General features: G+C 40.3%; 100 protein-coding genes, 21 tRNA genes, 2 rRNA genes, 1 riboswitch and 2 other annotated features (1 of these 126 cut by a window edge). Of the genes, 30 read left to right on the plus strand and 93 right to left on the minus strand.

Annotated elements, in window-relative coordinates; translation table 11 throughout:
- Positions 1 to 141: 141 nt before the first annotated feature.
- Entirely contained in the window at positions 142 to 945 is an 804-nt protein-coding gene (locus L1999_RS23190) for an NAD kinase (RefSeq protein WP_235740704.1), read from the plus strand.
- A gap of 290 nt (positions 946 to 1,235) precedes the next feature.
- Here L1999_RS23190 and L1999_RS23195 read toward each other — a convergent pair whose 3' ends face one another.
- The 7 genes from L1999_RS23195 to refZ form a co-directional block, all read right to left on the minus strand.
- The gene (locus tag L1999_RS23195; protein WP_235740079.1) at positions 1,236 to 2,597 is read right to left on the minus strand and encodes an IS1182 family transposase; all 1,362 of its coding nucleotides are present in this window, start codon (positions 2,595 to 2,597) and stop codon (positions 1,236 to 1,238) included.
- 319 nt (positions 2,598 to 2,916) lie between these two features.
- Positions 2,917 to 3,849 carry an EamA family transporter RarD gene (rarD, locus tag L1999_RS23200; RefSeq protein WP_235740705.1) on the minus strand — a complete coding sequence of 311 codons (933 nt, stop codon included), beginning with the start codon at positions 3,847 to 3,849 and terminating at the stop codon, positions 2,917 to 2,919.
- Positions 3,850 to 4,037: 188 nt separating this feature from the next.
- Entirely contained in the window at positions 4,038 to 4,241 is a 204-nt protein-coding gene (locus L1999_RS23205; protein ID WP_098532038.1) for an alpha/beta-type small acid-soluble spore protein, read from the minus strand.
- A gap of 99 nt (positions 4,242 to 4,340) precedes the next feature.
- Positions 4,341 to 5,546: a tRNA uracil 4-sulfurtransferase ThiI gene (gene thiI / locus L1999_RS23210; protein ID WP_235740706.1), complete on the minus strand. Its 1,206-nt coding sequence runs from the start codon at positions 5,544 to 5,546 to the stop codon at positions 4,341 to 4,343.
- Positions 5,547 to 6,689: a cysteine desulfurase family protein gene (locus tag L1999_RS23215; RefSeq protein WP_235740707.1), complete on the minus strand. Its 1,143-nt coding sequence runs from the start codon at positions 6,687 to 6,689 to the stop codon at positions 5,547 to 5,549.
- A 123-nt stretch (positions 6,690 to 6,812) separates the two neighbouring features.
- Complete coding sequence (gene ezrA, locus L1999_RS23220; protein WP_235740708.1) at positions 6,813 to 8,501, minus strand: septation ring formation regulator EzrA; 1,689 nt, start codon at positions 8,499 to 8,501, stop codon at positions 6,813 to 6,815.
- 161 nt (positions 8,502 to 8,662) lie between these two features.
- Positions 8,663 to 9,295 carry a forespore capture DNA-binding protein RefZ gene (gene refZ, locus L1999_RS23225; protein WP_235740709.1) on the minus strand — a complete coding sequence of 211 codons (633 nt, stop codon included), beginning with the start codon at positions 9,293 to 9,295 and terminating at the stop codon, positions 8,663 to 8,665.
- Positions 9,296 to 9,439: 144 nt separating this feature from the next.
- Here refZ and L1999_RS23230 point away from each other — a divergent pair, with 144 nt between their 5' ends.
- Positions 9,440 to 9,922: a GAF domain-containing protein gene (locus L1999_RS23230; RefSeq protein WP_275677220.1), complete on the plus strand. Its 483-nt coding sequence runs from the start codon at positions 9,440 to 9,442 to the stop codon at positions 9,920 to 9,922.
- Positions 9,923 to 9,999: 77 nt separating this feature from the next.
- On the opposite strand, the gene L1999_RS23235 is transcribed toward L1999_RS23230, so the two are convergent.
- The gene (locus L1999_RS23235; protein ID WP_235740710.1) at positions 10,000 to 11,400 is read right to left on the minus strand and encodes a sensor domain-containing diguanylate cyclase; all 1,401 of its coding nucleotides are present in this window, start codon (positions 11,398 to 11,400) and stop codon (positions 10,000 to 10,002) included.
- Positions 11,401 to 11,795: 395 nt separating this feature from the next.
- On the opposite strand from L1999_RS23235, the gene rpsD reads away from it, so the two are divergent.
- On the plus strand, positions 11,796 to 12,398 hold the full coding sequence (rpsD, locus tag L1999_RS23240; protein WP_215044145.1) for a 30S ribosomal protein S4: 603 nt from the start codon (positions 11,796 to 11,798) through the stop codon (positions 12,396 to 12,398).
- Between the two features lie 682 nt (positions 12,399 to 13,080).
- The gene (locus L1999_RS23245; RefSeq protein ID WP_235740711.1) at positions 13,081 to 13,656 is read left to right on the plus strand and encodes a dihydrofolate reductase family protein; all 576 of its coding nucleotides are present in this window, start codon (positions 13,081 to 13,083) and stop codon (positions 13,654 to 13,656) included.
- Positions 13,657 to 14,182: 526 nt separating this feature from the next.
- On the opposite strand, the gene L1999_RS23250 is transcribed toward L1999_RS23245, so the two are convergent.
- The 9 genes from L1999_RS23250 to tyrS all read right to left on the minus strand — a co-directional run bounded on the left by L1999_RS23250 (position 14,183) and on the right by tyrS (position 23,776).
- Complete coding sequence (locus L1999_RS23250) at positions 14,183 to 14,965, minus strand: 2-keto-4-pentenoate hydratase (RefSeq protein ID WP_235744439.1); 783 nt, start codon at positions 14,963 to 14,965, stop codon at positions 14,183 to 14,185.
- 214 nt (positions 14,966 to 15,179) lie between these two features.
- Positions 15,180 to 16,115: a DODA-type extradiol aromatic ring-opening family dioxygenase gene (locus L1999_RS23255; protein ID WP_235740712.1), complete on the minus strand. Its 936-nt coding sequence runs from the start codon at positions 16,113 to 16,115 to the stop codon at positions 15,180 to 15,182.
- Positions 16,116 to 16,260: 145 nt separating this feature from the next.
- Positions 16,261 to 17,127 carry an alpha/beta fold hydrolase gene (locus tag L1999_RS23260; RefSeq protein WP_235740713.1) on the minus strand — a complete coding sequence of 289 codons (867 nt, stop codon included), beginning with the start codon at positions 17,125 to 17,127 and terminating at the stop codon, positions 16,261 to 16,263.
- Positions 17,128 to 17,239: 112 nt separating this feature from the next.
- Positions 17,240 to 18,649, minus strand: a complete 1,410-nt coding sequence (locus L1999_RS23265; protein ID WP_235740714.1) for a PucR family transcriptional regulator — start codon at positions 18,647 to 18,649, stop codon at positions 17,240 to 17,242.
- Positions 18,650 to 18,815: 166 nt separating this feature from the next.
- The gene (hcaB, locus tag L1999_RS23270; RefSeq protein WP_235740715.1) at positions 18,816 to 19,685 is read right to left on the minus strand and encodes a 3-(cis-5,6-dihydroxycyclohexa-1,3-dien-1-yl)propanoate dehydrogenase; all 870 of its coding nucleotides are present in this window, start codon (positions 19,683 to 19,685) and stop codon (positions 18,816 to 18,818) included.
- Positions 19,686 to 19,725: 40 nt separating this feature from the next.
- Complete coding sequence (locus L1999_RS23275) at positions 19,726 to 20,073, minus strand: non-heme iron oxygenase ferredoxin subunit (protein WP_235740716.1); 348 nt, start codon at positions 20,071 to 20,073, stop codon at positions 19,726 to 19,728.
- Between the two features lie 29 nt (positions 20,074 to 20,102).
- The gene (locus L1999_RS23280) at positions 20,103 to 20,663 is read right to left on the minus strand and encodes an aromatic-ring-hydroxylating dioxygenase subunit beta (RefSeq protein WP_275677221.1); all 561 of its coding nucleotides are present in this window, start codon (positions 20,661 to 20,663) and stop codon (positions 20,103 to 20,105) included.
- A 76-nt stretch (positions 20,664 to 20,739) separates the two neighbouring features.
- Entirely contained in the window at positions 20,740 to 22,065 is a 1,326-nt protein-coding gene (locus tag L1999_RS23285) for an aromatic ring-hydroxylating dioxygenase subunit alpha (RefSeq protein WP_275677222.1), read from the minus strand.
- A 454-nt stretch (positions 22,066 to 22,519) separates the two neighbouring features.
- On the minus strand, positions 22,520 to 23,776 hold the full coding sequence (gene tyrS / locus L1999_RS23290; protein WP_235740717.1) for a tyrosine--tRNA ligase: 1,257 nt from the start codon (positions 23,774 to 23,776) through the stop codon (positions 22,520 to 22,522).
- Positions 23,777 to 23,823: 47 nt separating this feature from the next.
- Positions 23,824 to 24,042 (minus strand) — a binding site (T-box leader).
- 148 nt (positions 24,043 to 24,190) lie between these two features.
- On the opposite strand from tyrS, the gene L1999_RS23295 reads away from it, so the two are divergent.
- Positions 24,191 to 26,983 carry a transglycosylase domain-containing protein gene (locus L1999_RS23295; RefSeq protein ID WP_235740718.1) on the plus strand — a complete coding sequence of 931 codons (2,793 nt, stop codon included), beginning with the start codon at positions 24,191 to 24,193 and terminating at the stop codon, positions 26,981 to 26,983.
- A gap of 171 nt (positions 26,984 to 27,154) precedes the next feature.
- Here the strand turns inward: L1999_RS23295 and acsA are convergent, their stop codons facing one another.
- On the minus strand, positions 27,155 to 28,873 hold the full coding sequence (gene acsA / locus L1999_RS23300; RefSeq protein WP_235740719.1) for an acetate--CoA ligase: 1,719 nt from the start codon (positions 28,871 to 28,873) through the stop codon (positions 27,155 to 27,157).
- Between the two features lie 201 nt (positions 28,874 to 29,074).
- Here acsA and L1999_RS23305 point away from each other — a divergent pair, with 201 nt between their 5' ends.
- From L1999_RS23305 to L1999_RS23315, 3 genes are all read left to right on the plus strand, one after another.
- The gene (locus L1999_RS23305; RefSeq protein WP_235740720.1) at positions 29,075 to 29,707 is read left to right on the plus strand and encodes a GNAT family N-acetyltransferase; all 633 of its coding nucleotides are present in this window, start codon (positions 29,075 to 29,077) and stop codon (positions 29,705 to 29,707) included.
- A 75-nt stretch (positions 29,708 to 29,782) separates the two neighbouring features.
- On the plus strand, positions 29,783 to 30,430 hold the full coding sequence (locus L1999_RS23310; RefSeq protein WP_235740721.1) for an acetoin utilization AcuB family protein: 648 nt from the start codon (positions 29,783 to 29,785) through the stop codon (positions 30,428 to 30,430).
- Entirely contained in the window at positions 30,427 to 31,608 is a 1,182-nt protein-coding gene (locus L1999_RS23315; RefSeq protein ID WP_235740722.1) for an acetoin utilization protein AcuC, read from the plus strand. The genes L1999_RS23310 and L1999_RS23315 overlap by 4 nt, the downstream gene beginning before the upstream one ends.
- A gap of 76 nt (positions 31,609 to 31,684) precedes the next feature.
- On the opposite strand, the gene ccpA is transcribed toward L1999_RS23315, so the two are convergent.
- The 5 genes from ccpA to L1999_RS23340 all read right to left on the minus strand — a co-directional run bounded on the left by ccpA (position 31,685) and on the right by L1999_RS23340 (position 35,662).
- Positions 31,685 to 32,683 carry a catabolite control protein A gene (gene ccpA / locus L1999_RS23320; RefSeq protein WP_235740723.1) on the minus strand — a complete coding sequence of 333 codons (999 nt, stop codon included), beginning with the start codon at positions 32,681 to 32,683 and terminating at the stop codon, positions 31,685 to 31,687.
- A 274-nt stretch (positions 32,684 to 32,957) separates the two neighbouring features.
- Positions 32,958 to 34,034: a bifunctional 3-deoxy-7-phosphoheptulonate synthase/chorismate mutase gene (locus tag L1999_RS23325; protein WP_235740724.1), complete on the minus strand. Its 1,077-nt coding sequence runs from the start codon at positions 34,032 to 34,034 to the stop codon at positions 32,958 to 32,960.
- Positions 34,035 to 34,296: 262 nt separating this feature from the next.
- Complete coding sequence (ytxJ, locus tag L1999_RS23330; RefSeq protein ID WP_235740725.1) at positions 34,297 to 34,626, minus strand: bacillithiol system redox-active protein YtxJ; 330 nt, start codon at positions 34,624 to 34,626, stop codon at positions 34,297 to 34,299.
- A 77-nt stretch (positions 34,627 to 34,703) separates the two neighbouring features.
- Complete coding sequence (locus L1999_RS23335) at positions 34,704 to 35,180, minus strand: YtxH domain-containing protein (protein WP_235740726.1); 477 nt, start codon at positions 35,178 to 35,180, stop codon at positions 34,704 to 34,706.
- A gap of 20 nt (positions 35,181 to 35,200) precedes the next feature.
- Positions 35,201 to 35,662: a DUF948 domain-containing protein gene (locus L1999_RS23340; protein WP_235740727.1), complete on the minus strand. Its 462-nt coding sequence runs from the start codon at positions 35,660 to 35,662 to the stop codon at positions 35,201 to 35,203.
- Positions 35,663 to 35,871: 209 nt separating this feature from the next.
- Between L1999_RS23340 and L1999_RS23345 the strand changes: the two genes are divergently transcribed.
- On the plus strand, positions 35,872 to 36,987 hold the full coding sequence (locus L1999_RS23345) for an aminopeptidase (RefSeq protein WP_235740728.1): 1,116 nt from the start codon (positions 35,872 to 35,874) through the stop codon (positions 36,985 to 36,987).
- 156 nt (positions 36,988 to 37,143) lie between these two features.
- Here L1999_RS23345 and murC read toward each other — a convergent pair whose 3' ends face one another.
- The 6 genes from murC to L1999_RS23375 form a co-directional block, all read right to left on the minus strand.
- Positions 37,144 to 38,442: a UDP-N-acetylmuramate--L-alanine ligase gene (gene murC, locus L1999_RS23350; protein WP_235740729.1), complete on the minus strand. Its 1,299-nt coding sequence runs from the start codon at positions 38,440 to 38,442 to the stop codon at positions 37,144 to 37,146.
- Between the two features lie 233 nt (positions 38,443 to 38,675).
- Complete coding sequence (locus tag L1999_RS23355; RefSeq protein WP_430540053.1) at positions 38,676 to 40,658, minus strand: DNA translocase FtsK; 1,983 nt, start codon at positions 40,656 to 40,658, stop codon at positions 38,676 to 38,678.
- Positions 40,659 to 41,328: 670 nt separating this feature from the next.
- The gene (locus tag L1999_RS23360; RefSeq protein WP_235744440.1) at positions 41,329 to 42,117 is read right to left on the minus strand and encodes a DUF1444 domain-containing protein; all 789 of its coding nucleotides are present in this window, start codon (positions 42,115 to 42,117) and stop codon (positions 41,329 to 41,331) included.
- A gap of 105 nt (positions 42,118 to 42,222) precedes the next feature.
- Positions 42,223 to 42,537 carry a thioredoxin family protein gene (locus L1999_RS23365; protein ID WP_235740731.1) on the minus strand — a complete coding sequence of 105 codons (315 nt, stop codon included), beginning with the start codon at positions 42,535 to 42,537 and terminating at the stop codon, positions 42,223 to 42,225.
- A 120-nt stretch (positions 42,538 to 42,657) separates the two neighbouring features.
- The gene (locus L1999_RS23370) at positions 42,658 to 43,179 is read right to left on the minus strand and encodes a DUF84 family protein (protein ID WP_235740732.1); all 522 of its coding nucleotides are present in this window, start codon (positions 43,177 to 43,179) and stop codon (positions 42,658 to 42,660) included.
- A 55-nt stretch (positions 43,180 to 43,234) separates the two neighbouring features.
- Positions 43,235 to 44,308 (minus strand): M42 family metallopeptidase, encoded by a 1,074-nt coding sequence (locus L1999_RS23375; protein WP_235740733.1) that lies wholly within the window; start codon positions 44,306 to 44,308, stop codon positions 43,235 to 43,237.
- 203 nt (positions 44,309 to 44,511) lie between these two features.
- Here L1999_RS23375 and L1999_RS23380 point away from each other — a divergent pair, with 203 nt between their 5' ends.
- Positions 44,512 to 44,829 carry a PepSY domain-containing protein gene (locus L1999_RS23380; RefSeq protein WP_235740734.1) on the plus strand — a complete coding sequence of 106 codons (318 nt, stop codon included), beginning with the start codon at positions 44,512 to 44,514 and terminating at the stop codon, positions 44,827 to 44,829.
- A gap of 40 nt (positions 44,830 to 44,869) precedes the next feature.
- Here L1999_RS23380 and L1999_RS23385 read toward each other — a convergent pair whose 3' ends face one another.
- On the minus strand, positions 44,870 to 45,712 hold the full coding sequence (locus L1999_RS23385; protein ID WP_235740735.1) for a YtnP family quorum-quenching lactonase: 843 nt from the start codon (positions 45,710 to 45,712) through the stop codon (positions 44,870 to 44,872).
- Between the two features lie 89 nt (positions 45,713 to 45,801).
- Positions 45,802 to 46,443 (minus strand): tRNA (guanosine(46)-N7)-methyltransferase TrmB, encoded by a 642-nt coding sequence (gene trmB / locus L1999_RS23390; protein ID WP_235740736.1) that lies wholly within the window; start codon positions 46,441 to 46,443, stop codon positions 45,802 to 45,804.
- 164 nt (positions 46,444 to 46,607) lie between these two features.
- Between trmB and L1999_RS23395 the strand changes: the two genes are divergently transcribed.
- A complete protein-coding gene (locus L1999_RS23395) occupies positions 46,608 to 46,886 on the plus strand; it encodes a YtzH-like family protein (protein WP_235740737.1) in 279 nt (92 codons plus the stop codon).
- Here L1999_RS23395 and L1999_RS23400 read toward each other — a convergent pair whose 3' ends face one another.
- The 4 genes from L1999_RS23400 to thpR form a co-directional block, all read right to left on the minus strand.
- Positions 46,887 to 47,660 (minus strand): phosphotransferase family protein, encoded by a 774-nt coding sequence (locus tag L1999_RS23400; protein WP_235740738.1) that lies wholly within the window; start codon positions 47,658 to 47,660, stop codon positions 46,887 to 46,889. It abuts the gene before it with no gap.
- A gap of 211 nt (positions 47,661 to 47,871) precedes the next feature.
- On the minus strand, positions 47,872 to 50,007 hold the full coding sequence (pulA, locus tag L1999_RS23405; RefSeq protein ID WP_235740739.1) for a type I pullulanase: 2,136 nt from the start codon (positions 50,005 to 50,007) through the stop codon (positions 47,872 to 47,874).
- Positions 49,994 to 50,977: a diacylglycerol/lipid kinase family protein gene (locus L1999_RS23410; RefSeq protein ID WP_235740740.1), complete on the minus strand. Its 984-nt coding sequence runs from the start codon at positions 50,975 to 50,977 to the stop codon at positions 49,994 to 49,996. The genes pulA and L1999_RS23410 overlap by 14 nt, the downstream gene beginning before the upstream one ends.
- Before the next feature lie 23 nt (positions 50,978 to 51,000).
- Positions 51,001 to 51,570 carry an RNA 2',3'-cyclic phosphodiesterase gene (gene thpR / locus L1999_RS23415; RefSeq protein ID WP_235740741.1) on the minus strand — a complete coding sequence of 190 codons (570 nt, stop codon included), beginning with the start codon at positions 51,568 to 51,570 and terminating at the stop codon, positions 51,001 to 51,003.
- Positions 51,571 to 51,725: 155 nt separating this feature from the next.
- On the opposite strand from thpR, the gene cysK reads away from it, so the two are divergent.
- The 3 genes from cysK (at position 51,726) to L1999_RS23430 (ending at position 54,869) form a co-directional block, all read left to right on the plus strand.
- Positions 51,726 to 52,649 carry a cysteine synthase A gene (cysK, locus tag L1999_RS23420; RefSeq protein WP_235740742.1) on the plus strand — a complete coding sequence of 308 codons (924 nt, stop codon included), beginning with the start codon at positions 51,726 to 51,728 and terminating at the stop codon, positions 52,647 to 52,649.
- A 391-nt stretch (positions 52,650 to 53,040) separates the two neighbouring features.
- The gene (locus L1999_RS23425; RefSeq protein ID WP_215044196.1) at positions 53,041 to 53,262 is read left to right on the plus strand and encodes a DeoR family transcriptional regulator; all 222 of its coding nucleotides are present in this window, start codon (positions 53,041 to 53,043) and stop codon (positions 53,260 to 53,262) included.
- A 257-nt stretch (positions 53,263 to 53,519) separates the two neighbouring features.
- Positions 53,520 to 54,869, plus strand: coding sequence for an amino acid permease (locus L1999_RS23430; protein ID WP_235740743.1), 1,350 nt, complete (start codon positions 53,520 to 53,522; stop codon positions 54,867 to 54,869).
- Between the two features lie 82 nt (positions 54,870 to 54,951).
- On the opposite strand, the gene L1999_RS23435 is transcribed toward L1999_RS23430, so the two are convergent.
- The 5 genes from L1999_RS23435 to L1999_RS23455 form a co-directional block, all read right to left on the minus strand.
- A complete protein-coding gene (locus L1999_RS23435; RefSeq protein ID WP_235740744.1) occupies positions 54,952 to 55,296 on the minus strand; it encodes an ArsR/SmtB family transcription factor in 345 nt (114 codons plus the stop codon).
- Entirely contained in the window at positions 55,297 to 55,722 is a 426-nt protein-coding gene (locus tag L1999_RS23440; protein WP_235740745.1) for an SRPBCC family protein, read from the minus strand.
- 104 nt (positions 55,723 to 55,826) lie between these two features.
- The gene (gene speD, locus L1999_RS23445) at positions 55,827 to 56,636 is read right to left on the minus strand and encodes an adenosylmethionine decarboxylase (RefSeq protein WP_235740746.1); all 810 of its coding nucleotides are present in this window, start codon (positions 56,634 to 56,636) and stop codon (positions 55,827 to 55,829) included.
- Between the two features lie 164 nt (positions 56,637 to 56,800).
- On the minus strand, positions 56,801 to 57,520 hold the full coding sequence (locus L1999_RS23450; RefSeq protein WP_235740747.1) for a pseudouridine synthase: 720 nt from the start codon (positions 57,518 to 57,520) through the stop codon (positions 56,801 to 56,803).
- Positions 57,510 to 59,138 (minus strand): putative polysaccharide biosynthesis protein, encoded by a 1,629-nt coding sequence (locus tag L1999_RS23455; protein WP_235740748.1) that lies wholly within the window; start codon positions 59,136 to 59,138, stop codon positions 57,510 to 57,512. Before L1999_RS23455 ends, L1999_RS23450 begins: the two co-directional genes overlap by 11 nt.
- A 203-nt stretch (positions 59,139 to 59,341) precedes the next feature.
- On the opposite strand from L1999_RS23455, the gene L1999_RS23460 reads away from it, so the two are divergent.
- Positions 59,342 to 60,616: a BaiN/RdsA family NAD(P)/FAD-dependent oxidoreductase gene (locus L1999_RS23460; protein WP_235740749.1), complete on the plus strand. Its 1,275-nt coding sequence runs from the start codon at positions 59,342 to 59,344 to the stop codon at positions 60,614 to 60,616.
- Positions 60,617 to 60,623: 7 nt separating this feature from the next.
- Here the strand turns inward: L1999_RS23460 and L1999_RS23465 are convergent, their stop codons facing one another.
- A complete protein-coding gene (locus L1999_RS23465) occupies positions 60,624 to 60,809 on the minus strand; it encodes a sporulation protein Cse60 (RefSeq protein WP_235740750.1) in 186 nt (61 codons plus the stop codon).
- 142 nt (positions 60,810 to 60,951) lie between these two features.
- Here L1999_RS23465 and L1999_RS23470 point away from each other — a divergent pair, with 142 nt between their 5' ends.
- Positions 60,952 to 61,347: a hypothetical protein gene (locus L1999_RS23470; protein WP_235740751.1), complete on the plus strand. Its 396-nt coding sequence runs from the start codon at positions 60,952 to 60,954 to the stop codon at positions 61,345 to 61,347.
- Positions 61,348 to 61,422: 75 nt separating this feature from the next.
- On the opposite strand, the gene L1999_RS23475 is transcribed toward L1999_RS23470, so the two are convergent.
- The 8 genes from L1999_RS23475 to L1999_RS23510 form a co-directional block, all read right to left on the minus strand.
- Positions 61,423 to 61,737, minus strand: coding sequence for a rhodanese-like domain-containing protein (locus tag L1999_RS23475; RefSeq protein WP_215044220.1), 315 nt, complete (start codon positions 61,735 to 61,737; stop codon positions 61,423 to 61,425).
- Between the two features lie 64 nt (positions 61,738 to 61,801).
- Positions 61,802 to 64,219, minus strand: a complete 2,418-nt coding sequence (leuS, locus tag L1999_RS23480) for a leucine--tRNA ligase (RefSeq protein WP_235740752.1) — start codon at positions 64,217 to 64,219, stop codon at positions 61,802 to 61,804.
- A gap of 43 nt (positions 64,220 to 64,262) precedes the next feature.
- Positions 64,263 to 64,485 (minus strand) — a binding site (T-box leader).
- Positions 64,486 to 64,652: 167 nt separating this feature from the next.
- A complete protein-coding gene (gene cstA / locus L1999_RS23485) occupies positions 64,653 to 66,446 on the minus strand; it encodes a carbon starvation CstA family protein (RefSeq protein ID WP_235740753.1) in 1,794 nt (597 codons plus the stop codon).
- Between the two features lie 138 nt (positions 66,447 to 66,584).
- A complete protein-coding gene (locus L1999_RS23490) occupies positions 66,585 to 67,331 on the minus strand; it encodes a LytR/AlgR family response regulator transcription factor (RefSeq protein WP_235740754.1) in 747 nt (248 codons plus the stop codon).
- Positions 67,306 to 69,084, minus strand: a complete 1,779-nt coding sequence (locus L1999_RS23495; RefSeq protein WP_235744441.1) for a sensor histidine kinase — start codon at positions 69,082 to 69,084, stop codon at positions 67,306 to 67,308. Before L1999_RS23495 ends, L1999_RS23490 begins: the two co-directional genes overlap by 26 nt.
- Positions 69,085 to 69,206: 122 nt before the next feature.
- A complete protein-coding gene (locus tag L1999_RS23500) occupies positions 69,207 to 70,391 on the minus strand; it encodes an MDR family MFS transporter (RefSeq protein ID WP_235740755.1) in 1,185 nt (394 codons plus the stop codon).
- A 551-nt stretch (positions 70,392 to 70,942) separates the two neighbouring features.
- The gene (locus tag L1999_RS23505) at positions 70,943 to 71,122 is read right to left on the minus strand and encodes a glycogen biosynthesis protein GlgD (RefSeq protein WP_235740756.1); all 180 of its coding nucleotides are present in this window, start codon (positions 71,120 to 71,122) and stop codon (positions 70,943 to 70,945) included.
- 15 nt (positions 71,123 to 71,137) lie between these two features.
- Positions 71,138 to 71,401, minus strand: a complete 264-nt coding sequence (locus L1999_RS23510) for a YtzC family protein (protein ID WP_215044233.1) — start codon at positions 71,399 to 71,401, stop codon at positions 71,138 to 71,140.
- 188 nt (positions 71,402 to 71,589) lie between these two features.
- On the opposite strand from L1999_RS23510, the gene L1999_RS23515 reads away from it, so the two are divergent.
- Together L1999_RS23515 and L1999_RS23520 are read left to right on the plus strand one after the other, a co-directional pair.
- Positions 71,590 to 72,549 (plus strand): tRNA modification radical SAM protein MnmL/YtqA, encoded by a 960-nt coding sequence (locus tag L1999_RS23515; protein ID WP_235740757.1) that lies wholly within the window; start codon positions 71,590 to 71,592, stop codon positions 72,547 to 72,549.
- A gap of 1 nt (position 72,550) precedes the next feature.
- Positions 72,551 to 73,123: a tRNA 5-(aminomethyl)-2-thiouridylate-methyltransferase MnmM gene (locus tag L1999_RS23520; RefSeq protein ID WP_235740758.1), complete on the plus strand. Its 573-nt coding sequence runs from the start codon at positions 72,551 to 72,553 to the stop codon at positions 73,121 to 73,123.
- Positions 73,124 to 73,144: 21 nt separating this feature from the next.
- Here L1999_RS23520 and L1999_RS23525 read toward each other — a convergent pair whose 3' ends face one another.
- Together L1999_RS23525 and L1999_RS23530 are read right to left on the minus strand one after the other, a co-directional pair.
- On the minus strand, positions 73,145 to 74,227 hold the full coding sequence (locus L1999_RS23525) for a tetraprenyl-beta-curcumene synthase family protein (protein ID WP_235740759.1): 1,083 nt from the start codon (positions 74,225 to 74,227) through the stop codon (positions 73,145 to 73,147).
- Between the two features lie 20 nt (positions 74,228 to 74,247).
- A complete protein-coding gene (locus L1999_RS23530) occupies positions 74,248 to 75,051 on the minus strand; it encodes an alpha/beta hydrolase (RefSeq protein ID WP_235740760.1) in 804 nt (267 codons plus the stop codon).
- A 142-nt stretch (positions 75,052 to 75,193) separates the two neighbouring features.
- On the opposite strand from L1999_RS23530, the gene L1999_RS23535 reads away from it, so the two are divergent.
- The gene (locus tag L1999_RS23535) at positions 75,194 to 75,706 is read left to right on the plus strand and encodes a gamma carbonic anhydrase (RefSeq protein ID WP_235740761.1); all 513 of its coding nucleotides are present in this window, start codon (positions 75,194 to 75,196) and stop codon (positions 75,704 to 75,706) included.
- 198 nt (positions 75,707 to 75,904) lie between these two features.
- On the opposite strand, the gene asnB is transcribed toward L1999_RS23535, so the two are convergent.
- Both asnB and metK read right to left on the minus strand, forming a co-directional pair.
- Positions 75,905 to 77,809, minus strand: coding sequence for an asparagine synthase (glutamine-hydrolyzing) (gene asnB / locus L1999_RS23540; RefSeq protein WP_235740762.1), 1,905 nt, complete (start codon positions 77,807 to 77,809; stop codon positions 75,905 to 75,907).
- A gap of 231 nt (positions 77,810 to 78,040) precedes the next feature.
- Positions 78,041 to 79,240 (minus strand): methionine adenosyltransferase, encoded by a 1,200-nt coding sequence (gene metK, locus L1999_RS23545; protein ID WP_215044246.1) that lies wholly within the window; start codon positions 79,238 to 79,240, stop codon positions 78,041 to 78,043.
- A 311-nt stretch (positions 79,241 to 79,551) separates the two neighbouring features.
- Positions 79,552 to 79,690, minus strand: a riboswitch (SAM riboswitch).
- A gap of 261 nt (positions 79,691 to 79,951) precedes the next feature.
- On the opposite strand from metK, the gene pckA reads away from it, so the two are divergent.
- Positions 79,952 to 81,538, plus strand: a complete 1,587-nt coding sequence (gene pckA / locus L1999_RS23550) for a phosphoenolpyruvate carboxykinase (ATP) (protein ID WP_235740763.1) — start codon at positions 79,952 to 79,954, stop codon at positions 81,536 to 81,538.
- Positions 81,539 to 81,605: 67 nt separating this feature from the next.
- Here the strand turns inward: pckA and L1999_RS23555 are convergent, their stop codons facing one another.
- Positions 81,606 to 81,848, minus strand: coding sequence for a DUF2584 domain-containing protein (locus L1999_RS23555; protein WP_235740764.1), 243 nt, complete (start codon positions 81,846 to 81,848; stop codon positions 81,606 to 81,608).
- 34 nt (positions 81,849 to 81,882) lie between these two features.
- Positions 81,883 to 82,677, minus strand: coding sequence for an alpha/beta hydrolase family protein (locus L1999_RS23560; RefSeq protein ID WP_235740765.1), 795 nt, complete (start codon positions 82,675 to 82,677; stop codon positions 81,883 to 81,885).
- A gap of 381 nt (positions 82,678 to 83,058) precedes the next feature.
- On the opposite strand from L1999_RS23560, the gene L1999_RS23565 reads away from it, so the two are divergent.
- From L1999_RS23565 to L1999_RS23575, 3 genes are read left to right on the plus strand one after another with little or no spacing between them, the layout of a single operon-like run.
- On the plus strand, positions 83,059 to 84,075 hold the full coding sequence (locus L1999_RS23565; protein WP_235740766.1) for an ABC transporter substrate-binding protein: 1,017 nt from the start codon (positions 83,059 to 83,061) through the stop codon (positions 84,073 to 84,075).
- Positions 84,076 to 84,097: 22 nt separating this feature from the next.
- The gene (locus L1999_RS23570) at positions 84,098 to 84,874 is read left to right on the plus strand and encodes an ABC transporter ATP-binding protein (RefSeq protein ID WP_235740767.1); all 777 of its coding nucleotides are present in this window, start codon (positions 84,098 to 84,100) and stop codon (positions 84,872 to 84,874) included.
- A complete protein-coding gene (locus tag L1999_RS23575; protein WP_235740768.1) occupies positions 84,855 to 85,661 on the plus strand; it encodes an ABC transporter permease in 807 nt (268 codons plus the stop codon). Before L1999_RS23570 ends, L1999_RS23575 begins: the two co-directional genes overlap by 20 nt.
- 19 nt (positions 85,662 to 85,680) lie before the next feature.
- Here L1999_RS23575 and ytkD read toward each other — a convergent pair whose 3' ends face one another.
- On the minus strand, positions 85,681 to 86,160 hold the full coding sequence (gene ytkD, locus L1999_RS23580) for an RNA deprotection pyrophosphohydrolase (protein ID WP_235740769.1): 480 nt from the start codon (positions 86,158 to 86,160) through the stop codon (positions 85,681 to 85,683).
- 85 nt (positions 86,161 to 86,245) lie between these two features.
- Positions 86,246 to 86,569, minus strand: coding sequence for a hydrolase (locus L1999_RS23585; RefSeq protein WP_235740770.1), 324 nt, complete (start codon positions 86,567 to 86,569; stop codon positions 86,246 to 86,248).
- A 228-nt stretch (positions 86,570 to 86,797) separates the two neighbouring features.
- Between L1999_RS23585 and L1999_RS23590 the strand changes: the two genes are divergently transcribed.
- Both L1999_RS23590 and ytzI read left to right on the plus strand, forming a co-directional pair.
- On the plus strand, positions 86,798 to 87,055 hold the full coding sequence (locus L1999_RS23590; protein WP_098531965.1) for a DUF6154 family protein: 258 nt from the start codon (positions 86,798 to 86,800) through the stop codon (positions 87,053 to 87,055).
- A gap of 109 nt (positions 87,056 to 87,164) precedes the next feature.
- Positions 87,165 to 87,335: a YtzI protein gene (ytzI, locus tag L1999_RS23595; protein WP_235740771.1), complete on the plus strand. Its 171-nt coding sequence runs from the start codon at positions 87,165 to 87,167 to the stop codon at positions 87,333 to 87,335.
- Positions 87,336 to 87,376: 41 nt separating this feature from the next.
- Here ytzI and L1999_RS23600 read toward each other — a convergent pair whose 3' ends face one another.
- Positions 87,377 to 87,850 (minus strand): S-ribosylhomocysteine lyase, encoded by a 474-nt coding sequence (locus L1999_RS23600; RefSeq protein ID WP_235740772.1) that lies wholly within the window; start codon positions 87,848 to 87,850, stop codon positions 87,377 to 87,379.
- A gap of 299 nt (positions 87,851 to 88,149) precedes the next feature.
- On the opposite strand from L1999_RS23600, the gene yidD reads away from it, so the two are divergent.
- A complete protein-coding gene (yidD, locus tag L1999_RS23605; protein WP_235740773.1) occupies positions 88,150 to 88,377 on the plus strand; it encodes a membrane protein insertion efficiency factor YidD in 228 nt (75 codons plus the stop codon).
- Between the two features lie 2 nt (positions 88,378 to 88,379).
- Here yidD and L1999_RS23610 read toward each other — a convergent pair whose 3' ends face one another.
- Positions 88,380 to 88,952, minus strand: a complete 573-nt coding sequence (locus L1999_RS23610) for a beta-class carbonic anhydrase (RefSeq protein WP_235740774.1) — start codon at positions 88,950 to 88,952, stop codon at positions 88,380 to 88,382.
- 202 nt (positions 88,953 to 89,154) lie between these two features.
- Between L1999_RS23610 and L1999_RS23615 the strand changes: the two genes are divergently transcribed.
- The 3 genes from L1999_RS23615 to L1999_RS23625 all read left to right on the plus strand — a co-directional run bounded on the left by L1999_RS23615 (position 89,155) and on the right by L1999_RS23625 (position 92,895).
- Positions 89,155 to 90,087, plus strand: a complete 933-nt coding sequence (locus tag L1999_RS23615; RefSeq protein WP_235740775.1) for a metal ABC transporter solute-binding protein, Zn/Mn family — start codon at positions 89,155 to 89,157, stop codon at positions 90,085 to 90,087.
- A 381-nt stretch (positions 90,088 to 90,468) separates the two neighbouring features.
- Positions 90,469 to 91,830, plus strand: a complete 1,362-nt coding sequence (locus tag L1999_RS23620; protein WP_235740776.1) for a cytochrome ubiquinol oxidase subunit I — start codon at positions 90,469 to 90,471, stop codon at positions 91,828 to 91,830.
- 15 nt (positions 91,831 to 91,845) lie between these two features.
- Positions 91,846 to 92,895: a cytochrome d ubiquinol oxidase subunit II gene (locus L1999_RS23625; protein WP_235740777.1), complete on the plus strand. Its 1,050-nt coding sequence runs from the start codon at positions 91,846 to 91,848 to the stop codon at positions 92,893 to 92,895.
- Positions 92,896 to 92,977: 82 nt separating this feature from the next.
- Here the strand turns inward: L1999_RS23625 and menC are convergent, their stop codons facing one another.
- The 6 genes from menC to L1999_RS23655 all read right to left on the minus strand — a co-directional run bounded on the left by menC (position 92,978) and on the right by L1999_RS23655 (position 100,443).
- Complete coding sequence (gene menC / locus L1999_RS23630) at positions 92,978 to 94,084, minus strand: o-succinylbenzoate synthase (RefSeq protein ID WP_235740778.1); 1,107 nt, start codon at positions 94,082 to 94,084, stop codon at positions 92,978 to 92,980.
- 6 nt (positions 94,085 to 94,090) lie between these two features.
- Complete coding sequence (locus tag L1999_RS23635; RefSeq protein WP_235740779.1) at positions 94,091 to 95,569, minus strand: o-succinylbenzoate--CoA ligase; 1,479 nt, start codon at positions 95,567 to 95,569, stop codon at positions 94,091 to 94,093.
- Between the two features lie 75 nt (positions 95,570 to 95,644).
- Complete coding sequence (gene menB, locus L1999_RS23640) at positions 95,645 to 96,463, minus strand: 1,4-dihydroxy-2-naphthoyl-CoA synthase (RefSeq protein ID WP_235740780.1); 819 nt, start codon at positions 96,461 to 96,463, stop codon at positions 95,645 to 95,647.
- A gap of 13 nt (positions 96,464 to 96,476) precedes the next feature.
- Positions 96,477 to 97,289 carry a 2-succinyl-6-hydroxy-2,4-cyclohexadiene-1-carboxylate synthase gene (gene menH, locus L1999_RS23645; RefSeq protein ID WP_235740781.1) on the minus strand — a complete coding sequence of 271 codons (813 nt, stop codon included), beginning with the start codon at positions 97,287 to 97,289 and terminating at the stop codon, positions 96,477 to 96,479.
- A complete protein-coding gene (gene menD / locus L1999_RS23650) occupies positions 97,286 to 99,037 on the minus strand; it encodes a 2-succinyl-5-enolpyruvyl-6-hydroxy-3-cyclohexene-1-carboxylic-acid synthase (protein WP_235740782.1) in 1,752 nt (583 codons plus the stop codon). The genes menH and menD overlap by 4 nt, the downstream gene beginning before the upstream one ends.
- A gap of 2 nt (positions 99,038 to 99,039) precedes the next feature.
- Entirely contained in the window at positions 99,040 to 100,443 is a 1,404-nt protein-coding gene (locus L1999_RS23655; RefSeq protein WP_235740783.1) for an isochorismate synthase, read from the minus strand.
- Positions 100,444 to 100,786: 343 nt separating this feature from the next.
- Here L1999_RS23655 and L1999_RS23660 point away from each other — a divergent pair, with 343 nt between their 5' ends.
- Positions 100,787 to 101,725, plus strand: coding sequence for a 1,4-dihydroxy-2-naphthoate polyprenyltransferase (locus L1999_RS23660; protein WP_235740784.1), 939 nt, complete (start codon positions 100,787 to 100,789; stop codon positions 101,723 to 101,725).
- A 34-nt stretch (positions 101,726 to 101,759) separates the two neighbouring features.
- On the opposite strand, the gene L1999_RS23665 is transcribed toward L1999_RS23660, so the two are convergent.
- The 28 genes from L1999_RS23665 to L1999_RS23800 all read right to left on the minus strand — a co-directional run.
- On the minus strand, positions 101,760 to 104,156 hold the full coding sequence (locus tag L1999_RS23665) for a glycogen/starch/alpha-glucan phosphorylase (RefSeq protein ID WP_235740785.1): 2,397 nt from the start codon (positions 104,154 to 104,156) through the stop codon (positions 101,760 to 101,762).
- Complete coding sequence (gene glgA, locus L1999_RS23670) at positions 104,146 to 105,597, minus strand: glycogen synthase GlgA (RefSeq protein ID WP_235740786.1); 1,452 nt, start codon at positions 105,595 to 105,597, stop codon at positions 104,146 to 104,148. Before glgA ends, L1999_RS23665 begins: the two co-directional genes overlap by 11 nt.
- Positions 105,594 to 106,625, minus strand: coding sequence for a GlgC family sugar phosphate nucleotidyltransferase (locus L1999_RS23675; protein ID WP_235740787.1), 1,032 nt, complete (start codon positions 106,623 to 106,625; stop codon positions 105,594 to 105,596). The genes glgA and L1999_RS23675 overlap by 4 nt, the downstream gene beginning before the upstream one ends.
- 45 nt (positions 106,626 to 106,670) lie before the next feature.
- A complete protein-coding gene (locus tag L1999_RS23680) occupies positions 106,671 to 107,816 on the minus strand; it encodes a glucose-1-phosphate adenylyltransferase (protein ID WP_235740788.1) in 1,146 nt (381 codons plus the stop codon).
- Positions 107,758 to 109,707, minus strand: coding sequence for a 1,4-alpha-glucan branching protein GlgB (gene glgB / locus L1999_RS23685; RefSeq protein ID WP_235740789.1), 1,950 nt, complete (start codon positions 109,705 to 109,707; stop codon positions 107,758 to 107,760). Before glgB ends, L1999_RS23680 begins: the two co-directional genes overlap by 59 nt.
- Positions 109,708 to 110,424: 717 nt before the next feature.
- Positions 110,425 to 110,496, minus strand: a tRNA-Glu gene (locus L1999_RS23690).
- A 10-nt stretch (positions 110,497 to 110,506) separates the two neighbouring features.
- Positions 110,507 to 110,597, minus strand: a tRNA-Ser gene (locus L1999_RS23695).
- Between the two features lie 11 nt (positions 110,598 to 110,608).
- A tRNA-Asn gene (locus L1999_RS23700) sits at positions 110,609 to 110,683 on the minus strand.
- A 31-nt stretch (positions 110,684 to 110,714) separates the two neighbouring features.
- Positions 110,715 to 110,791, minus strand: a tRNA-Ile gene (locus L1999_RS23705).
- An 11-nt stretch (positions 110,792 to 110,802) separates the two neighbouring features.
- A tRNA-Gly gene (locus tag L1999_RS23710) sits at positions 110,803 to 110,873 on the minus strand.
- A gap of 11 nt (positions 110,874 to 110,884) precedes the next feature.
- Positions 110,885 to 110,960 (minus strand) — tRNA-His (locus L1999_RS23715).
- A 27-nt stretch (positions 110,961 to 110,987) separates the two neighbouring features.
- A tRNA-Phe gene (locus L1999_RS23720) sits at positions 110,988 to 111,063 on the minus strand.
- Between the two features lie 6 nt (positions 111,064 to 111,069).
- A tRNA-Asp gene (locus tag L1999_RS23725) sits at positions 111,070 to 111,146 on the minus strand.
- Between the two features lie 3 nt (positions 111,147 to 111,149).
- Positions 111,150 to 111,223: transfer RNA gene (locus L1999_RS23730), tRNA-Met, on the minus strand.
- A gap of 45 nt (positions 111,224 to 111,268) precedes the next feature.
- A tRNA-Ser gene (locus L1999_RS23735) sits at positions 111,269 to 111,361 on the minus strand.
- Positions 111,362 to 111,375: 14 nt separating this feature from the next.
- Positions 111,376 to 111,452: transfer RNA gene (locus L1999_RS23740), tRNA-Ile, on the minus strand.
- A 22-nt stretch (positions 111,453 to 111,474) separates the two neighbouring features.
- Positions 111,475 to 111,551: transfer RNA gene (locus L1999_RS23745), tRNA-Met, on the minus strand.
- Between the two features lie 15 nt (positions 111,552 to 111,566).
- A tRNA-Ala gene (locus L1999_RS23750) sits at positions 111,567 to 111,642 on the minus strand.
- A 19-nt stretch (positions 111,643 to 111,661) separates the two neighbouring features.
- Positions 111,662 to 111,738 (minus strand) — tRNA-Pro (locus L1999_RS23755).
- 5 nt (positions 111,739 to 111,743) lie between these two features.
- A tRNA-Arg gene (locus tag L1999_RS23760) sits at positions 111,744 to 111,817 on the minus strand.
- A gap of 22 nt (positions 111,818 to 111,839) precedes the next feature.
- A tRNA-Leu gene (locus L1999_RS23765) sits at positions 111,840 to 111,928 on the minus strand.
- Positions 111,929 to 111,933: 5 nt separating this feature from the next.
- Positions 111,934 to 112,008: transfer RNA gene (locus tag L1999_RS23770), tRNA-Gly, on the minus strand.
- A 30-nt stretch (positions 112,009 to 112,038) separates the two neighbouring features.
- Positions 112,039 to 112,123, minus strand: a tRNA-Leu gene (locus L1999_RS23775).
- Positions 112,124 to 112,158: 35 nt separating this feature from the next.
- A tRNA-Lys gene (locus tag L1999_RS23780) sits at positions 112,159 to 112,234 on the minus strand.
- Positions 112,235 to 112,244: 10 nt separating this feature from the next.
- A tRNA-Thr gene (locus L1999_RS23785) sits at positions 112,245 to 112,317 on the minus strand.
- A 19-nt stretch (positions 112,318 to 112,336) separates the two neighbouring features.
- A tRNA-Val gene (locus L1999_RS23790) sits at positions 112,337 to 112,412 on the minus strand.
- Between the two features lie 7 nt (positions 112,413 to 112,419).
- Positions 112,420 to 112,535 (minus strand): 5S ribosomal RNA (rrf, locus tag L1999_RS23795).
- Positions 112,536 to 112,664: 129 nt separating this feature from the next.
- Positions 112,665 to 115,343, minus strand: a 23S ribosomal RNA gene (locus L1999_RS23800); it runs 256 nt beyond the window's last position.

Genomic DNA, 115,343 nt, shown 5'->3' on the forward strand with positions numbered 1-115,343 from the left:
TATCTAAAAAATAAACCTGCCATACGATCTTGATAGGTTGATCCTGCTTTTATATTATTTCTAAAAAATGCTAAACTAAATTCAGATGTTTTAATTTTCAGCATGATATGACATCTTCATCATCTTACTGGGGGAATGAAAATGGAGATCAGACGAAATATTTATTTATATCACAAACGGGATGCGGATTTACTTTTGAAAATGGCACCCCTGCTAGAACTAGCGAAACGGTATGATTTTACCATTGTGGATGATTACCGTAAGGCTAACATTATTGCCAGTGTAGGTGACGATGGAACATTCTTACAAGCGGTAAGAAAAACTGGTTTCAGGGAAGATTGCCTTTATATGGGGATTTCAGTCCTGGATAGTTTGAGTATGTATTGTGATTTCCGCATTAATGATACCTCAAAAATGATTGAGGCGATTACCATGAATGAACAATTAAAGGTCCGCCGTTATCCTACCATTGAGGTAACAGTCGATGGTCAAAGTACATTCCGTTGTTTGAATGAATTTAGCATCAGATCATCTATTATTAAAACACTTGTGATGGACGTATTTATTGATCAGCTGCATCTTGAAACGTTTCGAGGTGATGGATTAATTGTCGCTACCCCAACAGGCAGTACCGCCTATAATAAATCCGTTAGCGGCTCGATTGTGGACCCGCTGCTCTCTTGTATGCAGGTTAGTGAGGTGGCATCTGTTAATACGAATCAATATCGAACACTCGGTGCTTCCTTTATTGTTGGAAGTGAACGCACACTTACCCTGAGAATTATTCAGGAAGGGAATGACCACCCTACCATGGGGATGGATAACGAGGCCTTAAGTATCCGTCATGTTGAATCCATCCAAATTAAAATTAGTGATAACAAAATAAAAACCTTAAAATTAAAAGATAACGCTTTTTGGAATAAAGTAAAGCGAACCTTTCTATAAGAAAAGCGCAAGCGCCTTGGTCAGCCCCGACAAGCACAAGACGAGCCGGCCGAAAGGTTGCTTTTTAACCTTTTGGACGGATTGGCTTGTGACCTCGAGGGGCTAGGCGCTGGAGCTAGACAATTCTCAAAGCCAAAAAAACTTTTATAATTTCTCATAAAAAAACCTTATCCGCCATCGGATAAGGTTTCAGATTGTAGACAAAAGGCATCCGGATGTGCCAATCTGGGTGTCTTTTTGTTGTTTTTTTGCTCGTAAGAGCAAAAGTTAGGCCTATCCTATGCTTATTGCTACGCCATTTCTGGACTTATCCAAGTCCAATTGGCCATCTTTTTTAAATTCATGGCAGCAAAAGTAAGCATCGCTTGCATGGACAATTTTTTTAGGCCTCTTAAGGTTGTCCAACGCATACCATGCTTTTCCTTGGCATCTGCAAAAACACGTTCAATGGTTTCTTTGCGTTTTGCGTAAATGCTTTTATTCTCTTGTGTCGAACGAAGATATTCGGCTTCTTCTATATGGTGTTCCCAGACATGACGCTGAATGAGTTTTTTATGTTCCTTACTCTGCGTGCATTTTGAAAGTAAGGGACATTTTTCACATTCAATCGGATTAGAGAAGTATTGACGGTAGCCTTCCTTCGTCGTAGTTGCATACTTCAATATTTGTCCTTGCGGACAGATATAACAATCGTAGTATTCATCATAAACATATTCATATTTTTTCATGTACCCCTCTTTCGTACGAGGGCGAGTATAAGGTAAAGCAGGTGTCATATCATTTTCAAATATGTATTGGGCAATAGCAGGTGTTTTATATCCAGCATCAGCAGCAACAGCAGAAGGTTTTCCTTGTTTCTCGATTACCTTTTCCAATAGTGGTTCGAAAATGACACTATCATGGACATTCCCAGGAGTTACAATTGCCCCTAATACAAAACCATTTCGATCAGCGGCCGCATGGAATGAGTATGCGAACTGTTTCGTACGCTCGTCTTTTACGTAATAACCACTCTCAGGGTCAGTAGTACTTTTTTTTATTTCCTTAAATTCCTCTTTCTCAAACTTATCTGGTGGAAATGGCTTTTTATCATGTTCTTCACGGTCTTTATTAATCTCTTCTTGTAGTCTTGCTTCGTATGCTTTCGTTTCTTTTCTAACTAATTTCTTCTCGAATTTATGTTTATTTGCACTTGCTTTTACATGGGTTGAATCTATAAATACATGCTCGCTACTAATCAATTTCTTATCAGAGGCTTCCTTCAAAATACGATAGAAGATCTGTTCAAATAAATCTGTATCTTTAAAACGTCGTTCGTAATTTTTACCGAAGGTAGAGAAGTGAGGCACTTTATCATAAAATCCAAAGCCTAAGAACCAACGATAAGCCAAATTTGTTTCGATTTCTTCAATAGTTCTTCGCATAGATCGAATACCGAAGGTGTATTGGATGAATGCCATCTTAATTAATATCACAGGATCAATGCTTGGGCGTCCTCTTTCAGTAGAATACATTTCTTGAACCAGGGGATAGATAAATGAAAAATCAATAGAAGCTTCTAACTTGCGTACTAAATGGTTGGCCGGCACAAGTTGTTCTAAAGCTATCATTTCTAATTGGTCACGATTTATCTGTGTATTCTTACTTAACATCTTATCCACCTCAAAAAAATTATCTATATCCCAATTATACAAAAAGGACTGCCTACAAACCCTTAATTTTTTCGGATTTGTCGACAGTCTGAAACCTTATCCGCCATCGGATAAGGTTTTTTGAATTAAGACTTGTTTTAAAGGGTATCGTTGATTTTTAGCATGTTGATTGGAACGGAAGGCGGCGAAGACTCCTGCGGGAGTACGGGGCAGGGGAGACCCCACAGGCGCAAGTGCGCCAAGGAGGCTCCCCGGCACGTCCGCGGAAAGCGAAGCCGCCTGGAGCGGAAATCAACATTCATGATTAACACAGCTTAAATTAAAGAGCAGCTGTTTTTTCATTTGATATCTTCACTTTTCTTTTAGTAAATAGTTTTGTTTTTGAAAGTGAATAGATGACAAGTGCTGCCCAAATAAACATAAAGGATAGTAATTGTATCTTAGAAAAATGCTCTTGATAAACAAAAACACCTAGGATCAAAGTTAATGTTGGTGAAATATATTGCAGGAAGCCAAGTAAAGAAAGTGGGATTTTTTGGGCGCCTTTTGCAAAATAAAGCAATGGTATTGCCGTAACGGCACCTGCACCCATTAATAATAAATCCGTTCTCCAACCGGAGATAAATAAAGAATTCGTCCCATGTAGAAATAAGTAAATCATATAAATAGCAGCGATGGGTGCCAGCACCATTGTTTCTAATGTTAAACCAACAGACGATTCTACATGTATCACTTTCTTAGCAAGTCCGTATAACCCAAATGATAGCGCCAAAGAAATCGCAATCCACGGAAAGACACCGTGAGAAACGGTTATGATCACTACCCCAATTGTAGCTAATAGAAAGGATACAAGCTGCGCAACTGTTAATTTTTCTTTCAGGACAATCATTCCTAATACTATACTAATAAGTGGATTAATATAGTAGCCAAGACTTGCCTCAATCATATGGCCGCTGTTGACTGCCCAAATGTAAACAAACCAATTAACGCTGATAAGTAAAGAGGCAATGGTTAAGAAATACATCTGTTTTTTATTTTCCGCAAATCCTTTTAATGTAGTAACAAATAAACTCCATTTTTTTGTGATAACTAGAACAACTATCATAAAAACAAATGACCAAAAAATCCGGTTTGTGAGAATTTCTTGTGCATTTACCTTATCTAAGAATTTCCAATAAATCGGCAGTAATCCCCAAAGAAAATACGAAAAGCCGGCATGAACCGCTCCCTTTTTTGTATCTGTTTTTTTCATCTTTCTTCCGATCCCCTTAATGTTTCTAATTTCGAAATACTCTTTATTATACCTCGAAAATGAGAATATAGAAGACCTTTTTGAATCCCCAATCTATTCCAGACCTCACAAAATTTATTGTATGACAAAAATAAAAGAGGGTGGGAGGTAAACCTCCACACCCTCTGTAGCCATCTTATTCAATTTGATTAACGAGAAAATCCGCCGCCTAATTGTTGTTCAGCCATAGATACTAGACGCTTAGTGATTTCACCACCAACAGAACCGTTAGCACGTGAAGTAGTGTCAGCACCAAGATTTACACCAAATTCTTGAGCAATTTCATATTTCATTTGATCAAGAGCTTGTTCAACACCAGGAACTAGTAAGTTGTTTGAGTTGTTGCTTGCCATGTGATATCACCTCCTTGTGAGTATAGAATGTGTAGAAACTGTAAAGTTCATTCTATAATCCAATTGGTAATTGTTCACAAAAAATTCATATTTTGCTTGTTAAAATAATGAATTAAATTCTGAAGGTTGGTCATCAGGTGAAATGACAATTGTTTCAACCGCTTGAACCGCTTCTTCCAGTAAGGAAGTAAAATCATAAAAGCTTTCATAATACTGTACTTTCTCTCGACGCGGTTTTGTTTTAGGAGAGGCAGGAACAAAGATCGTACAGCAATCCTCATAAGGCCGATTGGAAATCTCGAGAGTATCTATTTCATGAGCGATTTTCATTATATCGGTTTTGTCCATCGTAATCAATGGACGAAGAATGGGGGTATTGGTTACCTCATTAATCGTATACATGCTTTCTAACGTTTGGCTCGCTACCTGACCAAGACTTTCACCAGTTATAATTGCAAGCCCCTCTTGTTTCATCCGGATCCTATCGGCAATGCGAAGCATCATTCTCCGTGTTGAAGTCATTGTATAATTTTCCGGTATTTGTTCGTGAATAGCTTGTTGGATGTCGGTAAACGGCACAATATGAAGCTTGATCGTGCTTCCATAAATTTCGCCCAGCTTTTTCGTGAGATCTACTACCTTTTCTTTGGCTCTTTCACTTGTATAGGGCGGGCTAAAAAAATGGACTGCTTCAATTTCTAATCCCCGTTTCATTGCCATATACCCCGCGACAGGGCTGTCAATTCCTCCTGACAACATAAGCATGGCTTTTCCGTTCGAGCCAATCGGCATGCCGCCAGCACCCGGGATATTTTCACATGATAAATAAATCGCATCTTCTCTAACTTCTATTCGTAAATTAAGATCTGGATTTTTTACATCTACACGCAGGCCGGGGATATTCTGAAGTAAATAGCCGCCAATAGTCCGATTGATTCCATCTGTATTTAACTCGAATGTTTTATCTGAACGTTTTGGGGTTACCTTGAAAGTTTGTCCGTCCTTATATTTTCCCCTAACAAACTCCAATGCTGAATCTTTTAGTGCCTCAACATTTCTTTCCACTTTAATGGCTGGACTAAAGGATTGAATCCCAAATATGTGCTTTAGTTTCTCCATTATTTCCGTTCCATTTTCTCCGTTTAATAGAACATACATCCGATCCCGACTGGCCTCTATTTTACTAGTTGGAAAAGAGGCCAAGGCCAATTTTACGCTTTTTCTAAGTTTCTCCACAAACTTATGGCGATTTCGCCCTTTTGTGGATATTTCACCATAACGTATTAAAATACGGTCATAATTCATTTATTTCCTAACCTTTCGTAATTGGTTTGCATACTTTTTTATCGCATGAATAACAACAATAGCCTCTTCTTCTGTGTTATCAAAACTAAGACTGATACGGATCGAGCTATCGGCTAATTGTTCCGGAATCCCCATGGCAATCAGTGTTTTGCTTGGTGATTTCCGCTTGGATGAACAGGCACTGGTAGTCGATACAAAAATGTCTTCCTGTTCAAGGGCATGAATAAATACTTCCGATTTTGTCCCTTCAAGGGAAAAATTTAAAATATGTGGTGCCGCTCCTTTTAGTGGTGTATGAACCTTCACACCTGCGATTTCGTTTAAACCTTTCCTAAGCATGTCCTGGATTTTTATCATGGCCGCTATCCCCTGCGCACATTTTCCCAATGTCATCCTTAGGGCCTTTGCCATCGCCACGAACCCCGCAACATTTTCCGTGCCGCTGCGCAGCTTTCGCTCTTGATTTCCCCCAGATAATAAAGGTGATAGCCTAGTACCTTCGCGAACAAATAATACACCTGTCCCTTTTAGGCCATGAAATTTATGTGCAGATAATGAGCAGAAATCAACCCTGTTTCGATTTATGGATAAAGGCACTTTTCCGATTGCCTGAACGGCATCGACATGAAATAAAATGGTTGGATATTTTTTTAACATCTCCCCAATTTCAGCGATGGGCTGTATTGACCCAACTTCATTATTTACCTGCATGATCGAAACCAAAATGGTCTCATTGCGAATTGCTCTTTCTACATCCTCCACAGAGACTCTTCCATTCGGATCCACTGGTAAATACGTAACATCAAAGCCTTCCCTTGCAAGCTGCTCCATTACTGCCAAAACAGACGCATGCTCGATACTTGACGTAATGATATGCCGCCCTTTATTTCGATTCAACAGAGCGGCCCCTTTAATCGCCATATTATTACTCTCTGTCCCGCCAGACGTAAAATAAATTTCCGTGGGTTTTACTTTTAATAACATCGCCACCTGGTCTCTTGCCTGAGTCAGCAGTTTCTCTGCCTGCCCTCCAATACGATGCAAGGAGGAAGGATTTCCAAAATATTCACTGGAAACTGTCAAAAAGGAATCTAAAACTTCTTTATATGGCTTAGTTGTTGCACTATTATCAAAATAAATCATAATATGGTCTCCTCCCCCTCCCAGACACTTAATAAAAATAAATCTTAACATATTTAGGATCGTTTGAAAAAGAAAAGAAAAAACCAATTCAAGCCGTATGGCTGAATCGGTTTCTTTACCAATCTAATGGGTTACACTCGCTGCTTTTATTTTCTTCAATGCTTCCGGGTCAATTCCTTGAAGGGATGCCGCTACCTGCTCTAATGCCTCCTGATACTCATAATGCCTAAAAGCATCTTCTGCATCTGCTAATCCTTTGGCGACAGATGGGTACTTGCTGCGGTAACGATTTCCATATTGAATGGCTTTTTCAGCTAATGTAACATTTTCAATTAACTCATAAGTAGTGGTCACGAGCTTTTCAACCGTTAATACAGCCACTTCTAGGTATTGATTAAGGGCTGATACATTAAGCGGCTTTTCTTCAAGCTGATAACGAACGTTTTGAATGCTGTCGTTTGTATCTTCAAAAAGAAATTTGTAATCTGCAGGCAAACCAGGAACATTGTTTTTCTTCACAATTCTGATGGTCTCGCCCACCTTTTTTGTTAATTCCATAACCTTTTCCCGCGCTTCAAATTCATCTTTTCGTAAATCTTGAAGTTTTAAGGCAAAGGCCTTCTGTCCTTCCCGAATGACTTCTAGCTGTTCTTTAATCGAATTCAGTTCTTCGCTAAGTGCCGTTTGTGCTGTGCCATTCATCTTCAACTTTTCAACCAATATCTCATAATGCTTATATACAGTGGAAAGTTCTTTTTCAAGCTGCCTTTGTGTCTCAAAATCGCTGTCCGATAATTGATAGCTTTGTTGAACCGCAAACAACTCACTACACAACTCCTTATTCTCTTTTTGAGCAGAAGCTAAAAGCTCATAGGCTGCTTTTTCATTTTTAATCACGAAATGTTTCGCATGAACTTCTTTTTCCAAAAGATCAAATAGAACATCGATTCGGTCCTTTATTTCTTTAATCCCTTCCTCTGCCTGATCAATTTCTGCTGTTTCAATCAGTACTAAATTTTCAGCAATTTTCTCTTCCAAACATTTCACTTCTTGTTCTACATTGATATGTCCTAAATAGTAATCCTGTCCGATCATTTCACGATGTCCTTCTAAACAATCGGATAACAGATTGGGAAGTAGTGACTGACATTCTATTAACATCTGGGGGATTAAATCCATATGGTGTTTGATTTTTCCAAGCTGACTATGTATAAGTAAAACGACTTCACGAGCTTCTAAGTAATTTCCGAGTTCCGTTTTCTCATCATATTCTTTATAATGATGTGCTACTTCGTTTAACAGCAGTTCTAGATGTTTTTCCGCTTTGCCAAAGCTATGCCGATGAGCAAGCAGCCTCTTTTTTGCTTCACGATATTTTTCTTTTAATTCTTCAATTTCTACTCTGTTTTTTTCCTCGCTGCCAACAAGCTCATGGAGTTCATCCAAAATATTCTTAATTTGATTTTCCGTTTCCTCTAATTTGGTATGAATAGCTTGTTGTACCTCTTTTGCCTTTTTAAAGCGGTACCGATCAATATATTCTTCCGCATCAAAAAGCATTTCTTCTAAATCTGGGAGCTTCACGGTTACTACATCATCCCATTGATTCCGCCAACGCTCAAACATCTCCTCTGTTTGACCTATCATATTTAACTGTTTTACCTTCGACATTTCATCCAGTATTGGCCGATCTAATAAATCAATTTTCCATGCCTCGAGCCGATCCATTTCTCTAAAGTACTTTTTCTTTATTAAATACCCCCATACAAACAAGGCTAGTAGCAGGATGAAAAATCCAATGAAATACTTCACAAGTAAGCCTCCTATATCAAACAACATATTCGAATTCATCTATATTAAAAAAATTTATTCCTATTCCTATTCAATGCTATTATGATACCATGTTAACGACATTTTTTGACTATTAATTTCAATTTTTTTGTAAAATACAATAAAAAAAATAGCGATTACCGCTATTTTATCAATGCGCCCTTCATTACTGGACCTTCATAGCTTAACGTTTTATCAATCCAAGCGTATAGTTCCTTTAGATACTTTTGTTCAAAAAATGGCTCATTTGGAAAAATATATAAAACTTCTCGCATATATTGGGTATTCATAAATGGCATCATTAACAAACTCTTTAATTGAATAATTAAGTAGGGAATTGAATGCGGCCGAAATTCCTGCCATTCAAAGCCTCTTTCCATGATCTTTTGCAAATAATATTTTTCTTTTAAGGAATACGTTGACATAATTTCCCTTACTACTTGAGAATCCATCGACATTTCCCGATAGACAAAACTGGCAAGTTGACTATTTTCACATTGATAATGAAGTAAATCGGCGACAATCCTCTTTAAACATTCTTTTGCACCACGGTCGATGGAGAGATACGCTTCTTCTATCTTATTGATATATTGTTCAAAAAAATGCATGAAGCAGTATTCTAATAGTCCAGGCTTATTATTAAAATAGTAAGCAATGGTAGCGGTGTTTACCTTTGCTAAATTAGCAATATCCCTAACCGACGTACCTGAATACCCATTTGAATTAAACAACGATATGGCAGCCTGAACAATTGCTTCCTTTGCATTTTTCTTCATGTATTCTCCTCCTTAGGTATCCCATACATAGGATTTCTGTATAATATGACTGAATCCTTTATGAAAATATCGACAAAGTACGCTCCTTTTCTTCTTTTTTTGATAAAATAATAATTAATTCATTATAGAAAAAGGTGAAATTACTTGTTTAACGTCGAAATGTATACAGGAACTCGCGAAGAGAATTATGAGCTTGTCATAAAGCAGATGCAGGCCTTGCTTCATGATGAGAAAAATCAAATCGCTAATCTCAGCAATGCTTCTGCACTCTTGAACCAATTTCTCGACCGCATTAACTGGGTTGGTTTTTATTTAATGGATTCGAATGGAGAGCTAGTTCTTGGTCCTTTTCAAGGATTACCAGCTTGCGTCAGAATTCCTCTCGGGAAGGGCGTTTGTGGAACGTCAGCTTTGAAAAAGGAGACCATTCGAGTGGAAGACGTTCATCAATTCCCAGGCCATATCGCCTGCGATGCGGCTTCACGATCTGAGATTGTCATTCCGCTCTTGAAAGACGGTGAACTCTTCGGGGTGTTAGACATCGATTCTCCAGAAGTAAATCGCTTTGATGAGCTTGATCAGCAACAGCTTGAAGAATTGGCAGCTGTTGTAGTCGAGCATCTTTAAAGTACTTTTAGGTTAAGTCTAGATAAGAAGAAGAGCACAGATATCTCATTCTGTGCTCTTCTTTATTGAATATCATTCTAATATGCCATGCTGACATCCTCTTGGATGACCACCTTGTTTTTGCCAGTTTCTTTTGCCCGGTACAATGCTTCATCTGCTCTTTTAAATAAATATTGATAGGTATCATTCCGTTCCTTTTTCCAGTAAGACACACCACAGGATACTGTAATGTGCGGGTCTGAGCATTCTGACACCTTATTTAGAATCCTTTGGGCAATGAAAACACCTGTTTCTAACGAAACCCTTGGCAAATAAATAGCAAGTTCCTCTCCGCCCCAGCGCGCACCAATATCACTTTCTCGTATACTGCCTTTAATGAGATTCGCTACTTGAACCAATATCAAATCTCCAATTTGATGGCCAAAGGTATCATTTATTCCTTTAAAATTATCAATATCAATGAGAATAAAGGTTCCTTCCTCATCTTTCTTCATGGATTGTTGTATTTTTTCATCTAAAAACTTACGGGAATGAAGCTTGGTAAGATGATCCGTAATCACCAATTTTTCAAGTTCAGCTCTTAAAAGGGCATTGGTTAAGGCCAAAGATGAATGGTAGACCAGAGATTGCAGCAATTTAAACGCCTCAAACGGGAAGAAGTAGGGATCTCGATGCATAATAATAGAGAAGCCTTTCAGCTTCTTGCTGACAATTACCGGAACCGCCATGACAGAATGATAGGCAGGTGAAAGATGTTGGGAAAGATTCAAATCTCCAATAAATAATGGTTCGTTACTCTGTTGAAATTTTCCCTTTATATAGTCAATATAGATTCGAGCTTGTTGTGTAAAAAAGAATGGTGTCGAGCCAGGGAGAACTTTTGCTGTTAGTTGATCCCTAGTGAATAGAAAAAAGCCAACCTCTTGTGCTTCAAAAGAGCTTTTAATTTGTTCAGACATAATAGCCATCGTTTGGACTAACGGCTGGTTTGAATTTAATTGGTATGAGGTTTTATTGATTAATTGCAGGTCAGAAATGGTTTTTTGCGCTTGCTGATGCAGTTTAGCATTTTCCAAGGCACTGCCCGCGGACTCGGACAATGACCTGATAAATTCTGCCTCACCTCTCGGAAATTTGGTCACTTCCGGTGCGATGACTTGAATCACACCATAAATCTTTGAATTACTTTTTAAAGGGGCGTAGAGAGCAGCGTGTTTGGACACATCTGAACTCTCAAATTGAATCTCTCCAGACTCATAGGCATTAATGACATTCATATTTTCACTATCGTATTCTAAGTCCATGATTGGCAGGTCACTATGATGGTAGGCATCAAGTGATAGAAGTAAGTAGTAGGAATAATTAGGAAAGATTTCTTTTAGTGTAACTAATATTTCCCCTAGTAGATTGTCCACATTCAGGGTTGAATGAAATTTTTCAGATATTTGAAATAATTTTTTATATTTTTCTGTATCCAATAGTAAATCCCCTTTAGAGACTACATCATTATTTTCTGTATTTTTTAATTCCAAATAAATACATTGTATCCTAATTATAGTGAATGTCAGGATGATTTTGGAATATATTTTTAGGTGAAATATTAGTTTTTCTAGAACATTTTCGAGTCATTTAAGTCGGTTTAAAAATATACTTGACTTACCATGTATAAAAATCATATAATATTCTTTGTGTAAAATATATGCAGCCTATTGAGTTCATTTTATTGGTCTCATTTTGTTCCTCAAACTATTTGATGGTGCATCTTGTAACCCTTAGCTGCTAGGGCGAAGGTGCATGAAAACAAAATGTCTAGTAAAGATTCTCATAACGGTTTTTATTTTACCAAAATAAAAACACTAAGGAGGAGTCATTCATGGCTCGTTATACCGGCCCAAGCTGGAAATTATCCCGTCGTCTTGGAATCTCTCTAAGCGGCACAGGTAAAGAATTAGAAAAGCGTCCTTACGCTCCTGGACAACATGGTCCTAATCAACGCAAAAAGCTTTCTGAATACGGATTACAATTACAAGAGAAGCAAAAGCTTCGTCATATGTATGGTGTAAATGAGCGCCAATTCCGTACTCTTTTCGAAAAAGCTGGCAAATTATCAGGTATCCACGGTGAAAACTTCATGGTATTACTTGAATCACGTTTAGATAACGTTGTTTACCGTTTAGGTCTAGCTCGCACTCGTCGTGCTGCTCGTCAATTAGTAAACCACGGTCATATCTTAGTTAATGGTTCTCGTGTAGATATTCCGTCATACCGTGTAACTGCTGGACAAACAATCGGTGTTCGTGAAAAATCACGTAACCTTGATGTAATTAAAGAAGCGATCGAAGTTACTAATTTTGTACCTGATTTCTTAACTTTCGATGCTGACAAATTAGAAGGAACTTTCACTCGCTTACCAGAGCGTTCTGAACTTCCTGCTGAAATTAACGAAGCACTTATCGTTGAGTTCTACTCTCGTTAATTAATACGTGTTGTTAACTGTACTAATGAAAACCCTAGAAACGTTGATATTACTCAACTTCTAGGGTTTTTTATTTTTGTCTGCTTTGTAGAATAATGTATTATCCCCCAATTTGTTGGTGGAGGTTTTGGGGGAAGTTTTAAGAAAAAATATTATGTGGACAAGTGCATTTTATTTTTACAGTCAGACTGCAAGTAAGGAGACTTATTTTTTTAATACGACACATGTGTTTTATTTATTTTCGAGGTCACATAGGTCATAATGACCTTAATGACCTCGAAATTTAAAGATTTTTATTATTAAAGTTGAATTATTTTTTATGAACGATAATTTTTAAATAGTTTGATTTAAAGGTTTTAAATGCAATATAAAACATCGGAGGACAAAAAGGACACATTTAGATGTAATAATATATACAGCCCTTCTCAATCGAGTGGGGCTTTTTCCTCTTTGAGTAGACATTCCTTCTTCAACTAACGCTACCCGTTTGTATAAGATGTAGTTCTTCACAATCTTCACTTTAACAAAACAAAAAGGGACTGATGCTAGCACCGTCCCATTTTATTTTAATAAGTGTTACTTATCGAACTTGTTTACCAAAGTATATAAAAAATTGGTTATACTTACATTGGAGGTAAAGAAGTATGAAAAAAATATACCTCATGGACAAAGGAGACTAAAAATGAGAAAACTCGTTCTATTTCTGCACGCATCGCTCGACGGTTTCGTAGAAGGTCCGAACGGTGAAATGGACATTGGCTGGGTTTCATACGATGCTGACTTGGAGAAACACGCGAAAGAAATTCTGAGTACTGCCGACACTGTCATATGGGGTCGTGAGACTTATCAGATGATGCACAGTTACTGGACATCTGTGCCTTCTGACCCCTCAGCTTCGCAGCATGAACGGAATCATGCCGAGTGGATCGAAAAGACACCCAAAATCGTTTTTTCCACGACGTTGGAGAAAGTCGAATGGAACAATTCCAGACTGGTGAAAGAAGATGTCGAGGAAGAAATCAAGAACCTCAAACAGCAGCCAGGCAAGGATATGGTCATCCTCGGCAGTCCTAGGTTAGCTCACTACCTTATGCAGCTTGATTTAATAGATGAGTATAAAATTACAGTTTCTCCTGTATTGATCGGCAGCGGGTTGCCGTTATTCCAAGGTCTCAAAGAGAAGATCAATCTTAACCTGATCGAAAACAAGACATTTGATTCTGGAGCCATAGCCCTCGTTTATCAGACGGCTAGATGACCTTTTTTCCTAAAGCAGATTACAACGGATACGATAGCTCAATAAGCCGCCTCTTTAACGAGGCGGTTTTCTTATCGTAAAGATCCAACATCAGGATTTAATATAGCCTAAATCTAAGATGATGACGCAAACATTAAGTAAATCATACCAGTAAAACAATTTCGGTTAAGGATCCCTAAAAAAATGCAAAATCAAGCAATCTAAAGCTAATGAAAAAAGAGCGAAATGAAAAATTGGTATAGAATGATTACTTTAACCTTAAAGTTTGAAAAAGTACAATCCTTAAGAAAAAAAGAAAACAGCAAAAAAAGACCACATTTAGGTCCTGAAATTAAGTTTCCAGTTTCTTCAAGTAAAGCTACCCGTTAGCTAAGTACATTTCTTCACAAACTTAGTTTTATTAAAGGACTGTTGCCACGTTTGTTCAATTAGGGGTTCATAAAAGGCGCCTTAATTTAAAAGAAGAAGAAACAAATACGGTCCCTTGCCGCTCTATTCCTTCTCCAATGTTCAAAATGCTTGATACTTACCGAAAAGAAACTTCCACTTTTCCTAACTCACTGAACTCAGCAGTAAACACATCCCCTTTTTGTGCAACTACTGCTGCGGATAAAGCACCAGATAAAATCACTTCTCCAGCTTTTAAAATGACATTATACTCAGATAATTTATTCGCTAACCAGGCTACACATGTGGCCGGATGCCCTAATACATCTTCCCCTGTCCCTTTATTCATGAGCTCACCATTTTTATAAAGATTCATTTTGATTTTAGTCAGGTCTAAACCATTGACAGCGAATTTTTGGTCTCCTAATACATAAAGCCCGCAGGAAGCATTATCGGCAACAGTGTCTTGGAGCTTGATTTTCCAATTCAGAATTCGACTGTCCACAATCTCTAAGGAGGGAATGATGGACTCAGTTGCAGCTAAAACGTCTTCCGCTGTTACATTTGGACCTTTAAGATCCTTATTGAGAACAAAGCCGATCTCCCCTTCAACCTTTGGTTCGAAAAGCGAATCGACAGCGATGCTGCCCTTATTGGGAACACTCATGCTGTCCAATAGGTGACCGTAATCCGGCTGGTCGACTCCTAAAAGCTCTTGCATGGCAAAGGAGGTTAACCCAATCTTTTTCCCAACGATTTTCTGTCCAGCCTTGACTTTCTGATCAATCGCTTTTAACTGGACTTGATACGCTTCGTGAATAGTCAGACCTGGGTACAGATCGGTTAACGGCGTTACGGATTTTTTCGTTTGCTCTGCATGGAGCAAATGCTCGTATGCATCACGTACTACAGCTGTTTTTATGCTCAAAGAAAAAACCTCTTTCTTTTAAATGATAAAAAGAACTTTGATAATGCAGGTTTCTGCACTTGCACTATCAAAGTTGGGTGGAATTATCAAAACTTTTTCACGAGGATTTTACTAAAAAAGTCAATTATAATCTTGTTAAATTCTTCAGCCTTTTCCCATTGTGGCCAATGTCCAGCATCGTTAACTCTCCTCCTCCTTTTTTGAAAGTCTATACTTTATGAAACTTGACAACGCCCATTCCTGTCACCCATTCTGGGATTGGCTCATAACAAGCAACCTCTGGTTCAAGCCCTTGAAGTATTCCTAGCAGCACAAGCCAGTTATGAATTTCCTGACCGCCATTTCCCCCATTTTCCTCGATAAAATCAGGGCCCCATTGTCTTAGTGCCGGATAGTCTTTTTCTGTAATTAATCGTAAAAATTCACGATCCCACTCTTCATTGACCGGTCCGGATTTCAAACTTGTCACACGTGTTTTCCGCGTGTCCAAATATTCGTCAAGCTGCTCAATTTCTTGACGGCCATTTGTTAGGACTTTAATAAGCTCTTGATCTTCAGGCTTTTCACTATCGATCTTTGGAATTGGAACCCAGTGAGATATCCCTCCTGAAGCGACAATCGCTACTTTTTTATCGCTTTCCCATGATTTTATTGCTTTGCGGACGACTTCTCCGACTTGGAAACAGCGGTCCATTGTAGGCAGCGGTGGTGCTGCTGTATTCACAGCAATCGGCACAACCGGTATCTTTAGATCAGGGTTTAAAAAGTGGACGGCTTGAGTGTGGCCATGATCCACTTTCATTCTCATCGAAAAAGCAAAATCCACATTGTTCGCCAAACCTGTATCCAGAACATGCTTTGCTAATTCTTGCTGGACAGGAATTTGGTATTCAGGAATTTGCCAGTCGCCCCATCCTTCACATCGATCAATTCCAATCGTGAAGGATGGCATCTGATCATAGAAATAACTATTAAAATGATCATCCGAAATTAAGACAATCACATCTGTCCCCATATCCTCCAGCCATTTTTTCATATCGGCAACGGTATTTAGAAAGCGCTGCCCTTTTTCTCCGCCGCCAGCTTCATTTGTCATGATCATCGGACTATGTGACATTGCTACACCTGCTACTATTTCAGCCACTTCTCCCACTCCTCTAATCTAAGTATTTTTTTATGCGGGCAAAAAATATGCCATGCCTTTAATACAGTAAAGGAGCCTTTAGGCTCCTTGAAAAATCGGTTATATAGCTCTCTTTTTCGCTCTCCACGGAGCTGAGCATAAACTATTATACATGCACACCTTTAGCAAAATTAATTTGAATTTGATTAAATTGTTCAGGTTTCTCCCATTGAGGCCAATGTCCCGCACCTTCGACTACTACCAATTGGCTATGAGGAATCAATTCTTGAAGGTATTCCGCATCCTCGACTGTAGCTGTGGGATCATGATCCGACATTAAAATAATCGTAGGAGCAGTGATTTTACTTGTCCACTCTGAATCCCAAGTGTAATTTTTTCGAACTTCCCATTCTTGTAATATCATAATATTTTCAATAGCTTCCTTTAACTCTGGCTGTGTGTAAATGTTATAGCGTGATTGAACGAGTTCTTTTGTCACAAAACTCGTATCCCAGAACAAAAACTCCAGCCTCTTTTGAACATTTTCTTTATTGACTTCCAAAACAGCCTGAATCGTGGATTCTTTCAGCTTTTTCATCACTTCTGGTTTACCCTTAATATTACCTGGCGTATTCAACACTAAGGACTTTACATATTCCGGGTGATGAGCAGCAAACCATGCAGACGTCCATCCCCCCAAAGACTCCCCGGAAAGGTGAACTTTTCCAAGTGAGAGGGTTTTAATTACCGCTAACAAATGATTACTGTATACATCTAACGTATAAGGTTGATTCGGTTTATCCGTATATCCATGCCCGACCATATCTAAGACAAGAACTCTGAAATGCCTGCTCAAGCTCTTGACATTTCTTGCGTATGCTTCAGCGTGTCCGCCAACTCCATGTAAGAGTATCAACGGTTCTCCCTCACCAGCTTCGATAATTCTAGTATTTACTCCGTCAGCATTGACGAAATATTGTTTAAAAGCGATTCCAGACAATTCATTCCAAATACTCACATTGTTGTTTGACATATAGTTTCTCCTCCTAAGGATGCATGAATCCTATTTAAGTGACCTCAGTAGTACCTGTTTTTTCATTTTTTTATCAACAGCCCCATTACAGGGACCCAAACGGTGAAATGATTCACTCAATTTTAAAATCCCCCAAAATGATACCCGCTTGCAATGCTAGGAAAAGCTGATAACTGGTTTGTAAATCATGGATATCAGCATCTAAAATTTCACCTATTTTTTGTACGCGATAACGTAATCCACCAATCGACAAATTCATTATTTCTGCTGATTTACATATATTTTGGCCACTCTTAATGTAATGATATAGAGTTTTGGTTAACTCAGATTCTTTCCCTCGATCGTATTCAAGTAATTTTGAAAGCATTTTGTTGCAGAAATGCCGGATATCATCCATTTTCCCTGTTCGAAATAAAATCCCAACCGCTCCTAAATTATCAAAGTACATAATATCCTTTTGCTCATGGTTCATGTTTAATGAAATGATAGCTTCATTGTACAGAATCGGTATATCTTCAAGAGACTTTGATTTAGAGCTCATCCCAATTTTAAAAGGTATATCAGGGTATTTTTCTTTCAGAAAACCTAATAATTTTCTAATAAATTTATCGACGTCCATAGCATATTTTGAGAACAAGTCAACAGGCAGTAACGCAGCTATGTTTTGAGTGCCTTCCGAGATTAAGATATTCAGATTACGCTCCATAAAATATCTTGAAAAATCTTCAATCAAATTCATACCTACGATTGGATCCTTTCCATTCGGATAAAAATTTGGATCCCCTTTCAAAACTAAAAATTGATATTCTTGGCCCAAATCCACCCCAATAAATCTGGCCCTTTTGAATAGTATTACAGGGTTTAACCTATTATGGATCATATCTTCTAACAATCCGCCTTTGATGTTTAACTTCAGTTCTGTATCCAGGATTGTTTCCTTATTAAAATTACTCACAGATCCGATGAGACACAATTGCTTCATTTTCAACCAATCCACTTCATTAAAAGAAGTGTTTATAAAAGAGCAGTAACCTACAATCTTGCCTCTGGATACCATCGGAGCTATTAATCTCTTATGTTCTTCAGATTGGACCAGTTCGACAATTTGCTGACTCTCCATAAGTTCAGTCAGTTTGATATGATTGTCTTTATCAAGATTATTTTTAACGATTTTCTTTAAATTCCTGCTATATTGTCTAGCCAATTCCGGATCTAAGCCTATTGAATAAAGATAGTTAAATCCCAGATCTTCAAGAATGATGGGGATGTTTGTAAGCTGATAGCATGCGTCGGCCAATCGTGCTTCCCCAATGCCATTTAGAAACTGACCGATGGCTTGGTTATTGAAATCCATGGCAGCCTGCAAGTTATTTTTTTCAGTTAAAACTGTATCAAGACAGCTCAGAAGCATTTGCGGCAGTCCTGATTCGAACTCCTTCTCTGTGAAAGTATAGTCTCCAAAATGCTCTGACATTTGAACAAGCATTTCCAATGCTTTAGGATAATCGACCTTATTTTGCAATATATTCACCCACTTAAGAAAATTACAAGCTTAATAAGCCCCCTGAAAATTTGCATTTTAAAATTATTCTACTTCTCCTGAGTGGGCTTGTCGATTCCTCGCTATTGCCATGCTATCTCATCCACCTGTACCGCTCTGATTGCGAATTGGAATTACTAATACTTTTTCAATCTCTAATCCTTAATTTCTCCAGTAATCCCTGACTTCCCGTTTTTTGGCGAAGACCTCGAATGCCCCACCCTCCATCGAAATTCAATACCTCTCCTGTAGCCGGAATATTGTCATTTCTTGAAGCAAAGAATACGTAAGCCCCGGCATAATCTTCTCCGTACAATATACGTCCGATTGGGGCGGCGGACTCTACATTCTCATTACTCTGTTCCAAGTCAACATCTTTGTACCATTCTTTATACATGCTCGTTATGGACCTATTGTCCATTTCCAGTGAGGCAGGTCCCCTCAAATCCGTCATTGCACCGCCAATGGCAATGCCGTTCACTCGGATATAAGGTGCCATTTCAAATGCCAATTGTCGAACCAAGCCAACAACAGCATGCTTGGTGGATGTGTAAAGCGGTCCGCCTCCGTTTGTGTAAAAGCCTGCATTGGAAACTGTAAAAATCATATTTCCCCGAGTTGCGGCCAATTGCGGCAGACACGCTTTGGCCGCAAGCAAGTAACCCTTGACATTGATATGGAATAATTCATCAAATGCTTGATCAATCTTGTCTTCCGGAAGATCCACCAGTGACATGTTGTAATCCCAAATACCGACATTTGCAACTAACGTATCAATTTTTCCGAAATATTCCGTACACCGGCTTACAGCTGACTTGAGGTCACTGAACCGACGTACGTCTCCAACTATTCCAATTACATTTTCACCATACTCTTGTTCAAGCTGGTTCAGACGATCTGCCGACTTGTCAAATACTGCAACTTTGGCACCTTCAGCCACAAATCGTTCCACAATGGCACGGCCGACGCCGGATGCACCGCCTGTAATCAAGGCCACTTCATTGGTTAATCTCATCATTGTACCTCCCCACTCGTATAAATAGTCACATGTAGCATGCTCATGGGTTGGTTACTATTTTTTTTTCAAAGTACCCGTCTTCAAAAGCCACATATACATCTTCTCCATCAACCTGTACTGGATACTTTTTCAAAGGTTTAAAAGGGGGTGCCATCTTTACAGCTCCCGTCCGGGCACAAAACTTTCCCATATGCAATGAGCACACGATGACATCTCCATCCAGATAACCGCCTTCAGATAGCGACCATTTGGCGTGAGAACAGCGGTCTTGTGTTGCAAATACTTCTCCATTTACGTTAAACACCGCTACTGCCGTATCTTCTTCTACTACCTTTAGCCCCTCATCAGTCGGTAGATCAGACAACGTGCAAACCTTTGTAAATTTCATAATGGATCCCCTTTCATCTGTAGTAATGATTAAAAAAAGACAGACAAGTTATTTGACAATATCGTACTTTGATCAATCAAAATGGTTCTGCGGGCAATTTTAAAGCCCAATCCTCCCTCTGAACGCCGCAGTACATCCCGACGCTCGCCCGAAAAAATATCAGACTGACGTTCCGAACGGTTGCGATACACGATAAATGACGATGCCACCTCATATGTGTTCGGTTCCTCCAATTCCCCAATCATGACATTGGAAATCAGGTGCCGTGTACGTGACACCGGATTCTCCGCCCAGTTCACTCCGGATACTCTCGCTCGAATACGTCCGCTCATCGTTTCATAGGTATCGTCGTAGTGCGATCCTTTTCCTTGAGGAGCATACTCCTGCGATATTTCTCTGCCTACTCGGTTCATGCGAATCGGCATCCAATAATGAATATCCTTTTCCATCAGCTCGAACCACGCTTCAAACTCCGAGTGGTCTAACAGCTGCGCTTCCTTATAGTAAAACTGCTCAATTTCATGTTGCAGCTCCAGACTTGAGCTACTTTCCTCCCATTTAAACGGTTTGATTAACTCCATTATTTCCATACCCTTTACCACCCCTTGTTTTCATCCTAAATCGTATGACATCCGATCCTTCAAAAGTGTAGGCAACGACCCTAACTTAAGATTGGGGTTTCAATGTCTCCCAACTTGGTTCCGACATCATGCGAGCCCAATGGGAATAAAACCCTCTTGCTGCTTCTTCAGAAAATACATAGGAGGTTTTACCCGGAAATTCCGGATTGTTTTTACCCTGAAGATTCAGCCCCATTTGCATAGCCAGCGGTGCAGTTCTGGACTTGTACCCGCGAAGAGCACTCTGAATTTCAACCCAGTTTTCCCCGTCGTCCTGCTCGAACACTCCACTAGCACTGAACGTACGGACATTCTGACGAGCCAGTTCATCCTTGATTTCCTGCGGCGCATCCTTATCAACGACGACGAAGGCCCACACTTCAATCTGATTCGGTCCCTTTGGATGCCAAGTCCGCACTGTGTTCATCCCATACGGTAAGAATGAGCAGTTTGGGAAGATTGTCATGTGGCTTGTCCCCATTCTGTCGTATGGCAAAAGAGGAGTCAAACGTTCTTTCGCCTTTTCATAAGCCGGGCCTTCGCTATAATATTTGTCGACTATGGGTCCTATGCGGTGCGAACCTCTTGTTGTATCAATATAAAAGCCGCATCCATGACCGCCCCATTTGGATCGGAACTGATGTCCTTTCATATGCGGCTCATAACTGGACAAATCTTGCTCAGGCGGCAACCCTGCAACTACAGCAGCCAAATGAGATGACAAGGCATGGTACATGTCACTGTCAAATTGCTCCGCAGCAAACTTCCAGTTACAGTCAATCACCCACTTTTGCATGACCCCGATTGCTTCCGTCCCTGCCTCGGAACGATCCAACATGGTGTCCATGTAAGGGGTTGCATCACTTAAATAAGTCAGCAAATCCGGTGCTTCCGGATCCCAGTTGGCAAATACTAACCCTTTGTATATTTCCACCCTAGCCTGCAGCGGCCCCCAATCTTCCTTCTTAAATCCAGAGAAAGCTTCTTCTTCAAACGGTACATTGACCAGATCGCCTGCTGTGTTATACGCCCAGCCATGGTAGGTGCACGTGAACGCCTTGGCATTCCCGCAATCTGCCCGGCAAATCTTCATTCCACGATGCCGGCATTGGTTATGGAACACCTTGATGCTTTTATCTCTCTGCCGCACCATCACCACAGGATCTTCTCCCATATAGGTGGTCAAGTAATCTCCCGGTTTGGGAACGTGGCTTTCATGTCCAAGAAGCAGCCATGAACGGCCAAAAACCCTCTCCAATTCCAACTCATACAATTCCTGATCCGTATAAATGCGTGGATCTAACACTCCCTTATCTTCATCAATAAGGGCACGGATTGCTTCGGGTGTCCATTTTCCTGAATTAAGGCTCATAAATTTAAACCTTCCTTTCTACTAAAAACTACGGATTGAAATCGCTTTCTTTTATCAAGTTTAAATTTTTTTACGATTAAAAAATACAGCAAAAAGTGCTTTTTATTTCTGTATTTTCTAAACATTTAGTATAAAAATTATTACAAAAATCCCCATCTTACAACACTCTTAATCCACAAACTTACCTAAAAGCATTCATAATTTTGATATTTGCTCTTGTCCTATTCTTGAAGTATCTGTCATCCCAAAGGTCTTGATAGGCAAATTTAAACAACAAAAAAACCACTCCCTAATTTTTTATAGGAAGTGGTTTTTGCTATTGATATAAATTATTTACATGACTACGTCACAAATTGAAGGAAATTTTGGTCAGTGCCATTGTGGCATGTGTTTTTTTATTATCGATACTCTTTTAAAAAAATTAGGGCTTTGGAAATAACCAAAGCCCTAATCTTTAATAGTTTATTAACGTGTATTTCTTCTTACCTCTTCTAATAATCGTAAACTGTCCTTCAATACGATCTGTTTCCTGAAGAAGATAAGCAGTGTCAGTCACCTTTTCCCCATTTACCATGACGGCCCCATTTGTAATATCCTCACGTGCCTGACGCTTTGAAGGAGAAATCTTTGCCGCAACAAGCAAATCAACTAAATTCTCTTCACCTTCATTTGCATCATAGGAAGGTACATCTTTAAAACCTTGCTTAATTTCTTCAGCAGATAGATTTTTTACGTCCCCGCTAAATAACGCTTGAGAAATTTTAATCGCCTGCTGTAATGATTCTTCACCATGGATCATACGGGTAATTTCTTCTGCTAATGCTTTTTGAGCTTTACGAAGATGCGGCTCTTCTTGGACGCTTTGTTCAAGGCTCTCAATATCTTCTTGAGAAAGGAACGTAAAGTACTTCAAGTATTTCACTACATCTGCATCGGCTGTGTTAATCCAGAACTGGTAGAACTCGTACGGAGTGGTCTTTTCCGGATCTAACCAGACAGCGCCGCCTTCCGTCTTCCCAAATTTGGTTCCATCTGCTTTTGTAACCAGTGGGATCGTTAGACCAAATGCCTTAGATTCTTCGTCATGCATTTTCCGGATTAATTCCAGTCCAGAAGTAATATTCCCCCACTGGTCGCTGCCGCCAATTTGCAATTTACAATTGTGGTGGTCATATAAATGATTAAAGTCCATTGCCTGTAAAATCGTATAAGTAAATTCGGTAAAAGAAATACCGGTTTCAAGGCGGGATGCAATCGTATCCTTGGCAAGCATGTAATTAACACCGATATGCTTACCGATATCACGCAAGAACGTCACGATATCCATAGAGCCTGCCCAATCATAGTTGTTAACCATAGTGGCTCCGTTTTCACCATCAAAGTCAAAAATAGAGGCAAGTTGTTTTTTAATGCCTTCAACATTCTCCTGAACGGTTTCCAAAGTTAGCAATTTACGCTCTTCACTTTTACCACTTGGGTCTCCAATTAATCCAGTAGCACCGCCAACCAACACGATTGGCCGATGACCATGCTGCTGAAATCTTCTCAGGGTTAAAAACGCAACTAAGTGCCCAATATGCAAGCTATTTGCAGTCGGGTCTACCCCGCAATAAAGCGAAATACTTTCCTTACTTAATAAATCTTTTAGGCCTTCTTCATCTGTTTGCTGATAAATAATGCCTCTCCATGTTAAATCCTGTAGTAAATCCAAATTAATCCCTCCATTTAGCTTAAAAAAATAAAAACGCCCCTGCAAAATGCAGGGACGTATAGTTTACGCGGTACCACCCAGCTTAAGGAAATATCCTCCAACTCAAAAAAATAACGGTTTAAACCGTTTTCCGCTACTAACAAACGAGTTCACAGAAAAAAGCTCCAGGACGTAATTCGTTCTTCTATGTGTATCAGCTTTCACCACCGCTGACTCTCTAAAACAGGGATAGAAGTACTACAGTTGATTCCCTTCACAGCTTTCAATATAAAATATGCTATAGCTTTTTTTAACATATTTCCTCACCCCTGTCAAACCGCGAACTGGAAATTTCAGAAAATGTAGAAGGTTGTCAGTTTTTAGTCCTTCTGTATGCTATAATGGATGTGATTTTATATTGAGGTGATGCCCTGAATGAATGAAAAAATGCAAGCTTGGATGGAAAAAGGAAAATCCATATTAAACTTGTTTACCCATAGAAAAACGGTAAAAAGTGCACGAATAACCTACCAAGTCGTTTGGAACTTAATTCTCCTTGTGCTAACTGTCGGCATTCTTGGCGGGTCATTTGCGACAGGTGTTGGTGCAGGCTACTTTGCCTCACTAGTAAAAGATGAACCCGTCCGCTCCTACGACAGTATGAAAAAGGACATTTATAATTATACCGAAACCTCGGACTTATATTTTGCTAATAACGTCTATCTTGGCAGGCTCAGGACCGATTTGGTCCGGGAAGAGGTTAAACTTGATCAAGTCTCAAAGGATTTAACCAATGCAGTGGTGGCAACGGAAGACCAATACTTTTATCAACATAAAGGGGTCGTGCCGAAGGCCGTATTTCGAGCTGTTTTTCAAGAGGTAACAAATTCCGCTGTTCAATCAGGCGGCAGTACGTTAACACAGCAATTAATTAAAAATCAGATTCTAACGAATGAAGTCTCCTTTCAGAGGAAAGCCAATGAAATCTTACTTGCCCTCCGTTTAGAGAAATTTTTCAACAAAAAAGAAATTTTAGAAGCCTACCTCAATGTTTCAACTTTTGGAAGAAACTCATCGGGTCAAAACATTGCCGGTGTCCAAGCAGCAGCGAAAGGAATCTTTGGAAAAAGCGCTAGTGAGCTGACACTGCCGCAAGCGGCCTTCATTGCTGGTCTCCCGCAAAGTCCGTTTGGATATACCCCCTTTACAAGAGAAGGCACAGTGAAAAATAATCTTGAACCAGGGCTGGCTCGAATGAAAACGGTTTTAAAAAGAATGTTTGACGGTGGATACATCAACCAGCAGCAATATGCTGAAGCCTCTGCCTACGACATCACAAAGGATTTTATTAAGCCTGTACCCAATCCACTTGAAAAATACCCATGGCTATCATTCGAAATTGAAAAACGTTCCCTCGACGTCCTTACCACTGTGCTGGCAAAAAAAGATGGGTACACAGATAAGGATTTAAAAAATGATGATACTCTTTATTATAAATATAAAACTATAGCGAATCATGATCTCCATCAAAATGGTTACAAAATTTATACAACGATTGACAAAAATATTTATGATAAGATGCAAACGGTAAAAGATAATTATAAATACTACGGACCCGATAAGGCTCAGGTGAAAAAGGATCCGGAAACAGGCGAAGAAGTAACGGTGATGGAGCCTGTCGAAGTGGGAGCCGAATTGATTGAAAACAAGACCGGGAAAATTATCAGTTTTGTTGCAGGCAGAAATTACGGAAATCAGCAGCTTAATCATGCAACTAGCGCCATTAGGCAGAATGGTTCAACGATGAAGCCACTTCTCGTTTATGGCCCGGCGATTGAGTTAGGCAAAGCTTCACCAGGTATGCCGCTTCCAGATGTAGCGCTAAGTCTTGCTGATGGCCGAAGCACTCCGTGGCCGCGCAACTATGATTTAAGGTATAGTGGTATCGTTTCCGCTCGTTATGCATTAGCAAAATCGTATAACGTTCCGGCAGTTAAACTGTATAAAGATATCGTTGCACAACAGCCCGCAAAATATCTAGAAAAAATGGGATTCACCTCTCTGAAAAAGCCGGATTATACCAATCTTGCAACAGCGATTGGTTCAATGGAAACCGGTGTTACGATTGAGGAAAATACCAATGCATTTAGTACGTTTGCAAATGGCGGGAAATTTATTGATGCCTATATGATTGATAAGATTGTCGATAAAGATGGTAAAATCATCTACCAGCATGATGTCAAGCCTGTAGATGTCTTTAAGCCGCAGACCGCCTATCTTACACTTGATATGATGCGGGATGTTATCAAAATGGGGACTGCCGCTGGAGTTAAGAGTAAATTGAAATTCAGTGCAGATTGGGCCGGCAAAACTGGAACCGGTAATCAGTATATCGATTCTTGGTTTGTTGCTTCAAACCCGAATGTTACCTTTGGAATTTGGACCGGTTATGATACACCAAAATCCCTGCAAACATCGGGAATGAGTTATAGTCAGCGTACGAATAACCTGTGGGCAGAATTAATAAATGCCGCTTACGATATCAACCCAGACTTAGTGGATCCGAAGGAATCATTTCAAATGCCTAGTGGAATCGTAAAACGTTCCTTTTGTGCGGTTTCTGGTTTGCTTCCATCTGCAGCCTGTTCAAAGGCTGGTTTAATCCAAAGTGACTATTTCAATGTGAACAATGTTCCTTCAAAAGTAGATGATAGTTTAGTGGAAGGGAAATTTGTTACCGTAGGGGATAAAAAGTATTTAGCCTTGGACTCCACTCCAAAAGAGTTTGCCCAGTTTGGTTTGGTCCTAAATCCCGACTTCATCACAAGAATGGTCGGAAGGAATTTTAAAAATTATAGTCAATTGATTCCAAAAAGGGACCGTTGGGGGAAAATACTGGTCCCGACTGCTAAAATGGTCGATAACGGAAAAAGTCCTAACGGAGTAGCTCTTTCCGTGTCGGGAAATACCTTATCTTGGTCCAAGTCAGGTGATAATGATGTCGTCGGTTACCGAGTATATCAAGGCAATACCAAGGTAGCAAGTATTACTAGCGGCTCAAAGCTCTCCTATACGGTCGGAAACGGTTCTTATCATGTTAAAGCAGTTGATATTGCCGGCAGAGAATCTGCATCATCTAATGTGGTTGAAGTTGGAGCTGCTGCTCCTCTACCGGTGATACCACCGACTACACCACCAGCTAAAAGTGATCATCCGACCGCACCATAAGTATCTCAAGCACATATAGTATGAAGAAAAGAATGGCTTTCGCAGCCATTCTTTTTTGTGTCATTAGTCGGTCGAACGAGTGAACACCCACACTGATTTTCATACTCCGAGAAATATAAAAATAAAAACACACGACCATTCTTTAGAATAATCGTGTGTTTGAAATGTTCATTAATCTTCCATCGTTGAAAGGTCCCCTGTCGGCAGGTTCAACTCCCAAGCTTTTAAAACGCGTCTCATAATTTTGCCACTTCGAGTTTTTGGCAATTTGTCACGGAAATCAATTTCCCTAGGCGCGGCGTGAGCGGCAAGACCCTTTTTTACAAATTGTCTAATTTCCTCTTTTAATTCTTCAGAGGCTTCAAAACCCTCACGTAAGGCCACGAACGCCTTAATAATCTCACCTCGGACAGGATCTGGTTTCCCAATAACCCCTGCCTCTGCAACAGCCGGGTGCTCGACGAGTTTACTTTCTACTTCAAACGGACCAACCCGCTCCCCCGACGTCATGATCACATCATCAACCCTGCCTTGGAACCAGAAATAACCATCCTCATCCATGTAGGCAGAGTCTCCCGAAACATACCAATCACCTGGCATGAAATAGGATTCATACTTCTCCGGATTATTCCAAATCGTATGCATCATCGATGGCCAGCCCTTTTTAATAGCCAGATTTCCCATGCGATATGGCGGCAGTTCGTTTCCTTGATTATCGACAATGGCCGCTTTCACTCCTGGAATAGGTTTTCCCATGGAACCAGGCTTGATTTCCATACAAGGATAATTACAGATAAGCTGTGCGCCTGTCTCGGTCATCCACCAGCCATCATGGATACGTTTATTAAATACCTTTGCACCCCATTTGACTACTTCCGGATTTAATGGTTCACCAACACTTGAGATATGACGCAGACTGCTTAGATCGAACTTTTTAACAAGCTCATCCCCCGCCCCCATCAGCATCCGGAAGGCAGTTGGTGCACTATACCATACCGTAACACCAAAGTCCTCAATCATTTGATACCAGGACTCAGGGCTAAAACGGCCACCGACGATTACGTTTGAAGTTCCGGTTAACCACGGTCCAAAGATACCATAAGATGTACCTGTTACCCAGCCAGGGTCGGCAGTACACCAGTATACGTCATCCTCTTTTAAATCCAGAACCCATTTTGCGGTTTGGTAATGTTGAATCATGGCATTATGTACGTGCAATACTCCTTTAGGCTTTCCAGTAGATCCTGATGTATAGTGCAGGATCAGACCATCCCTGCGATCCACCCATTCAATCTTAAGTTCTTTACTAGCTGATTTAAACTTCTCTATAAAGTCAATCTCTATTCCTTGCTCTTCAACATTATTCCCAACAACAAAGATATGCTTTAAGGCCGGTAAATCTTGAACGGGGACACGATCTAACAAATCTGGGGTTGTCACTAAAACTTTTGCTTCGCTGTCCTGCAGCCTGTCGCGGACTGCTCCCTCCATAAATGCTTCAAATAATGGCCCGACAATCGCCCCAAGCTTAATCGCACCTAGTACTGTAATATAGAGTTCCGGAGAGCGCGGCATGAAAATAAAGACACGATCGCCTTTTTCAACATCACCATATGATTTCAATACATTTGCTGCCTTATTAGATAAATCCTTCATTTCCTTAAATGTATACTTTTCATCTCTAGCGCCATCACGGTAATATAGGGCTACCTTATTCTTCCGGAAGGTTTTCGCATGGCGGTCAATCGCCTCATAAGCCAAATTTACAAGTCCTGTTTCGCTCCAAGAAAATTCTTTTTCGGTTTCCTTCCAGTCAAAACGTTTGTACATTTCATCATAATTTTCAAGATTAAACTCGCCTTGGACAACTGGCAGCGCTTCCACTTTCACCTAAATCTCCCCCTCATTTGCTAGTATGAGATAATTATAGTACAAACAAGAATTATTCACAATTTTAAAAATATTATTTTCTTGAATTTTATGGTCATTCACCTATTTCCTTACAAAAAATTTTTTGAAATTTCTTTTTTCTAATAGTTTTTATGTATAATAGAATTGATACACAACCATCTCTGCAGAGTAGGTGACAGTATGGAACACACAAAAACATACAATGCCAAACAATTAAAAACTCCTCATGGGAATTTAATTATTGAGGGTCCTATTTCATCTGATAAACTTGCTGGATATGAATTTCACCATGACCTTGTGGCATTTCGACAGCCCGCGCAACAGCATCAGGCATTAATTGGGATTGCCGATCTTCCTGAAGGAAGAATCATTATTGCCAGGGACCTGCATACCATCGTTGGATATGTAACCTATCTTTATCCTGACCCGCTTGAGCGATGGTCAGAAGGAAAGATGGAGAATCTGATTGAATTGGGAGCGATTGAGGTCATCCCAAAATTCAGGGGCTGCTCCGTCGGTAAAAATCTGTTGATCGTCTCCATGATGGATGATGCCATGGAAGATTATATTACAATTACAACGGAGTATTACTGGCATTGGGACTTGAAAGGTACAAAATTAAATGTTTGGGATTACCGAAAGATTATGGAGAAAATGATGAATGCCGGCGGTCTGGAGTGGTATGCAACGGATGATCCTGAAATTTGCTCACACCCTGCTAACTGTCTGATGGCAAGGATCGGAAAAAGAATAGAAGCTAATTCTATCCAAAAGTTTGACCGGCTCAGGTTTATGAATCGATTTATGTACTAAAAGTGGTAGTGACCGTTTAGCATCCTAGAGATTTGGAGCTAGACAGCTTAATCTTTTTGATTGAGGGTGATTTATATGATTATCGAAGAAATCATGAAAACAGATGTTGCCGTACTTTTACCAACGAATACGATTGCAGATGCCATACATTTAATGGATACACGAAAAATTCGTCACATTCCGATTGTAGATCAAGACAACCATTTACACGGACTAATAACCATAGCAAATATACGAGAAGCAACTCCCTCTATCTTTCACGCAAATGAACATCCCGAAGACTTAAAGCAACCACTAGAAACCATTATGGAGAAAAATGTAATCACCGGTCACCCGCTTGACTTTGTAGAAGAGGCGGCTGGTTTGTTTTATGAACACAAAATCAGCTGTATTCCGATTATCAATGACCGAAAATTAATCGGGATTGTAACGGAAACCGATTTACTGCGGACTATGGTTGAATTAACTGGCGCACACCAGCCTGGTTCTCAAATCGAAATCAAGGTTCCCAATCTTGCCGGTGTACTTAGTGATATAACAGCTTTGATCAAAAAGAGGAACGCGAATATTCTAAGTGTTCTCGTCTACCCAGATAAAAACGATGAACACTTTAAAATCCTTGTTTTTAGGGTGCAAACCATGAATCCAACGGCACTCATTCAAGATCTTAAACAAGCGGGCCATCAGGTTTTATGGCCCAACCTCCCGGGGACATCTCTATGAAAGATCAGTGCTCCTTTATATTTTCAGAAGAACTGCTTAAGTATAAATTTAATGACCATCATCCTTTTAATCAATTTCGGCTCCAATTGACCGTTGACCTTTTACATAAAATCAATGCTTTAGCGCCAGAGCAGATAATTCCGCCCAAGATCGCAACTGAAAGAGAATTAACGCTAATCCATGACCCTAGCTACGTAGAGGCTGTAAAACTAGCAGGAGAGGGAACTCTTCCAAAGGAAATTGCTGAAAATTACGGCCTAGGAACAGAGGATACACCTGTGTTCCCCTATATGCATGAAGCAAGTTCCTTATTGGTTGGAGGGACGTTAACAGCAGTGGACCAAGTAATGACGGGAAAGGCTCTTCATGCCCTTCATCTTGGCGGAGGATTGCATCACGGCTTCCGTGGTAAAGCCTCAGGATTCTGTGTCTATAATGATAGCTCTGTAGCGATAAAATATTTACAAGAAAAATATCATGCCCGGGTTTTATATGTCGATACCGATGCCCATCATGGCGATGGTGTTCAATGGTCATTTTATGATGACCCCGGCGTTTGTACCCTGTCCATTCATGAAACAGGAAGATATTTATTCCCTGGAACAGGCAGCATTAATGAACGAGGCCAAGGTCTCGGATATGGTTATTCCTTTAATATACCTGTTGATGCCTTTACAGAAGATGACTCATGGCTGCATGTCTACACAGAAGCGATTAAAGAAGTCGCAGCATTTTTTAAACCCGACGTTATCCTAACCCAGAATGGTGCTGACTCCCATTATTATGATCCCTTAACCCATTTATCTGCAACAATGAAAATATATCGGGAGATACCTCGTATTGCCCATGAAATTGCACATCAATATTGTAATGGTAAGTGGATAGCTGTGGGCGGGGGCGGATATGATATCTGGCGTGTCGTACCTAGGGCATGGGCACTGATTTGGCTTGAGATGACGGAAAACAAGAAAGGCTATGGCCGTTTACCGGATGAGTGGATCGAACAGTGGCAAAAGCTAGCTCCTGTTCCATTGCCAATGGAGTGGGATGATCCTGAAGGGATCTACACTCCGATTCCACGAAAAGCAGAAATTACCGAAAAAAATCTGCTAACACTTGAAAAAGCACTATTCCCAATTCGAAGCCAAGCAAATATCAGAAAAGCGGAAGCGCCTTGATCGTAATGAGATGTACAATGATAAATGTCTATTTAAAACAAGAGGGTTGGCATATTTAAATGCCAACCCTTTTGTTTTATTTTGTCGATTTACGATGTTCAATCCGGTGAGGTAAGACAACGATTGAATCACTAGTCTTATCTTTATTCATCAATTTAGTTAGAAGACGCATGGAAACTGCACCAATATCATATAACGGCTGAACAATGGTGGTCAACTGCGGGCGCACCATTAGTGACAAGCGGGTATTGTCTGAGGTAATGACCTCAAAATCTTCCGGTATATGGAAGCCTTTGTCCTCTGCCCCATGAACAACACCTAGTGCCATTTCATCAGAGCCAACTAGTATTGCTGTCGGTCTGTCTGCTGCTTCAAGCAATTTTTCAAAAGCCTCAATTCCTGAATCGTACGTATAGTCCCCTTCAACAATCAATTCTTCATTGTATGGAAGACCAGCGTCTTGAAGCGCTCTTTGGTAACCCTTTAATTTTTTCTGGGCATTTTTTGGTTCATGTAACGGCCCAACAACAAAGGCAATATGTTTATGACCTTTTTCAATAAATTCCTTTACAGAATCATAAACAGCTGCTTCATAATCAATGTTTACCGATGGAATTTGATTAGACTCTTCAATTGATCCTGCAAGGACAATCGGAACTGGAGACTTGCCGAATTCCTCGACATGGTCTGCCGTAATATTTCCTCCCATAAAGACAATCCCGTCTACTTGTTTACCAAGCATCGTATTCAATAAATGTAATTCCTTATCTTTATTTTGGTCAGAATTACTTAAGATGATATTATACTTATACATTGTTGCAATATCCTCAATCCCGCGGGCTAATTCTGCATAGAATATGCTCGAAATATCAGGAATAATAACGCCAACTGTGGTTGTTTTCTTACTAGCTAATCCCCTGGCAACGGCATTAGGGCGATAGCCTAGTCTGTCAATAACCTCTAGTACTTTTTTGCGGGTAACCGGTTTAACATTCGGGTTTCCATTCACCACACGGGAAACAGTTGCCATTGATACATTCGCTTCCCTTGCCACATCATAAATAGTAATATTCACTTTTATACACTCTCCTAATACGTTCATTGTTTTTTTTATTTTACATCTGTTTGTAAAAAACTAGTCATGATAATTTGTCTAGTTTAAATTTCTCTTTATAACGACCATCCGCTTTGGTTGTTTGTGAGATAATAAACAATCTTCATATGTACTTAATGATACGACAACTAGATTAAAGCCGCAATTGAAAAAGTCAATATTCTTTTAAAAATGTCCGTAAATACAAAAAAACCTTCTGCCACTCGCAGCAGAAGGTCTTCTTTATAGTGGTTCTTTAAATATTAACAAAATTTGATGCTAGTAATTGATTATAGAATTCATCAAATTGCTTAAGATCCATCTGCTGCTGAGCGTCTGAAAGGGCTACTGCTGGATCTGGATGAACTTCAGCCATAACTCCATCTGCCCCAATGGCAATAGCTGCTTTCGCACATGGAAGTAATAAATCTCTTCTTCCAGTTGAGTGGGTAACGTCCACCATAACAGGTAAATGTGTTTCCTTTTTCAGAATTGGAACGGCCGAAATATCTAATGTATTTCTTGTTGCCCGTTCATACGTCCTTATTCCACGCTCACAAAGAATGATTTGGCCATTCCCTTGTGCCATAATGTATTCAGCTGCATTGATAAACTCTTCAATAGTAGCAGCAAGCCCCCTCTTTAGCAAGACCGGTTTGTTAACTGCACCAGCAGCTTTTAGTAACTCAAAGTTCTGCATATTTCGGGCGCCAATTTGAATAACATCAATGTAATCACAAGCCATTTCAATATCTGCCGGATTAACAATTTCACTAATGACTGCCATATCGAACTCGTCAGCCACACGTTTTAAGATTTTTAAACCCTCTACCCCTAGGCCTTGGAAATCATATGGAGAAGTTCTTGGTTTATAGGCACCGCCTCGAAGAAGCTTTAAGCCTTTTTCTTTCATAGCCTTAGCAACTGTGGCTACCTGCTCATAGGACTCAACGGAACAAGGGCCAAATACAAAATGTTGTTTACCATCTCCGATATTTTGGCCCTTCAATGAAATAATCGTATCTTCAGGCTTTTTCTTTCTCGATACTAGTAATGCCTTTTCGTGGTCATCTTTCTGCAAGTCCAGCCCTGCTTTAAAAATTTCCTTAAAAAGATGATCAATCGTTGAATCCTCAAAAGGGCCATCATTATGTTCCTTAATCACTTCAAGCATTTTTCTTTCACGGACTGGATCGTAACGGTAAACACCCTGATTACCTTTTACTCGTCCGATTTCTTGAACGAGCTGAGCTCTTTCATTAATTACTTTTAATAACTCCAAGTTTAATTCATCAACACGTGTCCTCAGTTGATCCAATTCATTATTACTCATTATTCGTCCCGTCCTTCCTCTTGCAGATCATTTTCTTTACGAAGTAAATTTCAGGTAATTTTCTATCCAAAGATAATGATTTACAAGCTTAAAGTTAAAATTTTATAATTTTTGAATAATTAGACCAATTATAGCTGAAAAATAATTTTTTGTCACCTATTTTTTCTTTAGCAATTAAACGCTTTTAAGCGCTAAAGTAAATGGACTTATAATAGAGTAATATATGCAAATTCAAGGTAAATGTTTCTTGAAATTTTAAATTTTACTTACCATTTGCTGCTTCTTTTAGAGCGCGGCTTGTAATTTTCCAATGAGAAGCATTCCAGCGCGGCTTTCCTTCTGAAAAAAGAATCGCCTGTGGTGATTCATGCTTAATTTCAAATCTTTCAGCTATTTCGTTTGATAACGGACGTGAATCTTGAACAGCTAAGAAGTAAGTAGGGATCTCTTGATTGGAGCCTGCAAACTTTTCGTATTCCTTATAAGCAGCAAGACTAATTGGACATGTTAAACTATGTTTCAAAAGATAGAACTCACCTTCAGTTTTCATTAAATCATTAAATTGTTCAACTGTATCAACTTTTTTTAGCATTTCTATCTACCTCCAAAGTATCTAAAATAAATAAATGGTGAAGTAATTTTATCACTTCACCATTTTTATCACAAATATTAAAGTTTCACTTTACTTTCTTCTTCGTCAAAAGCCTTCTGTGTTTCTTCTAATTTTTTCTTAATATCATTGCTATCTGATTTTTTTGCCGTTGGAGATTGATTCGAACTTTGAATAGGAATATAGGTTCCTTCAGAGTCTGTACTATCTTGGTCCTTTTGCGATGTTTTCCCTTTTACTTTATTAACAAGTTCTGAGGATTGCAGGACAATTCCTTGAGAGATAGATGATGTTTTGGAAGCAAGTTCATTACTTTTTGCGACAACATTTTCTTTTAAACTCACCGTTTTATCCATAATTGTATCAGCTTGACTACCTAGAGTGGTACGAAGCTCTCTCCCGGATTTAGGAGCAAAAAGCAAAGCAGCTGCAGCTCCTACAACTCCTCCAATAACCGCCCCCCAAAAGAAAGTGCTAGAAGATCCCTCATTACGGCTTTGATTCGTTTCCCTTGACTCATATTCTCGATTAGTCATGTTCTTCCTCCTCCACTTTGTTAATGTGATCTTACCCTTTGTCTCTCATTTACACTTACTTCTTGTTTAGACTGCTTTCTAGACTGCCACTTTTCTTTTAATTCAAGGAGAATATTCCCCCATTGAACAATTTGCGAGATTTTTTCTTTACTTTCCTCTACCTGCTGATCAACTGAATGGCTAATATTCTGAAGTGTCCCATTAAACCTGGTCACTGTTGTGCCTACATCCTTTACGGCCGCAACCACACTGTTTAGACTTTCAGATTTTTGCTGAATGTCTTCTGCCAATGCGTTTGTTTTTTGCAGGAGTAAGGTTGTTTCCGTTGTGACACCATCCAATTGTTTTTCTAAACCACTCAATGTGTGTGAAACGCTTGTAAGAGTTACTTGAAGTGATTTTAGTGTCCTTGATAGATAGATAACTAGCACAAAAAATGCGATTGCTATCAATGCTGCGCTTAAGTATAAAATAATTTGCATTATGCACCTCCGCCTTAATCCTATCCATATGTATAACCGATTCCTTCTAGATATAAACCTCGAAATAATCTTATACTACTTCCATAAATTTGTCTTGTTTTCCTGCAATTTGTTAAAAAAATTCCCCCTATATATTTTGAAATTTCAACTTTCTGCCGTTGTTCGGGTACAATAGAAAGGAAAGAACAATTCGTGTTGGAGGTGTTTGTATGAAGGATCCTCGTATCGAAAAACTTGCGAGAAATTTAATTAATTATTCTGTCCAGCTTCAAAAAGGGGAAAAGGTATTGATTGAAAATTTTGGGCTGCAGCGGGAACTAGTGACTGCACTTGTAAAAGAAGCCTATGCCGCAGGGGGATATCCTTTTGTCCTGATAAAGGATCATCAAGTGGACCGTTCGCTTTTAATGGGGGCACAGGTTGAACAATTTAATATGATGGCTGAGTTTGAAGCAAATGTCATGAGTAAGATGGATGCATACATAGGACTTCGTTCCGGAGATAACATCAGTGAACAATCGGATGTTCCAGATGATAAAATGAAGATACATGGCAATACGATTGGCAAAAAAGTGCACAGGGACATCCGTGTTCCTAAGACTAAATGGGTTGTCCTTAGATACCCAACGTCTTCCATGGCACAATTAGCTAAAATGAGTACAGAAGGATTCGAGAACTTTTACTTTGATGTATGTAACCTTGATTACGCTAAAATGGATCAAGCAATGGACAGCTTGGTAGAATTAATGAACCGGACGGATCAGGTTCACATTACCGGCCCAGGAACCGACCTGCATTTTTCTATTAAAGACATCCCGGCGATTAAATGTGCGGGAAGACTAAATATTCCTGACGGTGAAGTATACACGGCTCCAGTGAGGGATTCCGTTAACGGAGTTATCACCTATAATACACCGTCCCCCTATCAAGGCTTTACGTTTGAACATGTAAAATTAACATTTAAAAACGGAAAGATTGTGGAAGCAGAATCCAATGATTCAAGCCGTATCAACAAAATCTTTGATACAGATGAAGGAGCCCGCTATGTCGGGGAATTTGCCATTGGCGTGAATCCATTTATCCTGACGCCGATGCAGGATATCTTGTTTGATGAAAAAATAGCCGGCAGCTTCCACTTTACACCGGGACAGTGCTATGATGATGCCTTCAATGGCAATCATTCCAATATCCATTGGGACATGGTTAACATCCAGCGTAAAGAATATGGCGGCGGGGAAATCTATTTTGATGATGTCCTCATCCGTAAAGACGGCCTATTCGTTTTGCCGGAATTAGACGTATTAAACCCTGATAAGCTTAAATAACAAAAAAGGATGCCATTATGCTGGGCATCCTTTTATCTTTTTATAGGATAAAAAAGTATAAGTATCGATTTTGAGAATTGTCTAGCTACAGCGCCCTAGCGGCTAGTGTCCTTCGAACTCCGCCCTACGCCGCTGACCAGGGCGCTTACGCTTTTCTTATGATAACTGTTTTTCATAGGACTCCTGGAATTTTTGAATATCTCCAGCTCCCATGAAAATAATGACACTATTTTCAAACTTGTTTAAAACAGAAGTATTTTCTTCTGAAAGGACTTCAGCATTCTCAATTTTGTCTTGTAAATCTTTTATTGTAAGCTTGCCGTGATTTTCTCTGGCCGATCCAAAAATTTCACACAGATAGGTTTTGTCTGCCTGTCTTAAGCTTTCAGCAAAATCCTCTAAGAAAGCTTGCGTGCGTGAAAAGGTATGCGGCTGGAAAACAGCGACAATCTGCTTATCTGGATATTTCTGCTTAGCAGCGTCAATGGTTGCTCTTATTTCAGTTGGATGATGGGCATAATCATCAATTAGAATTTGGGTTCCCACTCTTTTTTCCGAGAATCTTCGTTTTACACCTTGGAACGTTTGCAATTGTTCCTTTACTATTTCCACATCGATTTCCTCGTAATGGCACACCCCGATGACAGCCAGTGCATTGAGTACACTATGATCACCAAACGTAGGAATGGAAAATTTGTCATAAAAGGTATTGCGAATAAATACATCAAAGCTGGTTCCATCAGTTGTCTTTACGATATTTTTGGCCTGATAGTCATTTTCTTCACCAAAGCCATAGAAAAGAACCGGAACCTTTGCCTGAATTTTTTGAAGCTGTTCATCGTCCCCATAAGCAAATATACCTTTTTTAACCTGCACAGCCATTTCTTGAAAGGCAGAAAAAACATCATCAATGTTGGCGAAATAATCCGGATGATCAAAATCAATGTTGGTCATGATCGCATAGTCAGGAAAGTACGATAAGAAATGTCTTCTGTATTCACATGCCTCAAAGACGAAATACTCTGCCCCTTCCTCGCCTTTTCCTGTTCCATCACCAATTAAAAAGGATGTTGGTTTTGCCCCAGCAATCACATGAGAAAGCAATCCAGTTGTCGATGTTTTTCCGTGCGCACCTGTTATGGCAATACTTGTAAAGTTTTGCATAAAATCGCCTAAAAAACGATGGTACCGTATGATAGGAAGTCCAAGTCTCATCGCCTCTTGTATTTCCTCATGGGAATCGGGAAAGGCATTTCCCGCAATGATTGTCATGCCTGGCTTTATGTTTTCCTTTTGAAAGGGAAGAATCGTAATCCCCGATTGCTCAAGAGCCAGTTGTGTAAAAAAGCGCTTTTCGACATCGGAGCCCTGCACCTGAAATTTCATATCATGAAGAACTTGTGCGAGTGCACTCATTCCTGACCCCTTTATACCTACAAAATGGTAAATAGTCATAGAAGAACCTCCAACCAACGTAATACTGGTAAACAGTATATGAAATCTGTCTGCATTTGCTAATCAGTATGTAAACACACGTTGTTTTATTATTATAAGAAATCAATACAATATTATAGCACTATTCGGTAATAAAAACTATTTGTTGCCCTTCGCCTTACATTCGCCCTACTCATTATACTATTTAGTATCTGTTCACATCCATAAAGAATACAAAAGATTAGCTCATAATACTAGTCTTGCATCGATTGTAATTCAGCCTCCGTGATCAAGACTTCACGTGGTTTGCTGCCATTGGCACTTGTAATATATCCGTTTTGTTCAAGCATATCCATTAATCTCGCGGCTCGGTTATAGCCAATTTTGAAGCGTCGCTGCAAGCTGGAAGTTGAAGCATTACCATGATTGACGATAAATTCACAGGCATCATAAAACAATTCGTCCTCTTCTTCGATAACCTGCGCCTTTTTTAATAATTCTTCCTGTTCAAATAAGTAATCAGGCTCTTGCTGCTCTCTTACGTGAGCAACGACAAGATCTATTTCCTCGTCCGAAACAAATGTACCTTGCAAACGGACAGGTTTGGATGCACCATTCTCTAAGAATAGCATATCTCCACGGCCAAGGAGTCTTTCAGCGCCACTTATATCAATGATTGTTCGTGAATCTACCTGAGATGACACCGAAAAGGCAATTCGTGTCGGGATATTCGCCTTAATTAAACCTGTAATGACATCAACCGAAGGTCTTTGTGTTGCCACTATTAGATGGATTCCACAAGCCCTTGCTTTTTGAGCGATCCGGCAAATGGCTTCTTCCACATCAGCTGGCGACATCATCATTAAATCTGCCAGCTCATCAATCACAATCACAATGAATGGCAATTTGTCAGAGTAACGTTTATGCTGAATAGCTAATTCATTAAAACGATTGATATCACGGACGCCTGTATGAGCAAAAAGTTCATAGCGCCGCTCCATTTCATCAACTGCCCATTTTAAAGCAGCTGTTGCTGCCTTGACATCCGTAATAACCGGGCTTACAAGATGTGGTATCCGATTATAAGGGGCAAGCTCTACCATTTTCGGATCAATAAGCAGGAGCTTTAAATCCCGAGGATCCGCTTTATATAACAGACTAATCAAAATCGAGTTGATACATACACTCTTCCCCGATCCTGTAGCTCCAGCAATGAGTCCATGCGGCATTTTTTTCAGATCTGTAACAATTGGATTCCCAGCAATATCAAGTCCAAGCACTGCGGTTAATGGCGAAGCAGACTCTTTAAAAACCATGCTCCCAATGATTTCATTGATCAATACAGGTCTTGACTTTTGGTTCGGCACCTCAATCCCAATCGTATGTTTTCCCGGGATTGGCGCCTCAATCCGAATATCCCGGGCTGCAAGACTTAATTTAATATCATCACTTAAATTAGTGATTTTATTTACTTTTACTCCCGGTTCAGGCTGTACTTCGAAGCGGGTTACGGACGGCCCTTGGGTGACATTGACAACACTTGCCCCTACATTAAAGTTCTTAAGGGTTACATTCAATAGGTCCTTTTGCCCATCAATCCAGTCTGTATCGAGTATTTCTGTTACTGGAGGGCTTAACAAATTAGATTTTGGAAGTACATATAATCCCTCATTCTCTACTTCCTCACGGACTGATGGCATTTTGATAACTGGTCGTTCTTCTGCTGATATTTTCTCTTGCTGATGAAGCCGCTCTTGTTCAAACTCTCTTTTCCGGTTTCTTTCTTCCCATTTTTGTTTATCTTGCTTGAGCATCATGACATTAAAAGGCAAACGAGACCGTGCGGGTGGGGGGGCTGGTGGTGTTTCAGTTACTGCCTCACCTGCCGCTTCCACATGGTCATGGTTGTCGTCCTCTTTCCCAAATGCAAGTTCATTTGTCTCTGTCTGGACACTTTCTTTGTATACTGTTTCATCCATTCCGGATTGAACATCTGCTTCAAGTATAAGCTTAATGGCTTCCGCTTGAACCTGATCCTCATAAGAATGCTCATTCGCTTCCGCTAAAGCATCTTCCTCATAGGCAGGTTCAAAAGCTTCTGCGTGGTCATTGCTCTTAATTGTAAGCTCATTAGCTGCTAGTTCAGCTTTCTCTTTTTCAGGAAGGTACAGTTCGTTCATTTTCTCCTGAGTTTGACTCCGTTGATTTTTATGACTTTGATTGACCATCTCTTTCATTTCGTTTTCAAGTGGCCCAGTTTTGAGATTAACACTTGTTCGAATTTGATTACTCACTTGGTCATCCAGTTGGTCATTTAAAAAATGACTTAATTCATGCTCAACAATGGCCGTTGTCTTTTGCGGTCTGTTAAACCCGAAAACAGGTGAAGGTATCTCGGTGGGATGAAACGGGCCGCGCGGGCGTGCCTTTTGCTCTTTGATAACCGTCTGTACCTTTGGGATTTCAGGTATACTTTTGGTGTTTTCTACTAGCTTACTTTTCTTAGGTGATTCTACCACACGCTTTGTTCGGCTTGTTACCTGCCTAGTATTTGATTTGATAATCTTTTTCGGGGTACTGCTTCCTTTTGGATATTGATAAGCTATTCTAGCATCTAAATCCTTTAAGCTATCCAATTGACTGGTGGAATCGTGATCTCCTTTTTCCTTATGGAGAAGATAACCCGTCATTTTGTCCCCTTCTTCTTCTTCTTTCCTTAACTTTTGGAAAAAGTTTTGGATCCAACTCAAAACTATCACTCTTTCTTGTTCATCTATCATTCTATTTTATCAGTTTTTCTTATTTTATCGACACAAATCTTAAGAATGAGTCGAAATATGTTCGAATTGGATACAATAGGAAAGGTACCATGAAAAAAGACCACATGACGTGATCCCTTTCAAGGTCTCATTTATTTTTCCCTAGAATAAAAATTGGCTCTAGTTCTCCATCTTCATATAAAAAAGACAAGGCAGTAATCGGCACCCTTCCACTTGCAAAAAAGCTCATGGCCATTTGAGCAATCACATCATAGCCCCTGTCATTGCGGATGTCCGCGATAATTAACACATCTTGATGCGGAACAGCGAGCACCATGGTTCCTGTAATCCGTTTCTCCATTTCATTGAGGAAACCCTTATTTAAGATTCGGCTGGCATCATAGCCATCATTGGTGTTAAGGAAATAAAAGATATTGCCGGCTACTTGGTCCTCCTTAACAGAAGTTGAAAGAGACCTAACATTGAATAAAGCCATCTCCTTGATTGTGTTGGCACTCCATCCCTCTTTTTTCATCATGCGTGTATCAATCAAGCGATACGTATTTCCCATGTCAATCGCATAGTAAATTTTTGTTTCTGCGGTATGCTCTTCCGTCAGAAATGGTACACCCTCTTCTGCTTCAACTGGAAATGAAGCCGACCGAATGACAGGAAAAATCTGTTTAAACTGATCGTGCAGGTCGACGGTGTTCTCCATTGCTTGCAAACCTTCTTCAACATAATAAACGATTTCATCGATGGCTTTTTCTTTTTCAACTTGCCATTTGGCGATAACTCCTGGTAAGGCGATGCTAATCCCTTTCCCAGATGATTTACTTTCAATTCGAAGCTGATCCTTTTCTCTGTCATAAGTAATCAGTCTATCATCCTTTGCCAAACGTGTCTCTAATGTTTGGCGCATCAGTCTACTGTCCATTTTCATTGTTTACCTCCATGGTAAGAAGCTACCGTTCATTTTACAGTAAAAAACGACTATAAAAAACCCCCTGCTCCAAAAGAGAAACAGGGGTTTTTATCTCTATTACTTTAGACCAGAAATAAATGCTTCAATTTCTTCTTGTGTTTTTCGGTCCTTACTGACAAAGCGTCCCAGTTCTTTTCCGTTCTCATACGCGATAAAACTTGGTATCCCATATACATCCACCTGCTGGCATAAATCAATAAATTGATCGCGGTCAACATGAATAAATGTAAAATCGGAAAACTTCTCTTCAATCTCTGGCAGCACTGGCTCAATAAAACGACAATCCCCACACCATTTTGCGGAAAACATAAAGATGGTTTTATCTTGATTACGCAGAGAATCGAATTGTTCGATGGATTCTAAATTTTTCAAAGTGAACGCCTCCGTTTTTTTTGTTACCTATATGATAACTTTCCTTTCAAATCATAACAGTATACGCTTTATGGAGTCTAATATTATGCATCGTCTTATCTATCGCTCCGCATTTATAAGTTAAGATTTTGCAGTCTGGGTATAATAGCTAAATTGACCTGCCAATAGGCTGGTTACATGTGTAAACATGTCGACCCGGTTCACTAAGCCATTGGTAAAAATACCAACCGCACCTTCATGTTTTCTAACATTCTTCTTTTTTGCATAGTCATCCATCACAGGTCCTAATTCCTCTCCTGCTCTGAGCCTTGCCGCCACTTCTTCCGGTAAAAGGAATCTAGCTCCGCCGGCAATTACAGGCTCCCTGCCGCTTGCTGCAAGAGCTCCCCAATTACAGAGCAATAATCCTTGGCTTGTCTCTTGTACTCCACCTTCAAGCCCGATCCCGATATCACCATTTCCTTGTTTTAAGGCCCCAACAGCCCGATTGATGGCACCTCGTATCGTTTCTTCATCAGAAAAAGGCTGGTCGTTCACGCCAGATGGGATATCTATCGAAATAAATTCAATGTCTTCTTGTTGAAAGCTATTTTGGACAGCTGTAATTTTAGCAGGATTTTTTGATCCGATCACAATTCTCATGTTGAATCCCCTCTTTCCACATTGAAGAGGAGGCACGATCAATGCCTCCTATTTTTTAGCTATTTGATTTAATGGTATTTACTGTTGTTTGGTCGCATGCCTTAACGAGTTTTACCAATAATTCTTTGGCTGCCGCATAATCATCAACATGGATAATGGAAGCATGTGTGTGAATGTAACGAGAACAAATGCCAACCACTGCACTTGGAACCCCTTCATTCGATAAGTGAACACGTCCAGCGTCTGTTCCGCCCTGTGAAACAAAATATTGATAAGGGATATGATTCGTTTCCGCTGTATCCAGCACAAATTCCCGCATCCCGCGATGGGTAACCATGGAACGGTCAAGAATGCGGAGCAATGTCCCCTTCCCAAGCTGGCCAAATTCTTGCTTTTCCCCTGTCATATCATTGGCTGGGCTGGCATCAAGGGCAAAAAAGAGATCCGGTTTAATCATATTAGAAGCTGTTTGAGCGCCACGCAAGCCGACTTCCTCTTGAACAGTTGCTCCTGAATATAGGATATTGGGCAATGACACATCTTTTAGTTCCTGAAGTAATTCAATTGCCAATCCACAGCCATAACGATTATCCCAGGCCTTAGCTAAAATTTTCTTTTCATTCGCCATTGGGGTAAATGGGCAAATCGGCAGAATAGCCTGACCCGGTTTAATACCAATCCGCTCAGCATCTTCTCGGTTATCAGCACCAATATCAATTAACATATTCTTTATTTCCATCGGTTTGTTTTTCTTTGATTCATCTAATAAATGCGGCGGAATAGAGCCAACCACACCTATAACCGGTCCATTCTTGGTCATGACTTGGACACGCTGGGCTAGCAGCACTTGACTCCACCAGCCTCCGAGCGGTTGAAAGCGGATCATTCCATTCTCCGTAATCGCTGTAACCATGAACCCAACTTCATCCATATGCCCTGCTACCATGATGGTTGGTCCTTCTTGATTTCCTCTTTTTACCCCAAAGATACTGCCCAAATTATCTTGTATAATTTCATCTGAAACTAATGACAACTGCTCTCTCATGAAATTTCTGACTAAGTGTTCATTTCCAGGTGCACCTGGGAGCTCCGTTAAGGTTTGAAAAAGCTTTAGTGTTTGTTCATTCATGATAAGACTCCTTTTATGTATTTACTTTCAGGACTTTCCATTCCCAATAACCTCGATACGTTTCTTCTACTACATTTTACAGAATCCTCTCACTTGTTACCAATAATTCATTTTCCTTCCGTAATATTATCCACTTAACTGTAAATACGGTATACTGAGAAGAGAATCTTTTTGTAATCTTTTCCTATTTCGGAGGTGGATGAATGAACTGGAAGTCTTTTTTCTTAGGTGCAGCGGTAGGAATAGTTGGTGGTTATGTTACCAAGGAAGTCATCACTCAAAAAACAAATGTTTCACCAGAGAGGGTATTAGCGTCAGTCAAAAAACACTTTCAACTGAACGGTCCAATATCTGGCTCATGGATACATATGGAAGCGGAGCCTTACGAGAAAAGCCAAATGACGTACCGTGTTTATAAAGGCGGAATATCCCAAACGATTGACGGAGCAATCCAGCAATATGAATTTATCGCCGATGCTCAAACTGGTACCGTCATAGACCTAATTCCTTTTTCTTCATAACATGAAAAAGCCGCATCCATAAGTGATGCGGCATTCTTGTTTATTGCTCCCTTTTAATACTGGCAACAAGCTGTTTCCCGTCTGGACCCCATTTTACAGCCCGGTAAAAAGCATCATGGTAGAAAGTAAACCATGCATTTTTCTTTAACCCAAATGGAATCCACTTTTGTTTGGCGGCAATGGATGTCATAGGGTAGTCATCGTAAGCCATCACCCATAGTACATTTTGATGAGCGTGTGTCGCCATAAGGTCGGCCATATGAATACAGGTTTCCCCCCCATCTTCAATCATAAGAATGGAATGTCCATCACTATGCCCGCCCGTTTGGATCATCGTGATGGCTTCTAATTCCCATTTTTCAGTAAAAGGTTCCACCTGTGCTGCTACTGCTTGCCAATTTTCCAGCCAATATGTATTTTTGGAGCGAATATTGGGGCTTTGCATTTCGTCCCACTCGATTTGAGAAGTAATAATCTGAGCATTTGGAAAGGTTGAGACATACTTCCCATCCACCACCTTCGTAAGCCCGCAGGCGTGATCAAAATGTAAATGTGTCATTAGGACAAAGTCGATATCTTCTGGGGTTAAGCCTATTTGTTCTAAAGATTCCTCAATCATTGATTCTTTTGTTACTCCATAATTTCGTAATTGTTTCTCCGTTAGTTTGCCTTTTCCCAATCCTGATTCAACTAAAATATTTTTCCCATTCATTCGAATTAAAATTGGGTCTGTTGGAAGTTCAATTTGATTCTTTTCGTTTACAGGATATTTTTTTGACCATAACCCTTTGGGAACGACCCCAAACATAGCACCACCATCAAGGTATGTGACACCGCCAGATAACCAAGTAAGCGAAACATCGCCAATCTTTAACGTTTCCATTGTCATCTCCCCCTTTCCCTCTATATTAACATTATTTGGATTTAATTTTTATAAAAAAAGACAGCTCTTAAAAAGAACTGTCCCTGCCATCAGTTTTGATATTTTACTTCACAACGATAAATCCGTTTTCCTTGTTCAGAAAATTTCTGCTCATATTCTGTCATAATGTTGCCTTCATACTCACTTTTGTGAAAATCAAGACTCACATATTTCAATAATAACCCATAAGCAGAAAAGCTCATGAGCGAGTATTCGAATAACCCCTGATTATCGGTCTTAAAATGTATTTCCCCGCCATCAACCAAAATATCTTCATAGCGCTTTAGGAAATCTTTATAGGTTAATCTTCTTTTTTCATGGCGGGCCTTTGGCCATGGGTCTGAGAAATTAAGGTAGACTCGATCAACATCATTTTTTGTAAAGTATTTATCTAGGTCCGCTGCATTTACTTGTAACAGCTTGAGATTGGGTAAATCTGCTTCTATCAGTCGATCCAAAGCAGCAACAATGACACTGACGTACAGCTCTATTCCGATATAATTTATATCTGGATTGGCCTTGGCCATTCCCGTGATGAATTGACCTTTACCTGTACCGACTTCAATATGAAGAGGCTGATCTTTTTCAAAAGCTTCATGCCACTTACCTTTGAAATTTTCCGGATTTGCTACTACATACTGTGAATGCTGCTCTATTTTTTCCTTTGCCCAAGGTTTATGTCTAAGTCTCATTTTGACACTCCTAAAAAACATTATCTTTCAAAACATACCATGCCAATCTCTTTCATGCAAGCCAAACTAAATGGAAAAAAGGTTTGCGTATAAACGAAAAAAGAATCCACAAGCTAACTGTGAATTCCTTTTTTAGAATTTTTCACTTGAAAGGATGTGCTTTTATGCCATTAAGTCATGGTCACCAAGTTACACTGCTAAAAGATATTTTAAACAACCACCAAACCGATTGCTGTGGGTCTGTTGCAGAATGCGAGCAATTGGAGCGTTTAGTAAAATCTCTTATGGTCAACAACCAAATTGATTCGAATGTTAAAAATATCTTGCAAGAAGTTTATCAATACAGTCAGCATGGTACTCAATCTGATGATTTAGATCAGCATATCTTATCTAATCAGGAAAATTTATCACAATGGGTAAATGATATTGACCAATTTTCCTAATTAAAGGATATTTTGCAAAAAATCAATCCAATTATTCATTTCTTCAAATCGTTGTTTATCTTTATACCATTGAATAGAAGATAGGGTTTGAATGGTTACATACCATTTCATTCTAAGTTTTAGATGATTGGTTAGCTCTTTACCATAAAGATTTAACCAGTCCTCCCAGTTTTCTTCTGGAATGTACCAGTAAAGAAGTAATCCTAAATCAATGGCGGGGTCAGCAATCATGGCTCCGTCCCAATCAATCAAATACAACTGGTTGTCTTCTGCAAGCAGCCAGTTGTTATGGTTGACATCGCCATGACAAACCACTTTCTCATCACAAGATACATGTAAGGCTTCCTCTTTAAGAAAGTTGATTGCCTTTTGTGATTCAGGTAAAGAAAGTACCTGTTCATCTAATTCCTCGATGACTGACTGTAAAATCGGCTCAGGATTTACCGGCGAATTTTCTAACCGGCCTAACATTCCAAGCATCGGTTCAGAACAGTGTATTTTCTTAAGCAATCTGGCTACACTCTCTTGGTTCATTTCAGAGGGCTTTAATTCCCGGCCAGGAAGCCATTGCTGTGCTGTTATAACATCTCCGTTTTCCAATCGTTTTGTCCACACAAGCTTTGGGACAATGCCTTCTGCTGATAGTACTGCAAGGAATGGAGAGGAATTCCGCTTTAAAAAAAGCCTTTGATCCTTATACTCTGCATAAAAGGCTTCTCCTGTTTTGCCTCCAGCTGGGGTAACTTCCCACTCTTGTCCTAGTAAATGTTCCAAAATTGCTCACCTTCAATTTATGCCGTTCTAATGGGCTTAATCCTCTGTAAAGCCGAGGTAAAACCTGTGCTGTAGGAAGGTTTATAAACCACAATTATAACAATAACCTTTTTTTAAATAAAAAAAAAGCTATTGAAACCATTGCACACAATAGCCATCTTATTAAATTTTATCTCCTATTCCCTTTTTTCGTCAAGTAATCTTTCAAAAACTATTTTTTCAGCAAAACATTTAATGAAATGGGTTCTACTAAATAGTGGGGCTCTTTTATAAAATCATTGGCAGTGGTTCCAGCAAACTGGTGATTGGCTAACACTCCCCATTCCCCCTCCGGAAGGGTGATCATTTGGGCTTTGGAGGTTGGATTAATAACAAGAACCACCTCCTCCTTGGATAATTGATAATAACAGCCGGCAACAGGAGCTGGGAATGACAGCGCTTGTATGTGAGCACAAATTTCCTCCGCTGTTCTCATTCGAAAACATGAATACTTCTGGCGGATTTTAATAAGACCCTTGATGTACTCGACATTTTCCTTATACTTACTTTTCCGTTCCCAATCGAGTTGATTAATCACATCTGGAGAACGATAGCTATTTCCATCTCCTTGTTTTGTGCGGAAGAACTCCTGTCCGCTGTGAAGAAACGGGATACCTTGTGATAATAGGACAATTCCTGTGGCAAGGCGATGGTATTTTTTTCGAATAGCCGGATCAACTTCGGAATAACAGCCCTGAAGTTTATCCCAGAGTGTATGGTTATCATGACATTCGACATAATTAACGGATTGCTGTGGGGTATTAAAAACACGAGTACTCTTTTTGGTAAAACCGATACTGCCAGTAATCACCTCAATTGCAGCATCCACCAAATGATCGTTCCCGATGGCATAGCCCTTATCAAACAAGTTAAACGTACTTCCTTTTATGATGTCTCTAAATTTATCATTAAACTGTCCGATTTCCGGTATTTTTGCCTGATTAGCTATGATTGCCTTTTGTGCGGCCGGCAGGGGAGTATTAAGGTTCCAGCCTTCACCAATAATTAAAATCCCCTTTGCTAAACTGTCACAAGTCTTTCGTACCTCATTCATCGTTGTTACGTCTAAAATACCCATTAAATCAAATCGAAACCCATCAACTTGATACTCTTCCAACCAATAGCGGACACAGTCAACAATAAACTTCCGCACCATTCTTCGTTCTGAGGCAATATCATTTCCTACACCCGTGCCGTTTGAAGGCAAGCCAATATCGTTATGACGAAAATAATAGCCTGGGACTATTTTTTCAAAAGAAGATTGTTCACGTATATAAACATGATTAAAAACGACATCGATGATGACCCCTAAACCTTGACTGTGAATCAGGTCAATTAATTTTTTTAGTTCGATGATACGGGAATAAGGATTGGATGGATTGGTTGCATAACTTCCCTCAGGAGCATAGAAATGGAGAGGATTATATCCCCAGTTATACTGTTTTGCTGGGTTTAATTCATCCACTCCGGCAAAATCGTTCAGCGGGAGAAATTCTAAATGAGTAATCCCTAAATCTTTGACGTAGGATAAGCCAGTCGCATCACCATCTAGACCTTTTGTGTTCATTTCACCGGCACCTAAATATAGCCCTTTATGTTTGACACCGCTATAAGGATGAATCGTAAAATCCCGAATATGTGTTTCATAAATAATCGCATCAACTGGGTTTTCTAATGGAGGTATCCCGAGTCTAGGCTTAGCTGTCTTTTCCGGGAGCACAATCACACCCTGCTCCCCATTTGCTGTTACAGCCTTTACATACGGGTCTACAGCCTCTCGCCATTCTTGATTAACAAGGACCAAAAAGCTATATTGAAAAAACTCCAACTCGCGGTGAAGAGAGACAGACCAAACTCCGTACTCCTCCCGCCTCATCTTGATGATTTCTGAATATCCATTATCAGATGGGCGTAATTTTAATTTGACCCCTGTCGCTGTTGGTGCCCACAGTTTAAAACAGGTTTGCCCGGCCTGAAAGGTTACCCCGAGGTCATTCCCTTCATAATAAAATTTTTCATCAAATTGTTCTGTTCGAATCACTGCACCTATTTGTAAATCGGTTTTCCCACCGTACTCATCAAAGATCCAATACAGCTTGCCAAAAGAAATTTCTCCCTCGAACTGGCAAATATATTTAAAGTGTTCCTCAATTTCCGTCTTCTCCACAATGACTAGGGGCGTCTTATCTGAATCCGCTGCCATGTAAAATGTAGTGGATATTCCGTGATGGTATGAATGGGGAAGAAGGATAGTAACGATGTTCATTTCATCTAAGTAAGCAAAAAAATTTCGGTCAGCAGAATTCATTCGAATCCCTCTCCTTCAGATCAACTTCTTCCTTCCCGCGACTTCTAGATAACACCTCTAAGGATTTCGCATGAAGGTGAATCGAAAGTGGGGTGTATCCGATATGCTCCCCATCAGCATGAACATACTGTGAATCTGTCGAATAGATGGTTATATTTTTCCCCTTGAATGTTTTCACTTCTTTAAAATGGGTGTGTCTTCCCCAAAAAACACTCATAAAAACGAATAAAAGTTTCACCCTGGATAGTTGATGAACAATTGTAATATCAAAAAGACCATCATCCGGGTTGGCATCCGGCGCAATTTTCATGCCGCCGCCGTAGTAAGGCTGGTTAGACACAGTAATAAACCACGTTTGTTCAAATATATGCGTTTTCCCGTCAATTGATAAATCAAATCTTCCAGTTTTATAAGTAAATACATTTTTTAATAGAAAATAGACATAAACCAGCCTGCCTAATGATATTTTATTTAACAATGCCTTTATACGGGATTGATTCACTTGATAGGAGATAATAGCATCCAATCCAGCACCCATATTGTTAATAAAATAGTGTTCCTCCCTATTCGTTAGGCAAACTTTACCGATATCTATCTGCTTTCCTGGCCGCTTCCGGAGGCGGAGAATGACTGTTAAAGCCTCTTTGGGATCGGCTGGAATTTGAAAACCTCTTGAAAAATCGTTTCCTGAACCGCCAGGAATAAAACCGAGTGTTATGTTTTTGTCATTTGCAATCCCATTAAGCACTTCATGGATGGTTCCGTCTCCGCCTACTGCAATCATCAGCTTTTCCTGCTGATCGCTGCAGGCAATTTGTTTAGCAATCGATTTAGCATGACCAGGATATTCGCTAAAAAAAGCTAAAAAGGGTATCTGGTCAGCCAGCAGTTTGGATTCAACTTTTTTCCATGTTTCTAGACAGGATCCATTACCGGCTTTTGGATTAATAATAAAATATATCTGCTTCATACAACACACCTTTTAGTGGAATTTCATACTTGCAATGGGAATATGGTTACGGCTTCATATTTTGGGGTTTGGTCAAGATGTGTTTGATAAACAACAACCTCTTCCACTTGAAATTCAAGTGGTTTCGGCTGTAATTGATCCCAAACATTTAACAACTCTTTTTGAAATCCTTCCTGCCCCTTCCATTTTCTCGCTAACGTGATATGGGGTTTAAAGGGGCGTGTTTCCAGTTGAAAGCCTGCCCTCTCACATGCTGAAAATACTTTATTTCTAATTGCAACCAGCTCCTCACTGCTTTCTGTATCGGCCCAAAAAACCCGAGGAGAATCAACCTTTCCAAATATACCTAGTTTGTTTATTTTTAATGAAAATGCTTCCTCGTTGCTTATGCTCTCTTTTACATAATTTTCAGCAGCTTTCAGTTTCTCAGGTTCTGCTGATCCTAAGAAAGCTAATGTTATATGTAAGTCCAAATGATGAACCCAGCGGCTAAATGGGATTTTTTCCTGTAAATGATCGATATGATTTTTCATGATTCGTTTTGTAGTTTCAGGAATTCTTACAGCAAAGAAAAAATGTGGTCGTTGATTCATATAAACCTCTCAGTCCTTTTTTTAATTTTAGTCTATTTTCTCCCAATTGTATCTACAATCAAACAGTCTCATAGGCGATATTTTTTACATTTAGTATTCTTTTCATTTATCATGGAATTAGGAATTCTTAAAATAACTAAAGAAGGGGTAGCCCAATGAGAGTAGTGGACAATATAGCTGAATTGATTGGAGAAACGCCGCTGGTAAAACTGAATCGGGTCGCTCCTGAAGAAGGGGCTTCCGTTTATTTGAAATTGGAATTTTACAACCCCAGCAAAAGCGTAAAGGACCGTGCGGCCTATAATATGATTATTGAGGCAGAAAAAAGCGGAGAATTAAAAAAAGGCTCCACGATCATTGAACCAACGAGCGGCAACACAGGTATTGGAATCGCCATGAATGCTGCTGCTAGAGGTTATCAAGCGATTATTGTGATGCCTGATACGATGACAAAGGAACGGATTAGCTTACTCGCCGCATACGGAGCAAAAGTAATTCTAACCCCTGGAGATGAAAAAATGCCAGGAGCCATTAAGAAAGCCCTAGAATTAGCAAAAGAGATCCCTAATAGTTTTGTCCCAATGCAATTTGAGAATCAAGCAAACCCGGATGCTCATAGACATTCTACTGCTGTTGAGATTATCGAAGCCATGAATGAAATCGGCAAACCACTATCAGCTTTCGTTGCAACAGCTGGAACCGGAGGAACCATCACGGGAACAGGAGAAACTTTAAAAGACTATTATCAAGGATTATCTGTCCATGTGGTCGAACCAAAGGGTTCTCCAGTTCTGTCAGGCGGCAAACCCGGTAAACACAAACTAGTTGGTACAAGCCCTGGATTCATACCTAAAATTCTTAATGAAGAAGTTTATGATGAAATCCATCCAATTACAGATGAGGATGCTTATGAGATTACAAGAAGATTGGCTAGAGAGGAAGGAATTTTGGTTGGTCCCTCTTCCGGGGCAGCTTGTTTTGCGGCGATCGAGGTTGCAAAACGCCTTTCTAAGGATGAGGTCGTTGTCTGTATTGCCTGTGACACCGGGGAAAGATATCTTTCAAGTGATCTATTCTAATTGTTACTATACACACTATGTAACCCAAAGCGATTTATGCAAAAAGACATTTTTAACTAAAAATTCAAACAATTTATCATAAACCAAGGACCTCCGCCCATACTCTATAGTATGAAATAATTTAGGAGGCGGTATAAACAGACAATTACCATTAATTACCGAGGTTTCTTTTGTATTCTTTACTATATTGGTAGAAATTTTCTGAAATTATGGGTACAATAAGGTTAGATGTATGACATCTAGGTATCTACTGTATCCATTGTTACATTCCAATTAAAGGAGATGTCCGCGCGGAAAAGAAACTACATATTTCTTGAAGAGTAATCTTCAAATAGGCTGTCGGTAGCTGGATTAAGCCATAGGTTTGAAATTTAGGATAGGGAGTGGTTCTTTGAAACCTTCAACTAACCGGATGTTAAACCGCATCAAATGTATCTACATGTTTATTCGAAACAACGGCACTGTCACGACCCAAGAACTTGTAGAGGAATTTGGTATCACTCCTCGCACCATACAACGAGATTTAAATGTCTTAGCCTATAATGACTTGGTCATTAGCCCAAGCCGCGGAAAATGGACTACAACACAAAAGAAAGTAAAGATGACATCTTAATTGTAAAATAAAATTAAACAATCTGCATAACAAAGCATGCGATTTTATCGCATGCTTTTTACTGTTTAAAACCAAATGGGGACGAAACGCAAAGCGAAGCACCACAGGGCGCTGGAATTGATTCGAACTCACTTATCCCCCCTACAATTAAATCTTCTATTCTATTTGACAGGTATAATAATTATGATATATTAGTATAGAAAATCGCTTTAACGCTTAAAAGCGTCTAAGTAAAAAAGAAAAAGTAGGTACCTAATATGAAAAATAATCAGCAGCAAAATTTAAAAAAGGGGCTTCTGCCAAGGCATGTCCAGTTTATTGCCCTTGCGGGGATGATCGGGACAGGTATTTTTAAAGGCAGTTCCGATACCTTAAATATAGCCGGACCAAGCGTAATTGTAGCCTATTTAATCGGTGGGTTATTATTATTTATAATCATGGCAGCACTAGGGGAAATGGCACTTGCTTTCCCAAACTTAAATGTACAGCATTTAGTTAACAAAGCTTTTGGATTCCAAGTTTCCTACCTTGTTGGATGGCTATACTGGATTAATTGGATTTTAGTCACCATTGTTGAATTATTAGCAGCGGGAAGTTTTCTACAATTTTGGTTTCCGTCTGTTCCATTATGGCTTCTCAGCTTTCTATGTGCGATTGTCATCGTTGGCATTAATTTATTCCAAGTAAAATACTATGGTGAACTTGAGTTTTGGTTTGCCGGAATTAAAATAATTGCTCTGATCGCCTTTATTATCCTAGGATTTTTACTTCTCTTAGGTTTAATTCCAAGCAATATTCACGATCCACTTTCAAACTATACTGGGCACGGCGGTCTTTTTCCACACGGACTGGGTGGAACCTTTAATGCCTTTTTAGTCGTAATGTTTTCCTATGGCGGGGCTGAATTGATTGGAGTCGCTGTTACTGAAACAAAAGATGCTGAACGCGTCTTGCCTAAAATTATTAAAGGTGCTGTTTGGCGCGTCATCATTTTTTATGTTTTGCCGATTCTAATTATTTGCGGCATGATGCCTTGGAACAAAGTGAACGGTCAAGACAGTCCATTTGTTCAGGTTTTTAGTAGTACAGGCTTACCTGGAGCTGCCCACATCATGAACTTTGTGCTATTAACTGCTGTCCTTTCCGCAGCTAATTCCGGTATCTACGCTACATCGAGAACCTTGCATTCTATGGCTCAAAGTGAGGTTGCACCTAAAGTCCTTGCAAAGGTTTCCTCAAAGGGTATACCGATTATTGGGATTATGATAACAAGTGTTTGTATTTTGGTTGGTGTTTATCTAGCTTATTTGACTCCAAGCCAAGTCATTGGCTACCTCATGACCATTCCTGGGTTTACGGTCATGATTATTTGGATAAGTATTTGTGCAGCCCAGTTAAAATTAAGACCGCATTACAACAATAAACCAGCATTTAAAGTGAAGTGGTTCCCTTTTACCACAATCTTTGCACTCCTATCATTAAGCATCATTTTCATTGGATTTTTATTTAATGCCAATAATTTGATTGGAACATGCGTTAGTATTGGAACGATTGTCCTCCTAATCATCCTGTCATTTATTAATAAGAAACCGAATAGTAACAAATAACGATTGTATGCAGCTTTCAAAAACGGAAGCAATAATAAAAAAACAAGCAGGGATAGCCAGTTGGTTATCCCTGCTTGTTTTTTTATTGTTCATTTTCTGAATTTGAATCATTCGATTCTAAAAAACGCCCTAGTGCACCCAGTTTATTTTCCCAAAACAACTCGAAATATTGGAGCCAGTCTTTTAGTTCAATCAAAGGTGATGCTTCAAGCTTGTACCTAGTTTCCCTGCCGACCTTCCGCTCCTTAACTAAACCTGCCTCAGATAGTACTCTCAGATGCTTCGAAACAGCAGTCCGGGTAATCGGAAAATGCTTACAAATCGCGGTAACTGGCATTTCTTGGTTACTAAGAAGTTTCAAAAGACTTCGGCGGGTAGGATCAGCAATCGCTTGAAAGACGTCATGTTTTGCTAAGGGAGCAGCCATTTATGCCTCAACATACGCTTGGAGTTTTTTCACAAGACCGCCCCAGCCTTTGTTCATGTTGTCACGAATCGGTGTATGCGGCGCACCAAATTCAGTAACTTTTTTACTATCCCATCCGCCATGGATTAACGTTAACTCTGTTTGCTTCTTCACTTCTTTCAATTCAAATGTTAAGGTCCAGTCTTTTCCCCAATTAAAAGAAAGACGGTTTGGCGGGTCTACCTGTGTTACCTTACATGGTGACATACCAAATTGACCTGCATTTATATGAAACTCATGACCTTCTATAGGCTGAAGATCGTTCGGCATAAACCAAGCACTTAGCCCCTCTGCTGTTGCAACTGCATCCCAAACTTTAGCAATTGGTGCATTATAAACGACAGTATATTTAATATCCTCTAATGTTGCTTGTGATTGATTTTCCACTGGGTACCCTCCTCACTTGTCTTCCAATTACGTTCGTATTGTAACTATATAACACCTTTTGGTTTCATGTCAAACATTTATAAAAAGAGCCCACGTATTGAGCTCTAAACAATATTTTTCCCATAAAAGATTTCATCCATCTCTATCTTTAATCTCTTTGTTATTTCAATATGTTCATCTGGTGTTAGCCTTTCTTTGGTATAACCAAATAAATAGTTATTGAGATCGAATTCTCTCAGTTTGCATTTTGTGTGAAAGATATTCTCTTGATAAACATTGACGTCTATCATATCAAAAAGTTCTCCGACATCTTCAGGAATATAATTTTGAATAGAGTTTATTTCATGATCAATAAAGAGTTTGTGGCCGCTTTTGTCCCTAGTAAAGCCGCGGACTCGGTAATCAATGGTCATTACATCTGTTTCGAATGATCGAATTAAATAGTGGAGCGCCTTTAGAGGAGAAATTTCACCACAGGTTGAAACATCAATATCTGCACGAAATGTACTAATTCCCTCATCTGGATGAAATTCCGGGTATGTATGGACCGTGATATGACTTTTGTCTAATTGCATGACCACTGATTCGGGAAGCGGTCCTGGTGACTCTTCAAAGGATTCTGAAGGAACATCATGTGTTACCGGTCCTTCTGATACTAATAAGGTTACACTTGCCCCTGCCGGTTCAAAATCCTGACTGGCCACATTTAATACGTGGGCACCTATTATATCTGCGACATGTTTTAATATCTTTTGCAGTCTATCTGCACTATATTGTTCATCAATATAGTTTAAATAGGCTTCCCGTTCCGCTCTTGTTCTTGTAAAGCAAATATCATACATATTAAAGCTTAAAGACTTGGTAAGGTTGTTGAAGCCGTGCAGTTCTATTGCCTGCTCGTGTGTTAGTTTCATGAAAGGTTCCCCCTTAGTAACACTTCTTTACTGCGTATTTATCTGTATGGTACCCATTTTTATACTACGTTACTTATTATTTGAGAAGAATCCACTAGGAACAGAATAAATCAACCATCCTTACAAAAAACACAAAAAGCAGCTAAATTAGCTGCTTTTTGTGTTTATTTCACTTGGTACTCTCGCAATAACTCCACTTCTTCATCTGTTAATTCTCGATATTCCCCGAGTTCCAAGGTTTCATCTAAAGGGAGCGGCCCCATAGAAATCCGTTTCAAGTACACAACCCTTTTCCCTACGGCCTCAAACATTCTCTTGACTTGATGAAACTTACCTTCTGTAATCGTTAGCTCAATATCAGAGCGGATACCTGATTTTATGATTTTCAATTCACCAGGCTTAGTTTCATACCCGTCATCAAGAGTGACTCCTTTGGCAAACGCCTTGATATCCTCTTCGGTTACTTCGCGGTCAATCACCGCAAAGTATGTTTTCGGGACATGCTTCTTTGGTGATAGTAATTTATGCGCTAATTGACCATCATTGGTAATCAGCAATAATCCCTCTGTATCCTTGTCCAATCTCCCAACCGGAAAAGGCTCATATACCTGATCCTCAAGCTCCAACAGGTCAATAACGGTCTCAGCCGAGTTATCTTCTGTAGCGGATAACACACCAGGAGGCTTGTTCATCATTAAATAGATAAATTCTTTGTATTCAATCACTTCACCATTGAAGGTCACCGTTTGGCTTTTTTCATCAACATGTTGTTTCGGATCCTTAACGATCACATCATCGACTCTAACGGCACCGCTTTTTAATATCTGCTTTACTTCTTTTCGGCTGCCGTAGCCAAGGTTTGCTAACATCTTATCAATTCTCAACGCTTTGCCTCCTTTTTGGCAGCTTAAATTTAGTAAGGACACGCTCAATTCTGTTTCCGAATAACCGAGTTGCAAGTCCTGATTTCAATCCTAAATAAAAATAAATGCCAGCCCCTACAAATGCACTAATTAAGATCATTAAGACCGATTGCATTTTGGACGCCGGTGATAAGAATAACGTTAAAAATTTATACATCAGCTCGGTTCCCACCCACATACATCCAGCAAAAATAATTATCAATAAGCTTCTGCGCCAAACGAATCGATATTGATAGCGGGAGAAATATCTAATTACCACTAAATTAATGATAATCGAGGCCATGTATCCGATCGCTGTGGCTAATACAGCCCCTCTTGTTTCAAACATTTTAACTAACGGAATATTAAGTGTAAGTTTGACCAATAGTCCCACTAATAAGCTTAAAATCGTATACCGCTGTTCATTAATTCCTTGCATGATCGCTGCTGTCACCGCGTAAAGAGAAAATAAAATGGCGACCGGTGCATAAGCACCTAAAACCTGTGTACCAAGAGCATCATGCTCATAAAAAGCCGTATAAACTGGCTCAGCTAATAGAGATAGCCCAATTGCCGCCGGCAGTGTTAAGAATAATAACACTTGAAAGGTTTGATTTAATTGATTAGTTAAGTTTTTTCGATCATTCTCCACATATGCCTTTGTAATGCTTGGCACAAGTGTTAACGAGAAGGCAGTGGCTAGGGAAACAGGAATAATCACAATTTTATGTGATTCAAAGTTCAAAATCCCAAAAGCTGTCTCGGCCAATTTCTTTGTCGTTCCCATATCTACTAAGGCCTTGGTTAGGGTAAATTGATCAATAAGTTGGAATAATGGATTGGCAATCCCTACAAATACGAAGGGTGCTGCATAAATAAAGATTTCTTTATAAATTTCTTTTAGTGAAACATGGATGGTTCCCTTATCTTGCTCCAAAAGCTCATCCAAATGCGGCTTCCTTTTATACCAGTACCAAAATAGGACGGCTAAGCCTCCTATCGCTCCAACAAAGGCAGCAAACGTGGCAACACTAACAGCAGTTACCATTGATCCATTTAAAAATTTGAGAACCACATAAGCCCCAACAAGCGTGAACAGAATTCGGACGATTTGTTCTACCACTTGCGATGCGGCTGACGGTCCCATCGATTGATGACCTTGAAAAAATCCTCTGATTAGACTCATGAATGGAACAAGGATTAAGGCAAAACTAACCGCACGCATGACGGTTATAGCCGCATCTATTTCATTACCAGGATTACTCATTTCGGCTAATAAAGGAGCTGCCAAATACATAATTAAAAATGCAACAAATCCTGTGATCGACATAACCACTAAACCGGATTTAAACAATTTCCTGCCAACAGCATATTCTTCCAGTGCATTATACTTTGCAATAAACTTTGAAACAGCCAGCGGCACCCCAGCTGTTGCGATACTAATAAATATCGTGTAAGGGACATATCCGTAGGAATAAAGCTGTGTCCCATGTTTTCCAACAATCTGATAAAACGGTATAACATAAATGAGTCCGATTACTTTAGAAAGTATAGTTCCTAACGTTAAAATAAACGTTCCTCTTAAAAGCTTTGACTGCATATAATCCCTTCCTACCCGAAAGATACGTTCGTAAATTCACAAAGAATAATCGACGTTTTTTGCACACTATTAGTAGTTTACAACTTCTTTTCCTCCGATGCCACTCACAACCGAGTTAATTCACTTAAAAAAATGACTTTTTTCGTTTTAATTTCACAAGTTATGTTTATAATGAAATGAATAAATTAAAGTTGGTGGATAAAATGGATTACGATTGTATTGTGATTGGCGGCGGTCCCTCTGGACTAATGGCTGCTATAGCGGCGGGGGAAAAAGGGGCAAAGGTCCTCTTAATCGATAAAGGAGACAAATTAGGACGGAAGCTGGCAATTTCCGGAGGCGGGCGTTGTAACGTAACCAACCGGCTGCCGGTTGAGGAGATTATTAAACATCTGCCCGGCAACGGTAAATTCTTATATAGTGCTTTTTCTATTTTTAGTAATGAAGATATTATTCGCTTTTTTGAAAGGCTAGGAATTGAATTAAAAGAGGAAGATCATGGGCGGATGTTTCCTGTAAGCAATAAAGCTCAATCAGTGGTGGATGCCCTCTTAGAACAGCTCGAGAAACTACGTGTAAGAGTCTTCAAAAATAGCCCCGTGGCAGATGTTCTCTATGAAAATGGACATGTTTCCGCAGTGCGGTTAAAGGATGGCCAGCAACTTTCGACTAAGTCAGTGGTAATTGCGGTAGGGGGAAAATCGGTCCCGCATACAGGGTCTACCGGCGACGGTTATGCCTGGGCTGAGAAAGCAGGCCATACGATTACTGAGTTGTTCCCAACCGAGGTCCCTGTTACCTCAAGTGAGCCCTTTATAAAAAACAAGTCATTACAGGGATTATCGTTAAGAGATATTAATCTCAGTGTCTTGAATCCGAAAGGCAAACCCTTGATTTCCCACCGGATGGATATGTTGTTTACCCATTTTGGAGTCAGTGGCCCAGCCGTGCTCCGCTGCAGTCAATTTGTGGTCAAGGCCATGAAAAAGTGGAATCTAAAAGAAGTAACCATGAGCTTGGATGCCCTTCCTGATCGAAAAGAGGAAGAGATTTTTCAAGAGATTGTAAAACTTGTAAAAGGGGAACCCAAAAAGAGCATCAAAAATACCTTAAAGGGAATAGTTCCGGAGCGTTACCTTCTATTTCTCCTCGAAATGAATGATATGGATCCTGCCGAGCAAGGCGGAACGATTTCCAATGAAAAAATTCGTGCATTTGCAAAGGGCTGTAAACAATTTCAATTCAAAGTAAATGGCACACTTCCACTTGAAAAAGCATTTGTGACGGGCGGCGGGGTTACCGTGAAAGAGATTGAGCCGCAAACCATGGCTTCTAAATTGATGGAGGGTCTTTATTTTTGCGGTGAAATACTAGATATCCATGGTTACACAGGTGGATATAACATTACATCTGCCTTAGTAACGGGCAGGCTTGCGGGAACCAATGCAGCACTATCCGCAAAAAATTATCGGGCGTGAAGTACGATCACGCCCGATAGATAATCATAGCGGTAAAACAGTAAATCTGCTCTTCCTCTTCTTCTTCGGTCATGGCAGCCACATTATACTTGATATCGACAAGGCTTTGTTCCTCTATATCTTTTAAAAATCGATTCATCTCTTTTTCTAGATCTTTTTCATGCTCCCTGTCAAATAACTTTACTTGGATCATAAGACTCCCTCCCTCTCCTTTTTCTATCAGTATTCTCATTTTTTCAGAATTTTAAAAATAGATGGTTTTAAAAGTTAAGGTTTTTTTAAGATTGGGCTTGTAAACTTGTTTCTGAAATCAAATGTTGAAAGGAGGGTCTGAGGTGGATAAAAAACAAAAGATTACTTGGGGAGTCAGCTTTGGGAGTTTGGCTTTAGCAGCGGGAATGGTCTCTTATCTCGGTTTATCCAATGGCGGAAGTACGAACAGCCAAATGGCTTTTACTCAACGGCAGCAGCCAGGTTCTAATACAAATCAAAATCAGCAGCAATATTCGCAACAAGGAGGATCAAACACACAACAAGATCAGCAAACAGGACAAGATTTTAATAGTTCCTGGGGCGGAGACAGTCAATTAGATCAAAGTCAGCAAACTCCGGATGATAACAGTAGCCAAGGCTTTGATAATAGCGATCAACAACAGGATCAATTTTTTAATGGCGGCGGTCCAGGCTCCGGACATCACCATGGATTTGATACAACCACAGGTGGAACCTAATTTGCTGATGCTGGAAACCCTGCATGCGGTTGAAACTAAAACAGATAAAAAAAACCGATTCCAAAACGGAATCGGTTATTCTGTGTATTCAGTTTCTCCTGTCCAGGCCAGCATTCCGCCAATCATATTCCGGACTTTATACCCTTGTTCTTGAAGATAATAGCAAACATTTCCACTTCGGTGGCTTGAACGGCAAATGAAAATATATTCCTTCTCTTTATCAAAATAGTCCAGGTTAGCGGGAATATCGCCCATACGAATATGTTTTGCCCCTGGAATCATCCCAAAAACAACTTCCTCATCTTCTCTTACATCTACAAGCTCTGGTTTTTCCCCTGCCTCGAGCTTCTTTTGCAATTCTTCTGGAGTAATCACATTAATTTCTTCCATCCCAATCATCCCTTCAGAAAAACATCCTCCATTTTACAAGAGGATGTTCAATTTTGTTTCCTGATTAATTCGCCACAATATTTACCAATTTACCTGGTACAGTAATTACTTTGCGAACGGTCTTTCCTTCAATTTGTTCCTTCACACGATCGTCATCCATGGCGATTCCTTCCAAAGCTTCTTTCGTAGCATCTGTCGGAACCTTTAACTTTGTTTTCACCTTGCCATTTACTTGAATCACAATCTCGATTTCATCATCGACTAATTTTGCTTCATCATATGCCGGCCATGCTTCATAGGAGATTGTACCGCTATGACCTAACTTTTCCCATAGCTCTTCAGCAAGATGCGGACAAACAGGAGCAAGTAATTTTACAAAGCCTTCGACATAAACCTTTGGAAGAACTGTTGCTTTATACGCTTCATTGATAAAGACCATCATTTGTGAAATAGCTGTATTAAATCTTAAACCTTCATAATCCTCCGTCACTTTTTTCACCGTTTGATGATACACTTTTTCAAGGTTTGATGCTTCTTCATTTGTCTGGATTTTCGGGCTTAATTCACCGTTTTCTTCCACTAACAGACGCCAAATTCGATCTAAGAAGCGGCGTGATCCATCTAAGCCATTGGTCGACCAAGCAATCGATGCATCAAGAGGTCCCATAAACATTTCGTATAAACGAAGGGTATCGGCACCATGGCTGTCAATAATGTCATCAGGGTTGACAACATTTCCTTTTGATTTACTCATCTTTTCATTGCCTTCACCTAAGATCATTCCTTGGTTGAAAAGCTTTTGGAATGGTTCTTTGGTTGGCACTACACCAATGTCATATAAAAACTTATGCCAGAAACGTGCATATAGCAAGTGAAGCACGGCATGCTCGGCACCGCCAATGTAAATATCAACCGGGAGCCAATGATTTAATTTTTCCTGTGAAGCTAATTCTTGATCATTTTTCGGATCAATATAACGTAAATAGTACCAGCAGCTGCCTGCCCACTGCGGCATCGTATTTGTTTCACGGCGGCCTTTTTTACCTGTTACCGGATCGACGACATTGACCCAATCCTCAATATTCGCAAGCGGTGACTCACCTGTTCCAGATGGTTTAATGTCGGTTGTTTTTGGTAAGGTTAATGGCAGCTGATCTTCAGGAACGGCTGTCATAGTGCCATCTTCCCAATGGATAATTGGGATTGGCTCACCCCAGTAACGCTGACGGCTGAATAACCAGTCCCGTAAACGATACGTCACTTTTTTCGTTCCAATTCCCTTTTCCTCTAACCAGGCGATCATTTTAGAAATGGCCTCTTCTTTATCTAATCCATTTAAGAACTCAGAATTAATGTGTTCCCCATCACCTGTATAAGCTTCTTTTTCTACATCTCCGCCAGCCACGACTGGCTTAATAGGTAAGTTGAAAACTTTAGCAAATTCATAGTCACGTTCATCGTGAGCAGGTACCGCCATAATCGCACCCGTTCCATAACTTACTAATACATAATCAGCAATCCAGATTGGCATTTTATCGCCATTTGCAGGATTAATCGCATATGCTCCAGTAAAAACACCCGTTTTCTCTTTTGCTAAATCTGTCCGTTCTAAATCGCTCTTCATTTTTACTTTTTCTAAGTAAGCATCGACAGCAGCACGCTGCTCATTAGTAGTAATTTTTTCAACAAATGGATGCTCTGGAGCCAATACAGCATAGGTTGCACCGAATAGTGTGTCTGGTCGGGTAGTGAACACTGTAAAGGTTTCATCATGTCCATCAATTTGGAATGTTACTTCAGCCCCTTCAGAGCGGCCAATCCAGTTGCGCTGCATTTCCTTTAAGCTTTCAGGCCAGTCAAGCTCCTCAAGGTCCTCAAGTAAACGGTCACCGTAAGCTGTAATTTTTAACATCCATTGCTTCATCGGACGGCGTTCAACCGGATGTCCGCCGCGTTCACTCTTGCCGTCAATAACCTCTTCATTCGCTAAAACAGTTCCAAGCGCTGGACACCAGTTCACCGCTACTTCATCAATATAGGCAAGCCCTTTCTCCCAAAGCTTTAAGAAGATCCACTGTGTCCATTTATAATATTCTGGGTCAGTCGTATTGACTTCACGATCCCAATCATAGGAAAAACCTAGTGCTTTAATTTGTCTTCGGAAGGTGTTAATATTCTTTTCCGTAAATTCAGCAGGGTCGTTACCTGTGTCTAAAGCATATTGTTCGGCAGGCAATCCGAAGGCATCCCAGCCCATCGGGTGCAGTACATTATAGCCCTGCATCCGCTTTAAACGGGAAAGAATATCTGTTGCTGTATAGCCTTCCGGGTGTCCTACATGAAGCCCTGCACCGGATGGATAGGGAAACATGTCTAATGCATAGAATTTCCGCTTATCATATTCTTCGCTCGTTTTGAACGTTTTTTTGTCTTCCCATTGTTTTTGCCACTTTTTCTCAATTTGTTGATGGTTAAAGCTCATTTTGATTTTCCTCCTACTGCAAAATAAAAAACCCCTCATCCCAAAAAGGGACGAGAGGATTGTATGTATCTTCCCGCGGTACCACCCACATTAGTGCCTAAACACTCGCTTCATTCAACCTTAACGCGGTAAACGGCAAACATTACTGTTCATTCATGCCTGCAACTCAAAGGCGAGTTCATGATGTACTCGGTTGACTTTCACCAGCCGTCAACTCTCTATTCTTTCGAGTAAAAATCACTACTACTCCTGATCACTGTTTTTTTAATATAAAGTATTACGGTTATTGTATTAAATTTTCTATCACTATGCAAGCAAACATTTGCCTAAATTCAGGATGGACAGGTGCGGGCCAGTTTAAACATTAAATATCTAGATATATTCTAGGGATAAATGAAAGAACAGTTGACTGAAAAAGTCAACTGTCCTAAATTTAAGCAACCCTTGAACCAAATTGAAAACGAGGGGAATTCCACATGGTGGTCCATTTCTTAATAGCTGTCACCATAATAATGATACCAAGTACTAACATGATAATCGATAGGATCCCATTCATCACACTGTATCCAGCAGCTGCCGGATTTAGGTAAACGTTTTTGACCATCCAATAGCCTGCATAGTTAACCGTGACAAACAAATAAGCGAGAGGAATTAAACAAGTTAACATGTACCAGCGTTTGTCAGCCACTTTTAGAATAACAGTTGCCCCAATAATGAGACCGATCGATGCCATTAACTGATTAGATACACCGAATAAGGCCCAAACAGAACCGATATCTCCAGAAAAGAGCAAATATCCCCATATAAAGCATGCTAATGCACTTGCAAATATGGACCCAGGAATCCAATCTGTTTTTTTCAATGGTTTATAAAACTCACCAAAGAAATCTTGTATTAAATAACGGGCTACACGTGTTCCAGAATCAATCGCTGTTAAAATAAATACCGCTTCAAACATAATGACAAACTGGAAAAAGTAGGATGATAATTTAGCAAACCAAGGGATAGCTGTGAAAACATAAGTCATACCAACAGCTAATGTTACAGCCCCGCCTGTTCTTCCTTCCAAGTCCATTCCAATTTCCTGGGCAAGCTTCGGTAATTGGTCTACATGCATACCTAATGTTTTGTAAACCTCTGGGGTGGAATTAATGGCAAAATAATCGGCTGGCTGAAGGGCTGTTGCTGCTATTAATGCCATAATCCCAACCACACACTCTACTAACATCGCTCCAAACCCAACTACCTTAATATCTGACCAGCGATCAAGCATTTTCGGTGTTGTACCTGAACCAACAAAGGCATGGAAGCCAGAAATGGCACCACAGGCAATCGTAATCGAAATAAACGGCCAGACTGGACCTGCAATGACAGGACCGCCGCCTTGTGTAAATTTCGTAAATGCAGGCATTTGAATGTTCGGATTAATAATAAATACGCCAATAATAAGGGCAATAAATACGCCAATTTTCATAAAACTACTTAAATAATCTCGCGGAGCTAGCAATAGCCATACAGGCAGTGCTGCTGCAAAAAAAGCATAGATAGGCAGAATAATGGCTAATGTTTTTGTATCTAAAGTCAGCCAGTCTCCCAAAACGGTATTCTGAATCATCGGTCCTACAAATACGCCTACCATAACAAGGATGAATCCAATTGTAGTCGTTATTTTTAAATTACCTGTTTTCTTATATAAGATGCCTACTCCCATCGCAATGGGAATTGTGATTCCTACTGAAAAAGTTCCCCATGGGTTGTTCTCAAGTGCGTGAAGTACGACCATAGAAAGCCCTGCCATGGTAATCGTAATGATGAATAGCATAGCAAGTCCTGTACAAAAACCTGCAACAGGACCTAATTCATCCTTGGCTACTTCAGATAATGATTTCCCCTTCTTCCGCATAGAAGCGTAAAGTACAACTGCGTCATGGACAGCACCACCGATTACCGCGCCAATTAACAGCCAAAGTAAACTTGGCAAATAACCAAATTGTGCAGCCAAGATTGGCCCTACAAGCGGACCAGCTGCCGCGATTGCAGCAAAATGGTGGCCAAATGTCACCCATTTATTGGTTGGGACATAGTCCTTCCCATCATTAAATTCGTGAGCTGGTGTTGGCTTAGAATCGTCTAACTTTAATACTTTTGCAGCTATGAAAGTTCCGTATAAACGGTAAGCAATCATTAATATACAAATGGAACCAATTACAACTGAAACCGCATTCATTTTCTTTTTTCCTCCCCTAAATCAATAACTTATATTAATCTTATTAAATGAAAACGATAACATTCGTTTTTCAAGATAAGTGGTTAAAATCTAGGGTTAAAAAACAGTAATTCTAAATTGAAATACAAAAAACAGCTGTTAAAAACCAAGCAGCTGTTTCAGTTCCTTTGTATAGGTTCTGCTAACGGGAACCTTTTCGCCGGATTTCATAATTAAATTGTAGGTTGAATTAAACCATGGTTCGATCTCAAGAATGGCATCAATATTGACTAGATAAGCACGATGAACACGCATAATGGAAGGAATTTGCAGTTTCCGTTCAAAGGTTACTAATGGTTCATTGACCCATAACTTTTGTTTGTCCGTGGCAACGACTGTTTTACCATCCTGCGTGCCAATATAGACAATGTCATTAATATGGAGTAACACGATTTTTTCATCAATCGAAACCGCTAATTTTTCTGACCGATCATTTTGACTAGAATGCCACCTAGATGAAAGCGGGATTTTTTGCTCTTTATTTCCAGCCAGCTTATACAGCTTATCAATGGTGAGCTGGATCCTTTTTTCATCAATTGGTTTTAACAGATAATCAACTGCATTAAGTTCAAAAGCTTTAAGAGCATATTCATCATATGCTGTAGCAAAAACAATCAATGGTGGATAATCCAACTGATTTAATTTACTGGCGATTTCGATCCCACTTTCATCGGCAAGCTGGATATCTAGAAAAATCACATCAATATCCAGGTTTTTCAAATTTTCAAATGCGGCCTCAAAGCACTCAGCTTCTCCAGCTACCTCCACCTGCTTACTTCGTTTTAGCAAATAGGAAAGTTCATCTCTCGCAAGCGGTTCATCATCGACGATAAAGGCTTTTAACACTTTCTTCCCCCCAACTTTGCCCGGTTAATGGCAATTTAATCACAACCCTTGTCCCCTTTTCTAGGATACTATCAATCTGTAATGATGCTTCAGGCCCATAAATCTCTTCAATTCTTTTCTTAATATTCCATAAGGCAGTACCTGTACCATCTGCCGAATCAACTGTTTGATTTCCAAGTACAGCAAGTTTCTCCCGTGGAATCCCTTTTCCATCATCCTCCGTGATGAGGACCATTCTCCCTTCTTCCTCGTAGGCACGAACTCGAACAGTTCCCGTTTTGTTTTTTGAAAAGGCATAACGAATCGCATTTTCTACCAGTGGCTGCAATGTAAAGGGAGGTACTAATACCTCTCTAAATGGTGGAGCTATTTCCACATTCACCTTATACCTGTCAGGGAATCTTGCTTGTTCAATGGACAAATAAGCTTCCACATGCTCGAGCTCTTTTTCAAGCGGTATCAGCATTTGACGAGCGCCTTGAAGATTACTGCGAAAGAAGACACTTAACTGAATTAGAAGTTTTCTAGCTTGGTCGGTATCCTTTCGTATTAGACTTGAAATGGTATTAATCGCGTTAAACAAAAAATGAGGATGGACCTGTGCCTGCAGTGCTTTAATTTCAGCATCTTTTAATAAGCGTCTTTGCCGCTCTAGCTCTGCCATTTCGAGCTGGCCGGAGAATAATCTCCCTAAGCCTTCAGCCAGCTCCTGTTCTACACTATCGAGTTTGCTAGAATTAGTAAAATAAAGCTTCAAGGTTCCAACAGTCTTATCATAAACCTTAAGCGGTAACACTATGGCAGCCTCTAATGGACAATTCGGGTTAAAACATTGAATTTCCTTGGCTGTTTTTGCAATAATGATTCTGCCTTGGTCTAGCACTTTTTTTGTTAATTCAGTGGCCATGGTCCCAGATGGTAGATGATGGTCGGCACCAGCCCCAGCATGCGCTACAACTTGCTGTTGATTTGTAATGGAGATGGCATCCGCACCGGTCCATTTCAATATAATGTCAGCTGCCTTTGCGCACGAGTCCATATTTAGGCCCTGCCGAAAAAATGGCAGTGTTTGATTCGCAATATATAAAGCCTTATGTGTTTGTAATGCCCGTGTTCGTTCCTGTTCTTGAAAAATATCCTGGATAATAAGTAAGAATAATAGTGTCCCAAAACCATTAATCGCAATCATAGGAAAGGCAATTAGTTTTACAAGATTTAAGGCTTCATCAAAGGGCTTTGCTAATAGGAGAATAATTCCCATTTGAAAACATTCCATCAAGATCCCCATTATAACTGCTTTCGTTGTAGAGCCGCTTTCCTGTATTTTAAAACGCTTACTTAAAAACCCTGTCACGACTCCTGCAAAAATGGTGGAAAATGCACATGCAACCGCAGTGAAACCACCGAGCGATAAGCGGTGCAATCCAGCAATCAAACCTACCCCTATTCCAATCATGGGTCCGCCAAGCAAACCGCCAATCACCACGCCCATTATTCTTGTGTTTGCAATGGCACCATTCTGATCAACATCTGTCAGCCAATCTTGTGACGTAACGACTCCATGACCTATTTCTACACCAGTATAATTACTGATAATTCCAAAGGCGCCAAAGATCGCTATGATGGTTAATTTCGCTGCCATTCCCCGTTCGTTATGGATAACCTGTCGAAACGATTTCATCCTAGATAATATAAATGCAACAATGATTAAAATACCAACTCGCTCAAGCATTAGAGGTATTAAAGCAAACATCCCATCCCCGCTTTCTTCCATTCTCAACAAAACTACTCTATAAATTTACTATATCAAAAAATAAAGAAGGAAAAACTAAAAATCAAAGAAACCCACAGTCATTTTGACTGTGGGTCATAAACTTATACCGGCTTAGCAGTAATTTTCTCTTTTAGTCTCAAACCGCGGTCATAAACGATGGTAGTTCCGACTGCGATTATGAACAACAAGATTAATACTGTAAATAAAGTGGACATATTATATTGGTCGACCAATATTCCGCCAAGCACTGGACCAATCATCCTTCCGCCTGTGGCCGTACTGTTCACGATTCCTTGATAATAACCTTCACGCCCTTTTGGGGCCAATGCAAAAGCAATGGTAGGAACTGCCGGCCAAATGAACATCTCACCGATTGTTAAAATAACCATAGCTGCTAAAAAGCCTGAAAAAGCGCTGGCCTGCCCTGCTACAATAAAGGAAATAATAAAGATTCCAATACCGATCAGGATCTGCCTCTTTACCGAAGAAGCAAGATATTTGAGAATCCCGTTTAAGAGCGGCTGCCCCAGCACGATAATCGCTCCGTTAATCGTCCATAATAAACTATATTGGGTTAGTGTGATATTCACTTCCTGTGTATAAGAAGCAATCGTTGTGGTCCATTGGCTGTAGGAAACCCAGCAGAGCAAATAGCCTGCACACAATATCATTAAAGCCTTAAAGTTCATTCTGCTAACTGCCGTTACATTTAATTCATTGTTTTCTTGAGGTGCAGCATCTGTAGAAATTCCTTTGTATCCAAAGACCGCAATCACTAAAAAGATGACATACATAACTGTATTTGCAAGAAAAATGAGTTGAAAGGAATAATCAGCAACTATCCCGCCAAGTGATGCTCCGATTGCAACGCCAACATTTTGGGCAACATAAAGAGCATTAAAGGATTTCCGGCCTCCCTCTTTCCAAACGGAACCAGCCATCGCATACATGGACGGAAAAATAATTCCTGTTCCAAAGCCCACAATCGTTAAGAAAACAACGTATTCGGGCCAGTTATGCCAGATGGATAACCCTACAAGAGCTACTAAGGAGATCATAATCCCCAGAATAATAGATTTATAGCCTCCTATTTTATCAAATAAATGACCACCATATAGGTTCCCGATTACATTTGCTCCAGAATTAAGCATTAGTACAATACCGGCAACAGATAAAGATTTACCCAAGTGATCGTGAATATAGATGGTATTTAAAGGCCATAAAAAAGAAGAGCCAATTACATTCACTGCCATTCCAATAATTAATAGCCATAAGGCACGTGGCATGAAAAACGCTCCTTTACGATAAACATTTCATTTCCAAAGATACATTGTATTCCATTCCCAAGCTGGGTGCAATCCTTTTCGTTCTCCTCTTTTTTTTATTAAATATTCTGCTAAATCGGACGCTTTTCGAAGTTCATTTTAGGGTGATTTTCCCTCCGGAGGTGAAGATAATCTAAAATTTGACAGATAGGAGATGGTCATAACCCCCGAACGCGATTGCTTCCCCTTGCTTCGACCGATAAGAACCAGTCATAACCCCCGAACGCGATTACTTCCACTTCCTTTGACCGATAAGAGCCAGTCATAACCCCCGAAGGTGATTACTTACCCTTGCTTCGACCGATAAGAACCAGTCATAACCCCTGAAGGCGATTACTTCCCCTTGCTTCGACCGATAAGAACCGGTCATAACCTCCGAACGCTATTACTTCCCATTGCTTCGACAGATAAGAGACGAACATAACCCCACCCCACCCTAACAAATTTATATATTACAGAGATAAACACAAAAAGAAAGATCTCTCCACATAGTGAGAGATCCTTTTCATTTCTTATGAAGATTGTTCGGGTTCTTGATGCATTTTGGATTTAACCGGTTGTCCGCCGGCATCCTCGTATTTCTTTTTTGCTTCTTTTATTAAGTCACGATCCTGGCCGAGTTCAAGGTCTTGATTATTGATACCATTACGGGTTTTTTGTTCGGGATTATTCTTCTTAGAACGTTTCTTCAAGAAATTCTCCTCCTCTTAACGTGTCTCAATAATCATGGAATTCTGAAGCTGCTGAATTTGAAGTCTCATTCGATGGAGCTGTTCCCGCTGCTGCGAGTTGGCACTATGGGCCATCGTACAAATATCCTGATAGGTCTGCTCAAGCTGCTGCAGCGCTGTCGTATAATCATCATTATTATAATGCTCTTGAAGGCTGCTGTGCTTATATTGCTCTTCAGCATAACGTAGTGTGTCCTCAACTTGTTGCATTAGATTATCCATTGAGTCGCGAGTAGCCATCTAAGAACCCCCCTAATTGTTTGAAGCGACGCTTCATTTCTTATTTTGTTCTCCATTCCCTATCCTATAACTCATGACAGGTGGATAATTATTACCAACCTTGCTTGCAGCAATGGCAATTGGATAAAGGGTTACTTCATGATAAAATGAAGGGTATGCAATCTTTAACTAACAAAGGAGGTTTCTGAGTGCTTCAGACAAAACCTTTTCTATATGCAACCGACGATAAACGATATCACACTTGGAATTACCACCTTAGGAATCATTTCGGCCATAAGGTGTTTAAAGTGGCCCTAGACGGTGGTTTTGACTGTCCGAACCGCGACGGTACGGTCGCTCATGGCGGCTGTACATTTTGCAGCGCAGCCGGTTCCGGGGATTTTGCCGGTAACCGGGTGGAGCCATTAGAAACACAATTTAATCAAATCAAACAAAAAATGCATACTAAGTGGAAAGACGGCAAGTATATGGCTTATTTTCAGGCCTTCACCAATACACACGCCCCTGTTGAAGTACTTAGGGAAAAATATGAAACCGTGCTGGACCAAGAGGGGGTCGTTGGAATATCCATCGCAACCCGCCCAGATTGCTTGCCGGATGATGTTGTTGACTATTTAGCTGAATTAAATCAGCGTACGTATTTATGGGTAGAGCTTGGTCTCCAGACTGTCCATGAACGAACGGCTATGCTGATTAACCGTGCCCATGATTTCCAATCTTACATTGATGGTGTCAATAAACTACGGAAACATGGAATTCGGATTTGCTCCCACATCATTAACGGACTCCCGCTTGAATCTTATGACATGATGATGGAAACAGCTCGTGAGGTAGCCAAATTAGACGTGCAAGGAATTAAAATTCATTTACTGCATTTATTAAAAGGCACCCCAATGGTTAAACAATATGAAAAGGGAATGCTTGAATTTCTCACCAAAGAGGATTATATAACTTTAGTATGTGACCAATTGGAGATTTTACCGCCGGAAATGATTGTTCATCGAATAACAGGAGACGGTCCGATTGACTTAATGGTTGGACCCATGTGGAGTGTTAATAAATGGGAAGTATTGAATTCCATTGATGCCGAATTAAAGAGAAGAAATAGCTGGCAAGGTAAGTTTTTCCAAGGGAATGTGGGGAATTGATATGAAAATGGAGCGCATTCTTCCCTTTGCGAAAAGTTTACTTAAAAAGACTGTAAAGCCCGGAGATATAGTAGTGGATGCCACTTTGGGAAATGGGCATGATACGGTATTTTTGGCAGAATTGGTTGGAGAAGATGGACAAGTTTTTGGGTTTGATGTCCAGCAAGAGGCTATTAACGCAACGAAGGAACGCTTAATCGGACAAAACCTGATCGACAGGGTCACCCTTTTTCATGAAGGCCACGAACAAATTTTTGCAAAAATCCCTAAGGATGTTCAAGGGAGAATAACCGGGGCAATATTTAATCTTGGTTATTTGCCTGGTGGTGACAAAAACATTGTAACTCATGCCGAAACAACCATTTCGGCAATCGAACAATTATTGTCATTAATGGCTCCCGAGGGAACCATCGTCCTTGTGATTTACCATGGTCATGAACAAGGTGCAGTTGAACGGGACCAGCTATTGAACTATTGTCAGGGTCTGGATCAAAAAACAGCCCATGTTCTTCAATATCAGTTTATTAACCAACAAAATTACCCGCCATTTATTATTGCAATTGAAAAAAGGTAAAACCAGGCACTAGGCCTGGTTTTATTTTGTTATCGATCGTGTTACAAATGCAGGTACTGTTTTTTGCAGGGACCGGTAAGCTAGTCCATTGTAGTAAAAGAAATAACTAATCCATCCACCTGATTTGATAATCCCTCGTGCCAATTTACGGACATTTTTCTGTTTGCGAACCTTAGCATCTGATAAATAAATTCCCAACAACCCTCGATTAATGAGTTGATGAAATCTTTTGTGAGGCAGGAACTCTGTATGACGATCAGCCTCAATCACGAAATGCTTTAAGCGTTTAAAAAGGGTCTCTTCACTAGTATAATAAGCGCAGAAATTTAAGTCTCCGCCAATCAAGTCTTCCTCTTGATCAATAAAGTAATCTAAAAGTATATGTAAGCCCTGAATATAAGGGAAGTATCCCTTGCGGATATTTACCGCATCTTCTAGTTTAAAATCTTCTCGCATCGCATATGAGACTAAACAAAAAATCCCTAATGTTGAACCAGAGCAAGCCGAGAATTCATACCATTCCATTTCAGGAAGATTGTCTTGGTAACGATTAAACCATTTTTTCAAGCGAGGTACCCGCTCTTCCTTGATCACATGTTTGTGGATCTGCAAATCACAATAATATTGGCATAATTCTAGAAGATACTCCTTGATTAAATCGTAGTTGTCTAACTCCCTTAAAACCGTACGGCATGTTTCAGATAAGTCATGTAAATATCCATTGTCATCCTGGTCATCTCGGAGCCGATAATAATTCTTCTCTTCTGCCTGCAGTACAAGGGCATCTGACATTGACTCATGGAGGGCTGCAAAATCAGCAGGATCAAGTGAGGTACTCCGATCACATAGATTATCTAAGTAATCACTGATCGTTTGATAAGCCACAATAAACTTTACTGCCTTTTGATAGTCTTCCTTGGCACTAAGAGCAAGTATGCCCCCGCCTTCACAATGAAAGGTTTTTTGGTCAATACTCGCAAGAGCCTGACTTCTTAATTCTTGGTTAGGAATATTTTCAGCCCGGCTTTTCCAATAAGCCAATTCTTGATGGACAGCAGGAATAATTTTGCGATAGACCCTAGACATAAGGGTGATTGGCATCATGGAAAAAACATCTACCTTTCTTAGACAATATAACCAATTGCTTTTAATTGGCTAAAAACAAAATCTTTCGCGTATTCAAATACCTCTTCCCGCTCCGGTTCATTAAAAATTTCATGGTAGCACTTCGGCCACTCCTTAAACCTTTTCTCCGATAACGGTACGTGGTTAAACCACTCCTTTACGGTGGCCTTATTAACAATTTTATCATCCCCGCCCTGCATGACGAGCATCGGGAGATCTTGTGTATCTGCCAAATTCTCAAATGCTTCCTTTATCGCCCCAACAAGTTCACGATACCAGCGAATCGAAACTTTTGTCACGTAAAGAGTATCATTCGAATCCGCTTCGCGGACATCTTCATTTCTTGTGGCCATCTGTACCGACAAGCCTGAATTCATCCGAAGCGATGGATAAACTACATTTATGACATGCGAGAGAGCATTTAAAAATTTAGATGGCGCTTGAACCAGTCCCAGACATGGAGAAGAAAGAATCACGCCTGCTACATTCAGTTGTTCTTCTTGCAACAAACGAATCGAAATCAATCCGCCCATACTGTGGCCTAATAGAAACACGGGAAGGTTATATCGATAGGCCGCTTGTACCCAGTCCTTTACCTCCGTAATATATTCATCAAAGGAATCGATATGGCCGCGGCGGGACCTTGTTGTCATCCCTTGCCCCGGAAGGTCGCCCATAATGATATGAAAGCCGGCTAAACGCCACATTTCAATCAGCCAGCCGTATCTGCCATGGTGCTCCATTGCACCATGCACCATTACAATTACTGCTTTTGCCTCCCCTTCAGCTTCCCATTTCCACATTTTTCGTCCCCCTAGAAAAAGATATGCTTTTTGTTCAAAGCTTTGCAAGTTTAGACTTATTTGTTATACCAGATTTAATTTTTGAAAACCACTTACTATATTCGCTAAAATATACTTATCAATTACAAAGGAGCGAGCCCAATTGATCTACCCCTTTAAAGATAAATACCCGTTAATTGCTAAAACTGCCTTTATTGCCGATTATGTCACCATCACGGGTGATGTAGAAATAGGCGAACAGTCCAGTGTCTGGTTTAATTCCGTGATACGAGGCGATGTTGCCCCAACGAGAATAGGTAATAAGGTTAATATTCAAGATAATTCTATCTTACACCAAAGTCCTAATAACCCGCTAATTTTAGAGGATGAAGTAACGATCGGTCATCAAGTCATTCTTCATAGCTGCATTGTAAGAAAAAGAGCTTTAGTTGGCATGGGATCGATTATTCTTGATCAAGCAGAGATAGGAGAAGGTGCCTTTATTGGCGCTGGCAGTCTTGTACCGCAAGGAAAAAAAATTCCCCCTAATACCTTAGCATTTGGCAGACCCGCTAAAGTTATTAGAGAATTAACGCCGGAAGACAAAAAGGATATGAAACGTATTTATACAGAATATGCCGAGAAAGGGCAGTATTATAAGTCTTTGCAATCATAAGAAATGCGGAAGCGCCTTGTTCAGCCCCGACAAGCACAAGACGAGCCGGCCGAAAGGTTGTTCTTTAACCTTTTGGACGGATTGGCTTGTGACCTCGAGGGGCTAGGCGCTGGAGTTGGACAATTTTCTATGTTAAAACTTTTATTCTCTCTTACCTATTAACAAAAGCACCCACATTTTTTTGCGGGTGCTTTCTTATTAATGCTTTACTGATTGTAACTCTTTTTGAAGGGCATAATCACGCTGAAAAGAATAGACATTTTCCACATATACTTGATGCCAAACCATAAACATAAGCACTGTCCAGATCTTCCGGCTGTTGTCCGCTTTGCCTTGGCAATGGTCTTCCAATAAGCCTAAGACATATGATTTATTGATTAGATGGTCCGTGTTGCTTTCCCGGATAATCTTTTTAGCCCATTCATTCATTTCGTTTTTCAACCAATGACGAATAGGAACAGGGAATCCTAATTTTTTACGACTTAGAACATGTTCAGGCACTACACCTTCAGCTGCTTTACGTAAAATATATTTGGTTGTACCATTAGCCGTCTTTAAGCTGGTTGGAATTTTCGAAGCTACCGCAAACACTTCTTTATCTAAGAACGGTACGCGAAGCTCAAGCGAATGAGCCATTGTTACTCGATCTGCCTTTAGCAGGATATCGCCGCGCATCCAGGTATGGATATCAATATACTGCATCCGGTCGACTGGGTCATACCCTTTGGACTCTTGATAAAGAGGTTTAGTGACATCGAGATAGTTTAAACCTTCACGGTAAACATTTAATACATCCCGTTTTTCCACTTCGGTAAACATCTTCGCATTTCCAATGTAGCGTTCTTCCATTGGTGTGACGCCGCGCTCAATAAAGCTTTTGCCTTTCATTCCTTCAGGCATCATCCCGGCAATACCTTTTAATAAAACTTTCCCGACTCTTGGTATTTTATTAAATACTTCTAGTGACTGTGGCTCCCGATAGATATTGTAACCGCCAAATAACTCATCGGCACCTTCACCTGAAAGAACAACCGTTACATGTTTACGAGCTTCCCTAGCGACAAAATAAAGAGGAACACAGGCTGGGTCGGCTAGCGGATCATCCATATGCCACATGATTTTAGGAATTTCATTCATATACTCTTCAGGTGTAATAATGTAACTGATATTTTCGACACCGAGCTTTTCAGCTGTTTCTTTAGCCACATCAATTTCACTGAAACCATTGTGTTCAAAACCAACAGAGAAAGTCTTAATAGCGGGATGAAATTCTTTTGCAATTGAAGCAATAATCGATGAATCAATTCCGCCTGAAAGGAACGAACCTACCGGAACGTCACTGCGCATATGCTTTTCAACTGAATCAAATAATACATCGCGAATTTCCTTAATAAAATCAGCTTCTGATTTCTGAACAGGCTGAAATTGAGCCTTCCAATACTTTTTCATTTCCATTGGAGCGCCAATTTTTTTTGTGAAGTAATGTCCTGGCTCTAACTTTTTAATTCCTTCAGATAACGTATCAGGTTCAGGAACGAATTGATAGGTCAAGTAATGCTGCAAGGCATCATAGTTGAGGACATCATTCTCTAAAGCCAGCAAAATGCTTTTTTTCTCAGATGCAAAAAAGGTTCTTTCCCCATCTTCCATATAAAAGAAAGGTTTAATTCCGAATGGGTCACGCGCACCATAAAGGGTTTGTTCCTGCTTATCCCAGATAACGAATGCGAACATTCCGCGCAGTTTTTCAACCGCTTTTTCTTTTAAGTGGCTATAAAGAGCAATGATTACTTCTGTATCCGAACTTGTGGCAAAAGACAGTCCTTCTGTCAATAACTCTTCACGAAGTTCAACATAGTTATAAATTTCACCATTAAAAATAATCCAATAACGCTCGTTTTCATATGTTAGCGGCTGATGACCACTTTCGATATCAATAATACTCAAACGGCGGAAGCCAAACTGGATATGGTCATCGTAATAAAAACCATCATCATCCGGTCCGCGATGGGTTATTAAATCGTTCATATTTTTAAATAGCTGTTTTTGTTCTTCACTATAGTTTTGTGTTTTGTCGTGTACACAACCGATAAAACCACACATTATGTACCTCACCTACTCCAATTTCATATTAAACGTCTTCTAAAAAACATCTCTCTAATACTACCACTTTTTTTTCAAAATGACACTGTGAACTTATGGGTAAATATCATAACATCATTTTTCACTTCTTTAGACCTAGCTAAACATGTTATTCGAATAACATCACATTAACCATACATTAGACGAAAAGTAAAAAAGGGAGTTACATATATCATGCAACACCCTTCTAATTTATAGATTTGCCTGCTGGCGTAACGCTTCTGCTTTGTCTGTGCGCTCCCACGGAAGATCAACATCCGTACGTCCAAAGTGGCCGTAAGCTGCTGTTTTCTTGTAGATTGGTCGGCGAAGGTCAAGCATTTTTATGATACCAGCTGGACGAAGATCAAAGTTTTGTTCTACTAAGTCAACTAATTGCTCTTCATTGATTTGGCCTGTGCCAAATGTATCAATTGAGATGGAAACCGGTCTTGCGACGCCAATTGCATAGGCAAGCTGAACTTCAACCTTATCTGCTAGTCCTGCCGCCACAATATTTTTGGCCACATAGCGCGCAGCATAAGCAGCTGAACGGTCAACCTTTGTAGGATCCTTACCGGAGAATGCCCCGCCGCCATGACGAGCATAGCCACCATAGGTATCAACGATGATTTTACGGCCTGTTAAGCCTGCATCGCCCTGCGGCCCGCCGATCACGAAACGGCCTGTTGGGTTAATAAAATATTTTGTGTTCTCATCAATGAGTTCCTTAGGAACAACAGGATTGATGACATATTCTTTCACGTTTCGCTGGATTTGTTCTAATGTTATTTCTGGGTGGTGCTGTGTAGAAATGACAATCGTATCAATTCGAACTGGTTTATCATTCTCATCATATTCCACTGTGACTTGTGTTTTTCCATCGGGACGCAGGTATGGAAGAATATCCTCTTTCCGTACCTCCGTTAAACGGCGTGCAAGTTTATGTGCAAGTGAAATCGGAAGCGGCATAAGCTCTTTTGTCTCATTACAAGCAAAACCAAACATTAAACCTTGGTCTCCTGCACCGATCGCTTCTATTTGTTCATCTGACATTTGACCTTCACGAGCTTCAAGGGCTTGGTCAACACCCATCGCAATATCAGGAGATTGTTCATCAATAGAAGTTAAGACCGCACAAGTCTCCGAGTCAAAACCATATTTTGCACGATTATAACCGATACCTTTAATCGTTTCACGGACGATCTTTGGAATATCTACATAAGTTGATGTGGTGATTTCTCCTGCTACTAATACTAATCCTGTCGTTACCGAAGTTTCAGCGGCAACACGAGCATTAGCATCCTTAGCTAGTATTGCATCTAAAATGGAATCAGAAATTTGGTCACAAATCTTGTCAGGATGACCTTCAGTTACTGATTCAGAAGTAAACAAACGACGTTTTGTTGACATCTGAATTCCTCCTTATTATGGAATAAAGTGAGGTTAGCTGTTTGGGTTTTATGTATACCTGCCGTTTAACCTCGATTGATACGGAACTCATTCCCTTAGTAGTATGAAATAAACATGGGATTATTATTATAGAAATGTAAAAGTGCCTTGGTGCTTGTACCCATACAAAATTTCTATGTTTAGTATACTCCCCTTGAAGTTTATACGATGGAATAAAAAGTACAATTATGTAACATAGCACGTAAATACAACAAAAAACCTTTCCATCATTATGAGGAAAGGTTAATAGCAAAAGTTTTGCGTGCCTTTCACTCTTATCGTTCAAGGTCAAGCCTTGCTTCAGGTTTAGCACCTTTGCCCGAAATACCAAACTCTATTGGAGTCCGCTTTTTTCGTTTGCAGGTTGCTGGGTTTCATAGGGCCTGTCCCTCCACCAGCTCGGGATAAGAGAGTATCCGTTCAAGGGTAAATCATAACCTACTCCTTCAAACAATGTCAAACAATTTATATCAAGTTTTTCCTAAAAGAGTAAATTGTAACTTTACAAAAATGAATAGTTCCTTTTAATTGAAGCATTAAATCCTTGCTGTTGTTTCTCTATACAAATTAAATTCTTAAATATTCACATAATTTTACTCATTAGTATAGACTATTAAAATAAATGTGTTATACTATTGAACAAATAATCCTAGTAAAGGAAGGTTTCAGTAAATGAATTCTGTTCATATTCCAACTGAATTAAATCAATTGTTACATGAAGGTCATGTCCAGGTACAGCTATCCGTCCCACAATTAGTTGAAAAGGTTTTAGGAAGAAAAGAAGGTACTCTAACCTCTACTGGCGCTGTCAGTGTTTCCACCGGCAAATATACCGGAAGATCACCACAGGACAAATACATTGTGATGGAAGAGTCTACCAAGAACAAAATAGCGTGGGGCTCAACAAATCAGCCTATTTCTGAGGAAGCTTTTACGAATCTTTACCATAAAGTGCTTGATTACTTAAGACTGCAAAATGAGATTTTTGTGTTTAAAGGTTTTGCCGGAGCGGACAAAAAGTCCCGGCTGCCGATTCAAGTCATTAATGAATACGCCTGGCATAATCTATTTGTACAGCAATTATTTATTCGCCCAACAGAAGAAGAGCTGCTGACACACAATGCAGGATTCACAGTCATTTCTGCTCCGAATTTTAAAGCGGACCCAGTGATCGATGGAACAAATTCTGAAACCTTTATTATCATTTCGTTTGAACGAAGAATTGTACTAATCGGCGGCACGGAATATGCTGGCGAAATGAAAAAGTCCATTTTCTCCGTCATGAACTATTTACTGCCTGAAAATAATATTTTCTCAATGCATTGTTCAGCTAACGTTGGCAATGAGGGGGATGTGGCTCTATTCTTTGGATTATCTGGAACAGGCAAGACTACTCTTTCAGCGGATCCAAATCGCCGGCTAATTGGGGATGATGAACACGGCTGGTCATCTAACGGGGTTTTTAATATTGAAGGCGGCTGTTATGCAAAGTGCATTAATCTTTCTCGTGAAAAAGAACCGCAAATATTTGATGCGATTCGGTTTGGGACGGTTTTGGAAAACGTGGTCCTCAATAAGGAGTCAAGAATTCCAGATTATGATGATAACACCCTGACAGAAAACACGAGGGCTGCCTATCCAATGGAGGCAATTGACAATATCATTCAGCCAAGTATTGCTGGTCACCCTAATACGATTGTCTTTTTAACGGCCGATGCCTTTGGAGTATTGCCGCCAATCGCAAAATTAACGAAGGAACAAGCCATGTATCACTTTTTAAGTGGTTATACGTCTAAGCTTGCTGGTACGGAACGCGGAGTTACATCTCCGGAAGCGACCTTCTCGACATGCTTTGGAGCACCATTCCTTCCACTTCCAGCGACACGCTATGCGGAAATGCTTGGCGAAAAAATTCTAGAGCATAACGTAAATGTCTTTTTAGTGAATACCGGCTGGACTGGCGGAGAATATGGAGTTGGGAATAGAATGAAGCTATCCTACACCCGGGCAATGATTCAAGCAGCTCTAGAGGGAGAATTAAACCATGTAGAGACCGTAAAAGATAACATATTCGGGCTAAATATACCAGTTCATATTGCAGGGGTTCCAGATAAGGTGCTTCAGCCGAATAAAACATGGGCAGATCCACAGGCCTATGAGAAAAAAGCAAAGGAACTAGCCGCGAAATTCCGGGAAAACTTCAAAAAGTTTAGCCATGTTCCGGCAGAAATTGAGAAAAATGGTGGACCATTACAATAGTCTTATCACAATAAGGAAGCCCATATCTACTCCGATATGGGCTTTCCTGCACTTATTTTTAATAAGGTTAATTTGTAGAATTTAAGGATACTAATTGATAGGTTACGGTTGTGGTATTTCTTTGCCATTCCACTTTTTTAATTAGCCCCGTTCCACTTGAATCACAGTCGATTGTTTTTTTGACTTCAATTGGAATTTCAATAGGGTAAAGTCTATATCCTTCTTTCACTAATTCAAAAAGGTTCTCCTCGAGCCTATGCTCCCTGCCCTTTGTTACAATCATTGTATTCATTTCAAGAGGCATACCCATACATATCCGCTCCTCCATTTATATTACCTTTATTTTAACATCTTTTAGCTTGATTTTTCATCCACTTTGATAAATCATGGACTACTTTTCTGTTTACTGCCGGAGGAAAGTAGTGAGTGAACTCATCAAAGTACCAGCAGTCTACTTGCTTATCTAGTGATTTCAGCCTTCTCTCCAGCCGGTGAGCGTGCTCAACTGACACATTTTGATCCTGAACACCATGAATAATCAGGATTGGGGCTTCTATATTTTCAAGCTCATATAGTGCTGTTCTTTCTTTATACCGTTCCGGATACTTTTCAGGAGTACCTCCAATAACTCTTTTCATCATCCTCCGTAAATCTTTTCGTTCCTTATACGTAAGCGTCATATCACTCACACCTCCCCAGGTAACGATAGAGGCTGCTTCTGGAAATTGAATACCTGTCCATAATGCCATAACACCCCCGCGTGAAAAGCCAAAGATATGAATATCCTGAACCCTTGGAAGTGATTTTAATACCTGATAGGCAGCATAGGCATCCTCTCTGTCTTCTCCTGCAAAATCCTCATTTCCTTCTCCCCCTTGATTGCCGCGGTAAAAAGGAGCAAAAACGATAAACCCTTCTGAGGCAAACTGAGCGATCCTCGCGGGTCTGACTTTTCCAACATTTTTAATCCCTCCCCTTAGATAAAGAAAACCGTCCAGGTTTCCTTCCAGTATAGGTATAGCAAGCATCCCCTTCACTTTTAAACCATTTGAGAGATACGTAATCATTTTTAATTCAACTTTGGGATTTGGAGAGGGAAAACGAATCACTTCTAAAATCCTGCCATTATTTTTGTCCATCTGTCGTCCATCCTTATATATTTGGTTGTGTTAAAAGTTATAGTTGAATTTTATCACGTTGATTGGAGCGGAAGGCGGCGAAGACTCCTCGAAAATGCTATCGCATTTCCTTCGTGCGTGGGCGGATTCGAGGATGCAAATTCAAAGTCCTGCGGGAGTACGGGGCTGGGGAGACCCCACAGGCGCTTAAGCGCCGAGGAGGCTCCCCGGCACGCCCGCGGAAAGCGAAGCCGCCTAGAGCGGAAATCAACAATCAAGATTAACACACCCATATTTTTAAAAATTTATTGTCACTGGGCATTCACACATTTTTTCGCCCTACATACGATATCTTAGGCAATTAGCCCAGATTTATGAAAAGGGTATTAAAGGAGGTTCAATATGAAAAAGTGGATGAAAATAAGTTTCTCCCTACTTCTCATTAGTGTACTTATGATTTCATTGGCGGCTTGTAACAGTGATTCAGGGACCAAAACAAAGAAATTAGAAAAGGTTCGGATTGCCGAAGTGACACGGTCCATTTTCTATGCCCCGCAATATGTTGCACTTGCCAAAGGTTTCTTCAAGGACGAGGGATTAGATGTTACCCTTACAACTACTCCTGGAGGCGATAAGACCATGACCACCTTGCTTTCTGGAGGGGCGGACATTGCACTTGTCGGTTCAGAAACATCTATTTATGTTTACGCCCAGGGCTCCAATGATCCGGTGATTAATTTCGCTCAGCTTACGCAAACAGATGGTACGTTCCTTGTAGCAAGAAATAAAATAGACAATTTTTCATGGGATATGTTAAAAGGGAAAACATTCCTCGGTCAGCGGAAAGGCGGTATGCCGCAAATGGTGGGAGAATTCGTTTTAAAAAACCATGGAATCGATCCCCATAAAGACCTAAACCTCATTCAGAATGTTGATTATGCAAATATAGCCAATGCCTTTGCGTCTGGAACAGGCGAATATGTGCAGCTGTTTGAACCGACAGCAAGTATCTTTGAAAAACAAGGTAAAGGCTACATCGTTGCTTCCTTTGGTAAGGAATCCGGTCATGTCCCTTATACCACTTTTATGGCCAAACAAAGCTATTTAAAAGAAAATAGTGACACAGTGGATAAATTCACCAGAGCAATCTATAAGGCACAGCAGTGGGTGCAAACTCATACTGCTGAGGAAATCGCCAAAACGGTTACGGCCTATTTTCCAGATACAGATTTAGATATCATGACAACGGTTGTAGAGCGTTATAAAAGCCAAGGATCTTTTGCAACAGACCCGATACTCGACGAAGAAGAATGGAACAATCTCCAAACTATTATGAAGGAAGCTGGAGAGCTTCCAAAAGAAGTGAACCATAAAACACTTGTTAACACGGAGTTCGCTGAAAAAGTCATTAAAAAATAAAAGGAAAGGGTGGCCGTTCTTTATGAGCTTTTTACAAATTCAGCAGATTCATCATACTTATTTAACAAAAGCCTCTGCCACCACGGCCCTCTCCAATGTTTCACTAACGGTTGAGGAGGGAGAGTTTGTCTCCTTCCTTGGCCCTAGTGGCTGTGGTAAGACTACTCTGCTCTCGATCATTTCCAGCTTACTAAAACCAACCCATGGGACTGTCCTGTTAGAAAACAAGCCTGTTTCTACCTCTAAAAATAAGATTGGCTACATGCTGCAGCAGGATTATTTGTTTCCTTGGAAAACAATTGAAGAAAATATATTATTAGGCCTTAAATTATCAAACCGGCTAAATGAAAAAACAAAGTCCGAAGCACTAAGCTTATTAAGCCAAATCGGCTTAAAGGGTGTAGAAAAACAACTGCCTAAGCAATTATCAGGCGGAATGAGACAAAGGGCGGCCCTGGTACGAACACTTGCAACAGAGCCAAAGCTTCTAATGCTTGACGAGCCATTTTCTGCTCTCGATTATCAGACCAAGCTAAAGCTTGAGGATTTAGTTTCCCGTACCTTGGATGAGTTCGGAAAAACAGCTATCCTTGTAACACACGATATTGGAGAAGCCATTGCGATGAGCGACCGGATCTTTTTATTCTCAGCAAAGCCTGGGAAAATCCACAAAACCTTTGAAATGCCGGCAGATCTAAAGAGGCTTTCTCCCTTTGAAGCAAGAAATCACGAGGCATTTCAAGTAATTTTCCAATCGATATGGAAGGAGCTGGAGTCTCTTGAGCCAAGAAAAGTATAATGTTGAACTCCTTCATAAAACATATCTTAGATCCTTAAAAATTGAAAAAAGATGGGTTCGTTTTTATCAATTGATTATTTTCCTGCTCTTATTTTTGAGTTGGGAATTTTTAAGCCGGATGCAGTGGATTGATCCGCTCCTCTTCAGCTCTCCATCTAAAATATGGACTTTAGGTGTAGAGAAAATTCATGATGGCTCATTAATGACGAATTTAGGTGCCACTTTAATGGAAACGATCATTGGCTTTCTTGTCAGCACCCTGCTCGGTGTTATCATAGCAGCCGTACTCTGGTGGTCTCCCATGATTTCCAAAATACTTGACCCTTATCTCGTCATTTTTAATGCGATGCCCAAAGTTGCCTTAGGACCGGTCATCATTGTTGCCCTTAGTCCTGGATACACCTCGATTATCGCAAATGGTGTCATCATTTCGGTTATCATTACGGCGCTTGTTGTGTACACATCCTTTAAAGAAGTCGACCACAACTATCTAAAGGTTCTTCAAACTTTTGGTGCTACCCGCGTTCAATGTTTTAAAGAAGCGATCTTGCCAGCCAGCTTTCCTGCGATTATTTCAACCTTAAAGGTTAATGTAGGGCTTTCATGGGTTGGGGTAATTGTGGGCGAATTTCTTGTCTCCACCAAAGGACTTGGATATTTAATTATTTATGGATTCCAGGTATTTAATTTTACTCTAGTATTCTTATCTCTATTGATTATCGCCGTATTTGCCACCATTATGTATCAGCTCGTCGATTTATTAGAAAAACGATTAATTAAAGAATAGCAGGGGCAAAAACCTACTGCTATTTCCTTCTCTTTTTAAGCTGCTGGATATAGTTAATGCATTCCCCGATTACTTGATCTTTCATGATAAAGCTGTACTCATCTGCAAAGCGAAGCTTCAATATATCCCCTTCGACCGCAACGGGTCCATTTGTTTCATAATAGACATTCGTTTGCTCAACTCTATCCACCATTCCCCAAAAAACAGCTTTCACGAAAGCCCCTCCTGTGTCATTCACTTTATATTCAGCAATCGATTGAAGGTCACCGAGAATCGCACCAGTCTCTTCGAAGGTCTCTCTTCTTGCCGCCTCTTCAAGGGTTTCTCCATTTTCTACTTTCCCACCAGGAAATTCCAAGCCTCGCATTTTATGATTGGTTAAAAACCAGGTATTTTCAAATTGACAAATCACCAAAACATGCTTAGGCTTCATATTAAAGACATTATGACCAAATCGAAGTTCAACCGTATTTCCGTTGCAATCGAAAAACTTTTTCATTCTATATCCGCCCCATATATTCTTTAATGATATAATTATATAGAAAAAAGGAGAATCCTTAAACTTTTGGATTCTCCTCACAGGATTACTGATTCTTAGGTAAAATGTTCATGCTTTCAATATGGTTTTTTGCCTCTTGGTCACCGAGTTGATACAGCATCCCATAAACCTGTTGGATCGTACTATCGTACTGGTCATTTTCCCTGTCATAATGGTATTGAACAAAAGGGACGTGGGCTCTAAAGAAGTTCTTCCACTCTGTCGAATAGTTTTGATTAAACAGCTCTCTCAGCTGTGTAATTTCTTCATCAGTTGCTTGAATTTTATAGCTCCACGTAGAATCCGAAGCAGTACTTAGTATTTGACCGGTTCCTACATCAATATAGTAGGTTTTCTTCTGTTCGTTCATTACTTCAACCCCTTTTACTGTTTAGTAATCTACAAACAGAGAAATTTTATTCTTTTTTCACATTTCGACTCATTTTTTAGTGAAGTATCCTATATAATAAACATACAACCAAGAAAACAGATTTTTCAGTTAATTCACCCTTGAAAGGCAGGGATGAATTTATTGATTTATGGGTATTCAATAAGTATAATGTTTTAAAATTAAAAGACTTTAGCAGGAGGTGGAAAAATGAAATTAGTCGATGAATTATATGCGATGTATCGAAACAAATTAACCGGTGATGAAGAAGACATTGATATGTTGACATTCGCTTTTTTAGAAGAGATGTCACACGAAGATTTGCTGGCATTAATTCAAGAGATGGATAAACAAGAACTTTATGATTTAATGGGTCTCTATCTGATTGAAAGCTTAAAAGGAAAGTTTGCTCAAGAAGAGTACGGACAGCATCGTACACATACTTATTATCCTAGGAATATACATTGATTTTACATAACACCTGACACCCGGGAGCGGAAGCGCTTCCTTTTTTGTTGGATTTTTTTAAAAAATGTCCTCATTTTCATGGTACAATGGGAAGGAAGGAGGAGTAAAAATGTATACGGTTTTGGTTTTGGGGATTATAATTGTAATTGTTGTTTTAGTGCTGGCAGTTACCACTACTTCTAAAGCATACACATATAAACATACGGTAGATTCATTGGAAAACAATCCTTATGTAGAGCAGGATGAGGTAAATAAACAAGAGGATGAACATAAAGCATAAAAAATTCCTATTCGCAGTTGAATAGGAATTTTTTTATGCAATTAAGCAAAGACCTGTTTTAAGTCTTCTTTACTGTGTTCAAGCCAAAAACGCATTAATCGTTTGGCACCTTCTAAATCATGCAATTTAGCCTGGCCGCACTGTCGTTCATTTGCAGCAGGAATTTCGACAATTTCAACTGCATCCTTCATCGTATCTTCCAATAAGTCGATGATTTCCTCCACTGTTGGTTCCCCGCTAACCACCAAATAATAGCCTGTTTGGCAGCCCATTGGCGAAATATCAATGATATCAAAATGGTCATACTTTTCGGAATGTTTACGAATATTAAAGGCAAGTAAATGCTCTAACGTATGGATGGCATCTGGTTTCATTGCCTGTTTATTTGGCTGACAAAAACGGATATCATATTTATTAACAACGCCGTCACTTCCCACTTTATGAACACCGCAATGTCTAACATATGGGGCTTTAACAGCATTATGGTCTAAGTCAAAACTTTCTACTGAAGGCATGTTATTCACTCCTTTTATAATGAGAATTGTCCAGCTCCAGCACCCTAGCGGCTAGTGTCCTTCGCACTCCGCCCTACGATAAGTCAACATCGAATCGCTTTCGCTCTTCGTGTTTCCTTTATCTCAGTTGGAGCACTCCAGGCCATACGCCGCTGACCAGGGCGCTTGCGCTTTTCCTTTAATCATACAATAAAATCCGACCTTTTTCATCACCTTTATAACAATTAACAATTTAGACGATAATTACTATATATGGTATGTTGTATGTATGATTCCTGTATTTAAAAAGGAGAAAATGTATGCTTAAAAAAATCTTTATAATGCTAATCCGTTTTTATCAAGTGGTCATATCACCAATCAAACCGCCTTCATGCCGATTCTATCCAACATGTTCCCAATATGGATTAGAAGCCATTCAACGCTATGGAGCAATAAAAGGCGGCTGGCTGACCATTAAGCGGATCTCAAAATGCCATCCCTTTCATCCAGGGGGCGTTGATCCTGTTCCGGAAAAAAAACAGCACTAGTTCTAGTTCTTATAACCGTCTACAATTAAATCCAGCTTGCCTGTTTTAGGATCAATCACTAAACCGTGAACAGGAACATCGTTAGGCAATAATGGATGATTTTTAATCATATCCACACTGTGCTTGACGCTGTCGGTTACACTTTCAAACCCTTGCAGCCACTGCTTTATATCAATTCCAGAATATGTAAGAGTACTTAGTGTTTCTTCCGAAATCCCTCTTTCTTTCATATTCTCAATCACCGGTTCCGCCTTCATCCCGCTCATACCACAATCGTAATGGGCAACTACTAAAACTTCCTGCGCTTTTAGTTGATATAAAGCAACTAAAATACTGCGCATGACACTTCCAAACGGATGTGACACTAGTGCTCCAGCATCCTTAATAATCTTGGCATCCCCATTTCCCAAATTTAACGCTTTAGGCAAAAGCTCTAATAGTCTGGTATCCATACAAGTAAGGATGACCATCTTTTTGTTGGGAAATTTAGTTGTTTCATACTTCTCGTATTCATGGTTCTCTACAAATTTCTGATTGAAGTCTAAAATATCGTTTAATATTGATGAATTGTTCATCTAAATCCCACCTTTCATATTAAGCATACATAATATGCCTTGTAAGAAACAAATATTATACTTGCAATCAGACTATTTTTTTTGTAAGATACTATTGGAAATCGGAATCGTTCCGTATTATACATTTCTATTCAGAATTCTAAAAATTTTTAAATAATAAATCGTAATAAATCCGATTTAATATATTATTGAAGGAGTAACTATGAAAAAAATCATTCTGATTCTCTCTTTTTTATTGCCAATAAGCCTCATCCTGTCTGGCTGTACAAATGGAACTAATCAATCGAAAGAAAAGAAAGATCATTTAACCATCTATACAACTGTTTTTCCATTGCAATATTTTTCAGAAAGAATCGGCGGAAAATATGTAACTGCAAAAACCATCTATCCTCCTGGGGCGGATGAGCATACCTATGAACCATCTCAAAAGGATATGATGAATTTAGCTGATTCAGACTTATTTTTCTATATTGGGCTCGGCTTAGAAGGTTTTGTGGAAAAAGCAAAAGACACTTTAAAAAGTGAAAATGTTAAGCTAGTAGCGACCGCCGCTCACCTTAAGCTGCCAAAGGACCCCCACTCGGGTAAAAGAGAAGAGCTCGGAACTAATAATGTAAATCCCCATGTTTGGTTAGATCCGGTTTATTGTAAAGAAATGGCCGCTGTCATTCGTGATCAATTCGTTAGTAAAATGCCGCAAAACAAAGAACTTTTCAATAAAAATTATGATAAACTTGCTGCTGACCTTGATCATTTAAATACTCAATATGATCAGACCATTTCAAATGCGAAACACAAAAAAATCATGGTCACACATGCGGCCTTTGGCTATTGGGAAAGCCGTTACGGCCTTGAACAAATTAGTATTTCAGGCCTATCTACAACCAATGAGCCAACGCAAAAAGAACTTGAAAATATCATATCGATCGCTGAGCACGAGGGTATACACTATATTCTTTTTGAACAAAATGTTCAGTCAAACCTTGGTAAGGTTGTCCAAAAGGAAATGGGAGCTAAAGCCCTCCATATTCACAATTTAGCCGTCCTCTCTAAAGAAAATCTTAAAAATAAAGAAACCTACTTTACACTCATGGATACGAACCTAAAAACATTGGAAACAGCTTTAAACAATTAACATTCGACCTCCTGATTCTTTGGGAGGTCTTTTATTATGTGTTTAAGGTATTGTTGATTTTTAGCATGTTGATTGGAGCGGAAGGCGGCGAAGACTCCTCGAAAATGCTATCGCATTTCCTTCGTGCGTGGGCGGATTCGAGGATGAAAATTCAAAGTCCTGCGGGAGTACGGGTCAGGGGAGACCCCACAGGCGCAAGTGCGCCGAGGAGGCTCCCCGGCACGCCCGCGGAAAGCGAAGCCGCCTGGAGCGGAAATCAACATTCAAGATTAACACAGCCATTATTTTTTAAAATTTATCTTTTCTTTGGAAATAATTACATAGGAATCTCTTACCTGTAAACAATAAACACATACGTGTCTAAAGAGAAGGGAGATCCATATGAGTGATTTAGTAATTGCAAGGAGTTTATTTGGAACAACAATGGGTTTTCATATTATTTTTGCAACCATTGGCGTTGGGCTGCCTTTCATGATTTTAACAGCAGAGCTCCTCTATCAAAAAACAAAGGATATCGAGTATGTTGTCATGGCTAAAAGATGGACAAAAGCCTTTGCTGTCCTATTAGGAGTGGGAATACCGACAGGTACCATTGCAGGAACCCAATTATCCTTGCTTTGGCCTGGATTCATGAAAGTTATTGGAATTGTTATGGCCCTTCCCTTTCAAATTGAGATTTATGCTTTTTTTATTGAGGCTTTATTTATGTCCATCTACGTTTATGCAGCTGAACGAATTGCCCCATGGATGAGGATTGCAAGTTTAGTCCTTGTGGCAATTGGTGCGATGGGTTCTGCCGTGTTAATCACAAATGTTCATGCATTCGAGGGGACACCCGCTGGCTTTAGGGTTGTGGATGGTAAAATAGTCGATGTTCATCCATGGGTTGCATTCTTTAATCCAAGCTTTTTTATCAATGCCGGTCATGTCGCATTTTCAGCCTATACAACCGGAGCTTTTGTCATCGCGACTGTTTCTGCCTATAAAATGCTTAAATCCGATTCCTCCTCAAGAGTATTTCGATTTCATCGAAAAGCGCTAATGTTAAGCCTTGTAATCGGGGGAATCTTTTCATTATTAACGGCCCTAAACGGACATGAAACCGCACAAAGCCTTCATAAATATCAGCCTGAAAAACTTGCGGCTGCAGAAGGGTTATTTGAAACCCAATCCCATGCTCCACTAGCAATTGGCGGATTTACTGACCGAGAAACAGAAAAGGTCAAGTGGGGAATTGAAGTTCCTTGGGCACTAAGTTTTTTGGCCGGTAATTCTTTTGATACCGTTGTAAAAGGCCTAAATGATTTTCCAGAAGATGAATGGCCGCCGTTGTTTATCCATACCCTATTTAACGGAATGGTTGGGATTGGCTCATTACTTATTCTCATCGCGTTTTTAGGGATCTTTTGGAAAAAGGTATTCAAAAAAGAGCATTTACCGAAATGGTTAATGTGGTTGTATGTAGCTTCTGGGCCACTTGCTGTTCTAAGTATTGAATTCGGTTGGATTTTTGCCTGCACAGGAAGGCAGCCTTGGACGATTTATCGAGTCCTATCCACAAAAGATTCGGTGACGACTGCCACAAACCTGGGAGTACTATTTATATTGTTTACTGCCGTCTATATCATCCTAGCCTTATCAGTCATCTTTGTCCTGCGTTATTATTTCAAGAAAAATAAGGTAGAGGATGATCTAAATCGGGCAGAGCAAAAAGGAGTTCCACTGTTTAGTTCAAATTCATAAGGAGGTGATCCTGCTATGTTGAACGCCTATCTTGCCATAACAGTACTCTGGGGCTTTGTTTTTATTTATGCAGTTATGGCTACAATGGATTTTGGTGCAGGGTTTTGGTCTATGGTTTATTTTAACCGAGAAAAAACGAAAGCGACCAATATTGCCAACCGTTACCTTTCTCCTACATGGGAGGTGACCAATACCTTTATCGTGGCACTAGTAGTAGCCATTTATAGTATGTTTCCCTATGGGGCTTACACACTCGGAACCATTCTGCTTATTCCTGGCAGTCTAATTTTATTACTATTATCAATCAGGAGTGCTTTTCTCGTTTTTTCTCATATCGCTGATGAATATAAAAAACCGCTAACCTATATATCCGGTATAACTGGGATTATCATTCCCGGATTACTTATTAGTGTTTTACCGATTACTCATGGGAAATATGTTGATTTTTCAACAGACAAGCAAACGTTGGACTTAGCTGGACTTTTCACAAGTCCAAATGAATATGCCTTCTTTGGATTTGCCATAACAAGCACACTTTTTCTTTCCTCGCTTTTATTGGCGGATTATTCAAAGACATCCGAGGAATATGAAGCCTATAACGTTTATCGGCGTGACGCCATAATTATTGGACCTATTTCCTTATTAATGGCTTTCCTCATTATGCTTACCCTAAAACAAGAAGCAGGGTGGATTTTCCATAAAATGATGAAAGACCTTCCTCTTCTCTTTCTATCACTAGGCTGTTTTCTTGTCGGGGGTATAGGTTTATTCTTTCCCTCTGGTAAGCAGAACATTAAAGGCCGACCAAGGGTTGCAGTAATAGCCATTACCGCTCAATATTTGGTGGCAAGTTACGTTTATGGAAAAGCTCATTTGCCCTATATCGTCTATCCTGAAGTAACGATCCATTCGGCTTTTACAGATCCTAATTCTTTCCGTGCCGTTTTTTTTAGTTATGTAGCTGGATTTGCTATCTTGTTTCCTGGCTTTATTTATTTTTGGAGCTTGTTTATGAATGATAAACGATACCTAAGACGGAGAAAGGTATCTGAATCCCGAAAATAGATCGTGCGTCTCGTATCTATGTTGTTACCCATCCAGACAAATAAAGGTGAACCAGGACATCCTGATTCACCTTGGTTATTTTCTAAAATTGAAAAGTTCTCTTAGATAATAACTTTTCTTGCAGCCTTTTTTCATTTAGGCTGAACCCTATACCGGGTTCAGCTGGCACCTTAATATAGCCATTTTCTACCTGAACCTCCGGAAAAATGATATCTTCCTCCCAAAAGCGATTCGAAGCAGATATATCTCCTGGAATTGTAAAACCTGGCAATGATGCAAGGGCAATATTATGGGCCCGGGATATTCCAAACTCGATCATTCCCCCACACCAGACAGGAATATGCTTGGCCAGGCAGTAATCATGAATTTGCTTGGCTTCATATAGACCGCCTACCCTGCCTACTTTGATATTAATAACCTGACAACTGCCCAGCTCGATTGCCTTTTTAGCATCATCAAAACTAACAATACTCTCATCCAGACAAATCGGCGTTCTTATTTCTTTTTGGAGGGCAGCATGTTCAATGATGTCATCTTGAGCAAGCGGCTGCTCAATCATAAGCAGATTCAATTCATCTAAAGCCTTTAGCCGATCAATATCCTTTAATGTATAGGAAGAATTAGCATCTGCCATAATTGGCAGTTGCGGATATTCCTTGCGGATCTCAGCTAAAAAAGAGTAATCTTGTTTGGGGTTAATTTTCACTTTAATTCTCTGATACCCTTCTTCTACATACTGCTCGATTTGGTTAATGGCATTGGCAGGAGAATCAGTCGCAACAACCACACCTGACGCAATTTTGGATTGGGTACCGTTAAGGATCATAGATAAGGGGGATGAATGTTGTTTTGCATATAAATCCCATAAGGCGGTTTCGATGGCCGCCTTCGCCATATGGTTTCTTCTAATCGATTTAAAAAGCTGTGCTGCCTCCTCTGGCCGCTCAATTGGATATTTTTTAAGCAATGGGATTAATATATCCGTAATCATATGTAAACATGTTGTAACGGTCTCTTCAGTATACCAGGGGGTTGAAAAGGCCACCCCCTCGCCCAGCCCTGTGCAGCCGTCATGGTCGGTAATCTTTACAATGATTCCTTCACGGTGAGTGACGCTACCTAAGTGTGTGATAAAGGGGGATTTTAAGGGCATTTGAATAATATAGAGCTCCACATGAGCGATTTTCATTTTCCCTTACACCCACTCTCTTAGTTTTCTTCGCAGCAATTTTTTTGCGGCATTTCTAGGCAGCTGTTCTGTAAAATAAACAGCCTTCGGCACTTTATATTTGGCAAGACGTTCCAGCAAAAATTGCTGCAATACCTCACCAGATAGATTCCCGCCTTTCTTTTTTACAATAAAGGCTACAGGTACCTGTCCCCATTTTTCATCCTCGATTCCCGTCACACCAGCATCCAATACATCGGGATGTGAAAGCAAGGCAGCTTCAATTTCAGCAGGATAGATGTTTTCCCCGCCGGATATTATTAAGTCACTGCGCCGATCTTTTACAAACAAAAAACCTTCTTCATCCAAGTAACCAATATCTCCTGTATAAAGCCAGCCCTCACGTATCTTTTCTGCGGTTGCATCAGGTCGGTTTAAATAACCCGGAGTAACATTTGGTCCTTTTACAATAATTTCACCCGCAATTCCTGCTTTCGCCGCTTTTCCATTTTCAAGTTCAATCTTTAACTGTGAAGGGAATAATGGTTTTCCGGCGGAGCCAAGTTTTTGTATACTGTCTTCCGGTGAGAGCGTGACGATTTGCGAGGAGGTTTCAGTCATTCCGTATGATTGAAAAACGGGAATATCCTTACTTACGCATGCCTCTAACAATGGTAATGGAGCTGGTCCTCCACCTAGCAGCATACACCTGAAGGTACCAGGTAAACGCCTATTAGCTAACGCCTCCACAATTTGCGAAAGCATGGTACCTACTACTGACATGATGGTTACCTGTTTTAGCGCAATATCTTTAATGCTTCGTTCAACCTCAAAGTTTTCATGTAGAACAATTGGCATCCCATAAATTACACTGCGCATTAAGATCGAAAAACCACTAATATGGAAAAGAGGAACCGTACAGAGCCAGCAATCACTTTCCATTATTCCGAGATTCAAGGCTGAACCTGTTGAGCTCCACCAATGATTCCCGTATGTCTGAATCACTCCTTTTGGGTTTCCCGTCGTGCCTGATGTATACATGATGGTACAAATATCAGTGAGGCTGATTTCTTGTTGAATAAATGGTTCTTCTGGTTCTAATTGAGACAGTTGAGCTTTCGTAATAGTCGGCAAATGGCTCAGTTGCTGATTAATGATTTTTTTCGTCTCAGAAAAGGAATCTTCGAGAATAAGAAAGGCAGATTCTGAATCCTTTAATTGCCAGACCAGTTCAGCTGCCGTCAGCCGATTGTTTAAAATAACGGCTCGTACTCCTAATAACTGTAGAGCAAATAAAATCGTGACCGTGTCCAAATGATTCTTTAATAAAATTCCCACGAAGTGTCCTTTTTGAATACCAACAGTTTGAAGTCTTCCGCTTACTTCTAAGGAACGCTCATATAAATCATAAAAAGTTAACGTTTGATCCTGAAAATAAATGGCAGTTCGATTGGGAGTTAAATGTGCACGCTTTATTAATAAGTTAGGCATTGTTTCAGTTTGCATTTTTTTACCCTCTTTTCTTTAGATAAAAATAACAGCCTGATGGAAACCATCAAGCTGCAGAAAAGAATCTTCAAATCAAGGAAAACGCGGGAATTGACCAAAGTCAGGTTTACGTTTTTCTTTAAAGGCATCGCGGCCTTCCTTTGCTTCATCCGTTGTATAATATAGCAATGTAGCATCACCGGCAAATTGTTGAATACCAGCAAGTCCATCTGTATCGGCATTAAATGCTGCTTTTAAGAAACGAAGTGCCGTTGGGCTTTTCTCAAGCATCTCTTCACACCACTTAATGGTTTCCTCTTCTACTTGTTCTAATGGTACAACAGTGTTAACTAAGCCCATATCCAAGGCTTCCTGGGCATTATATTGACGGCAGAGATACCAAATTTCACGAGCCTTTTTATGGCCGACAATTCTTGCTAAATAACCGGAGCCGTATCCCGCATCAAAGCTTCCTACTTTTGGACCTGTTTGCCCAAAAATAGCATTATCTGCTGCAATCGTTAAATCACAAACAATATGTAAAACGTGACCGCCGCCAATCGCATATCCTTTTACCATCGCTACTACCGGTTTTGGAATAACCCGAATTAAGCGCTGCAGGTCTAAAACATTTAAGCGCGGAATTTGGTCGTCGCCTACATAGCCCCCATGGCCTCTTACTTTTTGATCTCCACCGGAACAAAATGCTTTATCACCAGCACCTGTTAATACAATCACACCAATACTTGAATCATCTCGTGCATAAGCAAATGCATCAATCATTTCCATCACGGTCCTTGGTGTAAATGCATTATGTACGTGTGGACGGTTGATGGTAATTTTTGCAATCCCATTATAAGATTCAAATAGAATTTCTTCGTATTTTTTAACTGGAACCCATTCTACTGTCAAAAGAAATCCTCCTTTATAATTTATTTGACAAAAAGTCACTTACTATTGTACCAAACTTTTCGGATTCTTCCACATGAATTGCATGTCCACTATTTTCGACGACTATCCATTTTGCATTCTTTATCTTAGCCATCATAGATTCTGCAATGCGGCCAAACTTTAAATCTTCCTCACCAGTGAGCAGTAAGACCTCACAGTTTAAACCGCTAAGTTCCTTCCACCATGATGGCTGTGAACCTGTCCCCATCCCAAGTAAACTATTCGCAAGCCCCCGGGGTGAATTCCTTAATCGCTGGTCTCTTACTTTGTTTTGTACGGAAGCAGGAAGTCTCTTCATCGTCTTAAACAAGGAGATATCCTCCCAATAATTAATAAACGATACTAAACCCTCTTCTACTATAAACTTTGCAAGTTTTGCATCATTCATACGGCGAAATTCTCTTTCACTTTCTGTTTCAAGACCAGGAGAAGAACTTTCCAAGATCAGCTTTCGGACACGGTTTGGGAACATCACGGCAAACGTTAGGGCCAATCTGCCGCCCATTGAATAGCCAAGCAGATCTATTTGGTGAACACCTGTTTTCTCCAAAATCTTATTTAGGCTGTGTGCCATCGATTCGATTTGATAAAGCTTTAGGTCTTCAGGAGATTCCGTTCTACCATGTCCAATAATATCAGGAACAATTAACCTTGAGTGGCTGCCCCACTTATTAAAAAATGATGCCCAGGTAGATGAATCTCCTGTAAAGCCATGCAGTAAGACAAGGGGAAAACCTTCACCAGAAACCTCTAGATGAAAGCGAATCCCATCGACATTTACCATCATTCCTGCTCTCCAATGACAAGATTTGATATTTCCTGGGAAACAGAACGCCAAAATTCACGATGTTCATCCCGATTTCTGTCTCTATTTGTTTCAACCTCATAAACATGGATACCCTTTTGCTGGTGGCTTTGTTTTAAAAGATCGGCAAGCTGATCCCAATTTGCTATTTTAGTGTAATGTCCATTAAACATTTTAACAGCATGATCAAAGTTAATATTCAATGGTGTACCGAACAATAGTTCAAAATGTTTAGGATGCTCTGACTGTGGAAGGAAAGAAAAGATTCCGCCCCCATTATTGTTAACGAGAATGATATGGATATCAATATCGTAAAGCTTGGCTGCAATCAAACCATTTAAATCATGAAAAAAGGTTAAATCCCCCAACACTAAATATAAGGATTTTGTATACACAGCAGCACCGATGGCAGTTGAAACGGTCCCATCGATTCCATTTGCCCCACGATTAGCCATTACCTTAATCGATTTATTATTGCTCAAGAAAAAACTATCTAAATCACGGATTGGCATACTGTTACCCACAAAAAGAGTTGCTTCTTCGGGAAGCATATCCGCTAATTGATAGAATAACTTACCTTCACTTAATTCTCTTTCATCTCGGATAACGGCCATATTTTCTTTTGTAAGCTGGTTCACTTTTTTCCATTCGTCTAAAAAAACAGAAGAGGAATTAGCGCCCATATAGGTTACTAATTTTTCACAAAAATAGGTTTCATTACAAAAGATCATATTCGTTGATAATGTTGAAGGATCGCGCCAGCCGCCTCCACCGTCAATGACAAATTGAGCGGCATCATGATTTTCTTTTAAGAATATCGTCAACGCTTTTGAAACAGGCATTGCCCCAAATCTTAGGACAACATCCGGCTTTAGAAAGGTCTTGGCATCCTCATTCCTTAAGAATGTATCGTAAACCTCAACAACATTCTCAAACGAATGGCCTCCGCTTCGTAATTGCGATAACGGGTCAGCTAAAATTGGATAGTTTAAAAGGGCTCCAAGTTCGGTGACTGCTTCCGCAAATTTCTCATCTGCTAACTGACCGCAAACAATGATTCCCTTTTCTTTTCCTGACAATTCACCAGCTATTTCTTTAAACTCATCGTCACTTAAGGTTAAATCTCCATTGTGGACCTTGACATACCCTTTTGGCCGTTCAGAGAGTTCAAAAATAGTTTCGTCCATTTTCGGAATGAGCGGTTCACGGAATGGAAAGTTCAAATGAACGGGACCGGCAGGTGCTTGGGTTGCAATCGCTGCTGCCCTTGCACAAATCGTTCTTGCATAGCGTAGCATTTCATTGCTTTTTTCCGGCAGCGCCATATCAGCAAACCATTTTACCTGATGGCCATACAAATGAAGCTGATCAATTGCCTGCGGAGCACCCACCTCTCGTAATTCATGAGGTCTGTCAGCAGTTAGAACCAGTAAAGGGACACGTGAATATTTTGCCTCCACAATTGCTGGAAAATAATTAGCGGCCGCGGTACCAGATGTACACAAAATGGCTACTGGTTTATTTTTCGCCTTTGCCATACCTAAACCGAAAAATGCGGCTGAACGCTCATCCACATGAATATGAACTTTTAAATCAGGGTGTTCCGCCATGACCATAGCCATCGGAGTTGACCTAGAACCTGGACTGACTACTACATCCGTAATACCCGTTAAAACAAGTTCTGAAACAAAGGCTGCAATATAAGCCGTTAATGATTCTTGATGATTCATAATTATCTTCCTCCAAGGGCCCGAAGCATTGGTCTAAACTTTAAACTTGTTTCTAAATATTCTTCTTCAGACTGGGAATCCGCTACCACCCCACATCCAGCAAACAAAGAAACTTGATCTCCCTGAATAAGCCCGGAGCGAATAGCTACCGCAAATTCACCATTTTGCCGGTAATCGACCCAGCCGAGCGGACCGCCAAATAGACCTCGGTCCAGTTGTTCTACTTCTCTTATCTTTTCTACAGCTGAAGCTTTGGGAAGTCCTCCTAGTGCAGGTGTAGGGTGAAGCTTCTCCACAAGTAATAAAAGGGAGGTGTTTGGACCACACTTTCCAATTACTGGTGTGTATAAGTGTTGAATATCCCGCATTTTCATTAGTTGTGGGTGATCTGGGAGAATAACCTCTTTACAGGATTGCACAAGTGCTTCCTTAATCATCTCGACTACATACCCATGTTCCTTTAGATTTTTTTGGTCTGATAAAAGCGTTTGTCCTAAAGCATGGTCCTCTTCCTCTGTTTGCCCACGGGGAATCGAACCAGCCAAACAGGTTGAATAAACTTCATCACCCTGCTTCTTGATTAGACGTTCCGGCGAGGCCCCTATAAAACAATCCCCATTTGATTCAAACGCAAAAATATAGCTGGCCGGCTGCTGTGTATATAAATTCTCTAGGACAGATTCTGCTTCTACATCCGAACTAAACACAAGTCTAAGCTCTCGAGCAAGCACGACTTTCTTCAATGGACCACCATGTGTTAATTCATTCACTACTCCATCAACCGTTTGTTTCCATCTATCAGGAGAGACTTCATCTTTCCGGATGATTGAAGGAGATTTTGAGTTACGATTGTTTCTTAAAGAATGAAGCAGTTGATTTCTTTCTTCCATACTCTTGCTATATAAGGACAGATCATCATTCGGTGTAAAGATAATATTTGTGGTTAAATAAGTTTCACCCTGGACGATACTCAATAAGAATTTGGGTATGTGAAATAAAGAATCTGCAAATTTGGACCAAAGTTCGGTTTTTTCTTTAAAAGGATCAAATGAAAAGCCTCCAAACATAAGAGGTCCAACCCCGTCGACCTTATAATCATTAAAAATAAAACTATCTTTTAAAAAGCTCTTCCACTCTTTTTCAACACGAAAAAAGCGGTCAGCAGCCTGATCCGATTGAAATTGCTTTGAAATTCCAAGTCCAACTAGAACCATCTCATTTGCCGGGTCCTTCCAAAAAAAACGTTCCCCGCAATAATGGTCTTTTCCGGTATTAAAAAAGGATAAAGGTTTGGTCGTGTCCATTTTATGAACCTCACTCATTAAAATAGGACGGCCTAATTCTCTAGCCCGTTTTGCCCCTAAAAGACCCCTTTCTTTTATTTCCGTTTCTTGAATGGTAATCAAACAAATCCCTCCAAAACAGCCGAAATGACTGTTATCCATTCATCTTAAAGCCTATTCTAAGATACTACTCCCATTGTAAATAAGTCAATAATACTTGTCACTACCTGACTAGCTTTATTCCTTATTATATATCAAAATGCTAAAAGAAGGGTGCGAGCGGTTTTATTCCTTCAGTTTTCCACTAAAAACAGATAATAATCGAACAGGGATTATCTTCTAGTTTTGAAAACAAAAATTAATTGACACTAAACATGGAATTCCATACACTTAGGTGTGGGAATAAAACCCTTAATACGTATAAAACTTCATTATATAGACAGAAAATTGATAAGGGGGAGCAGTAATGGAGTCAAATATACAGCAAAACTCAAAGCAGTCCGTTGAGGCTAACCGCGGGTTTCAAGTTTGGTGGAAAATGACCCGTCCTCATACACTAACGGCATCATTTGTACCAGTTTTACTTGGTACAGCATTAGCTTTTAAAACCGGTAAAGTTCACATTGGCCTGTTTATTGCTATGCTTGTTGCCAGTATGTTAATTCAAGCGGCAACCAATATGTTTAACGAGTATTTCGATTATAAACGAGGATTAGATACCGAAGAATCGGTTGGAATTGGCGGAACGATTGTCAGGGATGGCATTAAACCAAAAACCGTTATCAATCTTGCTTTTGGATTCTACACGATTGCTTTATTGTTAGGAGTATATATTTGTGCCAATAGCAGCTGGTGGTTAGCTATTGTAGGACTGGTTTGTATGGCTGTAGGGTATTTCTACACCGGTGGTCCTGTTCCGATTGCCTACACACCATTTGGTGAAATTCTTTCTGGATTCTTTATGGGCATGCTGATTATTTTAATATCTTTCTTTATTCAAACGGGTACAGTCGATCATTCGAGCATTCTTTTATCCGTGCCTAGTATGGTTTTAGTAGGAATGATTATGCTTTCCAATAACATTCGTGACCTTGATGGTGATAAAGAGAATGGCCGCAAAACGGTAGCCATCTTATTAGGAAAAAAGAAAGCCATATATCTGCTAGCTGGAATGTTTGCCTTTTCTTATCTTTGGATTTTGGGACTAATTATTAGTGGTATTGCTCCCTTCTGGACAGCCATTGTCATTTTAAGTGTTCCTAAGCCTATTAAAGCAATCAAAGGTTTTAATGAGAATCATGTGCCAATTAAAATGGCACCCGCAATGATTGCAACGGCTCAAACCAATACCATCTTTGGATTTCTACTCGCAATCGGCATTTTCATTGGCCATTTCTTTTCATAAACAAAGCTTCTGCCAGCAGGCAGAAGCTTTTTACTTATCTTAGGGATTTAATTCCCCAGATATCATCGGCATATTCCCTAATCGTACGATCGCTCGAAAAATAGCCTGCATTTGCAATATTTGCTAAACTCATTTTTTGCCACTCGCTCTTGTCCGTAAATGTTTCACCGATTTCCTCTTGTACTTTTGCATAAGAAGCAAAATCCTTTAAAACAAAATATTGATCATTTTCCTCAAGTAATGAATCAAAAATTGGTTCGAATTCATTATTAACACCAGGAAAGAATCCATTTACGAGTTGATCAACGGCTTGCCTGATTCGATAATCATGATGATAATATTCTCGAGAATGGTAACCGCCATGTTGATAATAATGGAGGACTTCATCTGAAGTTAAACCAAATGTAAATATATTGGATGGGCCGACTAATTCTTTAATTTCTATATTCGCTCCATCCAACGTACCAACTGTTAAGGCACCATTAATCATAAACTTCATATTCCCGGTACCAGAAGCTTCTTTACTTGCAGTTGAAATCTGTTCACTAACATCTGAAGCAGGGAAAATCTTTTCAGCTAGAGAAACCCGGTAATTTTCCAGGAAAATCACCTTTATCTTATCCCCTACGATTGGATCATTATTAATTTTTTCAGCCACTGTGTTAATAAGTTTAATGATTTTTTTGGCATAGTAATAACCAGGCGAAGCCTTCGCACCAAAAATAAACACCCTTGGGACAATCGCATAACTAGGATCCTCTTTTATCCGATTATATAGGTGCATAATGTGTAATACATTTAAAAGCTGTCGCTTGTACGCATGCAGCCTTTTAACCTGTACGTCAAAAATAGCCCTAGTATCTACTTTAACCCCTGTTTTATCTAAGATGATTTCGGCAAGCCTTTGCTTGTTTTCATTTTTTATATGTAAAAGCTGATCTAAGAAGGAGGTATCATTTTTATATTTAAGCAAATGAGTAAGCTCTTCAGCTGACGATGTCCAAGAAGATCCAATTGCATCTGTAATAAGGTTAGATAAACTTGGATTTGCTTTTAATAACCAGCGGCGGTACGCAATGCCATTCGTTTTATTATTGAATTTCTCTGGATATAGCTGATAAAATTGGTTCATTTCCCGCTTTTTTAATATTTCGGTATGCAGCTTCGCGACACCATTTACACTAAAGCTTCCCACAATGGCCAAATGGGCCATTTTCACAAAATTATCAGCGATAATAGCAAGATTGCTAATCCTTTGCCAGTTGCCCGGGGTTTGGTCCCAAAGTTCCCGACAGAAACGTTCATTGATCTCTTCGACGATCATAAAGATCCGCGGCAATAATGGTTGAAAAATATGAATGGGCCATTTCTCGAGTGCTTCTGATAACGTCGTATGATTTGTATAAGAAATCGTTTGTTTTGTTATATCCCATGCCTGTTCCCATTCATACCCTTCCTCGTCAATTAGGACTCTCATAAGCTCCGGTATTGCCAATACAGGGTGTGTATCATTAATATGGATACAAACATGTTTATGCAGATGATCTAAGCTCGTATGTTGTTTTCGGTAGGTTCTTAAAATGGATTGAATACTGGCAGATACTAAAAAGTATTGCTGTTTCAACCTTAAGATTTTTCCCTCATCGTGGGTATCATCAGGATACAGAAATTCAGAAATCGATTCTGTCTCACGCTTATATTTTAATATATCAGCATCGATTGGAAATTGTGATGGCTCGGCATTCCACAACCGTAACGTATTCACAGTTGATGTGTTATAACCGATTACGGGCATATCATGAGGGACTGCTGTAACGGTTTCAGCATGAAGATGATGGAAGACGAGGCGTCCATTTTCCGACCTAGATTCGACTTTTCCCCAAAATGGCACTTTTACAGCACTGTCCAGCTTCCGGATTTCCCAAACATTTCCGCTTCGCAGCCATTGTTCAGGAAGTTCCACTTGATAGCCATCCACTATTTTCTGTTCAAACAACCCATGCTTATAACGAATGCCATGTCCATGTCCGGGCAAATTAAGCGATGCAAGTGAATCTAGAAAACAGGCGGCTAACCTTCCTAATCCGCCGTTTCCTAATCCTGCATCACTTTCTAGCTCTTCAAGCTGATCTAGATCAATCCCTAATTCCTTCAGTCCTAACTGGACGGTTTCCTCTACACCTAAATTAATTAAATTTTGACGCAATAACTTACCTAATAAATATTCAATGGAAAGATAGTATACCTGCTTACCTTCCGCTGCAAGATATTGTTCATTTGTTGAAATCCAATCATTGCTGACAAACTCCCGAATCATGCTGCCAAGGGTTTGATACTGATCGCGTGCAGAGCTTTCAGAAAAGCTCTTCCCACATAGCATCTCAAGTCTTTTCAGAAAGTTTTTTTTAAACAGTTCTTTACTAGAAAACATGAGTTTCACTCCTTGAGACGAGCTCCGCATAGAGCTGGCTATAACTAAAGGCAGATTGTGCCCAGCTATAGTCCTTTTCCATCGCCTGCTTAACAATCGTTTCCCAAACTGATTTATCATGATAGAAGCTTAGCGCCCGTTGAATCGTATAAAGCATGTCATGAGCATTAAAGTTTTGGAAGGAGAAGCCATTTCCCTTACCAGTATATTCATTAAAGGCTTTCACAGTATCATTTAAGCCGCCAGTTTCGCGAACGATTGGTATTGCCCCATATCTCATTGCAATCATCTGACCGAGGCCACATGGTTCAAATTGAGACGGCATTAAAAACAAGTCAGCAGCAGCATAGAGCTTATGGGCAAGTTCCTCGCTAAATCCTGTATAGACCTTTAATTTATCAGGATAAACCCGGGCTGCTTGTCGTAAATATTCTTCATATTCATAATCACCTGTTCCAAGAATAATAACTTGAACATCCTCTTGCAATATTTCCCGGAGCACACACTTTACTAGATCCAGACCCTTTTGTTTCGTCAGCCTTGTGATCATGACAAGCAAAGGAGTAGCAGCACTCTGCGGCAAGCCGAATTGCTTTTGAACTTCTATTTTATTTACTGCCTTTTTGGAATAGGTATCTACTTTATAATTTTGAAAAATTAATGGGTCAATCGCTGAATTGTAAAATTCTTCATCAATGCCATTTAAGATCCCAATGAGGTCTTCGTTTCGTGCACGTAATAGTCCGTCTAATTTCTCACCGAAAGCAGGGCTTTGAATTTCTTCTTTGTAGGTAGGGCTAACTGTAGTGATTTTATCCGCTGCCACAAGACCGCCCTTCATAAAATTAATATTCCCGAAAAATTCCAAATGGCCCGATTGGAATGATGTATAATCCAATCCCAATAAATCCCCCAAGACTTCTTTTGGAAAAATTCCTTGAAACTGCAAATTATGAATCGTAAAGACGGTCTTAATCAAACCATACCCTTTTCGCTTGTAATACTCCGTTCTTAAAAGGTATGGAATCATCGCAGTATGCCAGTCATGGCAATGCAGGACATCTGGATAAAAGTCAAGTTCTGCAATCGCCTCAAGGATCGCCCGATTTAAATAGGAAAATCTTTCGCCATCATCGAAATAGCCGTACAAACCTTCTCGTTTAAAGTAGTATTCGTTATCAACGAAGTAATAGGTAATACCCTGGTGTGTAAGCTCTTCAATCCCACAATATTGATTTCTCCAGCCTACAGAAACAGTAAATTCCTTAATTTTTTTCATTTTGCCTTTATACTCTTCTGAAATAGTCCCATATTTCGGAAGAATTACCCTTACATCAGTACCAAGGCTCTTTAATTCTTTTGGAAGTGATCCGGCAACATCTGCGAGTCCCCCAGACTTGGCGAATGGGCCACATTCCGATACAGCGAATAAAATTTTCACGAGTTCATCAGCGCTCCTTGTTTCGTTCCTTTACGAATGACGTATGGGGCATGTGCAGTTCCTACTAAATATGTACCTGCCTCTACCTTTACATCCTTATCTAAAATAACAGAATCTAAATAACAATTCTCCTCAATTTGACACTTTTGCATAATAATGCAGTTCTTAATGACTGCCCCTTCACCGATCTTCACTCCACGGGCGACAATACTGTTTTCTACAGTCCCGCTAATATGACAGCCGTTTGCAATCATCGCATTTTTTACCACGGACTCTTTGACATATTTAGTTGGCGGTTCATCCTTAACCTTTGTAATAATTGGCTGGTCTTTTAAAAATAATTGCTTCCAAATTTTTGGATCTAGCAATTTCATACTAGTGGTGAAATAGCTGTCAATCGAATCTATCATGACGGAATAACCGTTATATTCATAGTGACAAATGGAATATTCATGTGAAAGATCATTTACAACATCCTTCATACATGTGTACCCTGTTTCATGTCTTGTTTCAATCAATTTAATCAGTAATGACGTTTTAATTAGATACATTTCCATCGAGCGTCCATCTTGCTGACGGATTTCGGTTATATCGCACTTTGCTTCATTATGCCACTCTAGTATTGGTCTGATGTTCATATTGAAAATAGTGTTACAGTTAGAGATAATCGCATATTCTTGTGTGCTTCGGTAAAAATAATCCATATTAGCCGCAAAATGTTCAAATGAACCAATTTTATTACCATCAGTATCTACAATAGGGGATGGAAAAAAGAAAAGCCCGTCTCGCTTACGATTTAAATCCCAATTTTTTCCTGAACCTAAATGATCCATGAGGGAGCGGTATTGCATTTTTGGAAAGATTGCTACACTGCGAATTCCTGAATTGACCATACTTGAAAGAACAAAGTCGATAATACGGTAACGTCCTCCAAATGGCAATGCTGCGAGTGAGCGATGGATTACTAGATCCTCTAAATCTTCGTGGTAGGTTGTTGCATCTATAACACCTAATAGCTTTCTTTTCACTCCAAATTCCCTCCTGTTTTTTATTAAATACCCGTCTCTTTTGTTCTATAATGCAGGGTATAGTCCACTTAACATCTCTTCCGTTACGAGGATAATCTCATCATCAAACGAGCGGATTACTGTCCCATCAGGTATTTTAACCTCACCAGGTACGATTGCTTTTTCAATTAAACAATTTTCACCGATTTCAGCATCCGGCATAATGACGGACTCTTTAATGATCGAGTTTTTACCGACTGTTACACCTTGAAATAAGACGGATTTTTCTACCTTCCCTTCAACCGTGCAGCCTTCATTGATCATAGACTCTTTTACTATGGCTTCTGGAGAGATATATTGCGGAGGCTGATTTGGGTTAACAGAATAGATTCTCCAATCATTTTCAAATAAATCTAAATCGCATTCTTCCCCCAATAAATCCATATTTGCTTCCCATAGGCTTTGGACTGTACCAACATCCTTCCAATAACCTTTAAACGGATAAGCAAACAATTTTTTATTTTCGTCTAAGAGCAATGGGATGATGTCTTTTCCGAAGTCATGGCTTGAATTAGGATCACGATCATCCATCTCCAAATATTCCTTTAAGATACTCCAGTTGAAAATATAAATCCCCATAGAGGCAAGATTATTCTTTGGATGGCTTGGCTTTTCATCAAATTCTGTAATTCTCATTTCATCGTTTGTATTCATAATGCCAAATCGGCTGGCTTCAGCCCATGGGACTTCTATTAAAGAGATTGTCGCATCTGCTCTTTTCTCGATATGGTATTCAAGCATACTTTCATAGTTCATCTTATAAATATGATCACCTGAAAGGATTAAAACGTAGTCTGGCTGGTATTGCTTTATATAGTTTACATTTTGAAAAATGGCACTGGCGGTTCCGGTATACCATTTCACCTCTGAAGACTCAGCGTACGGAGGCAGTACCGTTACCCCGCCGTCTTTTCGGTCAAGGTCCCAAGCGCTCCCTATACCAATATAGGAGTTTAATAAAAGCGGCTGATATTGGGTTAGTACCCCAACAGTATCAATACCAGAGTTGGTACAATTGCTTAATGTAAAGTCGATAATTCGGTATTTCCCCCCAAAAGGTACTGCAGGCTTCGCTAATTCCTTTGTAAGCGAATTAAGTCTGCTTCCTTTCCCTCCTGCTAACAGCATGGCTACGCACTTTTTCTTTACCATTACCTTTCCTCTCCTTCCGCTTTTTAACTGGTCGTATAATTTGAAAACCGAACGGTGGAATTGCAATCTCAAATGAAAATGGCTGACCATGGTAAGGCTCTTCAGCTGCTACTATAGTCTTTTTATTCACCATTTCTGTCCCACCGAACTCTTGGTAATCACTATTAAAAATTTCACGATATTCGCCTGCTTTCGGAGCACCAATCTTATAAACTGGATACCCTACTCCCGTAAAGTTACAGACAATAATTAATGTATCTTCTTCCTTTTTGCCTTTGCGAAGGAAGGAAAAAATAGATTGGGAACTGTTATTCACATCAATCCACTCAAAACCATCCCTTAAATGATCCAATTCATATAGCGCCTTTGACCGTTTATATAATTTAGTTAATACCTTTACATATGTGTTCAAATTGCGGTGCATGTCATATTCCAATAAGTTCCAATCAAGTTGTTCTTTATCTTTCCATTCCGCAAATTGACCAATTTCAAATCCCATGAATAATAATTTTTTTCCGGGATGGGCAAACATATAACCCAGCAGGAGCCTTAGTTGAGCAAATTTTTCCAAATACTCTCCTGGCATTTTGTCCAGCAAGGACTTTTTCCCATGAACAACCTCATCATGTGAAAATGGAAGCATAAAATTTTCAAAAAAGGCATATAAAAGTGAAAACGTTACCTTCGAATGAACCTGTGACCTCGAATAAGGCGGTGTTTCCATATATTCAAGCATGTCATTCATCCAGCCCATATTCCATTTGTAGTCAAAGCCTAAACCGCCGTAGTGTACTGGCGCTGTTACTTGAGGATAATCCGTAGAATCCTCCCCAATCATGAGAAAATGGGGATCGAACCCGTGTACTTCTTTATTCAATTTTTTTAAGAAATTAATTCCAAAGGGATTTTCGCGCTTTCCGTTTGTGGTATCCGGCCAATAAATAATATTTGCCACAGCGTCCATTCGAAAGCCGTCTATGTGGAAGTAATCGATCCAAAATAACGCATTTGAAATCAGGAAACTTTGAACCTCACCTTTTCCTAAATCGAAATTTGCCGTACCCCATACAGCATTTTCTCTGTCACTTTCTGTGCTATATGAATAAATATGGGTCCCGTCAAATCGGTAGAGACCATGAGCATCCTTGCAAAAATGACCTGGTACCCAGTCCAGTATGACACCGATGCCTTGCTGATGGCACTGGTCCACAAAATATCTAAAATCATCCGGTGTGCCATACCTGGAGGTCACAGAAAAATAACCCGTACCCTGATAGCCCCATGAGGCATCAAGCGGGTGCTCGATGATTGGCAAAAGTTCTATGTGGGTAAAACCATGCTCTATTACATAAGGAATGAGTTCATCGGCAAGTTCCCTATAAGTTAGATAGCTGTCATCTTCTTTTTTCTTCCAGGATCCTGCATGGACTTCATAAATAATTGCTGGCTCTGATAACACATTCTTTTTCTCTCTTCGATTCATCCATTGTTCGTCTTGCCAATCAAAACTGTTCAGGGGATATACAATCGAAGCAGTTTGAGGCCTTAATTCTGAATAAAATGCAAACGGGTCAGCCTTAAGGAGCTTTTCACCTGAAGACGTTATAATCTCGTACTTATAAATACAGCCTTCTACATCTTGATTAAGGACAATGACCCAAACGCCCTCATCATTTACCTTTTGCAGTTCATATCCTTCACCATTCCAGTTGTTAAAATTTCCCGCGAGCCTAACCTTAGCGGCATTAGGAGCCCAAACGCAAAATCGCGTATAGACCTTATCGGAATTCTTAAAGATATGAGCGCCAAAAAGCTGATGACTCTGGAAGAAGCTGCCTTCATGAAATAAGTGCAGCTGATAATCTGTCGGAAATAGTGTGTTCACCGTCATGGCTCTCCTCATCTCACTGAAAATATGTATTTCTTTGACCAATTATAATTGCAAATGGCCCAGATGCCTTGTAAAACTTTTTTATCTTTTTTGACAATAACTGATGAATTCGACCACTAAGTTACAATACCCTACACCATACGACACTAAACCACAAATTTTCCCCCATGATTCGACAAGAATCTAGCATCTTTTTTGAATATTTTCATCAAATTAGTGTTGAAAAGTTATTTTTTTGATAATAAAAATCGAGGTAAAATATTTAGGTAAAAAGAGGTAAATGTAAGCGGTATCAGTGTTTCTGAAAAAATAAGGGTTATAGTTAAGTTATACTAAAATAATGAATAGAGCGTATAAAATGAAAATATAAGGCAGCAAAAGCGGACAAAAGTAGGATGAATTTTAGTACTATGTGACTATTATTTCTTCAGTAAGAGGGATATGTAAAAGGGATTGGTGGGAATAATTAAAAAGCCACCTACCTACAGTGGGTCGCACTAAATTAGAGGTTGATCATAAGAAGCTACGATAATCTAAGAGCACTCATTTTTCAGCTGCACTTCTTACTTTATGCCCAGTTAGAAAGATTTAGGATAAGTCTATCTTTCACAGGATTGTTTTTCTATATAAAACATTCCAATTGGTTTACTGGTTTACTGAATAAAAGTAAATAAACGCACAAAAAAAACTGATAACAATTGTTACCAGTTTTTTGTATGACCCCTACGGGACTCGAACCCGTGTTACCTCCGTGAAAGGGAGGTGTCTTAACCGCTTGACCAAGGGGCCGTTTATCTTATGGCGGAGAAGGAGGGATTTGAACCCTCGCGCCGGTCACCCGACCTACACCCTTAGCAGGGGCGCCTCTTCAGCCTCTTGAGTACTTCCCCATAAAATAAAATGGCTCCGCAGGTAGGACTCGAACCTACGACCGATCGGTTAACAGCCGATAGCTCTACCACTGAGCTACTGCGGAATAATGGAAATTTATTTTGTTTGCAATGCTATGGTGGGCCTAAATGGACTCGAACCATCGACCTCACGCTTATCAGGCGTGCGCTCTAACCAGCTGAGCTATAGGCCCACATGTTGGAGAGCGGGTGATGGGAATCGAACCCACTACATCAGCTTGGAAGGCTGAGGTTTTACCAGTAAACTACACCCGCAAAATTTCTAATGGGGCGGCTGATGGGAATCGAACCCACGAATGCCTGAACCACAATCAGGTGCGTTAACCACTTCGCCACAGCCGCCATTATTATATTTAATTAGTAAACTAATGGTGGCTCAGGACGGAATCGAACCGCCGACACAAGGATTTTCAGTCCTTTGCTCTACCGACTGAGCTACTGAGCCATCATATGGCGGTCTGGACGGGACTCGAACCCGCGACCTCCTGCGTGACAGGCAGGCATTCTAACCAACTGAACTACCAGACCGAATTGCGGGGGCAGGATTTGAACCTACGACCTTCGGGTTATGAGCCCGACGAGCTACCAGACTGCTCCACCCCGCGATAGTAAAAAGTATTAAGTTTGGAGTATGCTCCAATGATATAAAATGGAGGAGGAAGAGGGATTCGAACCCCCGCGCGGTTTGACCCGCCTGTCGGTTTTCAAGACCGATCCCTTCAGCCGAACTTGGGTATTCCTCCATATTTTAATCTACTGGTGGACCTTGTAGGACTCGAACCTACGACCGGACGGTTATGAGCCGTCTGCTCTAACCAGCTGAGCTAAAGGTCCAAATAAAGTATTATTATATAATTGGTAGCGGCGGAGGGGATCGAACCCCCGACCTTACGGGTATGAACCGTACGCTCTAGCCAGCTGAGCTACACCGCCATCATATAAATAATTTGGTGGAGTCTAGGGGGATCGAACCCCTGACCTCCTGCGTGCAAAGCAGGCGCTCTCCCAGCTGAGCTAAGACCCCAAATGGTTTAAGAAGTAAATGGTCGGGAAGACAGGATTCGAACCTGCGACCCCTTGGTCCCAAACCAAGTGCTCTACCAAGCTGAGCTACTTCCCGTTAAGTGCGCCCTGAGAGATTCGAACTCCCGACCTTTTGATTCGTAGTCAAACACTCTATCCAGCTGAGCTAAGGGCGCATATGAATTTAATAAACTAAAATGGTGCCGAGGACCGGAATCGAACCGGTACGGTAGTCACCTACCGCAGGATTTTAAGTCCTGTGCGTCTGCCAGTTCCGCCACCCCGGCACATATGGAGCGGAAGACGGGATTCGAACCCGCGACCCCCACCTTGGCAAGGTGATGTTCTACCACTGAACTACTTCCGCATATATATTGAGTTACTTTTAAACACAAAATGGTGCGGGTGAAGGGAGTCGAACCCCCACGCCTTGCGGCGCCAGATCCTAAGTCTGGTGCGTCTGCCAATTCCGCCACACCCGCATTATTAAGAGTTATTTTACTAGTGTAAAAAACTATGGTGAGCCATGAAGGACTCGAACCTTCGACCCTCTGATTAAAAGTCAGATGCTCTACCAACTGAGCTAATGGCTCGTACTAAAGGTGCCGGCGAGAGGACTTGAACCCCCAACCTACTGATTACAAGTCAGTTGCTCTACCAATTGAGCTACCCCGGCGTAAAGTAAGGAAAATATATGGTGGAGGATGACGGGATCGAACCGCCGACCCTCTGCTTGTAAGGCAGATGCTCTCCCAGCTGAGCTAATCCTCCATATAAAGCCTGGCAACGTCCTACTCTCACAGGGACAAAGTCCCAACTACCATCGGCGCTGAGAAGCTTAACTTCCGTGTTCGGTATGGGAACGGGTGTGACCTTCTCGCCTTAATTACCAGACTATTTATTCGACACTATTTTATTATAATGTCTTTTTTTAAAATTGCAAGAGAAAATTAATATTTTTTTCATTCTCTCAAAACTAGATAATATAGAAGAAATTTTGTAAAAACGAGTTCGCTTATAACTATGGTTAAGTCCTCGATCGATTAGTATCAGTCAGCTCCACATGTCGCCACGCTTCCACCTCTGACCTATCAACCTGATCATCTTTCAGGGATCTTACTAGCTTGACGCTATGGGAAATCTCATCTTGAGGGGGGCTTCATGCTTAGATGCTTTCAGCACTTATCCCGTCCGCACATAGCTACCCAGCGATGCCTTTGGCAAGACAACTGGTACACCAGCGGTGCGTCCATCCCGGTCCTCTCGTACTAAGGACAGCTCCTCTCAAATTTCCTGCGCCCACGACGGATAGGGACCGAACTGTCTCACGACGTTCTGAACCCAGCTCGCGTACCGCTTTAATGGGCGAACAGCCCAACCCTTGGGACCGACTACAGCCCCAGGATGCGATGAGCCGACATCGAGGTGCCAAACCTCCCCGTCGATGTGGACTCTTGGGGGAGATAAGCCTGTTATCCCCGGGGTAGCTTTTATCCGTTGAGCGATGGCCCTTCCATGCGGAACCACCGGATCACTAAGCCCGACTTTCGTCCCTGCTCGACTTGTAGGTCTCGCAGTCAAGCTCCCTTGTGCCTTTACACTCTACGAATGATTTCCAACCATTCTGAGGGAACCTTTGGGCGCCTCCGTTACTCTTTAGGAGGCGACCGCCCCAGTCAAACTGCCCACCTGACACTGTCTCCCACCCCGATCAGGGGTGCGGGTTAGAATTTCAATACAGCCAGGGTAGTATCCCACCGACGCCTCCACCGAAGCTGGCGCTCCGGCTTCTCAGGCTCCTACCTATCCTGTACAAGCTGTACCAAAATTCAATATCAGGCTACAGTAAAGCTCCACGGGGTCTTTCCGTCCTGTCGCGGGTAACCTGCATCTTCACAGGTACTATAATTTCACCGAGTCTCTCGTTGAGACAGTGCCCAGATCGTTACGCCTTTCGTGCGGGTCGGAACTTACCCGACAAGGAATTTCGCTACCTTAGGACCGTTATAGTTACGGCCGCCGTTTACTGGGGCTTCGATTCAGAGCTTCGCTTGCGCTAACCCCTCCTCTTAACCTTCCAGCACCGGGCAGGCGTCAGCCCCTATACTTCGCCTTGCGGCTTCGCAGAGACCTGTGTTTTTGCTAAACAGTCGCCTGGGCCTATTCACTGCGGCTCTTCGAGGCTATGAACCCCAAAGAGCACCCCTTCTCCCGAAGTTACGGGGTCATTTTGCCGAGTTCCTTAACGAGAGTTCTCTCGCTCACCTTAGGATTCTCTCCTCGCCTACCTGTGTCGGTTTGCGGTACGGGCACCTTGAATCTCGCTAGAGGCTTTTCTTGGCAGTGTGGAATCAGGAACTTCGGTACTATATTTCCCTCGCTGTCACAGCTCAGCCTTCACGAGAAGCGGATTTTCCTGCTTCTCAGCCTAACTGCTTAGACGCGCATATCCAACAGCGCGCTTACCCTATCCTCCTGCGTCCCCCCATCACTCAAACGATTCTTTGGTGGTACAGGAATATCAACCTGTTGTCCATCGCCTACGCCTTTCGGCCTCGGCTTAGGTCCCGACTAACCCTGAGTGGACGAGCCTTCCTCAGGAAACCTTAGGCATTCGGTGGATGAGATTCTCACTCATCTTTCGCTACTCATACCGGCATTCTCACTTCTAAGCGCTCCACCAGTCCTTACGGTCTAGCTTCAACGCCCTTAGAACGCTCTCCTACCACTGACATCGAAGATGTCAATCCACAGCTTCGGTGATACGTTTAGCCCCGGTACATTTTCGGCGCAGAGTCACTCGACCAGTGAGCTATTACGCACTCTTTAAATGGTGGCTGCTTCTAAGCCAACATCCTGGTTGTCTAAGCAACTCCACATCCTTTTCCACTTAACGTATACTTTGGGACCTTAGCTGGTGGTCTGGGCTGTTTCCCTTTTGACTACGGATCTTATCACTCGCAGTCTGACTCCCACGGATAAGTCTTTGGCATTCGGAGTTTGTCTGAATTCGGTAACCCGATGAGGGCCCCTAGTCCAAACAGTGCTCTACCTCCAAGACTCTAACTACGTGAGGCTAGCCCTAAAGCTATTTCGGAGAGAACCAGCTATCTCCAAGTTCGATTGGAATTTCTCCGCTACCCACACCTCATCCCCGCACTTTTCAACGTGCGTGGGTTCGGGCCTCCATCCAGTGTTACCTGGACTTCACCCTGGACATGGGTAGATCACCTGGTTTCGGGTCTACGACCACATACTAATACGCCCTATTCAGACTCGCTTTCGCTGCGGCTCCGTCTCTTCAACTTAACCTTGCATGTAATCGTAACTCGCCGGTTCATTCTACAAAAGGCACGCTATCACCCATTAACGGGCTCTAACTACTTGTAGGCACACGGTTTCAGGAACTATTTCACTCCCCTTCCGGGGTGCTTTTCACCTTTCCCTCACGGTACTGGTTCACTATCGGTCACTAGGGAGTATTTAGCCTTGGGAGATGGTCCTCCCTGCTTCCGACCGGATTTCACGTGTCCGGCCGTACTCAGGATCCACTCAGGAGGGAACGAAGTTTCAACTACAGGGCTTTTACCTTCTATGACGGGTCTTTCCAGACCGCTTCATCTACCCCGTTCCTTTGTAACTCCATGTTGAGTGTCCTACAACCCCAAGAGGCAAGCCTCTTGGTTTGGGCTAATCCCGTTT

This window comes from Neobacillus drentensis (genome assembly GCF_021560175.1).
Taxonomy (GTDB): Bacteria; Bacillota; Bacilli; order Bacillales; family Cytobacillaceae; genus Neobacillus; species Neobacillus drentensis_A.

What these genes read in the sequence shown, in the direction of transcription:
- L1999_RS23190 (WP_235740704.1), top strand. Translation starts at nt 142, where the DNA reads ATGGAGATCAGACGAAATATTTATTTATATCACAAACGGGATGCGGAT.
- L1999_RS23195 (WP_235740079.1), bottom strand. Translation starts at nt 2,597, where the DNA reads ATGTTAAGTAAGAATACACAGATAAATCGTGACCAATTAGAAATGATA.
- rarD (WP_235740705.1), bottom strand. Translation starts at nt 3,849, where the DNA reads ATGAAAAAAACAGATACAAAAAAGGGAGCGGTTCATGCCGGCTTTTCG.
- L1999_RS23205 (WP_098532038.1), bottom strand. Translation starts at nt 4,241, where the DNA reads ATGGCAAGCAACAACTCAAACAACTTACTAGTTCCTGGTGTTGAACAA.
- thiI (WP_235740706.1), bottom strand. Translation starts at nt 5,546, where the DNA reads ATGAATTATGACCGTATTTTAATACGTTATGGTGAAATATCCACAAAA.
- L1999_RS23215 (WP_235740707.1), bottom strand. Translation starts at nt 6,689, where the DNA reads ATGATTTATTTTGATAATAGTGCAACAACTAAGCCATATAAAGAAGTT.
- refZ (WP_235740709.1), bottom strand. Translation starts at nt 9,295, where the DNA reads ATGAAGAAAAATGCAAAGGAAGCAATTGTTCAGGCTGCCATATCGTTG.
- rpsD (WP_215044145.1), top strand. Translation starts at nt 11,796, where the DNA reads ATGGCTCGTTATACCGGCCCAAGCTGGAAATTATCCCGTCGTCTTGGA.
- L1999_RS23245 (WP_235740711.1), top strand. Translation starts at nt 13,081, where the DNA reads ATGAGAAAACTCGTTCTATTTCTGCACGCATCGCTCGACGGTTTCGTA.
- L1999_RS23260 (WP_235740713.1), bottom strand. Translation starts at nt 17,127, where the DNA reads ATGTCAAACAACAATGTGAGTATTTGGAATGAATTGTCTGGAATCGCT.
- hcaB (WP_235740715.1), bottom strand. Translation starts at nt 19,685, where the DNA reads ATGATGAGATTAACCAATGAAGTGGCCTTGATTACAGGCGGTGCATCC.
- L1999_RS23275 (WP_235740716.1), bottom strand. Translation starts at nt 20,073, where the DNA reads ATGAAATTTACAAAGGTTTGCACGTTGTCTGATCTACCGACTGATGAG.
- L1999_RS23280 (WP_275677221.1), bottom strand. Translation starts at nt 20,663, where the DNA reads ATGGAAATAATGGAGTTAATCAAACCGTTTAAATGGGAGGAAAGTAGC.
- L1999_RS23285 (WP_275677222.1), bottom strand. Translation starts at nt 22,065, where the DNA reads ATGAGCCTTAATTCAGGAAAATGGACACCCGAAGCAATCCGTGCCCTT.
- L1999_RS23295 (WP_235740718.1), top strand. Translation starts at nt 24,191, where the DNA reads ATGAATGAAAAAATGCAAGCTTGGATGGAAAAAGGAAAATCCATATTA.
- L1999_RS23305 (WP_235740720.1), top strand. Translation starts at nt 29,075, where the DNA reads ATGGAACACACAAAAACATACAATGCCAAACAATTAAAAACTCCTCAT.
- L1999_RS23310 (WP_235740721.1), top strand. Translation starts at nt 29,783, where the DNA reads ATGATTATCGAAGAAATCATGAAAACAGATGTTGCCGTACTTTTACCA.
- L1999_RS23315 (WP_235740722.1), top strand. Translation starts at nt 30,427, where the DNA reads ATGAAAGATCAGTGCTCCTTTATATTTTCAGAAGAACTGCTTAAGTAT.
- L1999_RS23325 (WP_235740724.1), bottom strand. Translation starts at nt 34,034, where the DNA reads ATGAGTAATAATGAATTGGATCAACTGAGGACACGTGTTGATGAATTA.
- ytxJ (WP_235740725.1), bottom strand. Translation starts at nt 34,626, where the DNA reads ATGCTAAAAAAAGTTGATACAGTTGAACAATTTAATGATTTAATGAAA.
- L1999_RS23335 (WP_235740726.1), bottom strand. Translation starts at nt 35,180, where the DNA reads ATGACTAATCGAGAATATGAGTCAAGGGAAACGAATCAAAGCCGTAAT.
- L1999_RS23340 (WP_235740727.1), bottom strand. Translation starts at nt 35,662, where the DNA reads ATGCAAATTATTTTATACTTAAGCGCAGCATTGATAGCAATCGCATTT.
- L1999_RS23345 (WP_235740728.1), top strand. Translation starts at nt 35,872, where the DNA reads ATGAAGGATCCTCGTATCGAAAAACTTGCGAGAAATTTAATTAATTAT.
- murC (WP_235740729.1), bottom strand. Translation starts at nt 38,442, where the DNA reads ATGACTATTTACCATTTTGTAGGTATAAAGGGGTCAGGAATGAGTGCA.
- L1999_RS23355 (WP_430540053.1), bottom strand. Translation starts at nt 40,658, where the DNA reads ATGAAAGAGATGGTCAATCAAAGTCATAAAAATCAACGGAGTCAAACT.
- L1999_RS23360 (WP_235744440.1), bottom strand. Translation starts at nt 42,117, where the DNA reads ATGGACAGTAGACTGATGCGCCAAACATTAGAGACACGTTTGGCAAAG.
- L1999_RS23370 (WP_235740732.1), bottom strand. Translation starts at nt 43,179, where the DNA reads ATGAGAATTGTGATCGGATCAAAAAATCCTGCTAAAATTACAGCTGTC.
- L1999_RS23375 (WP_235740733.1), bottom strand. Translation starts at nt 44,308, where the DNA reads ATGAATGAACAAACACTAAAGCTTTTTCAAACCTTAACGGAGCTCCCA.
- L1999_RS23380 (WP_235740734.1), top strand. Translation starts at nt 44,512, where the DNA reads ATGAACTGGAAGTCTTTTTTCTTAGGTGCAGCGGTAGGAATAGTTGGT.
- L1999_RS23385 (WP_235740735.1), bottom strand. Translation starts at nt 45,712, where the DNA reads ATGGAAACGTTAAAGATTGGCGATGTTTCGCTTACTTGGTTATCTGGC.
- trmB (WP_235740736.1), bottom strand. Translation starts at nt 46,443, where the DNA reads ATGAGACTTAGACATAAACCTTGGGCAAAGGAAAAAATAGAGCAGCAT.
- L1999_RS23395 (WP_235740737.1), top strand. Translation starts at nt 46,608, where the DNA reads ATGCCATTAAGTCATGGTCACCAAGTTACACTGCTAAAAGATATTTTA.
- pulA (WP_235740739.1), bottom strand. Translation starts at nt 50,007, where the DNA reads ATGAATTCTGCTGACCGAAATTTTTTTGCTTACTTAGATGAAATGAAC.
- L1999_RS23410 (WP_235740740.1), bottom strand. Translation starts at nt 50,977, where the DNA reads ATGAAGCAGATATATTTTATTATTAATCCAAAAGCCGGTAATGGATCC.
- thpR (WP_235740741.1), bottom strand. Translation starts at nt 51,570, where the DNA reads ATGAATCAACGACCACATTTTTTCTTTGCTGTAAGAATTCCTGAAACT.
- cysK (WP_235740742.1), top strand. Translation starts at nt 51,726, where the DNA reads ATGAGAGTAGTGGACAATATAGCTGAATTGATTGGAGAAACGCCGCTG.
- L1999_RS23430 (WP_235740743.1), top strand. Translation starts at nt 53,520, where the DNA reads ATGAAAAATAATCAGCAGCAAAATTTAAAAAAGGGGCTTCTGCCAAGG.
- L1999_RS23435 (WP_235740744.1), bottom strand. Translation starts at nt 55,296, where the DNA reads ATGGCTGCTCCCTTAGCAAAACATGACGTCTTTCAAGCGATTGCTGAT.
- speD (WP_235740746.1), bottom strand. Translation starts at nt 56,636, where the DNA reads ATGAAACTAACACACGAGCAGGCAATAGAACTGCACGGCTTCAACAAC.
- L1999_RS23455 (WP_235740748.1), bottom strand. Translation starts at nt 59,138, where the DNA reads ATGCAGTCAAAGCTTTTAAGAGGAACGTTTATTTTAACGTTAGGAACT.
- L1999_RS23460 (WP_235740749.1), top strand. Translation starts at nt 59,342, where the DNA reads ATGGATTACGATTGTATTGTGATTGGCGGCGGTCCCTCTGGACTAATG.
- L1999_RS23465 (WP_235740750.1), bottom strand. Translation starts at nt 60,809, where the DNA reads ATGATCCAAGTAAAGTTATTTGACAGGGAGCATGAAAAAGATCTAGAA.
- L1999_RS23475 (WP_215044220.1), bottom strand. Translation starts at nt 61,737, where the DNA reads ATGGAAGAAATTAATGTGATTACTCCAGAAGAATTGCAAAAGAAGCTC.
- leuS (WP_235740752.1), bottom strand. Translation starts at nt 64,219, where the DNA reads ATGAGCTTTAACCATCAACAAATTGAGAAAAAGTGGCAAAAACAATGG.
- cstA (WP_235740753.1), bottom strand. Translation starts at nt 66,446, where the DNA reads ATGAATGCGGTTTCAGTTGTAATTGGTTCCATTTGTATATTAATGATT.
- L1999_RS23495 (WP_235744441.1), bottom strand. Translation starts at nt 69,084, where the DNA reads ATGTTTGCTTTAATACCTCTAATGCTTGAGCGAGTTGGTATTTTAATC.
- L1999_RS23500 (WP_235740755.1), bottom strand. Translation starts at nt 70,391, where the DNA reads ATGCCACGTGCCTTATGGCTATTAATTATTGGAATGGCAGTGAATGTA.
- L1999_RS23510 (WP_215044233.1), bottom strand. Translation starts at nt 71,401, where the DNA reads ATGGCTACTCGCGACTCAATGGATAATCTAATGCAACAAGTTGAGGAC.
- L1999_RS23520 (WP_235740758.1), top strand. Translation starts at nt 72,551, where the DNA reads ATGAAAATGGAGCGCATTCTTCCCTTTGCGAAAAGTTTACTTAAAAAG.
- L1999_RS23525 (WP_235740759.1), bottom strand. Translation starts at nt 74,227, where the DNA reads ATGATGCCAATCACCCTTATGTCTAGGGTCTATCGCAAAATTATTCCT.
- L1999_RS23530 (WP_235740760.1), bottom strand. Translation starts at nt 75,051, where the DNA reads ATGTGGAAATGGGAAGCTGAAGGGGAGGCAAAAGCAGTAATTGTAATG.
- asnB (WP_235740762.1), bottom strand. Translation starts at nt 77,809, where the DNA reads ATGTGTGGTTTTATCGGTTGTGTACACGACAAAACACAAAACTATAGT.
- metK (WP_215044246.1), bottom strand. Translation starts at nt 79,240, where the DNA reads ATGTCAACAAAACGTCGTTTGTTTACTTCTGAATCAGTAACTGAAGGT.
- pckA (WP_235740763.1), top strand. Translation starts at nt 79,952, where the DNA reads ATGAATTCTGTTCATATTCCAACTGAATTAAATCAATTGTTACATGAA.
- L1999_RS23555 (WP_235740764.1), bottom strand. Translation starts at nt 81,848, where the DNA reads ATGGGTATGCCTCTTGAAATGAATACAATGATTGTAACAAAGGGCAGG.
- L1999_RS23560 (WP_235740765.1), bottom strand. Translation starts at nt 82,677, where the DNA reads ATGGACAAAAATAATGGCAGGATTTTAGAAGTGATTCGTTTTCCCTCT.
- L1999_RS23565 (WP_235740766.1), top strand. Translation starts at nt 83,059, where the DNA reads ATGAAAAAGTGGATGAAAATAAGTTTCTCCCTACTTCTCATTAGTGTA.
- L1999_RS23570 (WP_235740767.1), top strand. Translation starts at nt 84,098, where the DNA reads ATGAGCTTTTTACAAATTCAGCAGATTCATCATACTTATTTAACAAAA.
- ytkD (WP_235740769.1), bottom strand. Translation starts at nt 86,160, where the DNA reads ATGAAAAAGTTTTTCGATTGCAACGGAAATACGGTTGAACTTCGATTT.
- L1999_RS23585 (WP_235740770.1), bottom strand. Translation starts at nt 86,569, where the DNA reads ATGAACGAACAGAAGAAAACCTACTATATTGATGTAGGAACCGGTCAA.
- L1999_RS23590 (WP_098531965.1), top strand. Translation starts at nt 86,798, where the DNA reads ATGAAATTAGTCGATGAATTATATGCGATGTATCGAAACAAATTAACC.
- ytzI (WP_235740771.1), top strand. Translation starts at nt 87,165, where the DNA reads ATGTATACGGTTTTGGTTTTGGGGATTATAATTGTAATTGTTGTTTTA.
- L1999_RS23600 (WP_235740772.1), bottom strand. Translation starts at nt 87,850, where the DNA reads ATGCCTTCAGTAGAAAGTTTTGACTTAGACCATAATGCTGTTAAAGCC.
- yidD (WP_235740773.1), top strand. Translation starts at nt 88,150, where the DNA reads ATGCTTAAAAAAATCTTTATAATGCTAATCCGTTTTTATCAAGTGGTC.
- L1999_RS23610 (WP_235740774.1), bottom strand. Translation starts at nt 88,952, where the DNA reads ATGAACAATTCATCAATATTAAACGATATTTTAGACTTCAATCAGAAA.
- L1999_RS23615 (WP_235740775.1), top strand. Translation starts at nt 89,155, where the DNA reads ATGAAAAAAATCATTCTGATTCTCTCTTTTTTATTGCCAATAAGCCTC.
- L1999_RS23620 (WP_235740776.1), top strand. Translation starts at nt 90,469, where the DNA reads ATGAGTGATTTAGTAATTGCAAGGAGTTTATTTGGAACAACAATGGGT.
- L1999_RS23625 (WP_235740777.1), top strand. Translation starts at nt 91,846, where the DNA reads ATGTTGAACGCCTATCTTGCCATAACAGTACTCTGGGGCTTTGTTTTT.
- menC (WP_235740778.1), bottom strand. Translation starts at nt 94,084, where the DNA reads ATGAAAATCGCTCATGTGGAGCTCTATATTATTCAAATGCCCTTAAAA.
- L1999_RS23635 (WP_235740779.1), bottom strand. Translation starts at nt 95,569, where the DNA reads ATGCAAACTGAAACAATGCCTAACTTATTAATAAAGCGTGCACATTTA.
- menH (WP_235740781.1), bottom strand. Translation starts at nt 97,289, where the DNA reads ATGATGGTAAATGTCGATGGGATTCGCTTTCATCTAGAGGTTTCTGGT.
- menD (WP_235740782.1), bottom strand. Translation starts at nt 99,037, where the DNA reads ATGAATCATCAAGAATCATTAACGGCTTATATTGCAGCCTTTGTTTCA.
- L1999_RS23660 (WP_235740784.1), top strand. Translation starts at nt 100,787, where the DNA reads ATGGAGTCAAATATACAGCAAAACTCAAAGCAGTCCGTTGAGGCTAAC.
- L1999_RS23665 (WP_235740785.1), bottom strand. Translation starts at nt 104,156, where the DNA reads ATGTTTTCTAGTAAAGAACTGTTTAAAAAAAACTTTCTGAAAAGACTT.
- L1999_RS23680 (WP_235740788.1), bottom strand. Translation starts at nt 107,816, where the DNA reads ATGGTAAAGAAAAAGTGCGTAGCCATGCTGTTAGCAGGAGGGAAAGGA.
- glgB (WP_235740789.1), bottom strand. Translation starts at nt 109,707, where the DNA reads ATGACGGTGAACACACTATTTCCGACAGATTATCAGCTGCACTTATTT.